Annotated in this window: 107 protein-coding genes and 1 pseudogene (2 of these 108 cut by a window edge); 49 read left to right on the top strand and 59 right to left on the bottom strand. The window is 73.0% G+C overall.

Annotation, left to right across the window (positions count from 1 at the left end; translation table 11 throughout):
* From MRBLMG1_RS06435 to MRBLMG1_RS06415, 5 genes are all read left to right on the top strand, one after another.
* A protein-coding gene (locus MRBLMG1_RS06435; RefSeq protein WP_414721500.1) for an ABC transporter ATP-binding protein crosses the window boundary here: on the top strand, positions 1-1,186 show its 3' portion. 449 nt of this gene lie to the left of the window's left edge; the window shows 1,186 of its 1,635 coding nt (coding positions 450-1,635); its start codon lies beyond the left edge, outside the window; it ends in the stop codon at positions 1,184-1,186.
* Positions 1,183-2,298 (top strand): ABC transporter permease, encoded by a 1,116-nt coding sequence (locus tag MRBLMG1_RS06430; RefSeq protein WP_367821595.1) that lies wholly within the window; start codon positions 1,183-1,185, stop codon positions 2,296-2,298. The genes MRBLMG1_RS06435 and MRBLMG1_RS06430 overlap by 4 nt, the downstream gene beginning before the upstream one ends.
* Entirely contained in the window at positions 2,295-3,557 is a 1,263-nt protein-coding gene (locus MRBLMG1_RS06425; protein ID WP_367821593.1) for an ABC transporter permease, read from the top strand. Before MRBLMG1_RS06430 ends, MRBLMG1_RS06425 begins: the two co-directional genes overlap by 4 nt.
* Positions 3,554-3,949 (top strand): cytidine deaminase, encoded by a 396-nt coding sequence (locus MRBLMG1_RS06420; protein ID WP_367821591.1) that lies wholly within the window; start codon positions 3,554-3,556, stop codon positions 3,947-3,949. Before MRBLMG1_RS06425 ends, MRBLMG1_RS06420 begins: the two co-directional genes overlap by 4 nt.
* An 81-nt stretch (positions 3,950-4,030) precedes the next feature.
* Entirely contained in the window at positions 4,031-5,308 is a 1,278-nt protein-coding gene (locus MRBLMG1_RS06415; protein WP_367821589.1) for a thymidine phosphorylase, read from the top strand.
* Positions 5,309-5,339: 31 nt separating this feature from the next.
* Here the strand turns inward: MRBLMG1_RS06415 and MRBLMG1_RS06410 are convergent, their stop codons facing one another.
* Positions 5,340-5,996, bottom strand: coding sequence for an HAD family hydrolase (locus MRBLMG1_RS06410; RefSeq protein WP_367821587.1), 657 nt, complete (start codon positions 5,994-5,996; stop codon positions 5,340-5,342).
* Between the two features lie 71 nt (positions 5,997-6,067).
* On the opposite strand from MRBLMG1_RS06410, the gene MRBLMG1_RS06405 reads away from it, so the two are divergent.
* Positions 6,068-6,343 (top strand): STAS domain-containing protein, encoded by a 276-nt coding sequence (locus MRBLMG1_RS06405; protein WP_367821585.1) that lies wholly within the window; start codon positions 6,068-6,070, stop codon positions 6,341-6,343.
* Here MRBLMG1_RS06405 and MRBLMG1_RS06400 read toward each other — a convergent pair.
* From MRBLMG1_RS06400 to MRBLMG1_RS06390, 3 genes are all read right to left on the bottom strand, one after another.
* Complete coding sequence (locus MRBLMG1_RS06400) at positions 6,340-7,311, bottom strand: sigma-70 family RNA polymerase sigma factor (RefSeq protein ID WP_367821583.1); 972 nt, start codon at positions 7,309-7,311, stop codon at positions 6,340-6,342. The genes MRBLMG1_RS06405 and MRBLMG1_RS06400 overlap by 4 nt on opposite strands.
* Before the next feature lie 83 nt (positions 7,312-7,394).
* Complete coding sequence (locus MRBLMG1_RS06395; protein WP_414721497.1) at positions 7,395-8,030, bottom strand: L,D-transpeptidase family protein; 636 nt, start codon at positions 8,028-8,030, stop codon at positions 7,395-7,397.
* Positions 8,031-8,181: 151 nt separating this feature from the next.
* Positions 8,182-9,441: an MFS transporter gene (locus tag MRBLMG1_RS06390; RefSeq protein WP_367821581.1), complete on the bottom strand. Its 1,260-nt coding sequence runs from the start codon at positions 9,439-9,441 to the stop codon at positions 8,182-8,184.
* A 62-nt stretch (positions 9,442-9,503) separates the two neighbouring features.
* Here MRBLMG1_RS06390 and MRBLMG1_RS06385 point away from each other — a divergent pair, with 62 nt between their 5' ends.
* Positions 9,504-10,475: a LysR family transcriptional regulator gene (locus MRBLMG1_RS06385; RefSeq protein ID WP_367821579.1), complete on the top strand. Its 972-nt coding sequence runs from the start codon at positions 9,504-9,506 to the stop codon at positions 10,473-10,475.
* A 49-nt stretch (positions 10,476-10,524) separates the two neighbouring features.
* Here the strand turns inward: MRBLMG1_RS06385 and MRBLMG1_RS06380 are convergent, their stop codons facing one another.
* Both MRBLMG1_RS06380 and MRBLMG1_RS06375 read right to left on the bottom strand, forming a co-directional pair.
* A complete protein-coding gene (locus MRBLMG1_RS06380; RefSeq protein ID WP_367821577.1) occupies positions 10,525-11,301 on the bottom strand; it encodes an alpha/beta hydrolase in 777 nt (258 codons plus the stop codon).
* 88 nt (positions 11,302-11,389) lie between these two features.
* Positions 11,390-12,163: a GNAT family N-acetyltransferase gene (locus MRBLMG1_RS06375; protein ID WP_367821575.1), complete on the bottom strand. Its 774-nt coding sequence runs from the start codon at positions 12,161-12,163 to the stop codon at positions 11,390-11,392.
* A gap of 126 nt (positions 12,164-12,289) precedes the next feature.
* Between MRBLMG1_RS06375 and MRBLMG1_RS06370 the strand changes: the two genes are divergently transcribed.
* Together MRBLMG1_RS06370 and MRBLMG1_RS06365 are read left to right on the top strand one after the other, a co-directional pair.
* The gene (locus MRBLMG1_RS06370; RefSeq protein ID WP_367821573.1) at positions 12,290-13,444 is read left to right on the top strand and encodes an adenosine deaminase; all 1,155 of its coding nucleotides are present in this window, start codon (positions 12,290-12,292) and stop codon (positions 13,442-13,444) included.
* 172 nt (positions 13,445-13,616) lie between these two features.
* The gene (locus MRBLMG1_RS06365) at positions 13,617-13,982 is read left to right on the top strand and encodes a hypothetical protein (RefSeq protein ID WP_367821571.1); all 366 of its coding nucleotides are present in this window, start codon (positions 13,617-13,619) and stop codon (positions 13,980-13,982) included.
* Positions 13,983-14,067: 85 nt separating this feature from the next.
* Here the strand turns inward: MRBLMG1_RS06365 and MRBLMG1_RS06360 are convergent, their stop codons facing one another.
* From MRBLMG1_RS06360 to afsQ1, 5 genes are all read right to left on the bottom strand, one after another.
* The gene (locus tag MRBLMG1_RS06360; RefSeq protein ID WP_367821569.1) at positions 14,068-14,268 is read right to left on the bottom strand and encodes a PspC domain-containing protein; all 201 of its coding nucleotides are present in this window, start codon (positions 14,266-14,268) and stop codon (positions 14,068-14,070) included.
* Between the two features lie 90 nt (positions 14,269-14,358).
* The gene (locus MRBLMG1_RS06355) at positions 14,359-14,961 is read right to left on the bottom strand and encodes a VanZ family protein (protein ID WP_414721496.1); all 603 of its coding nucleotides are present in this window, start codon (positions 14,959-14,961) and stop codon (positions 14,359-14,361) included.
* Between the two features lie 174 nt (positions 14,962-15,135).
* Positions 15,136-15,783, bottom strand: a complete 648-nt coding sequence (locus tag MRBLMG1_RS06350) for a hypothetical protein (protein ID WP_367821566.1) — start codon at positions 15,781-15,783, stop codon at positions 15,136-15,138.
* A complete protein-coding gene (locus tag MRBLMG1_RS06345; RefSeq protein WP_367821564.1) occupies positions 15,780-17,312 on the bottom strand; it encodes an ATP-binding protein in 1,533 nt (510 codons plus the stop codon). Before MRBLMG1_RS06345 ends, MRBLMG1_RS06350 begins: the two co-directional genes overlap by 4 nt.
* Entirely contained in the window at positions 17,309-17,986 is a 678-nt protein-coding gene (gene afsQ1, locus MRBLMG1_RS06340) for a two-component system response regulator AfsQ1 (protein ID WP_017239746.1), read from the bottom strand. Before afsQ1 ends, MRBLMG1_RS06345 begins: the two co-directional genes overlap by 4 nt.
* Before the next feature lie 169 nt (positions 17,987-18,155).
* Here afsQ1 and MRBLMG1_RS06335 point away from each other — a divergent pair, with 169 nt between their 5' ends.
* Entirely contained in the window at positions 18,156-18,878 is a 723-nt protein-coding gene (locus MRBLMG1_RS06335) for a SigE family RNA polymerase sigma factor (protein WP_367821562.1), read from the top strand.
* Between the two features lie 1,320 nt (positions 18,879-20,198).
* Here MRBLMG1_RS06335 and MRBLMG1_RS06330 read toward each other — a convergent pair.
* Positions 20,199-20,894 (bottom strand): uridine kinase family protein, encoded by a 696-nt coding sequence (locus MRBLMG1_RS06330; protein ID WP_367821560.1) that lies wholly within the window; start codon positions 20,892-20,894, stop codon positions 20,199-20,201.
* A 52-nt stretch (positions 20,895-20,946) separates the two neighbouring features.
* On the opposite strand from MRBLMG1_RS06330, the gene MRBLMG1_RS06325 reads away from it, so the two are divergent.
* On the top strand, positions 20,947-21,345 hold the full coding sequence (locus MRBLMG1_RS06325) for a hypothetical protein (RefSeq protein ID WP_367821629.1): 399 nt from the start codon (positions 20,947-20,949) through the stop codon (positions 21,343-21,345).
* A gap of 89 nt (positions 21,346-21,434) precedes the next feature.
* Here the strand turns inward: MRBLMG1_RS06325 and MRBLMG1_RS06320 are convergent, their stop codons facing one another.
* Positions 21,435-23,219 carry an MDR family MFS transporter gene (locus MRBLMG1_RS06320; RefSeq protein ID WP_367821558.1) on the bottom strand — a complete coding sequence of 595 codons (1,785 nt, stop codon included), beginning with the start codon at positions 23,217-23,219 and terminating at the stop codon, positions 21,435-21,437.
* A gap of 2 nt (positions 23,220-23,221) precedes the next feature.
* Positions 23,222-23,812 carry an NADPH-dependent FMN reductase gene (locus MRBLMG1_RS06315; protein WP_367821556.1) on the bottom strand — a complete coding sequence of 197 codons (591 nt, stop codon included), beginning with the start codon at positions 23,810-23,812 and terminating at the stop codon, positions 23,222-23,224.
* Between the two features lie 116 nt (positions 23,813-23,928).
* Between MRBLMG1_RS06315 and MRBLMG1_RS06310 the strand changes: the two genes are divergently transcribed.
* The gene (locus tag MRBLMG1_RS06310) at positions 23,929-24,663 is read left to right on the top strand and encodes a TetR/AcrR family transcriptional regulator (RefSeq protein WP_367821555.1); all 735 of its coding nucleotides are present in this window, start codon (positions 23,929-23,931) and stop codon (positions 24,661-24,663) included.
* Between the two features lie 45 nt (positions 24,664-24,708).
* Here MRBLMG1_RS06310 and MRBLMG1_RS06305 read toward each other — a convergent pair whose 3' ends face one another.
* From MRBLMG1_RS06305 to deoC, 3 genes are read right to left on the bottom strand one after another with little or no spacing between them, the layout of a single operon-like run.
* Positions 24,709-25,602: an aldehyde dehydrogenase family protein gene (locus tag MRBLMG1_RS06305; protein WP_367821553.1), complete on the bottom strand. Its 894-nt coding sequence runs from the start codon at positions 25,600-25,602 to the stop codon at positions 24,709-24,711.
* On the bottom strand, positions 25,595-27,031 hold the full coding sequence (locus MRBLMG1_RS06300; protein WP_367821551.1) for an aldehyde dehydrogenase family protein: 1,437 nt from the start codon (positions 27,029-27,031) through the stop codon (positions 25,595-25,597). Before MRBLMG1_RS06300 ends, MRBLMG1_RS06305 begins: the two co-directional genes overlap by 8 nt.
* Positions 27,032-27,036: 5 nt before the next feature.
* Complete coding sequence (deoC, locus tag MRBLMG1_RS06295; RefSeq protein ID WP_367821628.1) at positions 27,037-27,996, bottom strand: deoxyribose-phosphate aldolase; 960 nt, start codon at positions 27,994-27,996, stop codon at positions 27,037-27,039.
* A 273-nt stretch (positions 27,997-28,269) separates the two neighbouring features.
* On the opposite strand from deoC, the gene MRBLMG1_RS06290 reads away from it, so the two are divergent.
* The 3 genes from MRBLMG1_RS06290 (at position 28,270) to MRBLMG1_RS06280 (ending at position 31,570) form a co-directional block, all read left to right on the top strand.
* Positions 28,270-29,922: a hypothetical protein gene (locus MRBLMG1_RS06290; protein ID WP_367821550.1), complete on the top strand. Its 1,653-nt coding sequence runs from the start codon at positions 28,270-28,272 to the stop codon at positions 29,920-29,922.
* A 285-nt stretch (positions 29,923-30,207) separates the two neighbouring features.
* Positions 30,208-30,849 (top strand): class F sortase, encoded by a 642-nt coding sequence (locus MRBLMG1_RS06285; protein WP_367821548.1) that lies wholly within the window; start codon positions 30,208-30,210, stop codon positions 30,847-30,849.
* A gap of 34 nt (positions 30,850-30,883) precedes the next feature.
* Positions 30,884-31,570, top strand: a complete 687-nt coding sequence (locus MRBLMG1_RS06280; protein ID WP_367821546.1) for a PH domain-containing protein — start codon at positions 30,884-30,886, stop codon at positions 31,568-31,570.
* A 186-nt stretch (positions 31,571-31,756) separates the two neighbouring features.
* On the opposite strand, the gene MRBLMG1_RS06275 is transcribed toward MRBLMG1_RS06280, so the two are convergent.
* The 3 genes from MRBLMG1_RS06275 to MRBLMG1_RS06265 form a co-directional block, all read right to left on the bottom strand.
* Positions 31,757-33,409 carry a phospho-sugar mutase gene (locus tag MRBLMG1_RS06275; protein ID WP_367821544.1) on the bottom strand — a complete coding sequence of 551 codons (1,653 nt, stop codon included), beginning with the start codon at positions 33,407-33,409 and terminating at the stop codon, positions 31,757-31,759.
* Positions 33,410-33,721: 312 nt separating this feature from the next.
* Positions 33,722-34,525, bottom strand: a complete 804-nt coding sequence (locus tag MRBLMG1_RS06270; RefSeq protein WP_367821542.1) for a purine-nucleoside phosphorylase — start codon at positions 34,523-34,525, stop codon at positions 33,722-33,724.
* A gap of 168 nt (positions 34,526-34,693) precedes the next feature.
* Positions 34,694-35,131, bottom strand: coding sequence for a gamma-glutamylcyclotransferase (locus tag MRBLMG1_RS06265; protein WP_367821540.1), 438 nt, complete (start codon positions 35,129-35,131; stop codon positions 34,694-34,696).
* 218 nt (positions 35,132-35,349) lie between these two features.
* On the opposite strand from MRBLMG1_RS06265, the gene MRBLMG1_RS06260 reads away from it, so the two are divergent.
* A complete protein-coding gene (locus tag MRBLMG1_RS06260) occupies positions 35,350-36,789 on the top strand; it encodes an NAD(P)H-quinone dehydrogenase (RefSeq protein ID WP_358474766.1) in 1,440 nt (479 codons plus the stop codon).
* Between the two features lie 189 nt (positions 36,790-36,978).
* Positions 36,979-37,935 carry a DeoR/GlpR family DNA-binding transcription regulator gene (locus MRBLMG1_RS06255; RefSeq protein WP_367821538.1) on the top strand — a complete coding sequence of 319 codons (957 nt, stop codon included), beginning with the start codon at positions 36,979-36,981 and terminating at the stop codon, positions 37,933-37,935.
* A 108-nt stretch (positions 37,936-38,043) separates the two neighbouring features.
* On the opposite strand, the gene MRBLMG1_RS06250 is transcribed toward MRBLMG1_RS06255, so the two are convergent.
* Both MRBLMG1_RS06250 and MRBLMG1_RS06245 read right to left on the bottom strand, forming a co-directional pair.
* On the bottom strand, positions 38,044-38,589 hold the full coding sequence (locus tag MRBLMG1_RS06250; protein WP_367821536.1) for a TetR/AcrR family transcriptional regulator: 546 nt from the start codon (positions 38,587-38,589) through the stop codon (positions 38,044-38,046).
* A gap of 111 nt (positions 38,590-38,700) precedes the next feature.
* A complete protein-coding gene (locus MRBLMG1_RS06245) occupies positions 38,701-40,455 on the bottom strand; it encodes an acetyl/propionyl/methylcrotonyl-CoA carboxylase subunit alpha (protein WP_367821535.1) in 1,755 nt (584 codons plus the stop codon).
* A 373-nt stretch (positions 40,456-40,828) separates the two neighbouring features.
* Between MRBLMG1_RS06245 and MRBLMG1_RS06240 the strand changes: the two genes are divergently transcribed.
* Positions 40,829-41,263 carry a hypothetical protein gene (locus MRBLMG1_RS06240; RefSeq protein ID WP_367821534.1) on the top strand — a complete coding sequence of 145 codons (435 nt, stop codon included), beginning with the start codon at positions 40,829-40,831 and terminating at the stop codon, positions 41,261-41,263.
* Positions 41,264-41,396: 133 nt separating this feature from the next.
* Here MRBLMG1_RS06240 and MRBLMG1_RS06235 read toward each other — a convergent pair whose 3' ends face one another.
* The 3 genes from MRBLMG1_RS06235 to MRBLMG1_RS06225 all read right to left on the bottom strand — a co-directional run bounded on the left by MRBLMG1_RS06235 (position 41,397) and on the right by MRBLMG1_RS06225 (position 42,905).
* The gene (locus MRBLMG1_RS06235) at positions 41,397-42,002 is read right to left on the bottom strand and encodes a nucleoside triphosphate pyrophosphatase (RefSeq protein WP_367821532.1); all 606 of its coding nucleotides are present in this window, start codon (positions 42,000-42,002) and stop codon (positions 41,397-41,399) included.
* 59 nt (positions 42,003-42,061) lie between these two features.
* Entirely contained in the window at positions 42,062-42,190 is a 129-nt protein-coding gene (gene mmpB / locus MRBLMG1_RS06230; RefSeq protein ID WP_367821530.1) for a morphogenic membrane protein MmpB, read from the bottom strand.
* A 70-nt stretch (positions 42,191-42,260) separates the two neighbouring features.
* The gene (locus MRBLMG1_RS06225) at positions 42,261-42,905 is read right to left on the bottom strand and encodes a TetR/AcrR family transcriptional regulator (RefSeq protein ID WP_367821528.1); all 645 of its coding nucleotides are present in this window, start codon (positions 42,903-42,905) and stop codon (positions 42,261-42,263) included.
* Between the two features lie 61 nt (positions 42,906-42,966).
* On the opposite strand from MRBLMG1_RS06225, the gene MRBLMG1_RS06220 reads away from it, so the two are divergent.
* Positions 42,967-44,373, top strand: a complete 1,407-nt coding sequence (locus MRBLMG1_RS06220) for an MFS transporter (RefSeq protein WP_367821527.1) — start codon at positions 42,967-42,969, stop codon at positions 44,371-44,373.
* A 68-nt stretch (positions 44,374-44,441) separates the two neighbouring features.
* Here MRBLMG1_RS06220 and MRBLMG1_RS06215 read toward each other — a convergent pair whose 3' ends face one another.
* Positions 44,442-44,654: an acyl-CoA carboxylase epsilon subunit gene (locus MRBLMG1_RS06215; RefSeq protein WP_367821525.1), complete on the bottom strand. Its 213-nt coding sequence runs from the start codon at positions 44,652-44,654 to the stop codon at positions 44,442-44,444.
* 28 nt (positions 44,655-44,682) lie between these two features.
* Positions 44,683-46,275, bottom strand: a complete 1,593-nt coding sequence (locus tag MRBLMG1_RS06210; RefSeq protein ID WP_367821523.1) for an acyl-CoA carboxylase subunit beta — start codon at positions 46,273-46,275, stop codon at positions 44,683-44,685.
* A 134-nt stretch (positions 46,276-46,409) separates the two neighbouring features.
* On the opposite strand from MRBLMG1_RS06210, the gene MRBLMG1_RS06205 reads away from it, so the two are divergent.
* The 5 genes from MRBLMG1_RS06205 to hutH all read left to right on the top strand — a co-directional run bounded on the left by MRBLMG1_RS06205 (position 46,410) and on the right by hutH (position 52,362).
* Positions 46,410-47,261: a biotin--[acetyl-CoA-carboxylase] ligase gene (locus MRBLMG1_RS06205; RefSeq protein ID WP_367821521.1), complete on the top strand. Its 852-nt coding sequence runs from the start codon at positions 46,410-46,412 to the stop codon at positions 47,259-47,261.
* Between the two features lie 220 nt (positions 47,262-47,481).
* The gene (locus tag MRBLMG1_RS06200; RefSeq protein WP_367821519.1) at positions 47,482-48,621 is read left to right on the top strand and encodes an adenylate/guanylate cyclase domain-containing protein; all 1,140 of its coding nucleotides are present in this window, start codon (positions 47,482-47,484) and stop codon (positions 48,619-48,621) included.
* A gap of 66 nt (positions 48,622-48,687) precedes the next feature.
* Entirely contained in the window at positions 48,688-49,482 is a 795-nt protein-coding gene (locus MRBLMG1_RS06195) for an enoyl-CoA hydratase/isomerase family protein (protein WP_367821517.1), read from the top strand.
* Between the two features lie 90 nt (positions 49,483-49,572).
* Positions 49,573-50,733, top strand: a complete 1,161-nt coding sequence (locus MRBLMG1_RS06190) for a GGDEF domain-containing protein (RefSeq protein ID WP_367821515.1) — start codon at positions 49,573-49,575, stop codon at positions 50,731-50,733.
* 87 nt (positions 50,734-50,820) lie between these two features.
* The gene (gene hutH / locus MRBLMG1_RS06185; protein ID WP_367821626.1) at positions 50,821-52,362 is read left to right on the top strand and encodes a histidine ammonia-lyase; all 1,542 of its coding nucleotides are present in this window, start codon (positions 50,821-50,823) and stop codon (positions 52,360-52,362) included.
* Between the two features lie 88 nt (positions 52,363-52,450).
* Here the strand turns inward: hutH and MRBLMG1_RS06180 are convergent, their stop codons facing one another.
* Entirely contained in the window at positions 52,451-52,717 is a 267-nt protein-coding gene (locus MRBLMG1_RS06180) for a hypothetical protein (RefSeq protein WP_367821513.1), read from the bottom strand.
* 110 nt (positions 52,718-52,827) lie between these two features.
* Here MRBLMG1_RS06180 and MRBLMG1_RS06175 point away from each other — a divergent pair, with 110 nt between their 5' ends.
* From MRBLMG1_RS06175 to MRBLMG1_RS06160, 4 genes and pseudogenes are all read left to right on the top strand, one after another.
* Entirely contained in the window at positions 52,828-53,169 is a 342-nt protein-coding gene (locus tag MRBLMG1_RS06175) for a hypothetical protein (protein ID WP_367821512.1), read from the top strand.
* A gap of 236 nt (positions 53,170-53,405) precedes the next feature.
* Positions 53,406-54,671 carry a L,D-transpeptidase gene (locus MRBLMG1_RS06170; RefSeq protein WP_367821510.1) on the top strand — a complete coding sequence of 422 codons (1,266 nt, stop codon included), beginning with the start codon at positions 53,406-53,408 and terminating at the stop codon, positions 54,669-54,671.
* Positions 54,672-54,737: 66 nt separating this feature from the next.
* Positions 54,738-54,944 (top strand): annotated as a pseudogene (locus MRBLMG1_RS06165) (zinc-binding dehydrogenase); the annotation flags it as partial.
* An 81-nt stretch (positions 54,945-55,025) separates the two neighbouring features.
* Entirely contained in the window at positions 55,026-55,379 is a 354-nt protein-coding gene (locus tag MRBLMG1_RS06160) for a DUF1330 domain-containing protein (RefSeq protein ID WP_367821508.1), read from the top strand.
* 35 nt (positions 55,380-55,414) lie between these two features.
* Here MRBLMG1_RS06160 and MRBLMG1_RS06155 read toward each other — a convergent pair whose 3' ends face one another.
* The 5 genes from MRBLMG1_RS06155 to MRBLMG1_RS06135 form a co-directional block, all read right to left on the bottom strand.
* Positions 55,415-57,649 carry a protein kinase domain-containing protein gene (locus tag MRBLMG1_RS06155; RefSeq protein WP_367821506.1) on the bottom strand — a complete coding sequence of 745 codons (2,235 nt, stop codon included), beginning with the start codon at positions 57,647-57,649 and terminating at the stop codon, positions 55,415-55,417.
* A gap of 177 nt (positions 57,650-57,826) precedes the next feature.
* Complete coding sequence (msrA, locus tag MRBLMG1_RS06150) at positions 57,827-58,492, bottom strand: peptide-methionine (S)-S-oxide reductase MsrA (RefSeq protein WP_367821504.1); 666 nt, start codon at positions 58,490-58,492, stop codon at positions 57,827-57,829.
* Positions 58,493-58,577: 85 nt separating this feature from the next.
* The gene (locus MRBLMG1_RS06145) at positions 58,578-59,681 is read right to left on the bottom strand and encodes a hypothetical protein (protein WP_367821502.1); all 1,104 of its coding nucleotides are present in this window, start codon (positions 59,679-59,681) and stop codon (positions 58,578-58,580) included.
* A 149-nt stretch (positions 59,682-59,830) separates the two neighbouring features.
* Positions 59,831-61,501 carry a M48 family metallopeptidase gene (locus MRBLMG1_RS06140; protein ID WP_367821500.1) on the bottom strand — a complete coding sequence of 557 codons (1,671 nt, stop codon included), beginning with the start codon at positions 61,499-61,501 and terminating at the stop codon, positions 59,831-59,833.
* A 181-nt stretch (positions 61,502-61,682) separates the two neighbouring features.
* Positions 61,683-62,792, bottom strand: a complete 1,110-nt coding sequence (locus MRBLMG1_RS06135; RefSeq protein WP_367821499.1) for a hypothetical protein — start codon at positions 62,790-62,792, stop codon at positions 61,683-61,685.
* 72 nt (positions 62,793-62,864) lie between these two features.
* On the opposite strand from MRBLMG1_RS06135, the gene MRBLMG1_RS06130 reads away from it, so the two are divergent.
* The gene (locus MRBLMG1_RS06130; protein WP_367821498.1) at positions 62,865-64,019 is read left to right on the top strand and encodes a cystathionine gamma-synthase; all 1,155 of its coding nucleotides are present in this window, start codon (positions 62,865-62,867) and stop codon (positions 64,017-64,019) included.
* Positions 64,020-64,208: 189 nt separating this feature from the next.
* Here MRBLMG1_RS06130 and MRBLMG1_RS06125 read toward each other — a convergent pair whose 3' ends face one another.
* The 3 genes from MRBLMG1_RS06125 to MRBLMG1_RS06115 all read right to left on the bottom strand — a co-directional run bounded on the left by MRBLMG1_RS06125 (position 64,209) and on the right by MRBLMG1_RS06115 (position 65,672).
* A complete protein-coding gene (locus MRBLMG1_RS06125) occupies positions 64,209-64,460 on the bottom strand; it encodes a hypothetical protein (protein ID WP_367821496.1) in 252 nt (83 codons plus the stop codon).
* On the bottom strand, positions 64,457-64,963 hold the full coding sequence (locus MRBLMG1_RS06120) for a sigma factor-like helix-turn-helix DNA-binding protein (RefSeq protein WP_367821495.1): 507 nt from the start codon (positions 64,961-64,963) through the stop codon (positions 64,457-64,459). The genes MRBLMG1_RS06125 and MRBLMG1_RS06120 overlap by 4 nt, the downstream gene beginning before the upstream one ends.
* A 136-nt stretch (positions 64,964-65,099) precedes the next feature.
* Positions 65,100-65,672, bottom strand: coding sequence for a MarR family winged helix-turn-helix transcriptional regulator (locus MRBLMG1_RS06115; protein WP_367821493.1), 573 nt, complete (start codon positions 65,670-65,672; stop codon positions 65,100-65,102).
* Positions 65,673-65,821: 149 nt separating this feature from the next.
* On the opposite strand from MRBLMG1_RS06115, the gene ilvA reads away from it, so the two are divergent.
* The 3 genes from ilvA to MRBLMG1_RS06100 all read left to right on the top strand — a co-directional run bounded on the left by ilvA (position 65,822) and on the right by MRBLMG1_RS06100 (position 69,068).
* Positions 65,822-67,051, top strand: coding sequence for a threonine ammonia-lyase (gene ilvA / locus MRBLMG1_RS06110; protein WP_367821491.1), 1,230 nt, complete (start codon positions 65,822-65,824; stop codon positions 67,049-67,051).
* Between the two features lie 122 nt (positions 67,052-67,173).
* The gene (locus MRBLMG1_RS06105; RefSeq protein ID WP_367821489.1) at positions 67,174-68,223 is read left to right on the top strand and encodes an ATP-binding cassette domain-containing protein; all 1,050 of its coding nucleotides are present in this window, start codon (positions 67,174-67,176) and stop codon (positions 68,221-68,223) included.
* Positions 68,220-69,068: an ABC transporter permease gene (locus MRBLMG1_RS06100; RefSeq protein WP_367821487.1), complete on the top strand. Its 849-nt coding sequence runs from the start codon at positions 68,220-68,222 to the stop codon at positions 69,066-69,068. The genes MRBLMG1_RS06105 and MRBLMG1_RS06100 overlap by 4 nt, the downstream gene beginning before the upstream one ends.
* Before the next feature lie 13 nt (positions 69,069-69,081).
* Here the strand turns inward: MRBLMG1_RS06100 and MRBLMG1_RS06095 are convergent, their stop codons facing one another.
* The 4 genes from MRBLMG1_RS06095 to MRBLMG1_RS06080 all read right to left on the bottom strand — a co-directional run bounded on the left by MRBLMG1_RS06095 (position 69,082) and on the right by MRBLMG1_RS06080 (position 75,133).
* Entirely contained in the window at positions 69,082-71,379 is a 2,298-nt protein-coding gene (locus MRBLMG1_RS06095) for a protein kinase domain-containing protein (RefSeq protein WP_367821485.1), read from the bottom strand.
* Between the two features lie 4 nt (positions 71,380-71,383).
* A complete protein-coding gene (locus tag MRBLMG1_RS06090; protein WP_367821483.1) occupies positions 71,384-73,924 on the bottom strand; it encodes a protein kinase domain-containing protein in 2,541 nt (846 codons plus the stop codon).
* A gap of 121 nt (positions 73,925-74,045) precedes the next feature.
* Positions 74,046-74,543: a transcription elongation factor GreA gene (greA, locus tag MRBLMG1_RS06085; protein WP_367821481.1), complete on the bottom strand. Its 498-nt coding sequence runs from the start codon at positions 74,541-74,543 to the stop codon at positions 74,046-74,048.
* A gap of 188 nt (positions 74,544-74,731) precedes the next feature.
* Positions 74,732-75,133 carry a DUF4307 domain-containing protein gene (locus tag MRBLMG1_RS06080; RefSeq protein ID WP_367821479.1) on the bottom strand — a complete coding sequence of 134 codons (402 nt, stop codon included), beginning with the start codon at positions 75,131-75,133 and terminating at the stop codon, positions 74,732-74,734.
* Positions 75,134-75,232: 99 nt separating this feature from the next.
* On the opposite strand from MRBLMG1_RS06080, the gene mca reads away from it, so the two are divergent.
* Together mca and MRBLMG1_RS06070 are read left to right on the top strand one after the other, a co-directional pair.
* A complete protein-coding gene (mca, locus tag MRBLMG1_RS06075) occupies positions 75,233-76,114 on the top strand; it encodes a mycothiol conjugate amidase Mca (protein WP_367821477.1) in 882 nt (293 codons plus the stop codon).
* Positions 76,107-76,352 (top strand): hypothetical protein, encoded by a 246-nt coding sequence (locus MRBLMG1_RS06070; RefSeq protein ID WP_367821475.1) that lies wholly within the window; start codon positions 76,107-76,109, stop codon positions 76,350-76,352. Before mca ends, MRBLMG1_RS06070 begins: the two co-directional genes overlap by 8 nt.
* 157 nt (positions 76,353-76,509) lie before the next feature.
* Here the strand turns inward: MRBLMG1_RS06070 and MRBLMG1_RS06065 are convergent, their stop codons facing one another.
* Complete coding sequence (locus MRBLMG1_RS06065; protein WP_367821473.1) at positions 76,510-79,734, bottom strand: tetratricopeptide repeat protein; 3,225 nt, start codon at positions 79,732-79,734, stop codon at positions 76,510-76,512.
* A gap of 124 nt (positions 79,735-79,858) precedes the next feature.
* On the opposite strand from MRBLMG1_RS06065, the gene MRBLMG1_RS06060 reads away from it, so the two are divergent.
* A complete protein-coding gene (locus tag MRBLMG1_RS06060; protein WP_367821471.1) occupies positions 79,859-81,880 on the top strand; it encodes a thioredoxin domain-containing protein in 2,022 nt (673 codons plus the stop codon).
* A 79-nt stretch (positions 81,881-81,959) separates the two neighbouring features.
* Here the strand turns inward: MRBLMG1_RS06060 and MRBLMG1_RS06055 are convergent, their stop codons facing one another.
* Entirely contained in the window at positions 81,960-82,367 is a 408-nt protein-coding gene (locus MRBLMG1_RS06055; RefSeq protein ID WP_367821469.1) for a rodlin, read from the bottom strand.
* A 98-nt stretch (positions 82,368-82,465) separates the two neighbouring features.
* Positions 82,466-83,506 carry an LCP family protein gene (locus tag MRBLMG1_RS06050; protein ID WP_367821466.1) on the bottom strand — a complete coding sequence of 347 codons (1,041 nt, stop codon included), beginning with the start codon at positions 83,504-83,506 and terminating at the stop codon, positions 82,466-82,468.
* Between the two features lie 118 nt (positions 83,507-83,624).
* Between MRBLMG1_RS06050 and MRBLMG1_RS06045 the strand changes: the two genes are divergently transcribed.
* Positions 83,625-83,831, top strand: coding sequence for a hypothetical protein (locus tag MRBLMG1_RS06045; protein WP_367821464.1), 207 nt, complete (start codon positions 83,625-83,627; stop codon positions 83,829-83,831).
* 69 nt (positions 83,832-83,900) lie between these two features.
* Here the strand turns inward: MRBLMG1_RS06045 and MRBLMG1_RS06040 are convergent, their stop codons facing one another.
* Positions 83,901-84,311 carry a rodlin gene (locus tag MRBLMG1_RS06040; RefSeq protein ID WP_367821462.1) on the bottom strand — a complete coding sequence of 137 codons (411 nt, stop codon included), beginning with the start codon at positions 84,309-84,311 and terminating at the stop codon, positions 83,901-83,903.
* Positions 84,312-84,529: 218 nt separating this feature from the next.
* Here MRBLMG1_RS06040 and MRBLMG1_RS06035 point away from each other — a divergent pair, with 218 nt between their 5' ends.
* Both MRBLMG1_RS06035 and MRBLMG1_RS06030 read left to right on the top strand, forming a co-directional pair.
* Positions 84,530-84,943, top strand: a complete 414-nt coding sequence (locus tag MRBLMG1_RS06035; RefSeq protein WP_367821460.1) for a rodlin — start codon at positions 84,530-84,532, stop codon at positions 84,941-84,943.
* Between the two features lie 179 nt (positions 84,944-85,122).
* Complete coding sequence (locus MRBLMG1_RS06030) at positions 85,123-85,356, top strand: chaplin (protein WP_367821458.1); 234 nt, start codon at positions 85,123-85,125, stop codon at positions 85,354-85,356.
* Between the two features lie 60 nt (positions 85,357-85,416).
* Here the strand turns inward: MRBLMG1_RS06030 and MRBLMG1_RS06025 are convergent, their stop codons facing one another.
* On the bottom strand, positions 85,417-86,673 hold the full coding sequence (locus MRBLMG1_RS06025; protein ID WP_367821624.1) for an FAD-dependent oxidoreductase: 1,257 nt from the start codon (positions 86,671-86,673) through the stop codon (positions 85,417-85,419).
* A gap of 35 nt (positions 86,674-86,708) precedes the next feature.
* Entirely contained in the window at positions 86,709-88,016 is a 1,308-nt protein-coding gene (locus MRBLMG1_RS06020; RefSeq protein ID WP_367821456.1) for an ATP-grasp domain-containing protein, read from the bottom strand.
* Positions 88,017-88,173: 157 nt separating this feature from the next.
* Here MRBLMG1_RS06020 and MRBLMG1_RS06015 point away from each other — a divergent pair, with 157 nt between their 5' ends.
* Positions 88,174-89,769 carry a glycoside hydrolase family 26 protein gene (locus MRBLMG1_RS06015; protein WP_414721495.1) on the top strand — a complete coding sequence of 532 codons (1,596 nt, stop codon included), beginning with the start codon at positions 88,174-88,176 and terminating at the stop codon, positions 89,767-89,769.
* A 25-nt stretch (positions 89,770-89,794) separates the two neighbouring features.
* Here the strand turns inward: MRBLMG1_RS06015 and MRBLMG1_RS06010 are convergent, their stop codons facing one another.
* The 9 genes from MRBLMG1_RS06010 to MRBLMG1_RS05970 all read right to left on the bottom strand — a co-directional run bounded on the left by MRBLMG1_RS06010 (position 89,795) and on the right by MRBLMG1_RS05970 (position 100,337).
* Positions 89,795-90,928 (bottom strand): GNAT family N-acetyltransferase, encoded by a 1,134-nt coding sequence (locus MRBLMG1_RS06010; protein ID WP_367821454.1) that lies wholly within the window; start codon positions 90,926-90,928, stop codon positions 89,795-89,797.
* Positions 90,925-91,596, bottom strand: coding sequence for a lipopolysaccharide biosynthesis protein (locus MRBLMG1_RS06005; protein ID WP_367821452.1), 672 nt, complete (start codon positions 91,594-91,596; stop codon positions 90,925-90,927). Before MRBLMG1_RS06005 ends, MRBLMG1_RS06010 begins: the two co-directional genes overlap by 4 nt.
* 14 nt (positions 91,597-91,610) lie before the next feature.
* Positions 91,611-92,744, bottom strand: a complete 1,134-nt coding sequence (locus tag MRBLMG1_RS06000) for a glycosyltransferase (protein WP_367821451.1) — start codon at positions 92,742-92,744, stop codon at positions 91,611-91,613.
* On the bottom strand, positions 92,741-93,544 hold the full coding sequence (locus MRBLMG1_RS05995) for a polysaccharide deacetylase family protein (protein WP_367821449.1): 804 nt from the start codon (positions 93,542-93,544) through the stop codon (positions 92,741-92,743). Before MRBLMG1_RS05995 ends, MRBLMG1_RS06000 begins: the two co-directional genes overlap by 4 nt.
* The gene (locus MRBLMG1_RS05990) at positions 93,441-95,195 is read right to left on the bottom strand and encodes a lipid II flippase MurJ (protein ID WP_414721499.1); all 1,755 of its coding nucleotides are present in this window, start codon (positions 95,193-95,195) and stop codon (positions 93,441-93,443) included. The genes MRBLMG1_RS05995 and MRBLMG1_RS05990 overlap by 104 nt, the downstream gene beginning before the upstream one ends.
* Before the next feature lie 187 nt (positions 95,196-95,382).
* Positions 95,383-96,711, bottom strand: coding sequence for an O-antigen ligase family protein (locus tag MRBLMG1_RS05985; RefSeq protein ID WP_367821447.1), 1,329 nt, complete (start codon positions 96,709-96,711; stop codon positions 95,383-95,385).
* Between the two features lie 2 nt (positions 96,712-96,713).
* Positions 96,714-98,165, bottom strand: a complete 1,452-nt coding sequence (locus MRBLMG1_RS05980) for an exopolysaccharide biosynthesis polyprenyl glycosylphosphotransferase (protein WP_367821445.1) — start codon at positions 98,163-98,165, stop codon at positions 96,714-96,716.
* Positions 98,162-99,298: a glycosyltransferase gene (locus tag MRBLMG1_RS05975; protein WP_367821443.1), complete on the bottom strand. Its 1,137-nt coding sequence runs from the start codon at positions 99,296-99,298 to the stop codon at positions 98,162-98,164. The genes MRBLMG1_RS05980 and MRBLMG1_RS05975 overlap by 4 nt, the downstream gene beginning before the upstream one ends.
* A gap of 1 nt (position 99,299) precedes the next feature.
* A complete protein-coding gene (locus MRBLMG1_RS05970) occupies positions 99,300-100,337 on the bottom strand; it encodes a DUF3344 domain-containing protein (RefSeq protein WP_414721494.1) in 1,038 nt (345 codons plus the stop codon).
* A gap of 403 nt (positions 100,338-100,740) precedes the next feature.
* On the opposite strand from MRBLMG1_RS05970, the gene MRBLMG1_RS05965 reads away from it, so the two are divergent.
* The 6 genes from MRBLMG1_RS05965 (at position 100,741) to MRBLMG1_RS05940 (ending at position 104,989) form a co-directional block, all read left to right on the top strand.
* Positions 100,741-100,980 (top strand): chaplin, encoded by a 240-nt coding sequence (locus tag MRBLMG1_RS05965; RefSeq protein WP_056551723.1) that lies wholly within the window; start codon positions 100,741-100,743, stop codon positions 100,978-100,980.
* A 275-nt stretch (positions 100,981-101,255) separates the two neighbouring features.
* Positions 101,256-102,182 (top strand): hypothetical protein, encoded by a 927-nt coding sequence (locus MRBLMG1_RS05960; protein ID WP_367821439.1) that lies wholly within the window; start codon positions 101,256-101,258, stop codon positions 102,180-102,182.
* Positions 102,183-102,407: 225 nt separating this feature from the next.
* Complete coding sequence (locus MRBLMG1_RS05955; RefSeq protein WP_367821437.1) at positions 102,408-102,689, top strand: hypothetical protein; 282 nt, start codon at positions 102,408-102,410, stop codon at positions 102,687-102,689.
* Positions 102,690-102,922: 233 nt separating this feature from the next.
* Positions 102,923-103,807: a hypothetical protein gene (locus MRBLMG1_RS05950; protein ID WP_367821435.1), complete on the top strand. Its 885-nt coding sequence runs from the start codon at positions 102,923-102,925 to the stop codon at positions 103,805-103,807.
* 115 nt (positions 103,808-103,922) lie between these two features.
* Entirely contained in the window at positions 103,923-104,435 is a 513-nt protein-coding gene (locus tag MRBLMG1_RS05945) for a hypothetical protein (protein ID WP_367821433.1), read from the top strand.
* A 275-nt stretch (positions 104,436-104,710) separates the two neighbouring features.
* Entirely contained in the window at positions 104,711-104,989 is a 279-nt protein-coding gene (locus MRBLMG1_RS05940) for a chaplin (protein ID WP_367821431.1), read from the top strand.
* Positions 104,990-105,056: 67 nt separating this feature from the next.
* Here the strand turns inward: MRBLMG1_RS05940 and MRBLMG1_RS05935 are convergent, their stop codons facing one another.
* Both MRBLMG1_RS05935 and MRBLMG1_RS05930 read right to left on the bottom strand, forming a co-directional pair.
* Entirely contained in the window at positions 105,057-105,923 is an 867-nt protein-coding gene (locus MRBLMG1_RS05935) for a tyrosinase family protein (RefSeq protein ID WP_367821429.1), read from the bottom strand.
* The gene (locus MRBLMG1_RS05930) at positions 105,907-106,308 is read right to left on the bottom strand and encodes a tyrosinase family oxidase copper chaperone (RefSeq protein ID WP_367821428.1); all 402 of its coding nucleotides are present in this window, start codon (positions 106,306-106,308) and stop codon (positions 105,907-105,909) included. The genes MRBLMG1_RS05935 and MRBLMG1_RS05930 overlap by 17 nt, the downstream gene beginning before the upstream one ends.
* A 150-nt stretch (positions 106,309-106,458) precedes the next feature.
* Here MRBLMG1_RS05930 and MRBLMG1_RS05925 point away from each other — a divergent pair, with 150 nt between their 5' ends.
* The 3 genes from MRBLMG1_RS05925 to MRBLMG1_RS05915 are packed head-to-tail and all read left to right on the top strand — an operon-like array spanning position 106,459 to position 108,659.
* Positions 106,459-106,962: a DUF5949 family protein gene (locus MRBLMG1_RS05925; protein WP_367821426.1), complete on the top strand. Its 504-nt coding sequence runs from the start codon at positions 106,459-106,461 to the stop codon at positions 106,960-106,962.
* A 19-nt stretch (positions 106,963-106,981) separates the two neighbouring features.
* Positions 106,982-107,632: a vitamin K epoxide reductase family protein gene (locus MRBLMG1_RS05920; protein WP_367821424.1), complete on the top strand. Its 651-nt coding sequence runs from the start codon at positions 106,982-106,984 to the stop codon at positions 107,630-107,632.
* Between the two features lies 1 nt (position 107,633).
* Positions 107,634-108,659: a glycoside hydrolase family 26 protein gene (locus tag MRBLMG1_RS05915; protein ID WP_367821422.1), complete on the top strand. Its 1,026-nt coding sequence runs from the start codon at positions 107,634-107,636 to the stop codon at positions 108,657-108,659.
* On the opposite strand, the gene MRBLMG1_RS05910 is transcribed toward MRBLMG1_RS05915, so the two are convergent.
* Together MRBLMG1_RS05910 and trhA are read right to left on the bottom strand one after the other, a co-directional pair.
* The gene (locus tag MRBLMG1_RS05910) at positions 108,622-109,239 is read right to left on the bottom strand and encodes a TetR family transcriptional regulator (RefSeq protein ID WP_367821420.1); all 618 of its coding nucleotides are present in this window, start codon (positions 109,237-109,239) and stop codon (positions 108,622-108,624) included. The two genes, MRBLMG1_RS05915 and MRBLMG1_RS05910, sit on opposite strands and share 38 nt — an antisense overlap.
* A gap of 18 nt (positions 109,240-109,257) precedes the next feature.
* A complete protein-coding gene (gene trhA, locus MRBLMG1_RS05905) occupies positions 109,258-109,944 on the bottom strand; it encodes a PAQR family membrane homeostasis protein TrhA (RefSeq protein WP_367821418.1) in 687 nt (228 codons plus the stop codon).
* Positions 109,945-110,141: 197 nt separating this feature from the next.
* Between trhA and MRBLMG1_RS05900 the strand changes: the two genes are divergently transcribed.
* Positions 110,142-110,795, top strand: the 5' end (the start) of a protein-coding gene (locus MRBLMG1_RS05900) for a phosphoenolpyruvate carboxykinase (GTP) (protein WP_367821416.1). 1,170 nt of this gene lie beyond the right edge of the window; the window shows 654 of its 1,824 coding nt (coding positions 1-654); its start codon is at positions 110,142-110,144; its stop codon lies beyond the right edge, outside the window.

Raw genomic sequence — 110,795 nt, 5'->3', positions numbered from 1 at the left:
CGAGATCCTCAAGGTCCTCTACCGCGGCGCCAGGATCCTCATCCTCGACGAGCCGACCGCCGTGCTCGTCCCGCAGGAGGTCGACGCGCTCTTCGACAACCTGCGCGAGCTCAAGTCCGAGGGCCTGACGGTCATCTTCATCTCGCACAAGCTGGGCGAGGTCCTGAAGGTCGCCGACGACATCACCGTCATCCGCCGGGGCACCACGGTCGGCACCGCCGACCCGAAGACCGCCACCACCAAGCAGCTCGCCGAGCTGATGGTCGGCAGCGAGCTGCCCTCGCCGGAGACGCGCGAGTCGACGGTCACCGACGTCCCGATGCTCCAGGTCGCGAACCTGAGCCTGGTCGAGAGCGGCGCCGCCGGCGCCCCCCTGACCACGGCGGCCCCGGCCGACCCGTCGTCCGCGATCACCGTGCACGAGGAGGTCGCCACCGGGCGCAAGCTCCTCGACGACATCTCGCTCACCATCCACAAGGGCGAGATCCTCGGCATCGCCGGTGTCGAGGGCAACGGCCAGACCGAGCTCATCGACGCGCTCATGGGCATGGCGACCCCCGACTCGGGCGTCATCACGCTCGACGGCGAGGACATCTCCAAGGTCTCCGTGCGCAAGCGCCGCGAGGGCGGCATCGGCTACATCCCCGAGGACCGCCACCGCCACGGCCTGCTCCTCGAAGCCCCGCTCTGGGAGAACCGCATCCTCGGCCACGTCACCGAGGCGCCCAACTCCAAGCGCGGCATCCTCGACCCGAAGGCCGCCCGCAAGGACACCGAGCGGATCGTGCGCGAGTACGACGTCCGCACGCCCGGCATCGACGTCACCGCGGCCTCCCTCTCCGGCGGCAACCAGCAGAAGCTGATCGTCGGCCGCGAGATGAGCCACAACCCGAAGTTCCTGATCGCCGCCCACCCCACCCGGGGTGTGGACGTCGGCGCGCAGGCGCAGATCTGGGACGCGATCCGCGACGCCCGCCGCGCGGGCCTCGCGGTGCTGCTGATCTCCGCCGACCTCGACGAGCTGATCGGCCTCTCCGACACCCTCCGTGTCATGTACCGCGGCAAGCTGGTCGCCGACGCCGACCCCGCCACCATCACGCCCGAGCAGCTGGGCTCCGCCATGACCGGCGCGGCCACCGGCAACCTCGACGCCGACGAGCAGTCCGAAGACGGTGACGCCCGATGATGAAGATCGACAAGGAAAAGCTGCTCATCGGGGCCGCCGGCCCCGTGCTCGCGCTGGTCACGTCCTTCGTGCTCACCGTCCTGGTGCTGCTCGCGACGGGCCTCGACCCGATCGAACCGATCCGCCTGATGATCGAGAACGCCGAGTTCTCCGACACGCAGGTGCTGATCGTCAACCAGACCGGGATCTACTACCTGGCCGCCCTGGCCGTGGCGGTCGGCTTCCGGATGAACCTCTTCAACATCGGCGTCGACGGCCAGTACCGCCTCGCCGCGATGGTCTCGGCGCTGGTCGGTGCCGCCATCGAGCTGCCCGGCCCGCTGCACATCCTGGTCATCGTGATCGTCGCCATGACGACCGGTGCCCTCTGGGCCGGCATCGCGGGCATCCTGAAGACCACCCGGGGCGTCTCCGAGGTCGTCTCCACGATCATGCTGAACGCCATCACCACCTCCCTGGTGGCCTGGCTGATCCTGCCGAAGAACTTCGGCGTCCAGCCCGCCGGCTCCAACGACCTCACCACCGGTCAGATCTCGGAGTCCGGCTGGTTCCCCGGCATCGACATGGGCGAGGGCGGCCAGATCTACGGCTTCACCTTCGTCGCGCTCGCGCTCGGCGTCGTCTACTGGTTCGTCCTCAACCGCACCCGCTTCGGCTTCGACCTGCGCGCCACCGGCGAGAGCGAGTCCGCGGCCCAGGCCAGCGGTGTCGACGCCAAGAAGATGATCCTCACCGCGATGCTGATCTCGGGTGGGCTCGCGGGCCTGTCGGGCATGCCGATCCTGCTCGGCGAGTCGCACACGTACAGCCTCGCCTTCCCGGTCGGCGTCGGCTTCACCGCCATCACCGTCGCCCTGCTCGGCCGCAACCACCCGGTCGGCATCCTCTTCTCGGCCCTCCTCTTCGCGTTCCTCGACAAGGCGTCCTCGAACCTCGACGTCGCGGGTTACCCGAAGGAGATCACGCAGATCATGCAGGGCATCATCGTGATCGCCGTGGTCGTCTCCTACGAGCTCGTCCGCCGTTACGGCATCCGCCGCCAGCAGCAGAAGGTCGGCGAGGAGCTCGCCGCCGGCGGCGCCATCAAGACCGACAAGGAGGTCTCGGCATGAGCACCGGCACTGTCGCCAAGCCGAGCGCCGCGCCCAAGCGCACCGGGCGCCGCAAGCTGACCTGGCCGTGGATCCTGCTGATCGTCGCGGCCGGCCTCGTCCTCTTCTCCCTCGTCCGGGTCGTCTCCGGGGCCGACGACCTCACCTCCGTCGGCCAGGTCTCCGGCGCGCTCCAGCTCGCCGTGCCGATCGGCATGGCCGGTCTCGGCGGCCTGTGGTCCGAGCGCGCGGGCGTCGTCAACATCGGCCTCGAAGGCATGATGGTCCTCGGCACCTGGTTCGGCGCCTGGGCCGGCTACCAGTGGGGCCCGTGGACGGGTGTCGTCGTCGGCATCCTCGGCGGCGCGCTCGGCGGTCTGCTGCACGCGATCATCACCGTCACGTTCAACGTGAACCACATCGTCTCCGGTGTTGCGGTCAACATCCTGGCGGTCGGCTTCACCCAGTACCTGTCGAACTTCACCTTCGACAAGGCCGAGGGCGGCTCCTCCAAGCAGTCCCCGCGCATCGACCCGATCACGGACATCACCATCCCGGGACTCTCGGACTGGCTGATGGACCTCCAGCAGAAGCACTGGTTCCTGATCTCGGACATCGCCGGCATCCTCGGCGGCCTGGTCACCAACCTGTCCCTGCTCACCGTGATCGCCATCCTGCTGATCCCGGGCACCTGGTGGGTGCTGTGGCGCACGGCCTTCGGCCTGCGCCTGCGCTCCTGCGGTGAGAACCCGGTCGCGGCCGAGTCCCTCGGCGTCAACGTGTACAAGTACAAGTACATCGCCGTGGCCGTCTCCGGCGGCCTCGCCGGCCTCGGCGGCGCCTTCCTCGCGATCGTCTCCACCGGCATCTACCAGGAGGGCCAGACCGGCGGCCGCGGCTACATCGGTCTCGCCGCGATGATCTTCGGCAACTGGATGCCCGGCGGCATGGCGCTCGGCGCGGGCCTCTTCGGCTTCACCGACAGCCTCAAGCTGCGCGGCGGCGCCGAGAACGTCCACGCGCTGCTGCTGCTCGTCGCGCTGCTCCTGGTGATCGCCGCCCTCTGGCAGCTGTACAAGAAGAAGTACGTGGTCGCGGCCGTCTCCGCCGCCTTCTCCGCCGCGTTCTTCCTCTGGTACTTCCTCACCGACGAGGTCCCGAGCCAGTTCGTCGACGCCGCCCCGTACGTCACCACCCTGCTCGTGCTCGCCCTCTCGGCGCAGCGCCTGCGGATGCCCAAGGCGGACGGCCTGCCGTACCGGAAGGGCCAGGGCAAGTGACGACGACGCCCGACTGGGACCTGCTCCGGGAGACCGCCCGCGAGGCGATGTCCCACGCGTACGCCCCGTACTCGGGCTACCCGGTCGGCGCGGCGGCCCTCACGGACGACGGGCGGGTGATCTCCGGCTGCAACGTGGAGAACGCCTCCTTCGGGCTCGGCCTCTGCGCCGAGTGCGGGCTCGTCTCCCAGCTCCAGGCGACCGGCGGCGGCCGGCTGACCCACTTCGTCTGCGTGGACGGCCGGGGCGAGTCCCTGGTCCCGTGCGGCCGCTGCCGCCAGCTCCTGTACGAGTTCGGCGGCCCCGAGCTCGTCCTGGAGACGCCGCAGGGTTTCCGGACCCTCGACGAGATGCTCCCGCAGGCCTTCGGCCCGGGCCACCTCACCAAGTAGCACTTCGGAGCGACCCTTCCGGCACGATGGGAAGGGTCGCTCCCCCCTTTCCCCTCTATGCGCGTAGAAAGAGGCACCACCATGGACGTCATCTCCGTCATCCGCACGAAGCGGGACAAGGGCGAGCTGAGCCCGGAGCAGATCGACTGGGTCATCGACGCCTACACCCGCGGCGTGGTCGCCGACGAGCAGATGTCGGCCCTGGCCATGGCCATCCTGCTCAACGGCATGAACCGCACGGAGATCGCCCGCTGGACCGCCGCGATGATCGCCAGCGGCGAGCGCATGAACTTCGACGCGCTCTCCCGCCCGACCGCCGACAAGCACTCCACCGGCGGCGTCGGCGACAAGATCACCCTGCCGCTCGCCCCGCTCGTCGCCGCCTGCGGCGCGGCCGTGCCGCAGCTCTCCGGCCGCGGCCTCGGCCACACCGGCGGCACCCTCGACAAGCTGGAGTCCATCCCCGGCTGGCGCGCCCTGCTCTCCAACGAGGAGATGCTGCACGTCCTCGACACCACCGGCGCGGTCATCTGCGCGGCCGGCGACGGCCTCGCCCCCGCGGACAAGAAGCTGTACGCGCTCCGCGACGTCACCGGCACCGTCGAGGCCATCCCGCTGATCGCCTCCTCGATCATGTCCAAGAAGATCGCCGAGGGCACCGGTTCGCTCGTCCTCGACGTCAAGGTCGGCACCGGCGCGTTCATGAAGAACATCGAGGACGCCCGCGAGCTCGCCTCCACCATGGTCGCGCTCGGCACCGACAGCGGCGTGAAGACCGTCGCCCTCCTCACCGACATGGCGACCCCCCTCGGCCTCACCGCGGGCAACGCCCTGGAGGTCCGCGAGTCGGTCGAGGTCCTCGCCGGCGGCGGCCCCTCCGACGTCGTCGAGCTGACGATCGCGCTCGCCCGCGAGATGCTCGACGCGGCCGGCATCAAGGACGCCGACCCCGCCAAGGCCCTCGCCGACGGCTCCGCGATGGACGTCTGGCGCCGGATGATCTCCGCCCAGGGCGGCGACCCGGACGCCACCCTCCCGGTCGCCCGCGAGCAGCACGTCGTCACCGCCCCGTCGACCGGCGTCCTCACCCGCCTGGACGCCTACGACATCGGCATCGCCGCCTGGCGCCTCGGCGCCGGCCGCGCCCGCAAGGAGGACCCGGTGCAGGCGGGCGCGGGCGTCGAGCTGCACGCCAAGCCCGGCGACACAGTGACCGCGGGCCAGCCGCTGCTCACCCTCCACACGGACACGCCGGAGAAGTTCGACTACGCCCTGGGCTCCCTGGAGGGCGCCTGGGACATCGCCGCCCCCGGCACCCCCTTCACGGCGAACCCGATCGTCCTGGACCGCATCGCCTGACCCCGCTCCGCGACGGGAGCCGGTGCGTCCGCTACACCGGCTCCCGCAGCAGCGCCGGCAGCTCCCTCATGTCGTCGAAGACGACCGTGCGCGGGCCCATGAGGCGGTCGGCGCGGGTCAGCCCGCCGCAGTAGCCGAAGGCGCGCATACCGGCGGCCCGGGCGGCCTGGACGCCGTAGGGGCTGTCCTCGACGACGGCGCAGCGCTCGGGCGGGACGCCCATGGTGGCGGCCGCGTGCAGGAAGAGGTCCGGTGCGGGCTTGCCCTGGGCGACGTCCCTGGCGCTGAACATCCGGCCCTCGAAGCGGGCGAGCAGCCCGGTCCGGCCGAGGTTCCTGCGGATGCCGGCGTGGCTGCCGTTGGAGGCGAGGCAGTACGGGACGTCCAGGGCGTCCAGGACGTCCGTGACGCCCTCCACCGCCGTCAGCTCCGCGTCCAGCGCGTCGTCGTACCGCGGCTTGAACGGGGTGTGCCAGCCGGGCTCCAGCGGGCGGCCCCTGCGCTCCGCCACGATCGCGGTGAGCATCTCGTGGGAGGACCCGACGAAGTGCTCGATCACCTCCGTCTCGGTGAACTCCGCCCCCAGGGAGGCGAACACCTCCCGGTCCACGCGGCAGTAGATCCGCTCGCTGTCCACCAGGACACCGTCACAGTCGAAGATCACCAGTTCGACAGGCTCGTGAGTCATGATCGAGAGCCTAGGCGGTCACGAGAGCCGCACCCGCGATGATTTCCGCGTCCCCGGACGGTCGTACGGGCATGGAGACCAGTCGTCCGCTCGTCGTGACCCTGCCCGCCCGTCCCAGCAGGGACGAGGTGGCCGTCCTCTGCGGCGAGCTCGGCGCGGCCCCGCCCGGTGAGGTCGTCTGCGAGGTCGGCGCCCTCACGCACCCCGACCTCGCCGCCGTCGACGCCCTCGCCCGCCTGAAACTCGCCGCGGGCCGCCGCGGCCACCGCATCCGCTTCCACGGAGCAGGACCCGAGCTACGGGCCCTGCTCCTCCTGACGGGCCTCGACGGAACCCTGGGCGGCTAGCCGTCCAGCCGCGCCGGCAGGTCGAACAGCGGGAACCAGCGCTCGGTGTCCAGGAAGAAGTCCATGCCGCCGACCTTGCCGTCGCGCAGCTCCAGGACGATCAGCGCCCACGGGCTGTAGCCGCCCGCCGGATCCGGGTGGTACTGGGCGAAGGCGGGGGAGCCGTTCGCCACGGTCGGGACCAGCTTCGAGCCGGAGCAGACCTCGCCGACGCCCAGCATCCAGCCGACGATGTCGTCGTGGCCCCGGAGCCACAGGTCGTACGGCGGCATGGACATGGTCGCGTCCTCGTGGAGGAGCGCGGTGAGCGCCTTCATGTCGTAGCCCTCGAAGGCGGCGACGTACCGCTCCAGGAGCGCCTTCTGCTCCTCGTCCAGCGGGTTCGCCGCGTCGGAGGCGGCGGGCGCCTGCTCGGCCAGGGTCGCGCGGGCCCGCTGGAGGGCGCTGTTGACCGAGGCGACGGAGGTGTCGAGGAGTTCGGCGACCTCGCTCGCCTTCCAGGCGAGCACCTCGCGGAGGATGAGCACCGCGCGCTGCTTCGGCGGCAGGTGCTGGAGCGCGGCGACGAACGCGAGCCGCACGGTCTCCCGGTGCACGGCGGTCTCCGCCGGGTCGGCGACCGAGGGGAGCACCCGCCCGTCCGGGACCGGCTCCAGCCAGGTGATCTCCGGCTGCTTGACGAGCTGCGCCTGCGCCACCGGCGTCGGGGAGGTGAGGTCCATCGGCCGCGCCCGCTTGTTGCCCGCGTTCAGCGCGTCCAGGCAGACGTTGGTCGCGATCCGGTACAGCCAGGACCGCAGCGAGGAGCGGCCCTCGAAGGAGTCGATGGCCTTCCAGGCCCGGACCATCGTGTCCTGCACCGCGTCCTCCGCCTCGAAGGAGGATCCGAGCATCCGGTAGCAGTAACCGGTCAGCTCCCTGCGGTACTTGTCGAGTTCGTCGGTCGTCGCGACCGCGGTATCGCTCATCGGGTCCACACCCCACTCACCCCTCACCGGCCCCGTTCGGGGCCGGTGAGAGGGAAGCTACCGCAGCGGACTGACAGCCGGGGTCAGGTTCCCGGCTTGCGGCCGTAGACGAAGACGTCGTCGCCCTTCCTGAGAAGGTTCCAGTACGCCTTCGCGTCGGCCGGGCGCATGTTGACGCAGCCGCCCGAACCCGGCGGGTTCCACATGGACTTGGTGGTCGAGTGGAAGGCCTGGCCGCCGTCGAAGAACTGCGAGTACGGCATGGAGACGTGGTACAGCGTCGACCAGTGGTTGATGTTCCGCCAGTAGATCTTCTTGGAGCCGGTACGGGTCTCGGCGCCGTCCCGTCCGGTGCGCACCGGCACCGGGCCGTACTTCAGCCGCGCCCCGTCCTGGATCCAGCTCAGCTGGCGCGTCAGGTCGACGCAGGCGATCCGGCCCCGGTTCGTCGGGCAGGCGCCCGAGCGGTTGGGGTTGGTGCCCGCGGCCTTCTGCTGGAGCATCGTGTTCATCGTGCGCCAGGTCAGCGGGCCCGCGTACCCCATGGTCGGGGTGATGCCGTGCTTGCGCTGGAAGGCCTGGATGGCGAGACAGTCGCCGAGCGACTGGCGGCCGTCGACCGTCCGCCCGAGGAACTTCTCCACCTGCTTCTGGTACGGCCCCGTCGTCACGTTGCAGGACGCCGCCTGCGCCGGGGCCGCACCGAGCGCGATCGTCATCGGCACCACGAGAGCCGTGAGGCCGACGGTGATTCCCGCTCTCTTCCCTATCCGATGCATGATCCGGTTCATGATCGTCAACTCCCCCTTGAGTCCTGTGGGTTAGGACGCGCGGCAGAGTCTGTCAGTTGCAGGGACGCGGGGGGAGGGGTCAGGACGCGGCGAGCTGGAGCCGTCGCGCCTGCGTACGGGCGCTGAGGCTGCCGTACAGCGTCACCGAGACGACGCCGAGGACCGCGACCAGACCGATCAGCACGGTGCCCGCCCAGCCGCCCGCGTGGAAGGCGACGGCGCCGAGCGTGCCGCCCGCGCTGCTGCCGAGGTAGTACGCGGACTGGTAGAGCGCCGAGGCCTGCGCGCGGCCCGTCTTCGCCGTGCGGCTCACCGAGGAGGAGGCGACCGCGTGGCCGGCGAAGAAGCCGGCCGTGATCAGAACCAGGCCCGCCAGGACCGCCGCGAGGGAGTCGGCCAGCGACAGCAGCAGACCCGCGGCGGTGGTGGTGACCGCCAGGTAGAGCGCCCCGCGCCGGCCGAGCCGCCCGACCAGCTCGCCGGCGGCGGCGGAGGAGACCGTACCGACCAGGTAGACCAGGAAGATCGAGCCGATCACGCCCTGCGGCAGCGAGAACGGGGCCTCGACGAGCCGGTAGCCGATCACCGTGTACACCGCGCCGAAGACCGTCATGAACAGGGCGCCGATCACGTACAGGCGCACGAGCAGCGGGTCGGACAGGTGCCCGCGGACGGTGCTCGCCAGCGCCTTCGGGTTCAGCGTGCCCGGGGTGAAGTGCCGCGCCTTCGGGAGCAGGGCCCGGAAGACGAGCGCGCACAGCAGCGAGGTCAGGCCGACGGCGGCCAGACCCGCCCGCCAGCCCCACATCTGGGCGACCCAGCCGGTCACCAGGCGGCCGCTCATGCCGCCGATCGAGTTGCCCGCCACGAACAGGCCGATCGCGGCGACCAGCGCCTTCGGCCGCACCTCCTCGGCCAGGTACGCCATCGCGGAGGCCGGGAGCCCGGCGAGCGCCGCGCCCTGGAGCGCACGGAGCGCGATCAGGGACTCCAGGTTCGGGGCGAGTGGCACCAGGAGCGCGACGGCGACCGCGACCGCCAGGGAGGCGGTCATCATCGCCCGCCGGCCGAACCGCTCGGAGAGGGCGCTGAGCGGGAGCACGCACAGGGCGAGGGCGCCGGTGGCGGCGGAGACCGTCCAGGAGGCGGCGGACGCGGTGGCGCCGAACTCGGCCGAGATGGCCGGGAGGAGGGCCTGCGTGGAGTAGAGGAGGGCGAAGGTGGCCAGTCCCGCGGCGAAGAGCGCGAGGCTCAGCCGGCGGTAGCCGGGGGCGCCGGGGGAGAGGCGGGTGTCGGCGGACGCGCTGGTGGCGGCCGCCTTGGTACTGGCGGGAGGCATGTCACGAACGTAGGACGCCCCGCTTCATGCGTCCAATGCACGGAACTGCTGTAATCGTTCCCATGGCGCATGAGTACAGGTCACAGCCTCGCCTGTCACCGAACAGTAACGAAGAAGACATGGGACTGCTGCTCGCACCCCGGCTCGCCTACTTCGCCGCCGTCGCCCGCCACGAGCACGTGACCCGCGCGGCGGCCGAGATGGGCGTGCCGCAGTCGACGCTCTCGCGAGCCATGGTCCGGCTCGAACAGGACCTCGGCGTCTCCCTCTTCGCCCGCCGCGGCCGCACGGTCTCGCTCACCCCGGCCGGCCGCCGCTTCCTCACCGCCGCCGAACGGGCCCTCGCCGAGGTGGAGCGGGCCGCCGACACCGTACGCGCCGACGCCGACCCCACCGGCGGACGCGTCGCCTTCGGCTTCCTGCACACCATGGGCTCCGAGACCGTCCCCGGCCTCATCCGCGCCTTCCGCGTCGACCACCCCGGGATCCGCTTCACCCTCGTCCAGAACTACGGCGAGGCGATGATCGAACGGCTCCGGGCCGGCGACCTCGACCTCTGCCTCACGTCCCCCGTGCCGGACGCCCCCGACCTGGTCGCCCGGCGCCTCGACGAACAGCGGCTCCGGCTCGTCGTCCCCGACGACCACCGCCTCGCGGGCCGCCGCCGCGTCCGCCTCGCCGAGGCCGCGGACGAGACGTTCGTGACCCTGGAGCCGGGATACGGGCTCCGCCGCATCACCGACGACCTGTGCGCGGAGGCCGGCTTCAAGCCCCGGATCGCCTTCGAGGGCGAGGAGGCCGAGACCCTCCGCGGCCTGGTCGCCGCGGGCCTCGGCGTCGCCCTGCTGCCCCCGCCCGCCGTGCCCCGCCCCGGCGTCGTCGAACTGACCGTCACGGCCCCGCGCGCGGTCCGCGAGATCGGCGTCGCCTGGCTCGACGGCCACCCCGACACCGCACCGGTGGCCGCCTTCAAGAAGTTCCTCATCGGCCGCCGCGGCCACCTGCTCCCGAAGGAACCGTCACCGCCGGCGTGAACCGTCCTCGCGATGCCTCACCGCCGGCGTGAACCGCCTCCCTGGTGCCTCACCGACGGCGTGCGTCGCCGAAGCCCGCCGCCAGGGGCATCCGAAGGCCCAGCGGCGGGGGCGCCGCCATCGCGTCCGTCACCGGGCGGGCGAAGGGCCGGGTGAAGAGGGTGCCGAGGAGGAAGTCGGCGGCGAGGTTGCGGACCTCGCCCGCGTACTGGTGCAGCGCGTGGCCGTCCGAGTGGACCTCGAAGCGGCAGGTGTCGCGGTTGGCCTTCTTCGCCCGCTCGGCGAAACGGAACGACAGCTCCGGGTCCGTCCTGGCGTCGTTCGTGCCGTGCACGACCAGCACCCGGCGCCCCACCAGCTGCCGCACCGGCTCGGGTTCCGCGGCCACGTCGTCCTCCGGCAGCCACGGGGCCAGCGCGAGGACCGCGCCGACCGCGTCATGCCCGCCCGCGCGCAGCGCCGCGCGCCCCCCGAGGCCGTGCCCGACGAGGCCGACCGGGACGTCCCCGTAGCGCCGTACCGCCTCCGCGACCGCCCAGGACGCGTCCGCCGCGAGCTCCGCGTCGGCACCGTTCCAGCCGCGCCCCCGGTAGCGCACCACGTGCGCGACGAGCCCCTCCGCCCGGCCCGCCCGCACCAGCCCCCGCCCGAGCGGCAGCATCGCCGCGTGCGCCCGCGCCGAGGCGCGCCGTCTCGACACCGGCACACCGTCCGGCAGGAGCAGCACCACGCCGCCCACCGCCGCCGACGTCCGGGAACCTCCAACAGGCCGCCCGAGCCGGGGTCTCCGGGTCTCGGGCGGTCCCACGAGTGCGTAGTGCGCCATGGCAGAACAGTCTCAGAAGCGGAGGTGTACACCAGTGGTACGCGCGGTCTCTGTTACGTATCGCCGACGGGCCGAACGGCCTTTGCCCCTATACCCGTTCGAAACGGGTCAGGGTTCCGGCGACCTCGAAGCCCTTCCGTCCGTACCAGCGGTGCGGCCAGTCGTCCGGGCGCGCGGTCAGGAACCGGGTCGTGCAGCCGGCGTCGGCGGCCATGCGCAGCGCCGTGTCCAGGACGGCGCCCGCGTGCCCCTGCCCGAGGTGCGCCTGCGCCGTGACCAGGTCCTCGACCTGCGCCACCCCGGACGCCGGGTCCAGATACAGATCGGCCCAGGCGGCGACCTCGCCGTCGTCGGCGTACGAGGCGAGGAACCGTACGACGTCGGCGCCGCGCGTCCGTACCCTCCGGCGCTCCACCAGGTCGTGCAGCTGCCCCTCGGTGACGTGCGGCGCCAACCGGCGCCAGCTCGCCGCCGTCGGGCCGAGCAGGGCTTCGACCGCCACCGGCCGCGCCCCGCCGTCGGCCGGGACCGATCCGGTGTGCCGCATCAGATAGGTCGCCGACGAGCTGAACCCGGCCCGCGAGAGCGGCTCCAGACATGCCGTCGCGACCTTCTCGTCGAGGACGAACACCGCGCGGTGCGACAGGTGCCCCATGGTCTCGTCGGCGAACCCGGGCAGGGCCTCGGGGTCCGGGCTCCCGTCCACCAGGACGTGGTTGTTCCCACGCGAGCGCGCGTACGCGTCGTCGAGCGCGGCGAACCCGCCGGGGAAGTCGACCGTGCGGGCCGCCTGCCGGCGGGTGAAGGCGGACAGGAAGCCGTGGATGCGGGCAAGTTCGGAAGCGGGCGCCGGGGACGTCATCCCGGCAGGCTAAGCGGCCGGGTACCCGCGTCGCACGCGCGATGCGCTCGGCCCCGCCCGGAAACGCCGGCCGCGGAAGTTGCGTCGCCAGGCGCGCTCTACGCGCGTAGGGGCTAGAGTGCGGAAATGACGAGCCAGACCCCCAACGTCCCCACCGCGGACCAGATCCGCCGTGCCCCGAAGGTGCTGCTCCACGACCACCTCGACGGCGGACTGCGCCCCGGCACGATCATCGAACTCGCCCGGGAGCAGGGCTACGACCAGCTTCCCGAGACGGAGCCCGACAAGCTCGGCATCTGGTTCCGCGAGGCCGCCGACTCCGGCTCCCTGGAGCGGTACCTGGAGACCTTCGCGCACACCTGCGCCGTCATGCAGACCCGGGAGGCCCTCGTCCGCGTCGCCGCCGAGTGCGCCGTCGACCTCGCCGAGGACGGCGTCGTCTACGCGGAGGTGCGGTACGCCCCCGAGCAGCACCTGGAGGGCGGCCTCACCCTCGAAGAGGTCGTCGAGGCCGTCAACGAGGGCTTCAGGGAAGGCGAGCGGCAGGCCAGGGCCGACGGGTACCGCATCCGGATCGGTGCCCTGCTCACCGCCATGCGGCACGCGGCCCGGGCCCTGGAGATCGCCGAACTCGCCAACCGCTACCGCGACTCAGGCGTCGTCGGCTTCGACATCGCGGGCGCCGAGGCCGGCTTCCCGCCCACCCGCCACCTCGACGCCTTCGAGTACCTCAAGCGGGAGAACAACCACTTCACCATCCACGCCGGCGAGGCCTTCGGGCTCCCCTCCATCTGGCAGGCGCTCCAGTGGTGCGGCGCCGACCGGCTCGGGCACGGGGTGCGGATCATCGACGACATCGAGGTCGCCGACGACGGCTCGGTCCGCCTCGGCCGCCTGGCCGCCTACGTCCGCGACAAGCGCATCCCGCTGGAGATGTGCCCCTCGTCCAACCTCCAGACCGGCGCGGCCGCCTCGTTCGCCGAGCACCCCATCGGCCTGCTCCGCACCCTCCATTTCCGGGCCACGGTCAACACCGACAACCGTCTGATGAGCGGCACGACCATGAGCCGTGAATTCGAGCTGTTGAACGAGGCATTCGATTACACGCTCGACGACATGCAGTGGTTCACGGTCAATGCGATGAAATCAGCGTTCATTCCTTTCGATGAACGCCTGGCCATGATCAATGAGGTCATCAAGCCCGGATACGCCGAGCTCAAGTCCGAATGGCTGTTCCAGCAGACCGCCACGACCAGCGGATCTTCCCCCGCAGAGGGCTGAGCGGCACCCCGTCGGGGCACAGGAGGCGGCCGGGACGGCACGACACCCGGCCGCTTTCCGGTGTTTGCGGAGGAGTCGATCACTGGTTAGGTTGCAGAGCCGCTCTGCATTCCCAGGATTTCCCCGCCCGGCTTTCCCGGAAGCCCCCGGATTCCCCAAGGAAGATTTTCAGATGAAGCAGTCTGCCGCCAAGAAGCTCGGTGTCGCCGCTCTCGGTGCCGCTTTCGCCGTCACCGCCGCCGGCACGGCCTCCGCAGCGCCGTCCCTGCCGCTCGACGCCGACGCGCTGGGCACGGTGACCAACGCCGTCCCGCTGGGTGACGGCCTCACCGAGCTCCCCGACGGCGCCGCCGAGTCCCTCGGTGCCGGGCAGGGCGCGCTCGGCCAGGGTGTCGACCAGGGCGTGAAGACCCTCCCCGCCGCCGCCGGCCAGGCCACCCAGAACGCCCCGCTCGGTGCCGCGACCGGCGCCCTCGGCGCCACCCCGCTCGGTGGCCTCCTCGGCGGCCTGCCGCTCGGTGGCCTCCCGATCGGCTGACCCCCGCCGTACACGCCGAAGGGGCGCGCACCCGGTTTTCCCGGGTACGCGCCCCTTCGGCGTGCGAGTGGTGACGGGCGAGCGGCTACCAGGCCGCGGACGCGGTCTTCTCCGACGGGAGGAAGAACCAGAGCGCCAGGTACAGCAGGAACTGCGGGCCGGGCAGCAGACACGAGACCAGGAAGATCAGACGCATCGTCCACGCGGAGGTGCCGAAGCGCCGGGCCAGCGCCGCGCACACTCCGCCGATCACGCGTCCGTCACGGGGGCGGATGATTGCGGCCATGGTGGGCTCCTTCGATGTCTGTCCGGGAGCCGCTCCGTCGGGCTCCCGATGACTCCATACTGCCGCCGGGAGGAGGGACGAAGCGTCGGTCTACCGGGCGATCGGGACCCTGGGAATCGTCGGGGTCGAACCCTGAGCCGCCTCGTCCCGCAGCAGGGGGGAACCCCTACCGGCCCTACGGCCCTCGGAGGAGGATCCCCGCCCCGGCTCCGACCTGCGGCGCAGCCAGCCACGCCCGGCCGGCACGAACAGGAGGTGCGCGAGCGCCACCCCCGCCATGTTCAGGAGGACCGAGTCCACGTCGACGACCTGACCCGGCACGGCGGTCTGCAGCAGCTCCACGGCCAGCGACACCAGTGCGCCGGCGGCGGTCGTCCGGGCCAGCGAGGCCCACCGCGAGACGTCGAGCCGTCCGTCGGCCATCGGGAGCAGCACCCCCAGCGGGGCCAGCAGCAGCAGCCCCTCGCCGATCAACCGGGCCGCCTCCGTGGCGCCGAGCGCCAGGTCGGCCCGCAGACCGTGCAGCGGGATCGTGTTCGGCGCGGTCACCCAGGCCACGTCCCGTGGGCGCAGGCTGACCCAGGCGACGAGCAGCAGATGCGCGAGGAGGAGCACGAACCCCACCACGCGGACGACCACGGCGGCACCACCGCCCGAACCTTGACGCTGCACGCCCCCCAAGACGCCCGCCATGGCGGAATCGGTTCCGCCGCACCCCTTTCCGGCCACGACGGCCGCGCGAAACCGGCTGGGGCGGGACCGGCTGGGGCGGGACCGGCTCGGGCGGCAGGTCCGCGCGGCGGGTCCGCGCGGCGGGTCCGCGCGGTACCGGTTCGGTTCAGGCCATGGGGGTCGCGCGGGACCGGTTCAGGCCGTGGGGGTCGCCGAGGCGGTCGCCGGGGCACGTACCGCGGCGGTCGGCGGGGCGGACTCCGGGCGTTCCCGGAGTTCGGTCGTGCAGCGGTAGCGCTTGGGCGGGTAGGAGCCGGGGCCGCCGAGCAGGACGGTGTGGTCGCCCGCGCCCGCGGAGCTCTCCGCGAAGGTGCAGACGATCTGCGACAGGGCGGTCGGCGCCAGGTCCTCCGGCTGCCGGCTCAACCGCAGCGTCCCCGCCGGGTCGCCCGCGTGCCCGCCGGTGACGAGCAGCGGACTCCGCACGGCCGTCGTGAAGCCGGCCAGCCGCTCGCTGTCCGACGGCTCGTCGAGCAGCTGCGCGAGCAGCCCCGCCGCCGTACGCACCGGATCACCGCCGGCCTTCTCCTCCGGCAGCGGCGACCGCCGGTCCACCGCGTCCAGCTGCGAGCCGCACACCAGGTACACCCGGACGGGCATGCCCTGCGCGGTCGTCGCCGACGCGCTCTCGTCGGCCTGGCTGCACGGGACGCGGGACGGGGCCGCGCCCGCGTCCACCGGGACGGACGTCGTCCTGATCCCGCAGCCGGTGACGAGTACCGTCAGTGTGGCCGCGAGCAGGGCGCCCGCTCCCGTCGTACGCCCGAAGGTGCGGCGCCTCACTCTTCCTCCACCTCGCCCTGGCTGCTGCGGGTCTGCACCTCGCGCGTGATCCCCGAGGCGTCCAGCGGGAGCCGCAGCACGAACACCGCGCCGTCCACCGCCCCGTCCTCGCCGACCGAGTTGGACGCCGTGATCGATCCGCCGTGGATCAGCGCGTTCTCCATGGCGATCGACAGGCCGAGACCGCTGCCCTCGGACCGCGGCCGGGACGCGCTCGCCTTGTAGAAGCGGTCGAAGACGTGCGGCAGCACCTCCTCGGGAATGCCGGGCCCGTGGTCGCGCACCGCGATGACCAGCTCCTCGTCCTCCGTGCGCACGGACACCCGGACCGGCGAACCGCCGTGCTTCAGCGCGTTGCCGATCAGGTTCGCCAGGATCACGTCGAGGCGGCGCGGGTCCAGCGGCGCCACGATCCCGCGCTCGGCGTCCAGATCGACCGCGTCCAGCCAGGCCCGCGCGTCGATGCACGCGGTGATCTGGTCCGCGATGTCCACCTCGTCGAGGACGAGCCGGGCGGTGCCCGCGTCGAAGCGGGTCACCTCCATCAGGTTCTCCACCAGGTCGTTCAGACGCCGAGTCTCGCTCACCACCAGCGCCACCGCCGGGGCGATCATCGGGTCCAGGGTGTCCTGCTCGTCCTCCAGGACCTCGGTGACGGCGGTCAGCGCGGTCAGCGGGGTGCGCAGCTCGTGCGACATGTCGGCGACGAACCGGCGGCTCGACTCCTCCCGCGCGCTCATGTCCGCGACCTTCTTCTGCAAGGACTCGGCCGCGCTGTTGAACGTACGGGAGAGATCGGCCAGTTCGTCCGCGCCGCTCACCCGCAGCCGGGTGTCGAGCTTGCCCTCGCCGAGCTGCCGGGCCGCCTCCCCGAGCCGGTGCACCGGGCGCAGCACGGTCGTCGCCGCGACCTGCGCCAGCAGCACCGAGCCGACGACCGCGAGCGCGGTCGCGATCCCCAGCGACCAGGCGAGCGAGTTCAGGTCGGCCTTCTCCGCGGCCAGCGACTTGAACATGTAGCCCGCCGGCCCGCCGCCGTCGATCCGCGTCCCGCCGACCAGGTACGGCGTCCCGTTCCGCTCCGTTCGCTGCCAGAACAGGTGGTACTTGTACGCGTTGGCGTCCGTCACCGGCCGCTCCGTGTCCACCGCGTCCCGCAGCGAGCGCGGCACGTCCGCGACGGTGAAGTCGTCCGGGTCGGACGCGCCGACGATCGGCTTGCCCGCGTCCCGCTCACCGAGCAGCAGCACCTGGTAGTCGGCGGCGCTTCCGCTCGCCATCTGCTCGGCGGTCCGCCGCAGGTCGTCCTGGGTGGGCCGGAGCGGCAGCGTGGCCGCCCGGTTCTGCATCTCCTGCCGGAAGTCGTTGAGCGCCGCGTCCTGGGTACGGGTCAGCACCGCCTCGCGGTTGAGCCAGTACGCGATGCCGGAGGCGGCGACGGCCGCGGTGAGCGCGACCAGGGCGAAGACGACGACGAGCCGCAGCCGCAGGCTGGACAGCCTCGGCCGCGCGAGGATCCCCTTGCTCACGCAGGAACGTCCAGCCGGTAGCCGACACCCCGCACGGTACGGATGAGCGTCGGCGAGGACGGCACGTCCTCCACCTTCGCGCGCAGCCGCTGCACACACGCGTCGACGAGCCGCGAGTCGCCCAGGTAGTCGTGCTCCCACACCAGCCGCAGCAACTGCTGCCGGGACAGCGCCTGTCCGGGCCGCCGGCTCAGCTCCAGGAGCAGCCGCAGCTCGGTCGGCGTCAGCTGGAGGTCCTCGCCGTTCTTGGTGACCGTCATCGCCGACCGGTCGATGACCAGGGACCCGTAGGTCGCCGAATCCGTCGACTCCCGCTCGCCGCGCCGCAGTACGGCCCGGATGCGGGCGTCGAGGACCCGGCCCTGCACCGGCTTCACGACATAGTCGTCGGCGCCCGACTCCAGGCCCACCACCACGTCGATGTCGTCGCTGCGCGCGGTCAGCAGGATGATCGGCAACTGGTCCGTCCGGCGGATCCGCCGGCAGACCTCGAAACCGTCGATGCCGGGCAGCATGACGTCCAGCACGACCAGGTCCGGCCGCTGCTCGCGCAGCAGCTGCAGGCCGTCCTCGCCCGTCGCGGCAGTGGCCACCCGGTGACCCTGCCGCGACAGGGAGAGCTCGAGGGCCGTGCGGATGGCGTCGTCGTCCTCGATCAGCAACAGAAAAGGCACGCCGTCATTCTGTCCCATTGGGCCGTCCGAGGACGACCGCTCGCCGACTCGCTCCTGTCCCGTCTCCTGTGACACGCCTGTGACAGTCGCCGGACAACGCCATGAAGTCCCGCGGGCAAGCTTCTTGGCACACGGACCGAAACACACTCCAACCGACGGGGGGCGCAAGATGAACGCACTGCACAGCACCACCTCAAGCGCAGTTGTCACGCGTCTCCACGACGTCGTGCGGAGCACCGAGAAGTCCGGCGTGGTGAACGGGCGGGGGTGCGTTCGCAGCGTCGGACGTCAGCGCAAGGCGCCGTACATGGTCGCCGTCGCTGACGGGGGAGCGGCGTACGGGGAGGTCACGGGGGAACGCACGAACTGCTCGGAAGCCGAGTTCACGGCTTACGTCCAGGAGCGTCGTGCCTCCCTGTACGCCACCGCCTACCACCTCACCGGTGACCGGTTCGAGGCCGAGGACCTCCTCCAGAGCGCGCTGTTCTCCACCTACCGCGCCTGGGACCGCATCAGCGACAAGGCCGCCGTCGGCGGATACCTCCGCCGCACCATGACCAACCTGCACATCAGCGCCTGGCGCCGCCGCAAGCTCAACGAGTACCCGACCGAGGAACTCCCCGAGACGGTCGGCGAGACCGACGCCATGCGCGGCACCGAACTCCGCGCCGTCCTCTGGCAGGCCCTCGCCCGGCTGCCCGAGCTCCAGCGCACCATGCTCGTCCTGCGCTACTACGAGGGCCGCACCGATCCCGAGATCGCCGAGATCCTCGACATCAGCGTCGGCACCGTCAAGTCCAGCATCTGGCGCTCGCTCCGCCGACTGCGCGAGGACGACGTCCTCAGCTTCGGCCGCGACGAAGAAGAGTCCTTCGGCGAGCTCGTGGCCTGAGGCAGGGGGGAACGGGGGAACCTGCGGGGCCACGGGGGACGGGGCCTTCGCAGGGCCGTACGGGGGTACGGGGGAAACACGACACGGGTCGTACAAGCCGGGGGGCTTGTACGACCCGCGCCGTTTCCCCCACCTACGTCGCTCCCGCCGCCGCCGGGCCCCCACCCGTCCCGGGCAATCGCGCCCCCGGCGCGGGCCCACCACCCGGATGGTGCGGCGCCCACCCTCGTTGTGTGCGCAACGGACGGCACCTACCCCGTGCCCCCCTCGTTGTGGGCGGAACGGACGGCACCTACCCCGTGCCCCCTCGTCGTGGGCACAACGGATGGCGCCTACCCGGTGCCCCCTCGTTGTGGGCGGAACGGACGGCACCTACCCGGTGCCCCCCTCGTTGCGGGCACAACGGACGTCGCGCCCCCGCCCGCCCCGTTGTGGGCATTCGTTCCGCTGGGGCGGAACGGGTGGGCACAACGGAACGGCGCCCCTTGCCGGGCCTAGGCTTCCGCGCCTGAACCCGCACCACTGGTACGGCGCCGTATGGGTGCGGGCAGGTGCGGGGGGCGGAGGCGCCGCCGAGGGCGCCGTCCCGTGTGCCCACCCGTCCCGCCCCAGCGGGACGATTGCCCACACGGGGGTGGGGCGGGCGGATGGTGCGGCCCGCACGAGGCGCGGGCGGCGGGCGGGCGGCCCGCACGAGGCGTGGGTGCGGCTCACGCGGAGGGCGGCGGGCGAAGCCCGCACCAGGCGCGAAGGGCGCGCGGTGGCCACCCGGACGAGGCGCGGCCTCGTACGGCGCGCGAGGGCGCGGCCCGCATGCGGCGAGGGTGCGGGCTCACACGGGGTGAGAGTGGGGGCTCACATGGGGCGAGGGTGCGGGCTCACACGGGGCAGCGGTGCGGGCTCACACGAGGCGGGGGCGCGAGCCGCATGCGGTGAGGGTGCGGGCCCACACGAGGCGCGGGTGCGGCCCGCACGTGGTGAAGGTGCGGGCTCACACGAGGCGGGGGCGCGAGCCGCACGCGGTGAGGGTGCGGGCCCACACGAGGCGCGGGTGCGGCCCGCACGTGGTGAAGGTGCGGGCTCACACGAGGCGGGGGCGCGAGCCGCATGCGGTGAGGGTGCGGGCCCACACGAGGCGCGGGTGCGGCCCGCACGTGGTGAAGGTGCGGGCTCACACGAGGCGGGGGCGCGCCCGCATGCGGTGAGGGTGCGGGCCCACACGAGGCGCGGGTGCGGCCCGCACGAGGCGAAGGTGCGGGCTCACACGAGGCGGGGGCGCGAGCCGCGCGCGGGGAGGGGGTGGGCCCGCACGGGGTGGGGTTAGTTGGGGGTGGGGGTGCGGTGGCGGCCGGCTGCGGCGGCGGCGAGGCGGCCGAGGGCTTCGGGCTTGGCGCAGGGGTGGGCGCCGAGCGCGGCTTGGCGGGCGACGATGGCGCGTTCGGTGCGCATGAGGCGCCAGCCGCGGCGGAGGAGGAAGGGCACGGACTTGCGGCCCTCGCGGAGGTCGCGGGCGAGGCGGCGGCGGAAGGTCGTGGAGGGCCGGCCACGCAGGCAGATCGCGTCGGCGAGGACGTCGAGCTCGCGGCAGCGGGAGACGATGTCGGCCGCGAAGATGCCCTCGGCCACGAACAGCGGGGTCCGCGCGATGTCGAGCCGCTCGCGGTCGACGCGGGAGCTGGTGGCGATGTCGTACACGGGGACGTCGGTCCGTCCGGTGCGGCACAGTTCGACGATGGCGGCGACGGCCGCGTCCGCGTCCCAGGACAGCGGGGAGTCCCAGTCGATGTCCGCGCTGCCGTCGACGAGTGGGAGCGTCGGGTCGTCGGCTTCCTTGTAGAAGTCGTCGAGGCGCAGGACCGGGAGGCCGGTGACGGCGGCGAGGGACGACTTGCCGGAGCCGGAGGGGCCCGCGAGCAGGACGACACGGGTCGGGATCGGTTGGGAACTCACGGGACACCAGTGTGAAGCATTCCCCCGTGCAGGGGACCCCCGAGGGAGGCCGTTGGTATCGAGCATCACACCTCGACTACTGTCGGTGGCCGCCCGGTCACCCCATGGAAGGATCATGATGGCGCGTCACGCAGAACCCCGGACCCCTCGTCGCAGTGCCCTGCTGAAGGTCGGTCTCACCGTCACGGCGGCGGGTGCCGCGCTGGTCGGCGGGGGTGCCGCGGCCCAGGCGGCGGCCCCGGTGCCGCTGCCCGTGGACTCGCTGACCAGGACGGACGCGGCGGCTGCCGGGTCGGGCGCGCTGAGCGGTGTCACCCACGGGCTGGGGCCGATCACCCGTCTTCAACTCGACCCGCTGGCCAACACCGGGGTGGATCCGCTCGACAACGGGCTCGGCACGCAGATCGCCGACTTCAAGCCCGTCGGCACGAACCTGCTCACCGACCACGTCACGAAGGGCGGGGCCGTGGCCGATCTCCCGGTGGCCGGCCCGCTGACGCAGGGGCTGCTTCCGTAGCGCCCTCAGGGGTGGCCGGCCCTCGCGGCGGGGTCCGGCCCCCGCGGCACCCTCCTGGGCGTCGGCGCCTTCGGTAGCCGTACGGCCCCTCAGCGCCGACCGGCCCCCGCGGCAGGGTCCGGCTCCGGCTCCGGATCCGGCTCCGACTCCGGCTCCGACTCGGGCTCCGGCTCCGGATCCGGCTCCGACTCCGGATCCGGCTCTTCCGTAACGGGGGTCAGTCCCGTAACGGGGGCCACTCCCGTAACGGGTTGGGCCGGTCCCGTGGCGGGGGCCGGTCCCAGAGTGGGGTCCGGTGACCGAGTGGCGGCGGCCGGTGCTGTAGCCGCGGACGGACCCGAAGCGGCGCCCGGCCCCTCCGCGGTTGCCGACCCCGTGGCGGGTTCCGGGTCCAGGGCTGCTTCCGGTCCCGTGGCGGGTTCCAGGTCCGGTGTGCGCCGCAGGGGGTCCTCTCGTACGAACCAGGCCACGGTGAAGGACAGGGCGGCGAGCGCGGCGGTGCCGAGGAGGACGCCGTGGAGCCCGTCGGTGACGGCGGTGCGGAGGGCTTCTCGGGCGGGCTGGGGGAGGTGGGCGGCCTGGGCGGGGGTGAGGCGGGTGTCGGTGCCGGCGAGGCGGGCGGTGAAGACGGCGCCGAGGGCGGCGACGCCGAGGGAGCCGCCGAGGGTGCGGAGCAGGGTCACGGTGCCGCTGGCGGCGCCCATGTCGCGAGGCCCGGCGCCGTAGAGGGTGATCAGCATCGTGGACTGCATGAGCAGGCCCATGCCGGCGCCGAGCACCACGGGGAGTGCGGAGGCCACGGCGACGGGGGTGTCCGGGCCGAGGAGGAGCAGGAGGAGTGCTCCGGCGGTCATGAGCGCGCCGCCGAGGATGGGGTGGAGCCGGTAGCGGCCGGTGCGGGCGATGGCGCGGCCCGAGGCGAGCTGGGCGCCGACCATGCCGAGCAGGAGCGGCAGCAGGAGCAGGCCGCTCGCGGTGGAGGACCGGCCGCGGGCGAACTGGAGGTACTGCGGCAGGTAGCTCATGGCGGCGAGCATGCCCGCGCCGACCAGGAGGCTCAGGGCCTGGGCGAGGGCGAAGTTCCGGTTGCGGAAGAGGCGGGGCGGGATGACGGGTTCCTCGGCGCGCCGCTCGACCCGGACGAGCAGGACGAGGGAGGCGGCGGCGAGTGCGCCGAGGGCGAGGATCCGCGGCGAGGTCCAGGCGTGTCCGGTGCCGGCCCAGGACGCGAGCAGGGTGAGGGCGAGGACGCCGGTGGTGAGGAGCAGGGCTCCGCGCCAGTCGACGGGGGCGCGGACGCGCGGGGTTCTGACGTGCAGGGCGAGCGCGACGATCAGCAGGGCGGCGAGGCCGAGGGGGACGTTGACGTAGAAGGCCCAGCGCCAGGAAAGGTGGTCGGTGAGGGCGCCGCCGACGAGGGGTCCGCCGGCGAAGGCGACGGGGAGCATGGAGCCGGTGACGGCTTGGACCCTGGGGCTGTCCTCGGGGGAGACGAGGGTGCCGATGAGGGCGAAGGCGCCGACCATCAGGCCGCCGGCGCCGACGCCCTGGAGAGCGCGGAAGGCGATGAGCTGGTCCATGGTCTGGGCGAGTCCGGAGAGGACCGAGCCGGCGAGGAAGACGGCGACGGCCGCGAGGTAACTCCCCTTGCGTCCGCGGAGGTCGCCGAGTTTGCCCCAGAGGGGGGTGGTGACGGCGGCGGTGAGGAGGTAGCCGGTGACGACCCACGACAGGCGGTCGAGGCCGCCGAGTTCGCCGACGACGGTGGGGAGTGCGGTGCCGACGATGGTGCCGTCGAGGGCGCCGAGGACGATGCCGAGCATGAGTCCGGTGATCGCCAGGTAGGGGAGGCGGGCCCGCTGGGTGCCGGTCATGGTCAGGCTCCGTAGGGGGACTTGGCGCGGCCTTCGCGCAGGACCTGGGCCCACCAGGCGAGTTGGTCGAGCATCGACGTGGCGGCGGTGTCGGCCGCGGGGTCGACGGCCCGGCCCTGGGCGTCGAACTGCCCCCAGACGCCCTGGAGTCCGACGGCCTCGCGGATGGTGACGGCGTGCAGTTCGGCGAAGACCGCCCGCAGGTGTTCGACGGCGCGCAGGCCCGCGGAGAAGCCGCCGTAGGCGACGAGGGCGACGGGTTTGGCGTGCCATTCGCGGTTGTGCCAGTCGATCGCGTTCTTCAGGGACGCGGGGTAGCTGTGGTTGTACTCGGGCGTCACGACGACGAAGGCGTCGGCGGCGGCGAGGCGCGGGGAGACGGCGGCGAGCAGGTCCCGGTCCTCCTGGCGGGCCGGGGCCTGGCCGAGCTGCGGGAAGACGGTGGGCAGCGGGGTCTCGGCGAGGTCGATCAGGTCGGTGCTCATGTCGGCGCGGGCGGCGGCGTGGGTGTCGATCCAGCGGGCGACGGTGGGGCCGAGGCGGCCGTCGCGGGTCGAGCCCTGGATGACGGCGACGCGGAGCGGAGTGGTCATGGTTCCCCCTGGAAGCACGTGATGTGTACGGCGTACGCCGACAGGTGTACAACGTACACGTCGATGTGTACAACGTCCACAAGGCATACGCTGTACGCGACACAAGGAGGCCCGGAGTGGCGAAGAAGGACGAGACGGACGCCGTCTCGCTGTGGGAGCGGCTCGAACGGCCCGCGACGGCACCCAGGGCGTCGCTCACCCCCGGCAGGATCGCCGACGCGGCGATCGTCATCGCGGACCGCGACGGCTTCGCCGCCGTCACCATGCGCAAGGTCGCCACCGAACTGGGCGTCGCCCCCATGGCCGCGTACCGGCACGTCGACGGCAAGGACGAGCTGTGGGCGCTCATGATCGACCGGGTGTCCGGCGAGCTGGAGCCCCCCGGCGAGCCCTCCGGCTGGCGCGAGACGCTCCGCGCCCACGCCCTGCGGACCCGCGAGACGATGCTGCGCCACCCGTGGCTCGCCCACATGCCGGCGCCGCTCTTCGCGCTCACCCCGAACCGGATGGCGGCGGCCGAGCGCCAGCTCGCCTCGCTCGACGGCCTCGGGCTCGACGTCGACACGATGATGGCGGCCTTCCGCGCCGTCAACGCCTACGTCCACGGCGCCACGCAGTCGGAGGCCGCGCTGCGCCAGTACATGGCGGACCAGGGCTGGCAGAGCGGCGACGACTCGCGCCGCGGCCTCGCCCCGCAGATGACCTACCTCATGGAGACCGGGCGCTATCCGACGTACCGCCGCTACACCCGCGGGGCCGCGCGCAAGGACGACGCGGCCTGGCAGTTCGAGACCGGCCTCGACTGCGTACTCGACGGGGTGGCCGGTCTCGTGGAGCGCGGGCGGGCATGAGAACGGCCCCCGGGTGCGCACACCCGGGGGCCGTCGTCGTGCCGGCTAGTACGAGGAGCCGCTCGCGCCCAGGCTGCCCGTGGGGTGCCAGACGGTCTTGGTCTCCAGGAAGGCGGTCATGCGGTCCGTGCCGGGGGACTCGGCGAAGTCCTCGGTACGGGGGCGCAGGACGCGCTTCAGGTTGTCCGCGGCGGCGATCTCCAGGTCCCGGGCCAGGTCGGCGCCGGCGCCCGTCAGGTCGATCGCGTTGACGTCCTGGTGGGCCGCGAGGTGCGGGCCCATCTCGGCGGCCTTGCCGGACAGGATGTTGACGACGCCGCCGGGGAGGTCGGAGGTGGCGAGCACCTCGCCCAGGGAGAGGGCGGGGAGCGGCGACTTCTCCGAGGCGATCACGACGGCCGTGTTGCCCGTCGCGATCACCGGGGCGATCACCGAGACCAGGCCCAGGAAGGACGAGTCCTGCGGGGCCACGACCGTGACGACACCGGTCGGCTCGGGCGAGGAGAGGTTGAAGTACGGGCCGGCGACCGGGTTGGCGCCGCCGACGACCTGGGCGATCTTGTCGGTCCAGCCCGCGTACCAGACCCAGCGGTCGATCGCCGCGTCGACGACCGCGGCGGCCTTCGACTTCGACAGGCCCTCCGCGTCCGCGACCTCGCGGACGAACTGCTCCCGGCGGCCCTCCAGCATCTCGGCGACGCGGTAGAGGATCTGGCCGCGGTTGTACGCGGTCGCGCCCGCCCAGCCGCCGAAGGCCTTGCGGGCGGCGACGACCGCGTCACGCGCGTCCTTGCGGGAGGACAGCGGTACGTTCGCCAGCCACTTGCCCTTGGAGTCGGTCACCTCGTACACCCGGCCGCTCTCGGAGCGGGGGAACTTGCCCCCGACGTACAGCTTGTAGGTCTTGAAGACGCTCAGCCGCGTCGCCGACTCAGACATCGAGGTAGGCCTCCAGACCGTGACGGCCGCCCTCGCGGCCGAAGCCCGACTCCTTGTAGCCGCCGAAGGGCGAGGTCGGGTCGAACTTGTTGAACGTGTTGGCCCAGACGACACCCGCGCGGAGCTTGGACGCGACCGCCAGGATGCGGGAGCCCTTCTCCGTCCAGATGCCGGCGGACAGGCCGTACTGGCTGTTGTTGGCCTTCGCGACGGCCTCGTCGGGCGTACGGAAGGACAGCACCGAGAGGACCGGGCCGAAGATCTCGTCGCGGGCGATGGTGTGCGCCTGCGTGACGCCGGTGAAGAGCGTCGGGGCGAACCAGTAGCCGGCCGACGGGATCTCGCAGGAGGCGGTCCAGCGCTCGGCGCCCTCCGCCTCGCCCTGGTCCACCAGCGAGGTGATGCGGGCCAGCTGCTCCGAGGAGTTGATGGCGCCGATGTCGGTGTTCTTGTCGAGCGGGTCGCCGAGGCGCAGGGTGTTCAGGCGCCGCTTGAGCGAGTCGAGCAGCTCGTCCTGGATCGACTCCTGGACGAGGAGGCGCGAGCCCGCGCAGCAGACCTGGCCCTGGTTGAAGAAGATGCCGTTGACGATGCCCTCGACGGCCTGGTCGATCGGGGCGTCGTCGAAGACGATGTTGGCGCCCTTGCCGCCCAGCTCCAGCGTCACCTTCTTGTCGGTGCCGGCGACGGAGCGCGCGATGGCCTTGCCGACGGCGGTCGAACCGGTGAAGGCGACCTTGTTCACGTCCGGGTGCCCGACGAGCGCGGCGCCCGTCTCCCCGTATCCGGGAAGGATGTTGACGACGCCCCTCGGCAGCCCGGCCTGGCGGCAGATGTCCGCGAAGAACAGGGCGGAGAGCGGGGTCGTCTCGGCCGGCTTCAGGACGACCGTGTTGCCGGTCGCGAGCGCCGGGGCGATCTTCCACGCCAGCATGAGCAGCGGGAAGTTCCACGGGATGACCTGGCCGGCCACGCCCAGCGGTCGCGGGTTCGCGCCGTAGCCGGCGTGGTCGAGCTTGTCGGCCCAGCCCGCGTAGTAGAAGAAGTGCGCGGCGACCAGGGGGAGGTCCGCGTCGCGGGTCTCCTTGATCGGCTTGCCGTTGTCCAGGGTCTCCAGGACGGCCAGCTCGCGGCTGCGCTCCTGGATGATCCGGGCGATCCTGAAGAGGTACTTGGCGCGCTCGGAGCCGGGCAGCGCCGACCACTTCTCGAACGCCTTGCGGGCCGCCTTCACCGCGCGGTCGACGTCCTCGGCGCCCGCCTGGGCGACCTCGGCGAGGACCTCCTCGGTGGACGGGGAGACGGTCTTGAAGACCTTGCCGTCGGCCGCGTCGACGAACTCGCCGTCGATGAACAGGCCGTACGAGGGGGCGATGTCGACGACGGACCGGGACTCGGGCGCCGGTGCGTACTCGAATGCAGATGCCATGTTGATCAGTCCACCGTCACGTAATCGGGGCCGGAGTAACGGCCGGTCGCCAGCTTCTGGCGCTGCATCAGCAGATCGTTGAGCAGGCTGGAAGCGCCGAAGCGGAACCAGTGGTTGTCCAGCCAGTCCTCGCCCACGGTCTCGTTGACGAGCACCAGGAACTTGATCGCTTCCTTGGTGTTGCGGATGCCGCCGGCCGGCTTCACGCCGATCTGCACGCCGGTCTGGGCGCGGAAGTCGCGCACGGCCTCCAGCATGAGGAGGGTGTTGGCGGGGGTGGCGTTGACCGCGACCTTGCCGGTCGAGGTCTTGATGAAGTCCGCGCCGGCCATCATGCCGAGCCAGGAGGCGCGGCGGATGTTGTCGTACGTGGACAGCTCGCCGGTCTCGAAGATCACCTTGAGGCGGGCGCGGTCGCCGCACTCCGCCTTGATCGCGGCGATCTGCTCGTAGACCTTCAGGTAGTGACCGGCGAGGAAGGCGCCGCGGTCGATGACCATGTCGATCTCGTCGGCGCCCGCGGCGATGGCGTCGGCCGTGTCCGCGAGCTTCACGGGGAGCGCGGCGCGCCCGGCCGGGAACGCGGTGGCGACCGAGGCGACCTTGACGCCGGTGCCCGCGACGGCGGCCTTGGCGGTGGCCACCATGTCGGGGTAGACGCAGACGGCGGCGGTCGTCGGGGTCGTGCGGTCGGTCGGATCGGGGTTGACGGCCTTGGCGGCGAGCGCCCGGACCTTGCCCGGGGTGTCCGCGCCTTCGAGCGTCGTCAGGTCGATCATGGAAATGGCCAGGTCGATGGCGTACGCCTTGGCCGTGGTCTTGATCGAGCGGGTGCCGAGGGACGCGGCGCGTGCCTCCAGGCCGACGGCGTCGACGCCGGGCAGCCCGTGGAGGAAGCGGCGCAGCGCACTGTCGGACGCGGTCACGTCGGCGAATGCGGATGCTGCGGATGCAGTGGTGGGCATGGTCACCAGTCGAGCATATCTACGCGCGTAGCGACCTGTACAGGGGGACCGCTTCGAGGAGCGCGAGGTCACATGCGGTCCCTCGGCGTGGTGGTACATGCCCCATGGCGTGGTGACTCCTGTCACACGGCCGTGACATGGAGCGGACGGCTCCCCCATACGAGATCAATAGATTTTCATCAGCAGCCAGCCAGACCTCACCGGAAACAGTCGGACCGAGAAAAAGCGGCATGCGACTCACATCAACCACCTACCTGAATCACAGGAGTCGTTATGCGCACCGCCCTTCGCACCGCCATCGCCACCGCCCTCGTCGCGGGCGTCGCGATCACCCCGGCCCTCACCGCGGGTGCCGCCTTCGCCACCGACGGCCCGTCGGCCGCGAAGCCGGTCTCGGCCCCGACCGCTTCCGCCCCGGCCGCCTCCACCACCGCGCCGGCCCGCACCGGCGCCGGCTGGATCGAGAACTGGAAGGCGAAGCCGGGCGAGACCTTCGTCCGCGACCAGGTCCTGGTCACCGGCTCCATCGCCAAGATCGTCAAGGTCGGCCCGCGGCACCACCGCGCCTACCTGTACAAGCAGGGCCAGATCGTCGGCACCATCGAGGCCGACGGGAGCGCCGCCGCCGGCCAGGACAACGGCGAGTTCTTCGTCCTCGACGCGGACGGCACCACCCACAACTGGGTCGGCAACAGCGTCATCGGCAAGCCCGGCCTCTACCGCCTCGCCGACGGCACCGTCCTGGAGCTCGCCAAAAAGGACGGCCGCTACGGCCTCCAGCTGGTCGAGAACGGCACGGGCCGCGGCTTCCACTACCTGACCGGCTACCGTTCCGTCCTCACCTTCGGCAAGGCCGTCGTCGTCCTGGAGCAGGGCGGCTCGTTCGCCGCCTACATCCCCGGCTCGGCCAGGCAGGCCGCCCCGCAGCCCGTCGAGGCGGCCGGCTACGTCCGCACCCAGAAGCTGCTGAACGGCGACCAGGCCAAGATCTTCAAGGTCGGCGAGTCCCACCACCGCGCCGAGCTCTACAGCGAGGGCCAGCGCGTCGGCACGCTCGTCGCCGACCACCGCTCGGACGCCGGCAACGACAACGGCACCTTCTTCGTCCTCCACGCGGACGGCACCACCGAGAACTGGGTCGGCAACTACCTCCCGGGCGCCAAGCCCGGTGTGTACAAGCTCGTCGACGGCACCACGCTGGAGATCACCAAGAAGAACGGCCGCTACGGCATCCAGCAGCTGCGGTGGGGCACCCACGGCACCGGCTTCACCTACCTGACCGGGCCCCGCGGGGTCTTCGGCTTCAACAACGCCACCGTCGTCCTGGAGTACGACGGCGGGTTCGCCGCCTACGTCCACGGCTCGGCCGAGCAGGCCGCCCCGAAGCCGGTCACCAAGGACGACGCCTGCACCGTCGTCACCACGGTCGGCATCGGCGCCGGCTCCGAGGCCGAGCTGACGATGAGCCCGAACGGGCCGAAGGCCGAGCTCCAGGACATCGGCAGCGGAAAGGTCTTCGCGACGCTCGACCGCGACCACCCGTCGCTGCCGCAGAGCGCCGGCATCATCGCCCGCATCGACAACCCGTTCAGCGCCACGCCGTCGCTGTACACCAAGGTCGAGGGCGGCGTCGGCAGCAAGGGCGGCTCGCACGCCTTCCCGAAGCTGCCCAAGGGCTGCAAGCTCAACCCGGTCACGGGCACCACCTCGAACGGCAGCACGGGCACCACCGGAAACACCGGCGTCACCGCCGACAACGCCGGTCAGACCTCCGTCATCCCGCGGGGCGGCGTCGCGGCCGGTGCCGAGCTCGGCACCGCGGGCGACTCCACCGCGCTCGTCGCCGCCGGCGCGGGCGCCGCCTCCCTCGCCGCCGCGGGCCTCGGCTTCGTCGTCCTGCGCCGCCGCGCCGGCTCCCGCGGCTGACCCCGGCCGCCGCGGTCCGCGGGAGGCCCGTCGCCCCTCCGGACCGCACTCGCCTCGCACCCCGGCCGCCGTGGTCCGCGGGAGGCCCGTCGCCCCTCCGGACCGCACTCGCCCCGCACGCCGGCCGCCGCGGTCCGCGGGAGGCCCGTCGCCCCCCCTCCGGACCGCACCCGTCCCGCACCCCGTCCACCGCTCCTCGACCCTGACCCGAGCCAGGAGCGTCCACCCCCGACCGGTCGCCGTGCCCCGCGCGGCGGCCGGTCGCACCGCGTCCGGAGCCGTCCCGTGAACCGCCGCCCCGCCCGTACCCGTACCGCCGTCGTCGTCCTCGTCGCCGCGCTCGCCGCCCTCGCCGGCTGTTCGGCGGGGGGCGGGGCCGGCGCCACGCCGCCCGCGCACATCGTCGAGGGCGTCGCGCCCGCGCCGACCGCGAGCGTCGCGCCCGTCGGCCCGCTGGGCCGCTCGCTGCCCGTCCGGGTGCGGGTGCCGGCCGCCGGGGTCGACACCGGGAGCGACGGGTCCGTCCTCGGCCTGGGGCTGAACGCGGACGGTTCCGTCGAGGTGCCGTCGGAGGCGGACGCGGACCGCATCGGCTGGTACGAGAAGGGCGTGACGCCGGGGGAGACCGGCCCCGCCGTGCTCGTCGGCCACTTCGACACGGCCCGCGGGCCCGCCGTACTGAAGAACGTCTCGAAGGTCGGGGTCGGCGACGAGATCACGGTGACCCGCGCCGACGGGAAGACGGCGGTGTTCCGGATCAGGGAGCTGGAGCAGGTCGACAAGGACGCCTTCCCGACCGCCAAGGTCTACGGGAACACCTCGCGCCCCGAGCTGCGGATCGTCACCTGCGGCGGGGAACTGGTCGACGGCCACCGCCCCGACAACATCATTCTGTACGCGGAGCTGGTGGCCGTGCGGGCCGCCTGAGCCTCCACGGGCCCGCTGAGGCACAATCGGCGGCATGACGACCCCCGAGCCGACCCCCGAGCCGAGTCACGAGCCCAGCCGCGAGTCGACCCCCGGACAGCCGGCCGCCGGACAGCCGGCCGCCGACCGTGTCTTCCGTTCGCCCCTCGGGATCGCGAGCGGGGTGTTCCTGCTGCTCCTCGCGGGCCTGTTCGGCATCGACGCCGCGATCCGCGGCGACGGGAACACCCCGTGGGTCGCGCTGGCGGGCGTCCTCCTCGCCGCCCCGCTGATCGTCGCCTTCACGATCCGGCCGGCGGTGTACGCCAACGAGGACCGGCTCCGGATCCGCAACCCGTTCCGGTCGATCACCCTGCCCTGGGCCTCGGTCGCCGACGTCCGCGCCGGCTACTCCAGCGAGGTCTTCACCCAGGACGGCGCCAAGTACCAGCTGTGGGCCATCCCCGTCTCGCTGCGCCAGCGAAAGCGGGCGGCCCGCCGCGCCGCCCGCGCCTCCCAGGACGATCCGCACGGCCGCACCTCCGTCTCCGCCGACGTGAACGACGCGTCCTCCCGGATCGCGGCCGGCGACAAGACCGTCTCCGAGCTGCGCGAACTCGCCGAGACCCGCGCCAAGAGCCCGGGCGCGCAGGGCGAGCCGCAGGTGCGCTGGGCGTACGAGATCGTGGGCCCCGCCGCCGCCGGGCTGCTGCTCCTCGTGATCCTGGTCGCGATCGGCTGACCGGTCGGACACGCGGGACGGACGGACACGCCGGAGGCACCGCGCGGGACGGACGGACACGCCGGAGGCACGGCGCGGGACGGACGGACACGCCGGAGGCACGGCGCGGGACGGACGGACACGCCGGAGGGCCAGTACGGAATCGCTTCCGTACCGGCCCTCCGGCGTGTCCGTCCCGCGGTCGCCCTACAGCCCCGCGGCGGCGGAGAGGTCCCGCTTGATCTCGGCGAGCACCCGGGCGCCGGTGGCGCGGGCCGTCGCCAGCTCGCTGCCGTCGCCGACCGGGACGACGACCTCCAGGTAGCACTTCAGCTTGGGCTCGGTGCCGCTCGGGCGGACGATGACCCGGGCCTTGTAGTCGCCCTCCAGGTGGTAGCGCAGGCCGTCCGTGGGCGGCAGCGACTCCGTGCCCTTCGTCAGGTCCTCGGCCGAGACGACCGTGAGCCCGGCGAGCGAGACCGGCGGCCGCTCGCGCAGCGCGGCCATCGCGTTCGCGATGACGCCCAGGTCCTCGACCCGCACCGACAGCTGGTCCGTGGCGTGCAGCCCGTGCGCCACCGCCAGGTCGTCGAGGAGGTCGGTGAGCGTGCGGCCCTGCTCCTTGAGCACCGAGGCCAGCTCGGTGACGAGCAGCGCCGCCGTGATGCCGTCCTTGTCGCGGACGCCCTCGGGGTCGACGCAGTAGCCCAGCGCCTCCTCGTAGCCGTACCGCAGTCCCTCGACGCGGGCGATCCACTTGAAGCCGGTCAGCGTCTCCTCGTAGCCGACGCCCGCGGCCTGCGCGATCCGGCCGAGCAGCGACGACGACACGATCGACTCGGCGAACACGCCGGTGGCGCCCTTGTGCACCAGGTGCGCGGCGAGCAGCGCGCCCACCTCGTCGCCGCGCAGCATCCGCCAGCCGCCCTCGACGGACGCGTCCGGCACGGCGACCGCGCAGCGGTCCGCGTCCGGGTCGTTGGCGATGACGATGTCGGGGTCCACGGCCCGGGCCGCCTCGAAGGCGAGGTCCATGGCACCCGGCTCCTCCGGGTTCGGGAAGGCGACCGTCGGGAACGCCGGGTCGGGCTCGGCCTGCGCGGCGACGAGCGCGGGCGGCGGGAAGCCGGCGCGGCCGAAGGCCGCCGTCAGGACGTCCTTGCCGACGCCGTGCATGGCCGTGTAGACGGTCCGGGCGGTCCGGGGGGAGCCGGCGGTCAGGACGGCGTCCGTGCGCTCCAGGTAGGCGTCGAGGACCTCGTCGCCGAGGGTCTCCCAGCCGGACTCCGGGCGGGGCACGTCCGCGAGGGAGCGCACCGCGTCGATCTCGGCGGCGATCTCCGCGTCGGCGGGCGGCACGATCTGCGAGCCGTCGCCGAGGTAGACCTTGTAGCCGTTGTCCCGCGGCGGGTTGTGGCTCGCCGTCACCTCCACGCCGGCGACGGCACCCAGATGCCTTATGGCGAACGCCAGGACGGGCGTCGGAAGCGGTCGCGGGAGGACCGCCGCGCGCAGCCCCGCCCCGATCATCACGGCGGCCGTGTCACGGGCGAAGTCGGCCGACTTGTAGCGGGCGTCGTAGCCGATGACCACCAGGCCGCCCCGCTCGCCCTTCGCGTTCAGGTACGCGGCCAGTCCCGCCGCGGCGCGGATGACGACCGAGCGGTTCATCCGCATCGGCCCGGCGCCGAGCTCACCGCGGAGCCCGGCCGTGCCGAACTGCAGCGTGCCGCCGAAGCGGTCGGCGAGCTCGTCGGTGGCGTTGCGGTCGAGGAGCGCGGCGAGTTCCTCGCGGGTCTCCTGGTCGGGGTCCTCGGCGAGCCACGCCTGGGCCCGGGCGAGGAGGTCGTCCTGCGTCACGGTGGTGTGCCTTTCGGGGGTTGGGCGGGAGTGCGGGCGGGTGCGGTGCCGCTGCGCGGAGCCTTCCCCCACCCCGCCCCTTCCCGAAACCGGGGCTCCGCCCCGGCCCCCGCGCCTCGTACGCCGACGGGGCGGGGAGGCGGCGCCGTGTCAAGGCCCGCCCGGCGGTCGGGGGCACGGCCGCGGGCCGTACGGGTCCGGGGGCGTGCTCCGGTGTCGGGAAGGGGCGGGGCGGGGTGGAGGCCCCGCGCGGCGCCCCGAAGCCCGTCCGGCCCCCCACGGGCCGGGCGGTGCGAGGGGCGCACGGGGAACTCAGATCCGGTCGAGGACCCGCGTCAGGAGTTCACCCATTCGCGCCGCGGAGTCGCGCCCCGCCTGGAGGACCTCTTCGTGGTTCAGCGGCTCGCCCGAGAGGCCCGCCGCCAGGTTGGTGACGAGGGAGATGCCGAGGACCTCGGCGCCGGCCTCGCGGGCGGCGATGGCCTCGAGGACGGTGGACATGCCGACGAGGTCGCCGCCCATGACGCGGACCATGTTGATCTCGGCCGGGGTCTCGTAGTGGGGGCCGGGGAACTGGACGTAGACGCCCTCTTCCAGGGTCTCGTCGATCTCCTTGCACAGGGCGCGCAGGCGCGGCGAGTACAGGTCGGTGAGGTCGACGAAGTTGGCGCCCACGATGGGGGAGGCGGCCGTGAGGTTGAGGTGGTCGCTGATGAGGACCGGCTGGCCGGGGCGCATGCCCTCGCGGAGGCCGCCGCAGCCGTTGGTGAGGATGATGGTCTTGCAGCCGGCGGCGACGGCGGTGCGGACGCCGTGGGCGACGGAGGCGACGCCGCGGCCCTCGTAGAAGTGGGTGCGGCCGAGGAAGACCAGCGCGCGCTTGTCGCCGATCTTGTACGAGCGGATCTTGCCGCCGTGGCCCTCGACCGCGGGCGGCGGGAAGCCGGGGAGTTCGGTGACCGGGAACTCGGCCTCGGGGTCTCCGAGCGCGTCGACGGCGGGGGCCCAGCCGGAGCCCATGACCAGGGCGACGTCGTGGTTCTCGACTCCGGTCAGCTCGCGAAGACGTGCGGCAGCGGCCTCGGCGGCCTCGTACGGGGTGGCAGTTGCGTTCACTGACTCTCTCGCCTCGGGGAGGGGAGTCCGAGGGGGGCCCCGGACGGATTTGGTACGCGAAGAAGCGTAGCCGGAGAATGCCTACGCGCGTAGATGACGATGCTGACGGACATGCGATCGTTGTCTTGTCGTTTCCGACGAACGGGAGGTTCCGGTCTCCCGGGCGGATCAACAGGGACGCTTGCGCAACTCCATCACGTAGTCGTGCGGTGCGCCCGCCGACTCGGCCGCGTCCGCGACCTCGCCCAGGTACCGGGCGGAGGGCAGCCCGCCCTCGTAGGCGTTGAGCACGTACACCCAGGCCGCCTCCTCGCCGTCGAGGGTGTGCACCCGCACCCGCATCCGCCGGTAGATGTCGAGGCCCACGCCCTCCCAGCGGTCCATGGAGTCCTCGTCCATCGGCGCGATGTCGTACAGCGCCACGAAGACCTGGGAGCGGGGGGCCTCCGCGATGGTGGCGAGCGCGCCCTCCCAGCCCATCTGCTCACCGCCGAAGGTCAGCCGCCAGCCGTTCAGCCAGCCGGTGCCGCGCAGGGGGGAGTGCGGTGCGCGGCGGCTCATCAGCCGAGCGTCGAGGTTGCCGGCGAACGCGGCGTAGAGCGACATGGGACCGAGGGTACGGGAGGGGGTGGGGTGTCCGCCGAACTCCGAGGTGGCGGACGCGCGGAGGGCGCGCGACACCCCCTACGGTGCCCCGACGTGAGGCAGCGCCGGGCGTGCGGGAGAATGGGGTACGCACTTGAAGCGTGCGGGACAATGGCGTACGCACTGCACCCCAGCGGGGGGACCCCCCGGCAGAACGAGAGCGCGAGGCGTAGATCCCAGTGACCCGGATCGTGATCATCGGCGGCGGACCCGGCGGATACGAGGCGGCCCTGGTGGGCGCCCAACTCGGCGCGGAGGTGACCGTCGTCGACTGCGACGGCCTCGGCGGCGCGTCCGTCCTGACCGACTGCGTCCCCTCCAAGACCCTGATCGCCACCGCCGAGGTGATGACCACCTTCGACTCCTCGTACGAGGAGCTGGGCATCATCGTCGCGGACGACACCCCGCACGTGGAGCAGGCCGCCCGCGTCGTGGGCGTGGACCTCGGCAAGGTCAACCGACGGGTGAAGCGCCTCGCGCTGGCCCAGTCGCACGACATCACCGCCTCCGTCACCCGGGCGGGCGCCCGGGTGCTGCGCGGGCGCGGCCGGCTCTCCGGCCGGCAGGCCGTGGACGGCTCCCGCCAGGTGATCGTCACCGCGGCCGACGGCACGGAGGAGACGCTGACCGCGGACGCCGTGCTGATCGCGACCGGCGCCCACCCGCGCGAGGTGCCCGACGCCAAGCCGGACGGCGAGCGCATCCTGAACTGGACGCAGGTCTACGACCTCAAGGAGCTCCCGGAGGAGCTCATCGTGGTCGGCTCCGGCGTCACCGGCGCCGAGTTCGCCGGCGCCTACCAGGCGCTCGGCTCCCGGGTCACCCTCGTCTCCTCCCGCGACCGGGTGCTGCCGGGCGAGGACCCGGACGCGGCGGCCGTCCTCGAGGACGTGTTCCGGCGCCGCGGCATGAACGTCATGGCCCGCTCCCGCGCCGAGTCCGCGAAGCGGGTCGGCGACCGGGTCGAGGTCACCCTGGCGGACGGCCGGGTCATCTCCGGCACGCACTGCCTGATGGCGGTCGGCGCGATCCCGAACTCGGCCGGAATGGGTCTGGAGGAGGCCGGGATCAAGCTGAAGGACTCCGGTCACATCTGGACCGACCGGGTCTCCCGCACCAGCGCCCCCGGCGTGTACGCGGCCGGCGACGTCACCGGCGTGTTCGCGCTGGCCTCGGTCGCCGCCATGCAGGGCCGTATCGCGATGTACCACTTCCTCGGCGACGCGGTGGCCCCGCTCAACCTGAAGACGGTCTCGTCGAACGTCTTCACCGATCCCGAGATCGCCACCGTCGGCTACACCCAGGCCGACGTGGACGCGGGCAAGATCGACGCCAAGGTCGTCAAGCTGCCGCTGCTGCGCAACCCGCGTGCGAAGATGCAGGGCATCCGGGACGGCTTCGTCAAGATCTTCTGCCGTCCGGGCACCGGCATCGTGGTCGGCGGCTGCGTCGTCGCCCCGAAGGCGAGCGAGCTGATCCACCCGATCTCGATCGCGGTCGACAACAATCTGACGGTCGAACAGATCGCAAATGCTTTCACCGTGTACCCCTCCCTGTCGGGCTCGATCGCGGAAGTGGCACGGCAGTTGCACACCCGAAAGTCGGCGGGCGAGGCGTAGCACGCCCGTCGGGCGCCGCTCCCGCCTGCGGGAACGGTTCGCCGACTCGGACAACCCCCGGCAAGGCGGGGCATAGATCAATCAACGACGGGGCCTCCCATACCACTTGGAGGCCCCGTCTGTGCGCATCTTCTGCAATTCGGCGCATAGTGCTGAAAACTATCGGCCGGTCACGTTACTGTCAGTTTCGTGTTCGCTGCAGAACGTCGCCAGTTGATCCTCGAAATGGTGCGAGCCAATGGGGCCGTGTCGCTCCGCGAGCTCGCCCGCGTCGTCCAGACCTCGGAAGTGACCGTACGGAGAGACGTACGGGCACTCGAGGCAGAAGGACTCCTCGACCGCCGCCATGGCGGTGCGGTGTTGCCGGGCGGATTCACGCGAGAATCCGGCTTCCCGCAGAAATCCCATCTCGCGACCGCGGAGAAGACGGCCATCGCCGACGTCGCCGCGAGCCTCGTCGAAGAAGGCGAGGCCATCGTCGTCGGCGCCGGGACGACCACGCAGGAGCTGGCCCGCCGGCTCGCCCGCGTGCCCGGTCTGACCGTGGTCACCAACTCCCTGCTCGTCGCCCAGGCCCTCGCCCACGCCAACCGGGTCGAGGTCGTCATGACCGGCGGCACCCTGCGCGGCTCCAACTACGCGCTGGTGGGCAGCGGGGCCGAGCAGTCCCTCCAGGGGCTGCGGGTCTCCCGGGCCTTCCTCTCCGGAAGCGGGCTGACCGCCGAGCGCGGCCTGTCCACGTCCAACATGCTCTCCGCGAGCGTGGACCGGGCGCTGGTGCAGGCGGCCGCGGAGGTCGTGGTCCTCGCCGACCACACCAAGCTCGGCTCCGACACCATGTTCCAGACGGTGCCGACGGACGTCATCACCCGCCTCGTCACCGACGAGCCCCCGGCCCACGACGACCGTGCCGCCACCGAGCTCCAGGCCCTCGCCGACCAGGGCGTACAGATCGCCGTCGCCGGCACGGGCCAGAGCGCGGCCGGCGGTGACCAGCACCCCCCGGGCGCCCGGCCCCGCCGTGACATGCCGCTCCCCGTCCAGCGGGGCCGGATGGCGGCCGGTCAGTACCGTGGTCCGGGTGGCGGCATGGCCGCGGAGACGATGGAGCGCACCGCGCGCGTCGCGGACATGCGCCGCCGCTGAGGCCCCGAGGGACCCTCCCCCAGGGGTCCCACGCCCCCGTGCACCTGCGCGGGACGAGGGCCCGGCTCTCAGCCGTCGAGCGCCCGTGGCGTCAGCGCCGAGGCCGGCTCAGCCCTTGAGCCCCCGGAGCGTCAGTGCGAGCAGGCGGTCCGCGAGGAGTGCGTCCTCCGGGCACTGTTCCGCCGCCAGCGCGATCGCGTTGGTCAGTTGCATCAGGTCGCCGATCGACACGTCGGCACGTACCTGCCCCGCCTCCTGGGCGCGCCCGAGCAGTCGCTCGCCCGCCGCGCGCAGCGGATCGCTGCACCGGGCGAGTGCGGAACTCCGGTCGTACGACGCGGACATCAGCGCGTGGGCGAGCCCCCGGTACTCGACCGCGTGGGTGATCAGCGCCCGCAGCCACTCCACGAGCGCCCGGCACGGCGCGTCCGCCTCCGCCAGCTCCCGCGAGCGGTCGAGCAGTTCCGCCAGGGCCTCCTGGAAGACCGAGTTGAGGAGTTCGGCCCGGGTGGGGAAGTGGCGGTAGAGGGTGCCGATCCCGACGCCCGCGCGCCGCGCGATCTCCTCCAGGGGTGCGTCGGTGCCCTGTTCGGCGAAGGCCGTCCGGGCTTCGGTGAGCAGCCGCTCGTGGTTGCGGCGCGCGTCGGCTCGCATGGCTGATGGCCCTCCCCTGGTCCGGCCCGATCTGCGCCCGGGCCGCAGCGTGCACGAAGGGCCCGCAGGCTGCTGCCTGCGGGCCCTCCGTACCGTACTGGGTGCGACGGGTCAGTCCTTGATGTCGCAGATGGAGGCGCCGGAGGTGACGGACGCGCCGACCTCGGCGCTCAGGCCCTTGACGGTGCCGGAGCGGTGCGCGTTGAGCGGCTGCTCCATCTTCATGGCCTCCAGGACGACGATGAGGTCGCCCTCCTTGACCTCCTGGCCCTCCTCGACCGCGACCTTGACGATCGTGCCCTGCATCGGGGAGGCGAGGGTGTCGCCGGAGGCGGTCGGGCCGGACTTCTTGGCCGCGCGCCGCTTCGGCTTGGCACCCGCCGCGAGGCCCGTGCGGGCCAGCGTCATGCCGAGCGAGGACGGCAGGGAGACCTCGAGGCGCTTGCCGCCGACCTCGACGACGATCGTCTCGCGGTTGCCCTCGTCCTCGTCCGCCTCACCGGCGGCGGGGGCGAAGGGCTTGATCTCGTTGACGAACTCCGTCTCGATCCACCGGGTGTGGACGCGGAACGGGTTCGCGGTGAACGCCGGGTCGACGACGACGGCCCGGTGGAACGGGATCGCGGTCGCCATGCCCTCGACCTTGAACTCCGCCAGGGCGCGGGCGGCACGCTGGAGCGCCTGCTCGCGGGTCGCGCCGGTGACGATCAGCTTGGCGAGGAGCGAGTCCCACGCCGGGCCGATGACCGAGCCCGACTCGACACCGGCGTCCAGGCGGACACCGGGGCCCGTGGGGGCGTCGAAGACGGTGACGGTGCCGGGGGCGGGCAGGAAGCCGCGGCCCGGGTCCTCGCCGTTGATACGGAACTCGAAGGAGTGACCGCGCACGGCGGGGTCGCCGTAACCGAGCTCCTCGCCGTCGGCGATCCGGAACATCTCGCGGACCAGGTCGATGCCGGTGACCTCTTCGGTGACCGGGTGCTCGACCTGGAGGCGGGTGTTGACCTCGAGGAAGGAGATCGTGCCGTCCGTGCCGACGAGGAACTCGACCGTGCCGGCGCCGACGTAGCCGGCCTCCTTCAGGATCGCCTTCGACGCCGCGTACAGCTCCGCGTTCTGCTCGGCCGTCAGGAACGGCGCGGGCGCCTCCTCGACCAGCTTCTGGTGGCGGCGCTGGAGCGAGCAGTCACGGGTGGAGACGACGACCACGTTGCCGTGGGAGTCGGCCAGGCACTGGGTCTCGACGTGGCGCGGCCTGTCGAGGTAGCGCTCGACGAAGCACTCGCCGCGGCCGAAGGCGGCGACGGCCTCGCGGACGGCGGAGTCGTAGAGCTCCGGGACCTCTTCGAGGGTGCGGGCGACCTTCAGGCCGCGACCGCCGCCACCGAAGGCGGCCTTGATCGCGATCGGCAGGCCGTGCTCCTCGGCGAACGCGACGACCTCGTCGGCGCCCGACACGGGGTCGGGGGTGCCGGCCACGAGCGGCGCGCCGGCGCGCTGCGCGATGTGACGCGCCGCCACCTTGTCACCCAGGTCGCGGATCGCCTGCGGCGGCGGCCCGATCCAGATCAGACCGGCGTCCAGGACGGCCTGCGCGAACTCGGCGTTCTCGGAGAGGAAGCCGTAACCCGGGTGGACGGCGTCCGCCCCGGAGTCCTGCGCGGCCTGCAACACCTTGGCCATGTCCAGGTAACTGGTCGCCGGAGTGTCACCGCCCAGAGCGAACGCCTCGTCGGCCGCCCGGACGTGCAGAGCGTCCCGGTCCGGCTCGGCGTACACGGCCACGCTGCCGATACCCGCGTCCCGGCACGCCCGGGCCACACGGACAGCGATTTCGCCACGGTTGGCGATGAGCACCTTGCGCACGATGGCTCCCTCCTTGAAACAAGCTGAGTTTAGGGACTGCCGACACGGCCTTTCGACCCGTCCCCTGTGGTGAGCTTGCCCACACGGAGCGTGACCCCGGGCCTGCTCGGGTCGTGAATTCCCTTGTCGCACCACGGTACGCAGGGTTCCTTTACGGCACAGTAGATCCGAGGTGTGGCGCAGGTCTCTGTTCATCCGGCCAGTCGCCATTCGGGTTTCTTTGTCGAGTCCCTACGAATGGCTCGACGATTCTTTGCGGACGCGTCCGCCGCCACCCGCCGTGCGCGAACCCTTGTCCAGGGGTTTACCGGCCAGTAGCCTTCGCGCTGTCGATCGTACTGTCGGTAACAGGCGAATCCAGGGGGTGGCCGAGGTGGCCCGCAGACCGATAGCTCTCGTGACGGCGGCGGTGCTCCTCCTCGAAGCGCCCGGCATCGTCGCGATCAACGCCGTGATGGCGCGGTTCGTCGAGGTGCAGGCGATGTCCCTCGACGGGATGGACCCCGACGCGATGGTCACCGGCACCTGGGCGCTCGGCATCGGCTCCGGCGCCGCCCTCGTCCTCTGCGGCCTCGTCGCCCTCCTCGCGGGCGTCCGCGACCGCGCGCCGGGCCGCTTCGGCCGCGCGCTCCTCATCGGCTGCGCGGTCGTGCACGGCCTCCTCGGCGCGGTCGCGGTTGGCCTCCTCGGCTGGAAGGCCTTCGCCTTCCTGATGCTCGTCCTCGGCCTGCTCGTCCTCACCCTGGTGGCGTACGGCAAGGAGGCCCCGGCCGAAAAGGCCCCGGCGCAGGAGCCGGCGGCGGCCTGAGCGCCGGTTACCCGGTCCGGCTCGCCCAGGTCCGGCTCGCCCGGGTCCCGCCTGCCTGCGTCCCGCCCGCCTCTGCCCCGCTCGCCTGGGTCCCGCTCGTCCGGTCCGGCTCGTCCGGTCCCCGGGCGGCGTTTCAGACCCAGAGGTCGGTGATCTCGACGCCCAGCTTCCCGAGCAGCCTGCGCAGCAGCGGCAGCGACAGGCCGATCACGTTGCCCGGGTCGCCGTCGATGCCGTCGATGAACGGCGCCGAGCGGCCGTCCAGGGTGAACGCGCCCGCCACGTGCAGCGGTTCGCCGCTCGCCACGTACGCCGCGATCTCCGCGTCCGTCGGTTCGCCGAAGCGCACGACGGTGGAGGCGGTCGCCGACTCGTACCGCTTGGCCGCCGTGTCGTACACGCAGTGACCGGTCTGGAGGATGCCGACGCGGCCGCGCATCGCCTTCCAGCGGGCGGTGGCCTCCTCGGCGTCGGCCGGCTTGCCGAGGGCCTGCTTGTCGAGTTCGAGGACCGAGTCACAGCCGATGACGAGCGCGCCGAACACCTCGGGCCTGGCGGCCACATGGGCGGCCTTCGCCTCGGCGAGCGCGAGGGCGAGTTCGGCCGGGGTCGGGGCGTGGACCTTGTCCTCGTCGACGCCGCTCACGATCACCTCGGGGGCGAGCCCGGCCTGGCGGAGCAGGCCGAGGCGGGCGGGGGAGGCGGAGGCGAGGACGACACGGCGCGGTTCAGCAGTCATGGGGGCAGCGTAGCCAGTGCGGCGGGCCCGTTCCCGCCGAACCGGCGGCGCTCACCGGCTCATCGCGCGCTGACGACGACCATCGCCACCACCATCGCCAGCGCCAGGACCACACCGCTGCGGCGGAGCATCGCCTGCATGTCGCGCAGGAACTTCGGCGGCTGGTTCTTCGGGTCGGACCACAGCATGCTCCGATCCTCCGGGCGGGGCTCGCGGGCCGCCTGAGTACGGATACTCAGGCGGCCCCGTGCCGAAGGACTATTCGCGGACGAAGACGCCGTCGCGGGCGGCCGCGAGCGCCGCCGACGCGGCCCGTTCGGCCACGCTCGCGGTGAGTTCCTCGTGGGTGACCGCGAAGCGGTAGTAGAGCGGCGCGGAGACGGCCCGGAGCAGTTCGACGGGGTCGGTCCCGGCCGGGATCTCGCCGCGGGCCGCGCCCTTGGCGACGGCGGGGGTCCATTCGGCGAGCCGGGTCCGGTAGAAGCCGGCGAGGGCGCGGGCGCACTCCTCGTCGCAGGCCGCCGCGGCGATGACGGCGCGGAAGACGGCGCCCATCCGGGGGTCGGTGAGGGTGGCCCGGACGAGTTCGGCGTTGGCCCGGAGGTCTCCGGCGAGGGTGCCGGTGTCGGCGGCGGGCAGGGACTGCTCCGCCATGTCGTGCAGGAGGTCGCCGACCAGGCCGGTGGGGGAGGTCCAGCGGCGGTAGACGGTGGTCTTGCCGACGCCGGCGCTGGCGGCGATCCGGTCCATGTTCAGGGCGTGGAAGCCGGTGTCGGCGAGGGCTTCCAGGGTGGCTTCGAGGACGGCCCTCCGGACCTTGGCGGTGCGGCCGCCGGGGCGCAGGGTGCCGGGTGAGGCCGGCCGGCTCTCGTTCAAATGGGTCTCCAGTTCCATTAGCACCATCGACTCTGCTACGGTACGGGACATCTTAACGGAACCAGTCTCCCATTAAGGGGTCGTTCGCATGGTTGCCCTGGATCTCCCCGCGCCCACCGAGCCCGCCACGGGACCCGCCGCCGACCGCATGACCGGCCGGATGCGCATCGTCCTTGTCGTCCTCCTCCTCGCCCAGTTCATGCTGGCCGTGGACTTCTCGATCCTGAACGTCGCCCTGCCCGTCATCGGCCAGGGACTCGGCTTCACCCTCGGCGGCCTCCAGTGGATCGCCACCGCCTTCGCCCTCGCCGCCGCCGGCTTCACCCTCCTCTTCGGGCGCGTCGCCGACCTCGTCGGCCGCCGCCGCCTCTTCCTCGGCGGCATGGCCCTCCTCGGCCTCTCCTCGCTGGCCGGCGGCCTCGCCACGGGCCCCGGGACGCTGATGGCCGCCCGCGTCGCCCAGGGCCTCGCCACCGCCGCCGTGACCCCCGCCGGGCTCGCCCTGCTCACCTCCTCCTTCCCCGAGGGCCCGCTGCGCGCCAAGTCGCTCGGCCTCAACGGCGCCCTGATGTCCGCGGGCTTCACCACCGGCGCGATCCTCGGCGGCGTCCTCACCGACCTGCTCTCCTGGCGCTGGGCGTTCCTCGTCAACGTGCCGGTCGCCCTCGCCGTCCTCCTCGTCGCCCCCGCCGTCCTCGCGGAGAGCCGCCCGGCCGTCCGGCCCCGCCTCGACGTGCCGGGCGCGATCACCGTCACGGGCGGGCTCCTCGCCCTCGTCTACGGCCTGACCGTCGCCGGCGAGCACGGCTGGGCCGACCCCGTGGCGCTCCTCGCCCTGGCCGCCGGAGCCGTCCTCCTCGCCGCCTTCGGCCTCGCCGAGCGCCGGGCCGCCTCGCCCCTCGTCCCGCTGCACGTCCTGAGGCGCCGCACGGTCGTCTGGGGCAACGTCGCCGGGCTCGTCGCCTTCGTCACCGAGACCTCCCTGGTCTTCCTGATGACCCTCTACCTCCAGGACGTCCTGGGCTTCTCGCCGCTGGCCGCCGGGCTCTCCTTCGGCGTCCTCGGCGCCGGCACGATCCTCGGCGGGGTGACCGCCTCCCGGTTCATCGGCCGCTTCGGCGCCCGCGCCGCCCTCGTCTCCGGCGGACTCCTCCAGGCCGCCGCCACCCTGTCCCTGTACGGGCTCGGCGACGACCGGGGCGGCCTCTGGCTGCTGCTCGCCGCGACCTTCGCCGGCGGCGTCGGCAACATGCTCGCGATCGTCGGCTTCATGGTCACCGCCACCTCCGGCATCCCCGACGGCGAGCAGGGCACGGCGACCGGGCTCGCGACGATGACCCAGCAGATCGGCATCACCATGGGCACGCCGATCATGAGCGCCGTCGTCGTCACCGCCCCCGTCCTCCTCGACGGCATCGGCCTCGCGGTCCTCGTCAACGCCGCGATCGTCGCCGCCGGAGCCGTCCTGACCGGCCTCTTCCTCCGCCGTACGTGACGCCGGGCGGACGCACGCGAAAGGCCGGACCCCCCGCACACGGGGTCCGGCCTCTCGTCAGGTGTCGGCTAGACGGGCCAGTACGACCTCGCCCAGGCCCGCGGGCCCGGCCGGTGCCGTACCGTCCGCGCGATGCGGGAGGGGTCCGACCAGCCCTCCGGCACTGCCGGGCCGGCGCCCTCGGCGGACGCCGCCGCCGTGGCCGCGGCCCGGGCTTGAACGACCGCCAGTGCGGCGGCCAGCTCCTCGGGCGTCGGATTTCCTCGTACGACCTTGATCACAACGGCTCCTTCAGCGCTCGTACGCGGCCTACAGCGGGATGTTGCCGTGCTTCTTCGGGGGAAGGGATTCCCGCTTCGTCCGCAGCTGACGCAGCCCCTTCACGATCTGCGGGCGCGTGTCGGACGGCAGGATCACCCCGTCGACGTAACCGCGCTCGGCCGCGATGTACGGGTTCAGGAGGGCGTCCTCGTACTCCCGCATCAGCCGCGCGCGCTCCGACTCCTGGTCATCCGCCTCGGCGATGGTGCGGCGGTGCAGGATGTTGACGGCGCCCTGCGCGCCCATGACCGCGATCTGCGCCGTCGGCCACGCCAGGTTCAGGTCCGCGCCCAGGTGCTTGGAGCCCATGACGTCGTACGCGCCGCCGAAGGCCTTCCGGGTGATGACGGTGATCAGCGGGACGGTCGCCTCGGCGTACGCGTAGATCAGCTTCGCGCCGCGCCGGATGATGCCGCCGTACTCCTGGTCCACGCCCGGCAGGAAGCCGGGGACGTCCACGAAGGTCAGGACCGGGATGTTGAACGCGTCGCAGGTGCGGACGAACCGCGCGGCCTTCTCGGACGCGTTGATGTCCAGGCAACCCGCGAACTGCATCGGCTGGTTGGCGACCACGCCGACCGGGAAGCCCTCGACGCGGCCGAAGCCGGTCACGATGTTCGGCGCGAACAGCGCCTGCGTCTCCAGGAACTCGCCGTCGTCCAGGACGTGCTCGATGACCTTGTGCATGTCGTACGGCTGGTTCGCCGAGTCCGGGATCAGCGTGTCGAGCTCGCGGTCCTCGTCCGTCACCTCGGTGTCCGCGACCTCCGGGAAGGCCGGCGGCTCGGACAGGTTGTTCGAAGGAAGGTACGACAGGAGCGACTTCACGTACTCGATCGCGTCCTTCTCGTCCCCGGACATGTGATGCGCCACGCCCGAGGTCGAGTTGTGCGTCCGGGCGCCGCCCAGCTCTTCGAAGCCCACGTCCTCGCCGGTCACCGTCTTGATGACGTCGGGACCCGTGATGAACATGTGGGAGGTCTGGTCCACCATCACGGTGAAGTCGGTGATCGCGGGGGAGTACACCGCGCCGCCCGCGCACGGGCCGACGACCAGGGAGATCTGCGGGATCACGCCGGAGGCGTGGGTGTTGCGGCGGAAGATCTCGCCGTACATGCCGAGCGCGCTCACACCCTCCTGGATGCGGGCGCCGCCGGAGTCGTTGATGCCGACGACCGGGCAGCCGGTCTTCAGCGCGAAGTCCATCACCTTGATGATCTTCTGGCCGTACGTCTCCCCGAGCGCGCCGCCGAAGACGGTGAAGTCCTGCGAGAAGACGGCGACCGGGCGCCCGTCGACCGTGCCGTAGCCGGTGACGACACCGTCCCCGTACGGACGGTTCTTCTCCAGACCGAAGTTGGTCGACCGGTGCCGGGCCAGCTCGTCGAGCTCGACGAACGACCCTTCGTCGAGCAGCAGGGCGATCCGCTCGCGCGCGGTCAGCTTGCCCTTCGCGTGCTGCTTCTCCACCGCGCGCTCCGAGCCGGCGTGAGTGGCCTCGTCGATACGGCGCTTGAGGTCCGCGATCTTGCCTGCGGTCGTGTGAATGTCGATCTCGTACTGCTCTGCCGGCTCGGACATCGGGATGCGGCTCCCTGCCTGGTCACGGGGGGTTCGTTGACTACGAATGGGCTACTGCTGGCCTACTGACCCGTAGCGTATCGACGCCGATACGGTTCGGCACTGCGGTCTTTGCCACACCTACTCTGGCTTGCATGACGTCCTCCCAAGGCTCCGGCGGACCCTGGTCCGACCTCGACCGGCCCCCGCTGAACGCCCCCGCACTGCGCCGAGCGCTCGTGACGCCCGACGGCCCGTGGACCTCGCTCGACGTGGTCACCACCACCGGCTCCACCAACAGCGACCTCGCCGCACGCGCCGACGAGCTGCCCGAAGGCGCCGTCCTCGTCGCCGAGGAGCAGACCTCGGGCCGCGGCCGCCTCGACCGCAGCTGGACGGCACCCGCCCGCTCCGGGCTCTTCCTCTCCGTCCTCCTCAAGCCCGAGGTGCCGGTCCACCGCTGGGGCTGGCTCCCGCTGCTCACCGGCGTGGCCGCCGCGACCGGCCTCGCGAAGGCCGCCGGCGTCGACATGTCCCTCAAGTGGCCCAACGACCTGCTGGTTTCCGTCGCGGGCGAGGAACGCAAGACCGGCGGCATCCTCGCCGAGCGGGCCGGCGAGGACGGCATCGTCGTCGGCCTCGGCATCAACGTCACCCTCCGCGCGGACGAACTCCCCGTCCCCACCGCCGGCTCCCTCCTCCTCGCCGAGGCCGTCTCCACGGACCGCGACACCCTCCTGAGGGCCGTCCTGCGCTCCCTCGCCCAGTGGTACGGCGACTGGGTGCGGGCCGACGGCGACCCCGCCGCGTCCGGCCTCCAGGACGCCTACACCGCAGGCTGCGCCACTCTCGGCCGCCGCGTCCGCGCCGACCTGCCCGGCGAGCGCATGCTGGAAGGCGAGGCCGTCGCGCTGGACGGCGACGGGCGCCTCGTCGTCGCCACCGAGGGCGGCGGCACCGAAGCGGTGGGCGCCGGCGACATCGTCCACCTCCGCACGCCGGCCTGACCTGCACGCCCCTCGCGGGGGCCCGCCGGGCCGAGTCCGGGGGAGGGCGGGCCCGGCCCCGTACGCGCGCCGCGCCCTCCGGGCCGTGGACCCGGAGGGCCGCCCGCGCCGACGGGTGGGCGTTCCGGCGTGAGCCAGCGCACACCTGTCGTATCGTGGACCGCGATCCAGGCGACAGATCGGCAGGGCAAGTGGGCAGGGAACGGGCAGGAGGCGGCCGGTGACCGTCGACGACGAGAACGAGGGCCGCGCGCCCGAGCCTCCCGCGTACCCCACGCCTCACCACGAGGTCGACCACACGGCCGAGCCGAGTGACGACCCCCTCGCGATCCGCCTGGAACAGCTCATCCTCGGCGCCGACCGCCGCTACACGCCGTTCCAGGCCGCCCGCACCGCCGGCGTCTCCATGGAGCTGGCCTCCCGCTTCTGGCGCGCCATGGGCTTCGCCGACATCGGCCAGGCCAAGGCGCTTACCGAGGCCGACGTGCTGGCCCTGCGCCGGCTCGCCGGCCTCGTCGAGGCGGGACTGCTCAGCGAGCCCATGGCCGTGCAGGTCGCCCGCTCCACGGGCCAGACGACCGCCCGGCTGGCCGAATGGCAGATCGACTCCTTCCTGGAGGGCCTCACCGAGCCGCCCGAGCCCGGCATGACCCGCACGGAGGTCACGTACCCGCTGGTCGAGCTGCTCCTGCCCGAACTGGAGGAGTTCCTGATCTACGTGTGGCGCAGGCAGCTCGCCGCCGCCACCGGCCGGGTCGTGCAGGCCGCCGACGACGAGGAGATGGTCGACCGGCGGCTCGCGGTCGGCTTCGCGGACCTCGTCGGCTTCACCCGGCTGACCCGCCGCCTCGAGGAGGAGGAGCTCGGCGAGCTCGTCGAGGCCTTCGAGACGACCTGCGCCGACCTCGTCGCCGCGCACGGCGGCCGACTCATCAAGACCCTCGGCGACGAGGTGCTGTACGCCGCCGACGACGCCGGCACGGCCGCCGAGATCGCGCTGCGCCTCATCGAGACCCTCAGCCACGACGAGACGATGCCCGCCCTCCGGGTCGGCATCGCCTTCGGCACCGTCACGACCCGGATGGGCGACGTCTTCGGCACCACGGTGAACCTCGCCAGCCGCCTCACCTCGATAGCGCCGAAGGACGCCGTCCTCGTCGACGGAGCGTTCGCCAAGGAGCTCTCCAGGACCCGCGAGGCCCCCGTCTCCGAGACGGAGGCCGCCGAGGAGGCGATCCGCGCCGAGAAGGAGGGCCGCGAGGCCGCGCGCTACCGCTTCGCCCTCCAGCCGATGTGGCAGCGCCCCGTCCGAGGCCTCGGCGTCATCGAACCCTGGCTCCTGACCCGTCGGCCGACTTAGGATCTCCCGGTGAACGCCGGTTAACACCCGTTAACGGGCGGGTCTTGGTCGGGAGGGTGTGCGGTCATGTCCGAGCAGCGTTTTGGTGAGTTCGTGGTGGTCCGGAAGGACGGGAGCGGGCACGTCGCCGAGCTCGTCCTCGACCGGCCCAAGGCGATGAACGCCGTCTCGTCCGAGATGGCCCGCTCCCTCGGCGCCGCCTGCGAGGCGCTCGCCGCCGACCCGTCGGTCCGCGTCACCGTGCTGACCTCGTCGAACGACCGGGCGTTCTGCGTCGGCGCCGACCTCAAGGAGCGCAACTCCTTCACGGACGCCGAGCTGGTCCGCCAGCGGCCGACCGCCCGCGCCGCCTACACCGGCGTCCTGGAGCTGCCGATGCCGACCGTCGCGGCCGTACACGGCTTCGCCCTCGGCGGCGGGTTCGAGCTGGCGCTCGCCTGCGACGTCATCGTGGCCGACGCGACCGCCGTGGTCGGCCTCCCCGAGGTCTCCGTGGGCGTCATCCCGGGCGGCGGCGGTACGCAGCTGCTGCCGCGCCGGGTGGGCGCGGCGCGCGCCGCCGAGCTGGTCTTCACGGCCCGCCGGGTGGAGGCGGCGGAGGCCCGTGAGCTGGGCCTCGTGGACGTCCTGGAGGAGGACGCGCGGACGGCGGCCCTGGAGCTGGCCGGCCGGATCGCGGCCAACTCGCCGGTCGGGCTGCGCGCCGCGAAGAAGGCGATGCGGCTCGGTCAGGGCCTGGACCTGCGCGCGGGCCTCGAGGTCGAGGACGCGGCGTGGCGGTCGGTGGCCTTCTCGGGTGACCGGGCGGAGGGCGTGGCGGCCTTCAACGAGAAGCGCAAGCCGAACTGGCCGGGCGAGTAGGCCGTTCGCGTCCTTCCGAATTTTCCTCGAATGTCACGTACGGTGACGTCTCGAAGGTGAAAACGGGTCAAACCTCCCTAAGCTGGAGGAATGGGAGAGGACGTACGGCTGCGGGCCGTAGTGGCGCTGGCGCAGGGGATGGCGGCGGCGCACACTCCGCGAGAGTTCTGGCGGGCGGCGGCGCTCGGGGCCTGCGAAGGGCTCGACGGCACGTTCGCGGCCCTGTCCGTCTGGCAGCGGGACCACGGCCGGCTGAAGGTCCTCGTGAACGCGGGGGCGCGGGCCGTGGGCGAGGAGGAGTTCCCGGACTCGGAGACGTATCCGGTGCACCAGTTCCCCGAGATCACCGAGTTCCTGCACGATCAGTGGGCGGGCGGCGGCGAGCCGGACTCCTGGGTGGAGACCGCCGCCGACCGGGTCCCCACCGGCCGCGTCCTCGGCCTCCGCAGGCGGGGGAGGGGCTGCTGCGTGGTGGCCCCGATCGTGCTGCACGGGCGGGCCTGGGGCGAGCTGTACGTGGCACGCCCGCTGGAGGCGAAACCTTTCACCCGGGCTGACGCCGACTTCGCGACCGTCCTCGCCGCGGTCGTCGCGGCCGGCATCGCCCAGGCCGAGCGCCTGGAGGAGGTGCGCAAGCTGGCCTTCACCGACCCGCTCACCGGGCTCGCCAACCGGCGGGCCGTCGACACCCGCCTCGACGAGGCCATCGAGCGCTACCGGGTGGACGGCTCCGTGGTCAGCCTCGTGGTCTGCGACCTCAACGGCCTCAAGCGCGTCAACGACACCCACGGCCACGCCGTCGGCGACCGCCTCCTCGAACGCTTCGGCTCCGTCCTCTCCCGCTGCGGTGCCCGGCTCCCCGGCGCCCTCGCGGCCCGGCTGGGCGGCGACGAGTTCTGCCTCCTCACGGTCGGCCCCACGGCGGACGAGGTCGTCGCGGTCGCCGAGGAGCTCTGCGTGCGCGCGGCCGAACTGGAACTCGGCGAGGGCGTCGCCTGCGGCGTGGCCTCCACCGGCGACCCCATCGGCCCCCTCAAGTCCGCCCGCCGCCTCTTCCGCCTCGCCGACGCCGCCCAGTACCAGGCCAAGGCCGAACGCTCCGCCAAGCCCGTCGTCGCCGGCCGCGACGGCACCGTCATCCGTCTCGCCGACGCCCCGCCCGGCGCCCGTGACCGCCGCCGCTTCCGCGACGCGCCCGCGGTGGAGCCGCCGTCGGGGGCCCGGCCGGAGACCCCGCCGCGGGCCGACTGACCGGTAAGGGTCCGTAGCGTGTCGGGACAGTGACACATTCCCCTAGTGACATGTCGGTCTTCAATCCGTAGGGTGCTGAATATGGATATGCAGACAGTCGTCCTCGGCACGTCCGGCACGACCCCGCAGGACGTCATCGACGTCGCCCGCCACGGCGCCCGCGTCGAGCTGTCGACCGACGCGGTGGCCGCGCTCGCCGCCGCCCGGGAGATCGTGGACGCCCTCGCCGCCAAGCCCGAGCCCGTCTACGGGGTCTCGACCGGATTCGGCGCCCTCGCCACCCGGCACATCAGCCACGAGCTCCGTGCCCAGCTCCAGCGCAACATCGTCCGCTCGCACGCCGCCGGCATGGGCCCGCGCGTCGAGCGCGAGGTCGTCCGCGCGCTGATGTTCCTGCGCCTGAAGACCGTGGCCTCCGGCCACACCGGCGTCCGCCCCGAGGTCGCCCAGACCATGGCCGACGTCCTCAACGCCGGCATCACCCCGGTCGTGCACGAGTACGGCTCCCTCGGCTGCTCCGGCGACCTCGCCCCGCTCTCCCACTGCGCCCTGGCCCTGATGGGCGAAGGCGACGCCGAGGGCCCCGACGGCGTCGTCAAGCCCGCCGGCGAGCTGCTCGCCGCCGCCGGCATCGCGCCCGTCGAACTCAAGGAGAAGGAGGGCCTCGCCCTCCTCAACGGCACCGACGGCATGCTCGGCATGCTGGTCATGGCCCTCGCCGACCTCGACACCCTCTACAAGTCGGCCGACATCACCGCCGCGCTCTCCCTCGAAGCCCTCCTCGGCACCGAGAAGGTCCTCGAACCCGAGCTGCACGCGATCCGCCCGCACCCCGGCCAGGCCGCCTCCGCCGCCAACATGCTCGCCGTCCTCAAGGGCTCCGGCCTCACCGGCCACGCCCAGGCCGGCGAAGCGCCCCGCGTCCAGGACGCCTACTCCGTCCGCTGCGCCCCGCAGGTCGCCGGCGCCGGCCGCGACACCATGGCCCACGCCCTGCTCGTCGCCGAGCGCGAGCTCGCCGCCGCCGTCGACAACCCGGTGGTCCTGTCCGACGGCCAGGTCCGCTCCAACGGCAACTTCCACGGCGCCCCGGTCGCGTACGTCCTCGACTTCCTCGCCATCGCCGCCGCCGACCTCGGCTCCATCGCCGAGCGCCGCACCGACCGGCTCCTCGACAAGAACCGCTCGCACGGCCTGCCGCCGTTCCTCGCGGACGACGCCGGCGTCGACTCGGGCCTGATGATCGCCCAGTACACGCAGGCCGCCCTGGTCAGCGAGATGAAGCGGCTCGCCGTCCCGGCCTCCGCCGACTCCATCCCGTCCTCCGCCATGCAGGAGGACCACGTCTCCATGGGCTGGTCCGCCGCCCGCAAACTGCGCACCGCGATCGGCAACCTCAACCGGATCATCGCCGTCGAGATGTACGCCGCCACCCGCGGCATCGAGCTCCGCGCGGGCCTCACCCCGGCGCCCGCCTCCCAGGCCGCCATCGACGCGCTGCGCGCCGCCGGCGTCGAGGGCCCCGGCCCGGACCGCTTCCTCGCCCCCGACCTGGCCGCCGCCGACGCCTTCGTACGGGAGGGCAGGCTGGTCGCCGCCGTCGAGCCGGTCACCGGCCCGCTGGCGTAACGCTCAGCCGCGCGACGCCCGCCGTCACGCGTCGAGGGCCCGCCCCCGGGATTCCGGGAGCGGGCCCTCGCCCGTATCGGGAACGCGCTCAGGAGGCCCGGCCGCGCCGCCGCATCGCCAGCGCCACGAAGCCCGCGCCGACCCCCAGGAAGCCCGTACCGCCCAGGACGTACGGGGTGGTGTCCAGTCGGCCGGTATCCGCCAGGCGCCCGTCGACGACGGGGCCGTCCTGACTCACCCCGACCCGGACCCCGCCCTGCTCGTCGGTGGCGTTCGCGGACGGGACGAACCACAGGGCACAGAGCAGCGTGCCCGCGGCGGTGGCGGTCAGCAGTGGGCGTCGGGCGGCGGACACGGAAATTTCGATCCCCCTTGCGGAAACCGCGAATTGGTCGGTGCGCCGATGCTAATGAACGCAGCGGGTCGCGGGAAAGCCGAGACCCCCCGGGCCCTACGCTCCGACCCATGAGTACTTCTGACACAGCACGCTATGTACGCCTTCGCGTCGATGTGGTCCTGGAGATCGACGGACCGGCCGAACTGCTCGACGCCGCGAAGGCCCGGATCGACGGCGACGAGTTCATGCCCGAGGACGAGCGGGTCCAGGCCCGCACCGCCGCTGCCGAGGACAGCGCCGAGGCCCTCGCCCACCTCGTCGAGCCGTTCGACCTCATCCGCGACGTCCCCGGCATCGAGATGGTCCAGGCCTCCTGGAGCACCGAGGAGATCGAGTACGACCCCGATGCGCTGGAGTGGGACCTCGACGAGGAAGATGGGGGCGAGGAAGACGACGACGACCAGCCGTAGGGGTGGGCACCGGCCGCAGCGCCGCCGGTGGACACCCTGATCAAAGGCCCTGGGGCGGTGTCCCGGGGCCTTTCCCGTGCACGGTTCCGGACGGGTTCGGGGCAGCCGGGAACCGGACGCTCCGTACGTGCGTGTCGATCAGTGGTGTTCCCCACAAACCGCTCGGTCAAGGAACCGGACGGGGTGTCATGGGTATGCAAGTAGATGAAGCAAGATCCGGCAGGGAATCGGCGACGATGGAGAAGCGTGTGATGACGGACGGCAAGCGCCGCAAGAGCCTGGCCGCAGCGGCCGCCGTGCTCGGTGGCGTGCTGGTGCTCTCGGCGTGCAACGGCGACAAGGACGGCAGCGCCTCCGGATCCTCCACGCCACCGTCACAGGCCCAGGTCGACGAGGCGGCCGCGCAGAAGACCTCCAAGGCGCAGATCACCATCTCGCCGAAGAACGGCGCGCAGAACGCCTCCATCAACAACGACGCCAAGGTCACCGTCGCCGAGGGCAAGCTCACCGAGGTCACCATGACCTCCGCCGAGGGCACCGAGGTCAAGGGCGAGATAGCGGCCGACGGGCTCAGCTGGCAGCCCTCCGGCCCGCTCAAGCGCGCCACGGTCTACAAGATCGCCGCCACCGCCACCGACGCGGCCGGCCTGGAGGCCCACGAGAACGCCTCCTTCACCACGGTCTCGCAGGCCAACAGCTTCATCGGGAACTTCACCCCCGAGGACGGCTCGACCGTCGGCGTCGGCATGCCCGTCTCGATCAACTTCAACAAGGCGATCACCGACAAGAAGGCCGTCCAGGGCGGCATCGCCGTCTCCTCCAGCTCCGGCCAGGAGGTCGTCGGGCACTGGTTCAACTCGACGCGCCTCGACTTCCGCCCCGAGCAGTACTGGACCGAGGGCTCGACCGTCACGCTGAAGCTGGACCTCGACGGCGTCGAGGGCGCCGACGGCGTCTTCGGCGTCCAGCAGAAGACCGTCACCTTCACGATCGGCCGCAACCAGGTCTCGACCGTCGACGTCGCCACCAAGACCATGACGGTCACCCAGGACGGCAAGACGATCAAGACCATCCCGATCTCCGCCGGCTCCCCGGACAACACCACCTACAACGGTCAGATGGTGATCTCCGAGAAGTTCAAGGAGACCCGGATGAACGGCGCCACCGTCGGCTTCACCGACTCCGACGGCAAGGGTGAGTACGACATCAAGGACGTGCCGCACGCCATGCGCCTGTCCACCTCCGGCACCTTCATCCACGGCAACTACTGGGGCGCGCGGTCGATCTTCGGCTCCGTGAACACCAGCCACGGCTGCGTCGGCCTCGCCGACGTCAAGGGCGCCGGCGACCCCAACCAGATGGCCGCCTGGCTCTTCGACCACTCGATCGTCGGCGACGTCGTGATCGTCAAGAACTCCGACGACAAGACGATCAAGCCCGACAACGGCCTCAACGGCTGGAACATGAGCTGGGCGGAGTGGAAGGCCGGCTCGACGGCCTGACCGCCCCCGCACGCGGCGCAGCGGCCCTCTCCCGTCACCGGGAGGGGGCCGCTCCCGTTCCCCGGCGACCCGGCCACCTTCACCGAGCTCACCGGCACCTTCGACCTGATCGTCTCCACCGTCTCCGCCCCCCTCGACCTCGGCGCCTACCTCTCCCTCGTCAGGACCGACGGCGCCCTCGTCAACGTCGGCCTCCCCGAGGAGCCCGTCTCCCTCAACCTCTTCTCCCTGATCGGCGGCCGCAAGACCCTCACCGGCTCCATGATCGGCGGGGCGTGCCGTGCCGGGCACGGCGACCGGGGCATGACGTGCGGGGTAATCGACCCGTACGGCATGCCCCGGCAGTCTGGACCCATGACCGCATACGCCATCGGAAACCTGCACCCGAAGCCCGTCCTCGACGAGGAGGTCTTCCTCTACATGGAGCGCGTCCAGGCCACCCTCGACCCGTTCGGCGGCCACTTCCTCGTCCACGGCGCCCCCGCCCGCGAGGTCCGCGAGGGCACCTGGCCCGGCGCCGTCGTGATCATCGGCTTCCCGACCTACGACGACGCGCGAGCCTGGTACGACTCCGCCCCCTACCAGGCCCTGATACCGCTCCGCGCCCGCCACATGGACGGCGACGTCCTCCTCGTCGACGGCGTGCCGCAGGGGTACGAGACCGCGCGGACCGCGGCCCTGCTGCGCGGCACCCGAAGCGCCGGCTGACCCGGCCGGACGCGTTCGGGCCCGCGGCTCTCGGCCTACCAGCTCTCGATGCCGCTGACCGTCGTGTCGATGATGTCGCACACGCGCGTGACGCCGGTGACGTCGAACCTCACGTCGGCGATCGTCACGAACACCTGGTAGGCACCCTTGCTGCCGGGGTGGCGCTGGACCGTGTGCCCGTGCCGCTTGGTCAGCATCTTGTCGAGGCGGTTGTTTATCGACTCACGGGCGGACTTCCCGGACTTGAACGAACCCACCGGGATGTTCCCGTTCACCGAGCACTCGATCTCCACGACCGCCGCGTTGGGAGCGGTGTTCGACTTGAGCCGGGCGACGATCTCCACCTGGCCCGACTGGCTGGGCATCCGCACCTGCCCGTCGCCGGCCTCGTACCTGCCCATGCCGACGTAGAGCTGGCCGATGCGGCGGCAGAGGTCTTCCTCGGGCACGTCGTCGGAACCGCTGGCGACCTGGATGATGGCCTCCGCCGAGCGCAGCGGGGAGACGAAGTCGATCACGGTCTGGGGGCGGTCGGCCGGCACCTTCGCCGTGGCGCTCTTGTACAGCTCCAGGAGCTGCACGGACGCGCGGTCGTCGACCCAGTTCGACAGTTCGTGGGCGAGGGTCTCGTGGTTCTTCGCGAAGTTCTCCGGGTTGGGGTCCCGGCCCGTGACCAGGAAGAACATCAGCTGGCCGAGGCTGAAGACGTCCACGGTCTCGCTGCGGGCCGTTCTCGCGTTGGGTTCGTACAGCTGCTCGGGAGCGGCGTAGCTGAGCACTCCGCCGACGCCGAAGTTGGCCGTCATCGTCCGGTTCGTCTCGTGGTAGGCCAGGTCGAAGTCGGTGAGGTACGGCTCCAGGTGTCCGTCCGCGCCGTAGGAGACGATGATGTTCTCCGGCTTGATGTCCCGGTGGCGGACCTTCTGGGAGTGCGCGTGCTGGACCGTCTCGCAGACGTCGATCATGAGGCGCACGATGGCCTCGGCGTTGCCGTTCCGCTCGATGTAGAACTTGCGCATGTTGTCGCCCTGGATGGAGTCCATGCTGAATCCGTAGGGCGCGGCGGTGATCTTGTGCACGCGCACGATCCGCGGGTGGTGCAGATCGCGCATGTTGCGGTAGCCGTTGCCGAAGCGCTGCACCTTCACGGCGTCGTCGAGCTCGTTGCCGTGGAAGAGCTTCACGGCGAAGCGCTCGCCCTGCTCGTTCTCGGCCTCCCACACGTGCCCGTAGCCGCCGTGCCCGATGTGGCGGATGATCTTGCCGAACCGGGTCTCCTCGCCCACGCTGACCTCGGACAGGTGCTTGCGGAACTCCCTGAGCCGGCGGGTCAGGTCGTCCCAGTCCGGGTGGCGGCGCACGTCGGGCAGGTCGTGCTCGGTCTCCTCGAACCACTCCACCACCCGCTCGAGCTCGGTCGCGCACCTCTTGGCTCCCCCGGAGAGCCGCACGGTGCGCTCGGTGAGTTCCCCGAGCTGCAGGTAGTAGTACTGGTCGATCAGGGTCTGGGCCTTCGAGAGGACCAGGTTCAGCTCGCTCTTGTCGATCTGGCGGCCCTGGCGGGGCTCGAAACCCCGCCCGATCACGACCGTGCCCGCCACGTCTCCCTTGAAGACGGGAGTCTGGATCTCCTCGGGCATGGCGTTGGCGACGTACTCGTAGATGCTCATCAGGGTGACGTCGCCGTCCCAGTTCACGGCGGCGCCGAGGAGGGCGTCCGTCAGCATGTCGGTGAACATGCCCCGCCCGTCGAACTCCTTCGCCTCCTCCTCCGGCCGGCAGGCGGCGAGCACGCAACGGCTCTCGTTGACCGCCCGCACCTCGCGCTCCACGTCGGAGGGACTGAGCGGGCGACTGTTGGACCAGGTGAACGCGGAGCCGGAATGGCAGCAGTCCAGGATCGTCACCACGTGATCGAACTTGAGGCTGGCGGACTCCATGAGCTGGGCCAGGTGGGCCAGCGCGATCCCCGGGTCGAAGTTCTCCGCGTCATGTGTCACCAGGTGCCCCGCCTGGCCGAGTACCTGGCCGTGCCCCGCGAAGTAGAAGAGGAGGACGCTCCCCTTCCCGTGGTGTTCCTCGCTGTAGGCGATCTGGTTCAGTTCCCTGAGGATGTTCGCCCGCGTGGCACGGCCGTTCAGCAGGACCAGACTGTCGAAGTCGTACTGGCCTAACGAGAGGCACGAGGCGACGTCCTTGGCATCGTTGACGCACCCGAAGAGGGGTGCGTCGGCATACGTGTCGATGCCGACGATGACCGCTTTGTTCATGTGATTCCTGCCCACTGGATCGTCGTGGGGGGACGGCCTCCCTCCCACGGAGGACGACCTTATTGCGCGCGGGACAGCGTCACCATAGGCATGCGAGGCCATAGTCGGAGGTGTGCGACGGCCCCTCGGGACGCCCGTGTCCCGAGGGGCCGCACGACGCGATGGCGCCGCTTCCGGTCAGCCGTCGGCCTTCGCCACGCCGATCGGGCAGGAGACGCCGGTGCCGCCGATGCCGCAGTAGCCGGCGGGGTTCTTGTCGAGGTACTGCTGGTGGTAGGCCTCGGCGGGGTAGAACGGGCGGGTCCCGTCGGCGGGCAGGACGTGCGTGGTGATCTCGCCGTAGCCGGAGCCGGTGAGGACGCGCTGGTAGGAGTCGCGGGAGGCGGCGGCCTGCTCGGCCTGCGCGGGGGAGTGGGTGTAGATCGCGGAGCGGTACTGGGTGCCCACGTCGTTGCCCTGGCGGAAGCCCTGGGTGGGGTCGTGGGACTCCCAGAAGAGCTTGAGGAGGGACTCGTACGAGACCTTCGAGGGGTCGAAGACGACGCGGACGACCTCGGTGTGGCCGGTGAGTCCGGAGCAGACCTCCTCGTACACCGGGTTCGGCGTGTGACCGCCCTGGTAGCCGACGAGGGTCGTCCAGACGCCCTCGGTCTGCCAGAACTTGCGCTCGGCGCCCCAGAAGCAGCCCAGGGCGAAGTCGGCGACCTCCAGGCCCTCCGGGTAGGGACCGAGAAGCGCGTTGCCGAGGACGGTGTGGCGCTCCGGGACGGAGAACTCCGGCTCGGAACGGCCGCGCAGGGCCTGCTCGGGGGTGGGGAGGACGGGGGTGCGGGACAGGAACATGCTGCATCTCTCCTCGACGGTCGGCAGTGGACACAACGCCGAAGGCCGCCAAGGGATTCCCCCGGCCCGACCGGGTCGACCGGCCCTAGCCGGCCTCCGCGTACCGCGCGGACTCGTCGCGCATCCGGCAGAACTCCGCCGCGGGGTCGCCCTTGTACCGCCAGGGCAGCGCGCCCACGTACCCGTCGACGAGCCGGAACTGGGTGAGCGCCTCGTCCCAGCGGTCCTGGAGGTACAGGTAGTAGGCGAGGAGGTGCCGTACCTCGGGCAGGCGGGGGTGGGCGGGGTCGGCGGCGGACACGTCGGCGAGGGCGGCGTCCACGGCGGCGAACATCTCCGGGGTGCGGTCGACGTCGGTCGAGTCCGACTCGTCGTGCTCGAAGTGGGCGATCAGCGGGAAGGCCGTCATCAGGGTCCCGGGCGGTGCCCCGGCCGCCGCCCGTACGGCGAAGGCCCGCGCCGCCTCGGCGGAGCCGCACCACTTGCCGCACCAGTACTGGAGCGCCGAGTACGTGGCCTCGTAGTGCCGCGGGGCCCGGTCGGTGATCTCCCGCCAGATCCGCCGCATCTCCTCGTGCGGCAGCCCGAGGCCGATCGCCGTCCAGATCTCGCCCACGTACGGGGAGGGGTCGTCGACCGGGGCCAGCGCCACGGCCCGCACGTGCTCCTCACGGGACCGGGCCAGTGTGCGGCGGAAGCCCTCGAACTGCTCCTGCGTGGTCTCCGCCGCCCGCCCCGCACCCCGCACCTTCCACGCCAGGAACACCGTCCCGCGCGCCCGCACCAGTGCCGCGCCGGGATCGCCCGGTCGAGCCTCCTCCCAGGCCCTCAGCCATCCGTCGTCCTCGGCAGCCAGGTCCGCGAGCTGCTCGCAGAGGAAGGTGCGGCTCTCCCAGTCGCGGGCCGCCACGGCCGCGTCGAGCAGCTCGGCGGCCGGCTCCCACGCGCCGGCCGGTGCGGCCGCGACCGCCACGGCGACGGCCGGCGGCAGCGGGGCGGCCAGCTCGGTGTGCTGCCGTTCGGCGCCGAGGAGGCCGAGCGCTGCGGCACGGGCCGCCGTCCCGGCGGCGCCGGGGTCGGCGCGCGCGCCCTTGGCGAAGCCCCGTACGACGGCCGTGAGGAAGAGGAGGCCGAGGGCGAGCAGGCCGAGGGCGAGGGGGGTCAGGACGACCCAGAGCAGGATGATCACGGTGTCTCGTTCGGGGAGGGAGGGAGTCGGAGGGAGGGGAGCCGGAGGGAGGGGGAGGGGGAGGGGGAGCCGGAGGGGATTGGGAGGCGGGGGCCGTGCGGAAGCGGGGCGGGCCGAGGCCGGGCCGGGTGTGGCGCCCGGGTGTCAGGTCAGCCCTTCAGCAGCGTGCGCAGGGGTGCGGTGTCCGGGTGGTCCGTGATCGCCGCGTCCAGGGCAGCGGGGAGGGCGTCGGCGTAGCCGTCGGGGATGTGGAGGGAGGCGGGTTCCGACCAGGAGAGCTGCCAGCGGGCCCGGCCGTCCTTGGCGAGGACGGCGGTCGTGAGGCGGGCGAGTTCGCGCCGGAGCGAGGTGCGGGCGAACTCGCGGGCCGCACGGCCGGTCGCGGCGGCGGCCTCCTCGGACATCGGCAGCCGGCCGACGACGTCCCAGGCCGTGCCCGCGTCGACGGCGTCGAGGAAGTCGCCGAGGAGGGCGGCGGGTTCACCTTCCGGTCCCGGGCCAGGTCCAGGTCCCTGTCCCGGTGCCGGATTCGGTCCCGGTGCCGACGTCGCTCCGTCCTCCGTGCCGGTCGGCCGCAGTGCGGCGCGTACCGGCTCCGTGTCCTGGAGGTACAGCGCGGTCATGGACTCGTGCACCAGGTCGGGCCAGTCGAGGCGGCGCATCAGCAGGGCCTCCGGGGCCAGGGTGGCCTCCTCGACGTCGACGAGTACCGCCTCGGGGGAGGTGAAGAGGGCGAACGCGGGGTGGGTCTCCTCGGCGCCGCGCCCGTCGTCGGGCAGGGCTTCGAGGAGGGCGACGCGTTCGGCGGCGGGCGGGTGGGAGTCGTACGGGGAGGCGGGTTCGGTGGGCAGGGCGGCCCGCATCCCGGCGAGTTCGTCGGCGCGGGCGTCGAGGAGGCGCCGCACCCCGCCGAAGACCTCCCCGCGCGGCGGGAGCATCCCGAACTCGACGCCGAGCGTGGCGTAGGCGCTGAGGTAGAACTCGTGCGCGGAGTCGAGGGCCGGGAGCGCGCGCAGCGCGGAGGCGGTGGCGTCGCGGCCGGCGATGCGGGCGGCGGCGAGGTCGGCGGCGAGTTCCTGGCGGCGGGAGCCGCTCTGGGTGGCGCGCATGCAGAAGCGGCCGTAGGCGGTGTAGAGCCGGGCCATCGCGCGGTAGGTGAAGCCGACGCCGGTCGTGTCGACCTCGCGGGCGGACCTGCCCTTGGCGACCCGCCTCGCGGACTGCCTCTCCTGCCGGGCGCGCTCCTTGGCGACGGTGGCGCCGGACTTCTCCTCGAAGCGGTCGACGGTACGGGCGACATGGACGCGGCAGCGTTCGGTGATGCCGGAGAGCCGGGTGTCGGAGTTCCCGTAGTGCCCGAGTTCGTGGGCGAGTACGGCACGCAGCTGGGCCTCGGTGAGGCCGGCGACGAGGGGGAGGCCGAGGTAGAGGCGGCGGGTGCCGCCGAGGAGTCCGAGGAGGCGGGCCTCCTCGGTGACGGCCGCGTTCATGTCGGCGGTGAGCCGGATCTCGTCGGGCGCGCGGGTGCCGACCCGCGCGGCGAGTTCCCGTACGGCCGCCCAGAGCCGGGGCTCGTCGGCGTCGGTGACGGGAACCCCGGCGACCCCTTCGTCGCGGGGCGTCCGCAGCACGAGCATGCCCCGGACGACGGGCACCGCGAGCAGGACGCTGACGACGTAGAACTTGAGCGCCCAGCCGGCCGGCGCCCACCGGTAGGCCGCCCAGTCCACGGCGGCGAGCGCGGCCAGCAGGGCGAGGCCGAGCAGATGGAAGCCGGCGATCAGGACGAGGGCGCGCAGCGCGCGCGGAGTTGCGCCCATCGGGCAGATTCCCCCCACGGGAACAGCGTGATGATCATAGGAACGGTGGGGGCGGAGTATGGCCTACCGCGCCGACCACCGTCCACACCACGGCCGACGCCACGGTCCGCGCCGCGGCCACCCCCCGCAGCCCCCCGCGCCGCAGCCCTCCGCGCTACCGCCGGCGCCGGCCCTCCCGCGTCTACCGCGACAGCGTCGCCGGGCTCCCGCCGTTCGCCTCGTAACCCGCGACCGCCAGGTTCCGGAAGAGCGTGTACGTCTCCGCCGGGTCCCCGCTCAGCGTCCACGGCACGGCGCCGACGTGACCGTCGACCCGGACCAGCTGGTGCATGGCCTCGGCCCAGCGCTCGGCCCGCACCAGGAACCAGATGAGCAGGTGGCGGACGTGCGCGAGCATCGGGTCGTCGTGGCGGGCCGAGTGGACCGCGTACAGCGCGCCGTCGAGCGCCTTGGACACGACCGCCGTACGGAAGAAGTCCTGGACGAGGACGACGTCGGGCACGTGCTCGTGCACGGCGAAGAGCGGCAGCGCGGCGAGCAGCGAGCCGCGCGGGGCACGGGCGGCGGCCGTCGTCGCGAAGTGGTCGGCCTCCTCGCGGGAGCCGTGCCACTTCTCGCACCAGTAGTGCAGCGCCGCCAGATGGGCGCCCATGTGCTCCGGCGCCCGGTCGATGACCTTCGCCCACACCTGGTCGAACTGCTCGTGGCTGTAACCGAGTCCGCGGGCCACGGCCAGCTCCACGATGTACGGCACGGGGTCGCCGGGCGCGAGCAGCGCGGCCTCGCCGCAGACCTTCCGCGCCTCTTCGAGGATGATCCGGAAGTCGTCGGTCCCGGCCGACGAGGAGCGCCAGGCCTGCTGCACCAGGAACTCGGCGTGCACGGCCGCGCCGCCCGGGTCCTTCGGGGCGTCGGCCCGCCAGGCCCGCAGCCACGCGCCGCCGACGCCCGGCCTCTCCTGCAGTTCCAGGGAGGCGGCGCCCGCGAAGGCCTGGACGCGCTGCCAGCGCACCTCGCCCGCCTTGTCGGTGCCGGCGAGCAGCTGCGCCGCCGCCCGCCAGTCCTGGGTGGCCTGGACGACGTCGAGCACGTCGAGCAGGTCGTCGTCCGCGCCGGGCAGCCGTACGTCCTGGTCCTCCTGCCGCAGGAACCCGTACGCCGCCGGGTCCGCCGCGTCCGGCGCGCCCGGCGCGACCACCTTGATCCCGCCGCCGCCGCGGCGGCGGAGCACGTAGGGGCCGAGGACGCCGAACAGCAGCCCGAGCGCGATCAGGAACCAGAGAATCTCCATGTGTCCATTGTCCAGGACACCCGATGAGACGATCGCGGCGCAGGGGTGCGCGCAGGACTACGCTCCTGACTCATGAGCGACCAGCACACCCATCAGAGCTTCGAGACCCGCGCTATCCATGCGGGCAACACCGCCGACCCGCTGACCGGCGCGGTCGTCCCGCCCATCTACCAGGTGTCCACCTACAAGCAGGACGGCGTGGGCGGGCTGCGCGGCGGATACGAGTACAGCCGCAGCGCCAACCCGACGCGCACGGCGCTGGAGGAGAACCTGGCGGCCCTGGAGGGCGGCCGGCGCGGTCTCGCCTTCGCCTCGGGCCTGGCCGCCGAGGACTGCCTGCTGCGCACGCTCCTCGCGCCCGGCGACCACGTCGTCATCCCGAACGACGCCTACGGCGGCACCTTCCGGCTCTTCGCCAAGGTCGTGCAGCGCTGGGGCGTCGACTTCTCGGTGGCGGACACCTCCGACATCGAGTCGGTGCGGGACGCCGTCAACGACCGTACGAAGCTGATCTGGGTCGAGACCCCGTCGAACCCGCTCCTCGGCATCACCGACATCGAGGCCGTCGCGGGCGTCGCCCGCCAGGCCGGCGTGAAGCTCGTCGTCGACAACACCTTCGCCTCGCCGTACCTCCAGCAGCCGCTGGCGCTCGGCGCGGACGTCGTCGTGCACTCGCTCACCAAGTACATGGGCGGACACTCCGACGTCGTCGGCGGCGCCCTGGTGACGGCCGACGAGGCGCTCGGCGAGGAGCTCGCGTACCACCAGAACGCGATGGGCGCGGTCGCCGGACCGTTCGACTCGTGGATCGTGCTCCGCGGCATCAAGACCCTCGCCGTGCGCATGGACCGCCACAGCGAGAACGCGGCGAAGATCGTCGAGATGCTGACCCAGCACCCGAAGGTCACCCAGGTCCTCTACCCGGGCCTCCCGGAGCACCCGGGCCACGAGGTCGCGGCCAAGCAGATGCGCTCCTTCGGCGGCATGATCTCCTTCCGCGTGGAGGGCGGCGAGGAGGCGGCGGTCGAGGTCTGCAACCGCGCCCAGCTCTTCACCCTGGGCGAGTCGCTCGGCGGCGTCGAGTCGCTCATCGAGCACCCGGGCCGCATGACCCACGCGAGCGTCGCCGGCTCCGCCCTCGAGGTCCCGGCCGACCTCGTCCGCCTGTCCGTCGGCATCGAGAACGTCGACGACCTCCTCGCGGACCTGCGCCAGGCGCTGGGCTAGTCGTCCCCCGGAGGGCCCGGACACCCGCGAGGGCGGTCCGGGCCCTCCGTCGTCGGCGCGGCCGTGCTCGCGGTGTCGGTACGGCGTCGGTGCGGCATCCGTCGGCCTCCGTGCGGCGTCGGTACGGCGTCCGTCCGCCTTCGTGCGGCGTTCGTACGGCGTCCTCACGGGCACCCGGGCCCGCCACCGTCACCAGCCTTCGAGCGGTGGCGTCGTCTCCGCCGGCGGGGCCTCCCAGGGCCGGGTCAGCGACGCCCACACCAGGAACGCCAGCGCGGCGACCGCGCACGCCGCCCACAGCGCCCGGCGCACGCCGAGGGCGCGGCGGCGGAGCCGGGCCCCGCGCGCGGCGGCCCGCAGTGACAGGTCTCCGGGTACCGGTGGATGCGGGGTGTCGAGCAGCCGCCGGACCGCCGCCTCCCTGTCCTCGTGCCGGCTCACGCGGCGGCTCCCGTGGTCCCGGTGTCGGGCGGCCCGGCCGGCCCCGTCGGGGGCCGCCGCGCGGCGGCCCTGAGCGCGGTGACGGAGCGGGCGCAGACGGCCCGGACGCGGGACTCGGAGAGGCCGAGCAGGGCCGCGACCTGCTCCTCGGCCACGCCCTCGTACAGCCGGAGGACGACGACGAGCCGTTCCTGCGGGGTGAGGGCGGAGAGCACCCCGCCGTGCCCGCCGTGGTGACGCCAGGCGGGGCGCGCGAAGCGGGCGGCGAGATCGCGGCGGGTCAGATCGTACGGGTCCTCGTCGCGCAGCCGTCCCCAGACCGCGTACGTGTGCGCGAGCGCGGCGGTCAGCAGCCCCTGGGCGTACGGGTTGCGGGCGCGGGTCTCGGCGGTGAGGAGGGTGGCGGTGTGCAGCAGTCGGCCCGCCGCCCCGGCCACGAACGCGTCGAATTCCCGGGTGCGGTAGGCGCGTTCGCGATCCCGCCCGCTCCGCTGCTGTCCCACGTCCTCATATGAGGACAGCGGGCGGACGGGGTCAAGGGGTCGGTACCCACTCGCTCCGGGCCCCGTTCCCGCCGGGCTCGCCGGGCCCGCCCGAGGCCCCGTTCCCGCCCGGCCCGACGAGACCCCGGAACGACGCCTACTCGGCCCCCGCCCCGCTCTCGTCCCCCGGTCCGGCCGCGGTCTCCGCCGCCGGACCGGCCGGACCCGCCTGCCCCGCGGAGCCGTGGACCGCGTGCCCCGACTGCCGTGCGGACAAAGCGGTGTTGAAGCGCGTGAGGAGCGTGCAGAAGGACTCCCGCTCGTCCGGCGTCCAGCCCTCGGTCACCTCGACCATCAGCTGGCGGCGCGAGGAGCGGACCTCCTCCAGGCGGGCGAGACCGCGCGGGGACAGCTGGAGCACGACCGCGCGCCCGTCCTCCGGGTGCGAGGTGCGCTTGACGAGGCCGGTGTCGACGAGCGGGGCGACCTGCCGGGTGACCGTGGAGGAGTCGATGCCCATCCCCGCCGCGAGCGCCTTGACGCCCATCGGGCCTTCCTGGTCAAGCCTGTTGAGCAGAAGGTAGGCGGCCCGGTCCATGGAGTTGCGGAGCTGTCCCGTACCGCCGAGGCGGGTCTGTTCGGCCCGGCGGGCGAAGACGGCCACCTGGTGCTGGAGGGCGTCGAGGAGACCGGGGTCGAACTCAGTCGTCATGTCCTGAGATGTGGGCATGGCTGTGGGTCTCTCTCGTGCGGGGGTGGTCGGTCGGTGGGGGACAGAGTACGCGGCCCCGCCGGGGTCCGTACCGGGGCTGCGCAAACCCGCTGACGCACCTGTCGCCCGGGCGGCCACCAGGGCCGTGAGCTGCGAGACTTGATGTCATGAGCTTCCGTACGCGACACCCCTTGCACCATCTGATGCTGGACGACGTGCGCGGTGCGCAGAAGATGCTGTCCGGGGTGTCCCGAGTGACCGCCATGGAGGGCAGCCGCCACCTGACGTCCCTGGTCGGGGCGCCGGTCCAGCTCAAATGCGAGAACCTCCAGCGGACGGGTTCCTTCAAGCTGCGCGGGGCGTACGTGCGGATCGCCGGCCTGCGCCCCGAGGAGCGGGCGGCCGGGGTCGTCGCCGCCTCGGCGGGCAACCACGCGCAGGGCGTCGCGCTCGCGTCGAAGCTGCTCGGGGTGCACGCGACGGTGTTCATGCCGGTCGGCGCCCCGCTGCCGAAGGTCGCGGCGACCCGGGAGTACGGCGCCGACGTCCGGATGCACGGCCACGTCGTCGACGAGACGCTCGCGGCGGCGGAGGAGTACGCCAGGGAGACCGGCGCGGTCTTCATCCACCCCTTCGACCACCCCGACGTCATCGCGGGCCAGGGAACCGTCGGGCTGGAGATCCTGGAGCAGTGCCCCGAGGTCAGGACGATCCTGGTGGGCATCGGCGGCGGCGGTCTCGCGGCCGGCATCGGGCTCGCCGTGAAGTCGCTGCGCCCGGACGTGAAGGTGATCGGCGTCCAGGCGGAGGGCGCGGCCGCCTACCCGCCCTCACTGGCCGCCGGGCATCCGGTGGCGATCGAGTCACCGGTGACGATGGCGGACGGGATCAAGGTGGGACGGCCGGGCGACGTGCCGTTCGCGCTGGTCCAGGAGTACGTGGACGAGGTCCGCACGGTCTCCGAGGACGCCCTCTCCTCGGCCCTCCTGCTCTGCCTGGAGCGGGCGAAGCTGGTCGTCGAGCCGGCCGGCGCCAGCCCGGTGGCGGCCCTGCTCGCCGACCCGAAGGCCTTCCAGGGGCCGGTGGTCGCGGTCCTGTCCGGCGGCAACGTCGACCCGCTGCTCCTCCAGCGCATCCTGCGGCACGGCATGGCCGCCGGCGGCCGCTACCTCAGCCTGCGGCTGCGCGTGACCGACCGGCCGGGCGCGCTCGCGACCCTGCTCGCGGTCCTGACCGTGGTCGACGCGAACGTCCTTGACGTCAGCCACGTACGCACCGATCCGCGCCTCGGACTGACCGAGGCGGAGGTCGAGCTGCACCTGGAGACCAAGGGCCCGGAGCACTGCCGGGAGGTCGAGGAGGCGCTCAGGGACGCCGGGTACACGGTCCTCGGCTGACCCTTACCCCTCCGCGCTCCGCCCGGCGGCCGTGTGACGCCGGTCACGAATTCACTGGGCGAGGCGCGCCCCGCACGCCTAGGATCGGACGGAAACGCCCGAATCTCCCCGGGAGAATTCCTATGCCAGGCGCGATCTACGCCGAGGGTCTGGTGAAGACCTTCGGCGACGTACGAGCACTGGACGGCGTCGACCTCGACGTGCCCGAAGGCACCGTCCTCGGCCTGCTCGGCCCGAACGGCGCGGGCAAGACCACCGCCGTGCGCGTCCTGACGACGCTGATCCGGCCCGACAGCGGCCGGGCCCTCGTCGCCGGGATCGACGTGCTCAAGCACCCCGACCAGGTCCGCCGCTCGATCGGCCTGTCCGGCCAGTTCGCGGCCGTCGACGAGTACCTCACCGGCCGCGAGAACCTCCAGATGGTCGGCCGGCTCTACCAGATGAAGGCGAAGGCGGCGAAGGAGCGGGCCGGCGAACTCCTGGACCGGTTCCACCTCGCCGACGCCGCCGACCGCCCCGCCAAGACGTACTCCGGCGGCATGCGCCGCCGCCTCGACCTCGCCGCGGCCCTCGTCGTCTCCCCGCCGGTCATGTTCATGGACGAACCGACCACCGGCCTCGACCCCCGCAACCGGCAGGGCCTCTGGGACGTCATCAAGGAGCTCGTCGCGGGCGGTACGACCCTGCTCCTCACCACCCAGTACCTGGAGGAGGCCGACCACCTCGCCCACGACATCTGCGTCGTCGACCACGGCAAGGTCATCGCGCGCGGCACCGCCGACCAGCTCAAGGCCCAGACGGGCGGCGAGCGCGTCGAGGTCGTCGTCCAGCAGCCCGAGATGATCGGCGGCGCCCGGGACGTCCTCGCCCGCTACGGCATCGCCGGCCTCGGCCACGGCGAGGTGTCCGTGGAGGACCACATCCGCAAGCTCACCGTCCCCGTCGCCGGCGGCGCCAAACTGCTCGCCGAGGTCATCCGCGACCTGGACGCCGTCGGCGTCGAGATCGACGACATCGGCCTGCGCCGCCCCACCCTCGACGACGTCTTCATCTCCCTCACCGGCCACGCGGCCGAGCGCGAGGAAGAGGAGGAGGGCGGCGCGGCGGACGCCACCGGCAGGAGCCGGAAGGACGGGAAGGACCGGAAGGACCGGAAGGAGAAGGCCTCGTGACCTCCCTGACCGACACCGTCTCCGCGGCCCCGAAGCCGCGCGGGGGCATCGCCCAGTCGATCAACGACTCGCTGGTCGTCACCCAGCGCAACCTGATCCGGATGACCCGGATCCCGGAGATGGTCATCTTCGGGCTCATCCAGCCCGTGATGTTCGTCGTCCTCTTCAGCTACGTCTTCGGCGGCTCGATGAGCGTCGGCGGCAACACGAACCCGGCGGTCTACCGCGAGTTCCTGATGGCCGGCATCTTCGCCCAGACCGTCACCTTCGCCACCGCCGGAGCGGGCGCCGGGATCGCCGACGACATGCACAAGGGCCTCGTCGACCGCTTCCGCTCGCTGCCGATGGCCCGCGGCGCCGTCCTCACCGGCCGCACCCTCGCCGACCTCGTCCAGACCGCGCTGACCCTCGTGGTCCTCGCGATCGTCGGCCTCCTGGTCGGCTGGCGCATCCACAACGGCGTCCCCAAGGCCCTCGGCGCCTTCGCCCTGCTCCTCCTCCTCGGCTACGCCTTCTCGTGGATCGGCGCCCTCATCGGCCTCTCGGTCCGCACCCCCGAAGCCGCCACCTCCGGCGGCCTGATCTGGCTGTTCCCGGTCACCTTCGTGTCCAACGCCTTCGTCGACCCCAGCATGATGGCCGACTGGATCCGCCCGATCGCCGAATGGAACCCCTTCAGCGCCACCGTCCAGGCCTGCCGCGAACTCTTCGGCAACCCGGGCGTCGTCCAGTCCGACGCCTGGCCGATGCAGCACCCGGTCTGGGCGTCGATCATCTGGTCGGTCCTGATCATCGGCGTCTTCCGCAGCCTGTCGGTGCGGAAGTACCGCTCGGCGACGGTGTGAGCCGCCGCGTGGCTCAGGGCAGGTAGGCCGAGACGACGAGGCCGTCGGGGAGGGCGAGGAAGACCGCCCCTCCGGCGGCCAGCGCGTCCCCACCGGACTGCGGAGTGGGCGCGCCGTCCGGGGTGTTGGGGCGGTACTCGCCCATGTCGTCGTCGGAGTCGGGACCGGACGCCGGGTAGGTCACCACCCTGTCCTCCGACACGGCCACGACCCGGTCCCCGGCGACGTACACCCGGTCCGTCGAGGTTCCGGCGTCCGCCCGCCACCGCTCCCGCCCGGTCCCCAGGTCGTACGTGATCAGCGTGCCCGCCCCGTCGACCACCGCGACGAGGCCGTCCGCGCCGACGGCCGGCCCGGCCGTCGGATAGCCCCCGCCGCCGCCCAGCGTGCGCAGCGGCTTCAGCGTGCGGGCGTCGAGCACCGCGACCGATCCGTCCGAGCGGCCCGAGCAGAGGACGCTCCCGCTCTCGTCGTGCACCGCGAAGGTGCCGCAGTGCTCCCGCACCCGGATCGGGTCCCGCCCCGTGCCTGCGTCGAACGCCACCGCCTCGTCCGAGCCGAACGCGACGAGCACCTTCCCCGCGCCCACGACGAGCTCTTCCGGCACCCCGTCGAGCGGCGCGCTCCACAGCTGCCGGCGGTCCTTGAGCCGCACGGCGGTGACGAGCCCGGTCCCTTCCTTCTTGATGCCGAAGTACGTCGAGTACAGGACGCCGTCGACGAGATCGGTGTCCTTGATGCCCCACTCGGCGGCCTGCCCGGGGATCCGGCCCTGCGGCTTGCCGTCGGCGAGCCCGTAGACGGCGACCCCGTTCATGTCGGTCACGTACACGGAGTCGCCGACGATCGCCGGATACTTGGGTCCGCTGAGGTCGCTTCCGGCCTGGGCGGGCACCTTCCACACCTTCTTGCCGTCCGCCGCGCCCAGCGCGGTCACCGCCCCGGCGTTGCCGGGGCACACCAGTACCTTCGGCGAGAGGGCGCAGGCCCCGACCCCCCGATCCACCTCGGCGGTCCAGGGTGCCCAGCCGGCCGGGCGGTAGGCGCGGTCGGTGCCGGCCTTGCCGAAGTCGTTGGTGTGGCCCGCGGAGCCGTACGGCAGGACGACCCGGCTCAACGCGACGGGGGTCGAGGCGCCGGGTCCGGCGCCGGTGCTCGTGCCGGGCGGCGACCCGGCGGCCCCGCCGGCGGACGTGCCGCCCTCCCCGCCGCCCCGGTTCACGAGCACCACGCCCACCGTCGCCACCACGGCCACCGCCACCGCGCCCGCCACGACCGCGCCCCAGGGGCGGCGCCGGACGGGGGCCGCCGGGACCACCGGCCGGTCGGTCACGGCGGTGGGGGAGTAGGGGACCACCGGGCCGAGCGTCGGCAGGTCGGCCACGCCCGCGCCGGAGCCCGCCGCCTCCCCGACGCTCCGGGCCGCCTCCCCGTACTCGGCGAGCAGCGACAGCACCCCGCCGGGCCAGGGGAAGACGTCGGGCTCCTCGTCGTCGAGGAGCCCGACCAGCTCCGCCGCCGACGGCCGCTCGGCCGGGTCGAGCAGCAGGCAGCGCTCCACCACCGGACGCAACTCGTCGGGCACGCCGGCGAGGTCGGCCTCGGCCCGGCTGATGCGGTAGATCACCGCGGCCATCTCGTCGTCGTGGAAAGGCCCTCGGCCGCTCGCCGCGAACGCGAGCACCGCGCCCAGGCAGAACACGTCGGAGGCCGGCACCACCGCCCGGCTCCCCACCAGGTGCTCCGGCGACATGAACCCGGGCGAGCCCACCACCAGACCGGTCGACGTCAGCGCCGTCGCCTCGAAGGCCTGCGCGATGCCGAAGTCGATGAGCTTCGGCCCGGCCGCGCCGAGCAGCACGTTCGCCGGCTTGAGGTCCCGGTGCAGCACCTCCACCCCGTGCACGTCCGCCAGCGCCCCGGCGAGCGCGGCCCCGAGGGCCCGCACGGCGGCCACGGGCAGAGCCCCGGACCGTACGACGGCCTCCGCGAGCGACGGCCCCGGCACGTACTCCGTCGCCAGCCACGGCGAGGGCGCGTCGGCGTCCGCGTCCACGAGCCGCGCCACCCCGGGCCCGTCGACGGTCCGCGCCGCCGCGATCTCCCGCCGGAACCGCGTCCGGAAGTCCGCGTCGACCTCCAGCTCCTCCCGCACGGTCTTCACCGCGACCATCCGGTACGGGTCGGCCGTCGGCGCGTCCGCCCGGCACGCGAGGTGCACCTCGCCCATGCCGCCCGCGCCGATGCGGGCGAGCAGCCGGTAGGGGCCGACGAGACGCGGGGGCTGCCCGGCGGGCATCGCTTCCAGCACCGGACTACTCCTTCTCGCCGGGGAGTTCGACGGCGGCGACGACGCCCTTGTCGAAGACGACGTACGCGATCCCGCCGACGGGCAGCACCTCCGGCCGCCTGATCTGCTTGTGGAGGAACTCGCCCCAGTTCGGGTCGTAGCCGTCCTCCTCGGCCCGCGGCCCCGGCGCCCCCGGCACCGGCGTGGCCTGGATCGCGCCGGGCTTGCCGTCGGCGCCGATCCGCACGGTGTACAGCGACGAGTAGTCGGCGTAGACGACCCGGTCGCCCGCGAGCAGCGGCGTGGACCAGCTCTGGGCCAGGCCTGCGGGGGCCGCCTTGAGCGGGAAGGAGGCGAGCGTCTCGCCGGTGCGCGGGTCGAGCACCCGCAGGCCCTTGCCCCAGGTCACGACGGTGTGCGGGCCGACCGCCGTGGGCGCGGCCTTGGCGAGCTGACCGGGCAGCGACGCCTTCGTGGCGAGGGTGCGGGCGTCGAGCAGGTGCACGTCCGTGCCGGAGTCGGTGCCGTATCCGGCCTCGGCGCAGTACGCCGACGTGCCCGACACCTTGAGCTCGTGGCAGGCCTTGGCGTCCTGGTCGACCTGGCCGAGCAGGGTGCCCCGCTTCCCGTCGTACGCCACGAGCCCGCCCTGGCTGAGGGCGTAGACGACGCCCCGGGCGTAGGCGACCGGTTCGTACGACTGGCGCTCGGCGGAGGAGATCACCTCGTTGGTGAGTTCCTTCGACCAGAGTTCCCGCCCGTCGGCCAGGGAGAACGCCGTCAGCGCGGAGCGGGTGGAGTTCACGTCCTGCGTCACCTCCGTGGCGGCGAAGACCATGCCGTCGGCGACGACGGGCCGCGTGTCCCAGAAGCCCTGCGGCCCCATGGCCGGTTTGTCCCAGCGCACCGCTCCCGTGCGGGCGTCACGGGCCTGGAGCGACGCGCCCGCGACGAGGACGACCGTCCCGTCGTGGACCGTGGGGCGCGTGGCGCTCCCGCCCGTGAAGGGGTATCCGGTGGGGCTGACGTACGTCTCGCCCGGCGTGTCCTTGGGCCGCGCGACGTCCCACAGCTTCTTCCCGCTCGCCGGGTCCAGCGCCTCGTACCGCCCGTCCGTCGTCCGGCAGACCAGCACCTTGTCGCCGGCCGAGCAGCCGAAGGCCGGGGCGGTCAGCTGGGTGTGCCAGGACTTCCAGCCGACCGGCCGCTGGGCGGCGTTCTGCGGGACGACCCCGGAGGCGTCGGCGAGGCCCCGGTCGTCGACGCCGGGGACGCGGGGCCCGGCGGGCGGTGCGGCCTTGGCGGGGGCCTGCGGCTTCCCCGGTTCCGGCCACAGCAGGTACGTGCCGACGCCTCCGGCCACGACGGCGAGGGCGAGCACGGCGGCGACGACCCGTCCCCGGCGCCGGCGCGGGGGTGCGGCGGGCCGGGCGACCGGCGCCTGGGTCGGTACGGAGTGCAGGCCGGGCACGGCCGGGGTGACGACGGGCCCGGACGCGGGCGCCGCCTCCAGGAGCGGCCCGCCCGAGGCCACCAGCTGGGCGAGCTCCCGCCCGTACGCGCCGATGTGGTCGTGTACGCCCTCCGGCCACGGGAAGACCTTCGCCGCGGCGCCGGGCGCGAGCCGCTCCACGAGCCGCTGCGGTGTCGGCCGGGCCTCCGGGTCGAGGGCCAGGCAGGCGGCGACGGTCCCGCGCAGCTCGTCCGGCACCCGGCTCAGGTCGGCCTCGGCCTGCGAGACGCGGTAGAGGACGGCGGCCAGCGGCCCGTCGCCGAAGGGGTCCTCGCCGGTCGCCGCGTAGCAGAGGAGCGAGCCGAGGCAGAAGACGTCGGACGCGGCGGTGACGTGCCGGGCCCCGGCCACGTGCTCGGGGGACATGAAGGAGGGCGTGCCGACCATCAGGCCGGTCGCGGTCATGGTGGTGGCGGTGTTGCTGCGGGCGATGCCGAAGTCGATGAGGCGGGGGCCGTCGACGGAGAGCATGACGTTGCCCGGCTTGAGGTCCCGGTGCAGGACCCCGGCCCGGTGCAGGTCGGCCAGGGCCCGGGCGACGTCCGCGCCGAGCGCCCGCACGGTGGCGACGGGCAGCGCGCCGCCGCGCCGCACGGCCTGGGAGAGGCTGGGCCCGGGCACGTACGCGGTGGCCAGCCAGGGCACCTCGGCGTCGGCGTCGCCGCCGACGGGCGCGGCCGCGTACCGGCTGTCGACGAGCCCCGCGACCCTGATCTCGCGCCGGAAGCGGTCCCGGAAGGCCGGGTCCCCGGCCACGTCGCGCCGGACGGTCTTCACGGCGACGAAGGTGCCGGTCACCGGCCGGCCGACGGCGGAGGCCCCGGCCCCCGACTCGACGCCGGGCCCGGCCCCGCCCCCCGTCTCCGCCGCTTCGGCCCCGGTCCCGGCCCCGACCCCCGCCCCGGCCCCGGCCCCGACCTCGGTTTCCGTCGGTTCGGCGGCCCGCCCGAGGAACACCTCGCCCATCCCGCCGGCGCCGAGCCGGGCGAGCACCTCGTACGGTCCGATCTGTCGTGGCGCGCCCTCGCGCAGCGGTCCCAGCACCTCGTCCATCCCCCCTGCAGACGTGTGACGTGACGTGTGTGACGCGACGTCAGGCCGCATCATTGCATGTGCATGCAGCACGAAGGGCCGGCCCCCGGTGGGGGCCGGCCCTTCGTGGAAGACGTGCGGATCAGCCGCTGTACGGCTTGGCGCTGAGGATCTTCACCGTGGCCTTCTTGCCGTTCGGCAGCTCGTACTGCGCGTCGTCACCGGCCTTCTTGCCGTTGACGCCGACACCGAGCGGCGACTGCGGCGAGTAGGTCTCGATGTCGCCGCTCGCGTACTCGCGGGAGGCGAGCAGGAAGGTCATCGTGTCGTTCTCGTCGCCGTCGAAGGCGATCGTGACGACCATGCCGGGCTCGACGATGCCGTCGTCCGCCGGGGCCTCGCCGACCTTGGCGTGCTGGAGCAGCTGGGTGAGCTGACGGATCCGGAGCTCCTGCTTGCCCTGCTCCTCCTTGGCCGCGTGGTACCCGCCGTTCTCGCGCAGGTCGCCCTCTTCGCGTGCCGCGGCGATCTTGACCGTGATCTCGGTACGCGCGGGACCAGACAGGTACTCAAGCTCGTCCTTGAGCTTGTTGTACGCCTCCTGGGTGAGCCAGGTGACGTTGTCGCTGGTCTGGGTCACGGGTGCTCCTCGTAGGTACTGGGAATACAAAGCATCGCCCTACACGGAATGCATGGCGTCCCGGGTGGGCGAAAGCACGAGCCTAACAATGAGTGGCGAAAAGCGGGAGGACATAAACCATAAGGATGGCGTCACCCCAGGTCACGGTGGTGACCCGCCGGGACTCGTCACCCGGTCCCTACCCACCGCTACGGCGCCGTACACCCGATCAGCTCGGCACTGGTCGCGCGGGCGGTGGTGCGGAGCGAGAAGACGGTGTCGACCCGGGTGGCGGGGTCGTCGATCCGAACGTCCTTGCGGGCCACCTCGGTCCCGTCCTCGGCGCGGGAGCGCAGCGTGCAGACGCCCTTGACGCCCTCGTCCTTGCGGACCTCCAGGTGGACCTGGACCTCGGTGTCGCTCACCACGTCGAACTTGATCATCTCGGCGCTGATCTTGTTGTCGACGACGTAGTACCAGCCGAACCAGCCCATCAGCGCGAGGAAGAGGACGCCGAGCACGGCGCCGACGATCCTGAGCTTGCGGTCGGCCCGCTCGTCCGCGGAGCGCCCGTAGCGCCCCTCGGGCAGCTGCTCTCGCACCGCGCTCATGATCGATCCTCTCGAAGCCGGGGGTGGCGGAATTTTCACTCCCCCGATTCCGTCACTATAGAGAACCTGGCTCCGCGTCGAATCACTGAGGATCGAGTCTTGACTGACCAGCTGCGACTGATGGCCGTCCACGCCCACCCCGACGACGAGTCGAGCAAGGGTGCGGCGACGATGGCCAAGTACGTGTCCGAGGGGGTGGACGTCATCGTGGTGACGTGCACGGGCGGCGAGCGCGGCTCGGTCCTGAACCCCCAGCTTCAGGGCGACCCCTACATCGAGGAGAACATCCACGAGGTCCGCCGCAAGGAGATGGACGAGGCCCGCGCGATCCTCGGCGTCTCCCAGGAATGGCTCGGCTTCGTCGACTCCGGCCTGCCCGAGGGCGACCCGCTGCCCCCGCTCCCGGAGGGCTGCTTCGCCCTGGAGGACGTGGACACGGCCGCCGGCGAGCTGGTCCGCAAGATCCGCTCCTTCCGTCCGCAGGTCGTCACGACCTACGACGAGAACGGCGGCTACCCGCACCCCGACCACATCATGACCCACAAGATCACGATGGTGGCCTTCGACGGTGCGGCCGACGCCGACAAGTACCCCGAGGACGAGTTCGGCCCGCTCTGGCAGCCGCTGAAGCTGTACTACAACCAGGGCTTCAACCTCCCCCGCACCACCGCCCTCCACGAGGCGCTCATCGGCCGCGGCCTCGAGTCCCCCTACGCGGAGTGGATCGACCGCATGAAGGAGTTCGAGCGCAAGCCCCGCACGCTGACCACCTTCGTGCCCTGCGCCGACTTCTTCGAGACCCGCGACAAGGCCCTCATCGCCCACCGCACCCAGATCGACCCCGACGGCGGCTGGTTCCGGGTCCCGCTGGAGATCCAGAAGGAGGTCTGGCCCACGGAGGAGTACGAGCTCAGCAAGGCGCTGGTCCCGACCTCCCTCCCCGAGGAAGATCTCTTCGCGGGCATCCGCGACAATGCCTGACATGAGCGCACACCTGGCACTGACCCAGCTTGTCCCCTTCGCCGCCGAAGAGCTGGACAAGAACAAGGTGACCCCCGGCGTCCTCGGCTTCGTCGTCTTCGCGGCCCTGGCCCTCGCGGTCTGGATGCTGATGAAGTCGATGAACCGGCACATGGGCAAGGTCTCCTTCGAGGAGGCCCCCGACCCGGCCGCCGGCGAGACCACCCCCGGCACGCCGACGGGCACCTCCGCCAAGTGACCGCACCGCCCCCCGTCCCGTACCCGACCGGTACGGGACGGGGGGCGGCTCCGTGCGGGCCTCCCCACGGCGTGCCCTCACCGATCAGGCCGGGCTCGCCGGGACCGCCTCAGGGCGTGTCCTGCCGAGCATGCCGGCCTGATCGGCAACTCACCCCCTACGCCCCCGGCACCCCCAGCACCTCACGGGCGTGCCGGTTCGGCACCATGCCCAGGTCCCAGGCCTGCCAGGGCGCCGACGCGGGGACACCCCGGCCGAGCACCACGGCGTAGGCCTCGGCGCAGTCGTCCAGCCGCGGATCACGGGCCGGATGCCGGTCGGCGACCAGCGCGGCGAGCTCCTCGCGGGCCGACGCCGTCCCCGGCTCGGGAGCGCCCGGAGCCGCGTGGGGGAGCAGGGTGCAGCGCAGGAAGCGGGCCCAGTCGGCGCCCCGCAGGTCGCCGTACGTGCCGAACAGGGCCCGCGCCTCGTCGCACAGGCCCAGCGCCTGCGGCACCCGCGCGTTGCCCGCGTCGATGATCGCCAGCTCCAGGCACGTCCAGGCCTCCCCGTGGGCCACCCCGATCCGGTGGAAGTCCGCCCGCGCGTCCACCAGGAGCTGCCGGGCGAAGCCCGAGTTCCGCAGCCCGCCCGTGCGGGCCGCGAGCTGGTCCCGGGTGACCCGGCCCGAGTGGTGCCGGGCACTGGCCAGGCCGTACACGTCCCGCATCCGGGAGAACATCGTCCGGGCCCGGCCCAGCTCCCGCACCGCCTCGTCACGGTCGCCGCGCTCCTCCAGGGCGTGCCCCAGGTGGTACAGCGTCCACGCCTCGCCCCGCGCGTCCTCCTGCTCGCGGTGCCGGGCGAGCGCCCCGCGCAGCTCCTCGACCGCCGGCTCCGCGTCCCCGGCCGCCAGCCGCGCCCGGGCGAGCTGGGTCAGCGCCCACGCCTCGCCGCGACCGTCATGGATGCGCCCGTAGTCGTCGAGGGCGCCCCGCAGCTCGCCCTCGGCACCCGCCACGTCACCCCGCAGCAGCAGCACCTGGCCCCGCTGGAAATGCGCCCAGGCCTCGCCGTGCAGGGATTCGTGCTCCCGGTGCAGGGCGAGCGACCGGTCCAGCAGGCCCGCCGCCTCCGCCAGGTTCCCCCGGTCCCGCTCCACGGCCGCGAGCGCGTGCAGCGTCCACGCCCGGTCGGCGGCGAGCGCCTCCGGCTCCTGGAGGACGAGCGCCTCCCGCAGCCGCGCCGCCGCCTCCGCGAGCCGCCCCTGGTGGTGCAGGGTGATGCCGAGCGAGCAGAGCGCGAGCGCCGCCCCCGGGTCCTGCCGGGCCTCCTGGTAGAGCGAGACGACGGACGTCAGCGTTGTCCGCGCCTTGTCGAGCTCGCCGAGCTGCCGGGCCGCGATGCCGGTCCGCCACTGCACCGAACGGGACAGCTGGCCCTGCCCGACGGACTCGGCCAGCTCGTTGATCTCGCCGAGCCGGTAGAGGTCGCCGCGCAGCAGGCAGTAGTCGCACAGCGCGCCCAGCAGCCCGAGGACGGTCTGCTGGTCGACGCCCTCCGCGTGCCGCAGCGCCGCCGTGATGAAACTGGTCTCCTCGTCGAGCCAGCTCAGGGCCGCCTCGAGCGACCCGAAACCGTGCCCGTCGAACCGGTCGGCGCGCGTCGACATCTTGCCGTCGACCATCCGGATCACCGCGTCCGCCAGCTCCGCGTAGTTGCGGATCAGTCGCTCCTGCGCCGCCGCGACCTCCGCCGCGTCCTCCTCGTCCAGGAGCCGCACCGCCGCGAAAGCGCGCACCGCGTCGTGCAGCCGGTACCGCTCGCCCCGCACGTGGTCGAGCAGCCCCGCGTCGGCCAGCTCCCGCAGCAGCCGCGCCCCCTCCGGGCCGTCCGCGCCGAGCAGCGCCCCCGCCGCGGCCGCTCCCAGGGACGCCCGCCCGGCCAGCGCGAGCCGCCTGAGCAGCCGCCGCGCGTCGTCGTCGAGACCGGCGTGGTACCGCGCGGACAGGGCGCGCCCGACGGGATCGGGCTCCCACCCCGGACGCGCGAGCAGCTCCGCGAGCTCGTCCATCGGGCGCCGCCCGAGCTGGGAGCCCGCCACCCGCAGGGCCAGCGGAAGCCCGCCGCACAGCTCCCGGATCCGCTCGGCGGCGGCCGCGTCGTACGGCCCGGGGTCGGGCGCCCCCGCCGCCGCCCGCAGCAGCTCCTCCGCCCCGCCCGCGTCCAGCGCCGCCACCGGCAGGACGTGCACGTCGGCCGGGACGTCGGGGCCCAGGTCCAGCGGCTCCCGGCAGGTCACCAGGACCAGGCTGTCGGAGCGCTCCGGCAGCAGGGCCCGCACCTGGGCCGCGTCCACGGCGTCGTCCAGGATCACCGTCACCGGCACCCCGGTCAGCTGCCGCTGGTACAACTCCGCGAGCCGCGCCACCTGTTGGTCGGCCGTCGAGCCCTCCCGGAACAGCAGCCGGTCGCGCGGCGCGCCCAGCCGGTTCAGCAGGTGCAGCAGCGCCTCACGGGTCGACACCGGCCGCTCGCCGGTCGCGGCGCCCCGCAGGTCCACCACGCACGCCCCGCGGAACTGGTCCCGCAGCGCGTGCGCCGCCCGCACCGCGAGCGCCGTCCGCCCCGACCCCGGCTCGCCGTGCAACAGCACCACCGTCGGCCGGGTCGCCGCCGACGCCCGCCCCGTCTGCACCCACCGCGTGATCCGGGCCAGCTCCTCCCGCCGCCCCGCGAACACCCCGCCCGGGTCCGGCAGATGACCGAACGAACGCTCCAGGACGGCACGCTGCCGGGCGGCCGCACTCCGGTCGGCCCCCCGCAGCCGGTCGCCCCGCACCTGCCGCGGCACCGCCACCGCGACGTCCGGCGGCGCTGCCGCCCGCTGCCGCTCCAGGAACGGCCGCACGGCCCGCGCCTCCAGCGCGGTCAGCCACTCCGCCCTCAACCCGTCGGCAGCGGCGGAGAATCCACCGGCGGCGACCGGCCGGGGCCCCGCCGTCACCCTCAGCACGGTCGCCGCCGCGCCGGCCACCGCCACCACGGCGCCCGCGCCGAACGCCGTCCCCGTCGCCGTGCCGAGCGCCAGGTCCGCGCCGACGGCCGCGGCCGCCGCGACCCCGGCGACCAGTGCCGGAGCGCCCACCGCGGGCCCGGTGAAACGATCCGCCCACCGCGGCCGCCCGACACCCGGCTTCCCCGCCGGCACCTCCGAGGCCTCCAGGGCCGCCAGGAAGGCCGTGTACTCCGCCTCCGCGCTCGCCGCCATCGACTCCAGCGCCGCCCGGCCCCGCGCGAGCAGCACCTCGGCGGGCAGGGCCCGCCCGCCGGAGCCGCGTACCTCCTCCGCGACGAGCCGCTCCAACAGCCGTTCGACCACGGCCCGATGACTCTCCCGCATGTGCGTCCCCCTCCGCGCGCGCCGGTGAACCCGGCCCCGAGTCGTCCGGGCCCAGTGTCCTGCGCGGCGCGCGTCGGCGCGAGAGAGCGGAGAAAGGAGGAGACGGCTGCGGCAGGATGGGCCCATGCCGAACCGACTGGCCCATGAGACCTCCCCCTACCTCCTGCAGCACGCCGACAACCCGGTCGACTGGTGGCCGTGGTCGGCCGAGGCCTTCGAAGAGGCCCGTCGCCGCGACGTCCCCGTCCTGCTCAGCGTCGGGTACAGCTCCTGCCACTGGTGTCACGTCATGGCGCACGAGTCCTTCGAGGACGACGCCACCGCCGCCCTGGTCAACGAGCACTTCGTCGCCGTCAAGGTCGACCGCGAGGAACGCCCCGACGTCGACGCCGTCTACATGGAGGCCGTCCAGGCCGCCACCGGCCAGGGCGGCTGGCCGATGACCGTCTTCCTCACCCCCGACGCCGCCCCCTTCTACTTCGGTACGTACTTCCCGCCCGAGCCCCGCCACGGCATGCCCTCCTTCCCCGAGGTCCTCGAAGGCGTCCGGGACGCCTGGACCGGCCGCCGCGAGGAGGTCGGCGAGGTCGCCGACCGGATCGTCAAGGACCTCGCCGGCCGCTCCCTCGCCTACGGCGGCGACGGCGTCCCCGGCGAGGAGGAGCTCGCCCAGGCACTCCTCGGCCTCACCCGCGAGTACGACGCCACCCGCGGCGGCTTCGGCGGCGCCCCCAAGTTCCCGCCGTCGATGGCCCTGGAGTTCCTGCTCCGCCACCACGCCCGTACGGGCTCCGAGGGCGCCCTCCAGATGGCCGCCGACACCTGCGAGGCGATGGCCCGCGGCGGCATCTACGACCAGCTCGGCGGCGGCTTCGCCCGCTACGCCGTCGACCGCGCCTGGGTCGTCCCTCACTTCGAGAAGATGCTGTACGACAACGCCCTGCTCTGCCGCGCCTACGCCCACCTGTGGAAGGCCACCGGCAGCGACCTGGCCCGCCGGGTCGCCCTGGAGACCGCCGACTTCCTCGTCCGCGAACTCCGCACCCCCGAGGGCGGCTTCGCCTCCGCCCTCGACGCCGACTCCGAGGACGGCACCGGCAGGCACGTCGAGGGCGCCTTCTACGTGTGGACCCCCGGGCAGCTCGCCGAGGTCCTCGGCGCGGACGACGCCGCCCTCGCCGCCGCCCACTACGGCGTCACCGAGGACGGCACCTTCGAACACGGCAGCTCCGTCCTCCAGCTCCCCCAGCAGGCGGGTCCGGCCGACGCCGAACGGATCGCGTCGATCGCGGCCCGGCTCCTCGCCGCCCGCGAGGAGCGCGCCCGCCCCGGCCGCGACGACAAGGTCGTCGCCGCCTGGAACGGCCTCGCCATCGCCGCCCTCGCCGAGACCGGCGCCCTCTTCGACCGGCCCGACCTCGTCGAGCGCGCCACCGAGGCCGCCGACCTGCTCGTCCGGGTCCACATGGACGAGCAGGCCCGGCTCAGCCGCACCTCGAAGGACGGCCGCGCCGGCGCCAACGCCGGAGTCCTCGAGGACTACGCCGACGTCGCCGAGGGGTTCCTCGCCCTCGCCGCCGTCACCGGCGAAGGCGCCTGGCTGGAGTTCGCCGGCTTCCTCCTGGACATCGTCCTCGACCGCTTCGTCGCCGAGGGCGGTGCGCTGTACGACACGGCCCACGACGCCGAGGCCCTCATCCGGCGCCCCCAGGACCCCACCGACAACGCCACCCCGTCCGGCTGGACCGCCGCCGCCGGAGCACTGCTCTCCTACGCGGCGCACACCGGATCCGAGGCCCACCGCGCCGCCGCCGAAGGAGCGCTCGGCGTCGTCAAGGCCCTCGGCCCGCGCGCGCCCCGCTTCATCGGCTGGGGACTCGCCGTCGCCGAGGCCCTCCTCGACGGGCCCCGCGAGATCGCGGTCGTGGGCGCCCCCGGCGACGACGCCTTCCAGGAGCTGCGCCGTACCGCGCTCCTGGCCACCGCCCCCGGCGTGGTCGTCGCCACCGGCACCCCCGACAGCGAGGAGTTCCCGCTCCTGAAGGACCGTCCGCTGGTGGGCGGACGACCGGCCGCGTACGTCTGCCGTCACTTCACCTGCGACGCCCCGGTCACCGACCCGGCCGAGCTGCGCCGCGCGCTCTGACCCCGGCGCGGAACGGGGACGGCCCCGCCACCCCTCCGAGGAGGGGCGGCGGGGCCGCACCGTCGCCGAGCGGCGTCGCTCAGCTGTTGCCGGCGCCGTTGCCGGACAGCACGGGGATGTCGCTGAGGATGTGCGACAGCGGCTCGTCACCCTTGGCCTGGGTGGAGTTCTCGGTGCACTGCTGGTTCTGCGGGGAGGACAGGACGTTGACGTCCTGGACCGCGATCGGGATCAGACCGACGAGCGAACCGGCGTTGACCTTGGCCGGCAGGCCCACGCACGGCTTGTTCAGGGAGCCCTGGACCAGCGCGAACTGGGGGCTCATGTCGCCGTGGGTGCTGGAGTTGCCGAACTCCTGGTGGGCACCGTTGCCCGACAGCGAGGTGGTGCCGCCGTCGTCGGCGATCGCCAGCGCCTGACCGGCACCCGCCGCCGTCGCGCCGAGAACGGACGCTGCCACGGCAGCCGTCGCCAAGAGCTTCTTCATTGTGGAGGCCTTTCGGATACTGGCTCGATCGATGAGTGCCGAGCCGCGCTGATCAACTGGTCAGAGGCCCGGAGGTTCCGGGAAGTCCACCGGACGGACTACGGGCAGATGAGCGAAGACCCCGGCGCGGGCCGGTACGTGGCCACCGGGATCTCGCTCGGCGCCACGGCCCCGGCCGCGGGCAGCGGCCGGTCCTCGCGCAGCCGCCCGAAGACCTCCGCGGCCCCTTCCTCGTCCCACGCGAGCGTCGACCCGACTCCGGCGATGTCCGGGTTGAATCCCCGCACGGGCACGGTCGAGAACTCCGTCCGGTCCGGAGGCAGGTCCTTCAGGCGGGTGGCGAGCGTCAGCAGCTCCGCCGTCGAGACGCCCCGCTCGACGGCGGCGGTGCCGCGCAGCGTCGCGGCGAACACCTCCAGCGCCGCCGGGTCGTCCAGGACGCCCTCCCGGAGCCGCTCCAGGGTGTTCACCACGAACTTCTGCTGCTTCCGGATGCGCCCGAAGTCCATCTGCCCGTCGGCCCGCCGAGACCGCACGTACTGGAGCGCCTCGCCGCCGGCGACCCGCGTGGTGCCGGGCTTCAGGTCGATGCCGGTGACCGAGTCCTTGAGCGGCTCGACCGTACAGACGGGCACTCCGCCGTCGACGCGGTCGACGGTGTCCATGAAGCGCCGGAAGTCGATCTCCAGGTAGCGGTGGACGGGGAGCCCGGTGATCGACTCGACGGTCTCCACCGTGAAGGCCGGGCCGCCCTCCGCCCAGGCGTTGTTGATCTTCGCGGGGTGTGCGGCGTGCAGCTTTCCGGTACGCCGGTCGCGGTGCTGGTCGGGGAAGGTGGTGAGCGAGTCGCGCGGCAGGCTCACGACGCTGACCCGGTCGTTCGCCGCCGACACGTGCACCAGCATGATCACGTCCGTGCAGTCGCACTCCTGCCCGCCCAGGCGGAAGCGTTCCTTCTCCTGCTCGGTGACGCCCTTGCGGCTGTCGACGCCGACGACCAGGAGGTTCAGCCCCTGCTCGGGGGAGGGAAGGTCGGACGGGACGACGGCGAGGGCACCGGGCGCGAGAGCGGCGAGAGCCGTGAAAGCCGCCGAGGCGAGCAGCGCACGGCGCAGCCCCCGGGGACGCGGGAATTTCATGTCCGCACGCTATTTCGACCCCGCTCGCACACAGGTACGCGACGCGACATGAACAGGGCGAATCACTCTCCTGCGGCGCCTGTGGAATGATGCGGGAATCGCAGCGGAAGGAGCGAAGATGGCGCCGGATCCCGGAAAATGGGAACGGATGGCCTTCATTCCGAAGAGCCGATATGTGAGTGAACCGACCCCTCCCGACCGCACGCCATTCCCGGTGTATTCCGCCCTGGTGGCCCAGTGGACGCAGGCGGGGCGCACGGTCCCGGGCATGCCGGACCGCGAGTGGGAGCGCCTGATGGCCGCGCCGGTCTGGCCGACCTGGTGACAACGCGAAAGGGGCCGCCCCGGAGGGCGGCCCCTGACGTGTGAACGTCGACGCGCGAAGCGCGGAACGTCAGTTGTTGCCGACGCCGTTGCCCGACAGGACCGGGATGTCGTCCAGGATGTGCGAGAGCGCCTCGTCACCCTTGGCCTGGGTGGAGTTCTCGGTGCACTGCTGGTTCTGCGGGGAGGACAGGACGTTGATGTCCTGGACGGCGATCGGGATGGCACCGATCAGCGAACCGGCGTTGACCTTGGCCGGGAGGCCCACGCACGGCTTGTTCAGGGAGCCCTGGACCAGCGCGAACTGGGGGCTCATGTTGCCGTAGGTGGCGGAGTTGCCGTACTCCTGGTGCGCGCCGTTGCCCGAGAGCGACGTGGTGCCGCCGTCGTTGGAGATGGCGAGCGCAGGGGAGGCCACGGCGGCGGTGGCGCCGACGATGGAGACGGCTGCGGCCGCGGTGGCCATAACCTTCTTGATCACGGGAGTTCCCTTCTAGAACCGGCTCCGTGCAGGGAGCTGCCTGATCAACTGCCCCCGGACGCAAGGGTTCCGCGGTGTCACTCCCTTGGGGGAGCGCACGTGGCAGCGCGCAACGCGGGCCCAGTCGAACGGGTGAAGTGCCGGAACCAAAGCCGTCGCGCGCAGTTGATCCCGTCGCATCAATCAGGTCGATTGGTGGGAACAGGAACGGAATCACCGTGATCAAGAAGATTATGGCGGCTGCGGCTGTTACGGCCTCTGTTGTCGGCGCTTCTGCTGCGGCGGCCTCCCCGGCGCTCGCCATCGCCGACGACGGCGGCACGACCTCGCTGAGCGGCAACGGCGCGCACCAGTCCTTCGGCAACTCGAAGACGACCGGTGACATGAGCCCGCAGTTCTCGGCCGTTCAGGGCTCGCTGAACAAGCTCTGCCTGGGCGCCCCGGTCAAGGGCAACGTCGGCTCGGTCGTCGGCGTCCTCGTCCCGGTCGCGGTCCAGGACATCAACGTCCTGTCCTCCCCGCAGAACCAGCAGTGCACCGAGAACTCCACCCAGGCCAAGGGTGACGAGCCGCTCTCGCACATCGTCGAGGACATCCCGGTCCTCTCCGGCAACGGTGCCTACAACGGCTGATCCGCAGAGCCCGCGCGACAGGGCCGGAGGGGACGGTGACGTTCCCCTCCGGCCCTGTTCCGTGCGGGCAATGGGGTGAAAGAGGAAACTCCCCCGCCGTTTCGGTTTCCTTTTCGAGGCGAGTTCGTTGTCTTGTGTGCTGCGGAAATGTATTCCGCCGAAGAAAGGATCCAGACGAAATGAACTGCAAGAAGGCTGCGGCCGTCATCGCCGGAATCGTCATGGCCATGGGTGCCGCGTCGCCGGCCTTCGCGGACGCGGACGCGCACGGTGCGGCGATCGGTTCGCCGGGCGTCCTGTCCGGCAACGTCGTCCAGGTCCCGATCCACGTGCCGATCAACGTCTGCGGCAACAGCGTGAACGTCATCGGCCTGCTGAACCCGGCCGTCGGCAACACCTGCGTCAACGCCTGATCCCAGGGCACCACGGGGGCCGGGCCCGGAGAGTGGACGCTCTCCGGGCCCGGCCCCCGGTCATGCCGTGACCGGTGCCTTCCCGCCCGTACGCGGCCGGCCCACCGCCCCGCCCGGGCCCCCCGCCCGCAGCCGCTGCCGTACGCCCTTCACCAGGCGTCCCGCCGTGTACTCGGCGCCGAGGACGAACCGCATCGACGGGCCGTACGAAGGGGCGGTGAGCAGTCCGGCGAGGAAGAGGCCGGGCCACGACGACTCGAAGAGGCCGCCGACCTCCGGCGCGCCGCCCGCGCCGACCGTGCGCAGGGCGCCACGCAGCGCGGGGGAGAGCACGCCGGCCCGGTCCAGGCTCGGGGTGAAGCCGGTGGCCGCGATGACGTGGTCGGTCTCCAGGACCGTCGTCCCCTCGGGCCCGGCGACGTCGATCCGCAGCCGCCCGGCGCCGGTCACCGAGGCGGAGGTGATCCGCTGCCCGAGGCGTACGTTCCCGATCGCCGCGAACCGCTCGCGGAGCCACCAGGCGCCCGCCGGGCCGAGCGCCGAGTCGAAGATCCGCTCGCGGGTGGCGGCCGGCAGGCGCCGGAAGACGCCCGGGGTGTCCGCGTACAGCTTGTTCTTCCAGCCGCAGCCCAGGCCCGTGTGCGGGGCGCGCAGCGCGGGCCAGAGGCCGCGGTCGAGGGCCGGGGGCAGGGTGTTCCAGTGCAGCCGGTCCGCGCGGGCGACGATCCGCACGGTGGCGGCGCCCTGCTCGGTGAGGAGCGCGGCGGTCTCCAGAGCGGCCTGGCCGGCCCCGACGACCGTGACGTCCAGGCCGGCGAAGCCGTCCAGTTCGCCGTGGTGGCTCGAATGGGTGACGTACCGCCGGGGGAGTCCGCGCAGCGGGCCCGGGATCTCCATGAACGGCAGGACGCCGACGGCGAGCGCCACCGTCCGGGCGCGGAGGGCCTCGCCGTCCGCGGTCCGCAGCTCGAAGCCCCCGGCACCCGGGGCCACCGACGCGATCAGGCGCTCGTCGAGCGCCGGCACGGCCCGCCGGGCGAACCAGTCGCCGTACGCGGCGAAGAAGTCGACCGGCAGCGGCACGCCGTGGGCGGCGCGGACGCCCCTGGCCGCCGCGTAGGCGTCGAGTCCGTACGCCCCCTCCGGGTCGGAGAGGTGGGAGGCCCACGGCTCCGACTTCAGGAACATGCCCGAGGGCATGGCGTGCCAGGACGCCATCGAGCGGCCGAAGGTCCGGAGGTGCAGTCCGCGGGCCGCCGCGTGCGCGGCCACGGACAGTCCGTAGGGTCCGGCCCCGACGACCACCAGGTCGTACATCGGCTTCGACGACTTCGACATCGTGCCTTCCGCCTTCATCGTGGGGTGAGCTGGTGGGAGGAGGTGCGGGCCCCCGGCGCCGACGGGGTGCCCGGCGGAGGCGTACGTCTCGCCCCGAACAGTCCGCGGAGCGCGGTCAGCACCCTGCGCAGCAGGTGGGTGCCCCAGGCGCGGCCCATGGCGAGCGCGGGACCCGGGTCGTCCGCCACCCACCACGCGAACTCGGTCCGCTGCCGCGCGGCCCCCGGCTCGGCCGCGTACCGGCGGCGCGGCGAGGCCAGGAGCGAGAGCGCCGTGTAGTTCTCGACCAGGAACCGGCGGCCGTACGCGGGGGAGTGCGGCGGCACCGGGCGCCCGGTGAGGTCGAGGTGGAGCGCCCGGACCACGTCCAGGCCGTCCGGGTCGGTGAACAGCCGGAACTGGGCGCCGGGCCGGGGGTTGAAGTCGAGCAGGTGGTACGCGCCGGTCGCCCGGTCGAGGCGGAAGTCCAGATCGCACACGCCCCGGTAGCCGAGAGCGTCGAGCAGCTCGCGGGCGGTCCGCTCGACGGCCGGGTTCACGGTCCAGCGGCCCACGGCGGTGAGTCCCGCCCCGTCCGGCCAGGACCGCTCCTTGCGGCCCGACGACCCGGTCGTGCAGCGGCCCACGGAGTCCACGTACCCGTGGAAGAACCAGTCCAGGTCCCGGCCCGCCGGAAGGAGTTCCTGGAGCAGCAGCCGGCTGCCGGCCTCCGGGGTGCGGGCGTACAGCTCCCGTACCTCCGCCAGCGACCGGACGATCGTCGTGCTGCGCAGCCCGCCGCCGGCCGGCAGCAGCCACGGCCGGCTCCACTTGGCGATCACCGGCAGGCCGAGCGACCACGCCATGGCGGCGGCCTCGTCGGCGCCGGCGGGCAGTTCGGTCCGAGGATGCGGCAGGCCGAGCGCCGCGCAGGTCTCGGCGAGCGCCCCCTTGTCCGCGACCCGGAGCAGCTGCTGCTCGGTCTGCTCGGGCAGCAGGAAGCGCGGGCCGAGTTCGTCACGGTGGCGGGCCAGCGCGAGGGCGCTGACGTCGTCCAGCGGCACGGGCAGCACGGCATGTGACGGCCCGTCGGTGATCTCGCCGGCCATCCGCTCCAGCAGTCCCGCCAGCTCGGCGGCGGAGGTCGCCGCGGGGCGTGCGAGGGCCGAACGGAGATAGCGGGAGCGGGTGACCGGACTGGTGCTCGATTCGACGACGGCGTGGACCGGAATTCCCGCCCGTCCCAGCGAGCGCGTGGCGCCGAGGGTGCCGTGATGAAAGGGGTTCCGGTCGAGCCGCACCAGGACGGCGGGGACGCGGGTGTCGAAACTCTGGCGCAGCACGGCATGCCCTTCTTCTCGGGTGCCCCAACTGGGCGATGAAATCCTCTAATGGACTACTGATCAGAGGGAAGCCGAGTTCACGGTCGGCTCATTAGGAATACTTTCGGAGCATCGGATTGACGGATCATCAAAAAGTGAACGACGCTAAGGAGCGGCCATGGGAGCTGCGTACCGGAGAACATCGAGAACGTGGCTGGGGGTGTTCACCGCCGGTCTCCTCGCCACGGGCTCAGTAGTCCTCTCGTCCCCCGCCCACGCCACCGACTCCGTCACGGCGAAGGACCCCGCACCGACACTCGCCGGCGCCATGGGAGCCTTCCTCGACTCGGGCGCGCTCGGGGTCGCCCGCATCGGGGAGCTGGAGCGGTGGCTCGGAGGCCACGAGCTCCGCGTCGGCCACACCTACCTGCCCGGCGAGCAGTGGCGCAGCATCGAGGGACCCCCCGGCTTCCTCGACGCCTGGGCCGACTGGCGCAACGAGAAGGCCGACCGCCTCTTCGTCCTCAACGTGCCCATGCTGGAACGGAACGAGGCCGGCGTCTCCGACCACGAGGTCCGCCGCCAGCTCCAGCTCGGCGCCGCCGGCTACTACGACCACCACTTCAAGACCCTCGCCGAGCGGCTCGTCCGACTGAACACCGCAGACACCGTCGTCGTCCTCGGCTGGGAGATGAACGGCACCACCTACACCCACCGGTGCGCCCCCGACCCCACCGCCTGGAAGAAGTACTGGAACCGGATCGTCGCCGCGATGCGGTCCGTGCCCGGCCAGAAGTTCCGCTTCGACTTCAACCCGAGCCGCGGCCGCGACGCCATCCCGTGGACCGAGTGCTACCCGGGTGACGACGTCGTCGACATCATCGGCATGGACTCGTACGACCAGCCCCCGGGAATGAGTTTCGACCAGCACGTCAGCGAGCCCTACGGGCTCCAGAAGCAGGTGGATTTCGCCGCCGAGCACGGAAAGCAGATCTCCTATCCCGAATGGGGCCTCTTCCGGAACGGTGACAACCCCACGTACATGCGGCGCATGTTGGAATGGATGACGCTGCACAAACCGCTGTACCACACGATCACCGATTACTGTCCGCACGGCGTCTGGCAGTGCGACGACAATCCGCAGTCCTCGCTCGTCTTCCGCCAGATGCTGTACGGAACCGAACCGGAAATCCCGACCGAGCCGACGGACCCGGTGGACCCGACGGATCCGACCGACCCGGTGGACCCGACGGATCCCACGGACCCGGTCGACCCGACGATCCCAGAGCCGAAACCCGAGCCGAAGCCCGAGCCCAAGCCTGAGCCCAAGCCGGAACCGAAGCCTGAGCCCAAGCCCGAGCCGAAGCCCGAGCCGAAGCCTGAGCCCAAGCCCGAGCCCGAGCCCAAGCCTGAGCCCAAGCCGGAACCGAAGCCCGAGCCCAAGCCCGAGCCCAAGCCGGAACCGAAGCCTGAGCCCAAGCCTGAGCCCAAGCCCGAGCCGAAGCCCGAGCCCAAGCCCGAGCCCAAGCCGGAACCGAAGCCCGAGCCGAAGCCCGAGCCGAAACCTGAGCCCAAGCCGGAACCGAAGCCCGAGCCGAAGCCGGAGCCCAAGCCGGAACCCAAGCCCGAGCCCAAGCCGACCTGCTGGACCGTGAACCTCGGTTCGTGGGTGGAGAGTTGGATCGGTGGGCCGGTCTGTGTGCCGAAGGACTCGTGGAAGGACGAGGTCGATCTCGACTGGAAGGACGCGCTGAAGGGGGTCTGGCCCTTCTGACCGGAGCGCGCGGCGGTGGCGGAGGTCATCCGCCGCCGCGCGGCGCGCGGCCGGGGAGCCGGTCGAGGGCGTGCCGGATCCAGGCGTGGCGGCGGACCCGGCCGGCGGCCCAGCGGCGGGCGTCGGCGGCGCCGGCGCGGAGCCAGAGCAGCGGGGCCGTACCGCGACCGGTGAGGAGGAGGCGCCGGTTGCGGACGGGCTCGGGGCGCCAGTGCTGTTTGTACGGCTCGCTGCCCCGCAGCATGCTGAGGGTGGCGCGGCCGCCGGCGCTCGTCTCGGCGGCCCCGTGGCGGAGGAGCATGGCGGCGACGTCGACCTTGCGGGCGCGGAGGGCCGGGTCGGCGCCGTACAGGTAGCCGCCGGCGAGCCGGGGGGACATGAGGGTGAGGTCGGCGGCGACCACGTCCCCGGCGAGCCGGAACTCGGTGACCATCGCGTCGCCGCGCTCGACCATGGGCCGGACGGCCCGGGTGAGGTGCTGGGCGAACCGGCGGCTGGTGTGCTCGGCGGTCACGCCGCGGCCCTGCCACTGGAGCCGGTGGAGCGTGAGGAGCCGGTCGAGGGCGGCCGGGACCTCCTCCCCGGTGACGATGTGAGTGTCGATGCCGAGCGCGTCCAGCTTGCGGAGCTTGGCGCGGACCCGCTGGGCCTTCCCGGAGGGGATCCGTGCGAGCAGCCCCTCCATGGGAACGGCGGGCAGCTCCAGGCACAGCGAGTCGGGCAGCCGCCGGCGCGGGCCCCGCCAGTGGGCGAAGACGCGTTCGCTGGCCGCCCCGGGCCGCACCTCCCGCAGGTCGATGACCGCGCCCCGGGCCGCCCGGGCGAGCCCCCTGGCCAGGGCCGGCACGGCCTCGGGGCAGTCGTCGTCGAGGAGGACGTCCGTGAAGTCGGTGATGGTGCCGCCGAGCTGGGTGAGGACGGGCAGCGGCCCGCGGGCCCGCATCAGGGGCGCGGCGGCGACGAGTTCGCCGTCGTCCCGTCGCACGAGCACCACCCGCAGCGCGCCGGGACGGCCGTACGAGAGCCACCAGGAGTGCAGCCAGGAGTGGGACTGGAAGGGGGTCGCGGAGGAGCAGCGGCCGTACAGCGCCGTCCACTCGGCAGCGAGGCGGCCGAAGCCCTCCTCGTCACGGCAGACCTCGGTCCGCAGGGCTGTCACACCGCCTCCGGCTGGTGCGTGGCGGCCGCCGGGGCGGGCACCGGGGCGGACGCGGCGGGGGCCTGGCGTGAGTGCCGCGCCTCGCCGCGGGCGGCGGCGCGCTTCGGCCGGACCAGGAGGACCAGGCCGCCCAGGAGCCCGCCCGCACAGCCGCCGACGAGCGCGGAGAGCGGCGCGGAGGGGGAGACCGGGGTGACGGGCTTGGTGGCGCGGGAGAACTGGACGACCTTCACGCCGGTGCTGCCCGCGACGTGCGTGCTGTTCAGGACCAGCGCCCGGGCCACTCCGTCGGCCATGGACACCGCCTTCGAGGGCTGCTCCGCGCGGGCCGTGATCGAGATCATCGGGGCGTCCGGGGAGGTCGCCGCCTGCACGCTCCTGCGCAGGGTTTCGGCGGTGACCCCCGCCCACACCTGGGCGTCGCCGGTCACCGCGATGTCGGTGGCGACCCGCCCGTACGCCTGGGCGAAGCCGAGCGCCGCCGCCGGGTCCGACTTCTCGGCCGGTACGACGATGACGTAACTGGTCGCCGCGTACTGCGGGGTCTTCAGGGCCCCGTAACCGCCGCCCAGGGCGGCCCCGGCGAGCACGGCGGCGGGCAGGACCGCCCAGCGGCCCGGTGACCGCAGGCCGGCGGGGAGGTGGGCACGGGGTGGGGTGGTCTTCATGGGTGCGGGCTCTCTCACTTCGCGGGGGAGGGGGTGCCGTGGACGGACTGTTCGTAGAGGGACATCAACTGCCGGGCGCTGTGCGCGATGTCGTAGTGGCGGGCGGCCGCCGGCGCGGGCAGCCGGGCGAGCCGGGCGTCGCGGATGCCGCACAGCGCGGAGACCAGCTCGGACACGGACTCGCCGATCCGGCGCGCGCCCGGTGCCGCGTCCGGTGGCAGGTCGTCGATCGCCGGGCAGGCCACGTACAGCGCGGGCAGGCCTGCGGCGAGCGCCTCGACGACGGCCAGCCCGAAGGTCTCGTCGGGGGAGGTGGACACGAAGACGTCCATCGCGGCGAGCAGCCCGGGCAGCGACGGCCCGGCGGAGGCGGCGGCCGGCGGGTCCTCGCGGGCCCCGGCGAGCAGCACCCGGCCGGCGGCCCCGCACTCGCCCGCCACCCGCAGCAGCTCCTCGCGGTGCCCGCCCTCGCCGACGAGCAGCAGCCGCGCCTCCGGTACCGACGCCACCGCCCGCACCAGCCGGTCGAACCGCTTCCCCGGCGTGAGCCGCCCCACCCCGCCCACCACATAGGCGTCCTCGGGGATGCCGAGGGCGGCCCGGGCGAGGCGGCGGGCGCCCTCGTCGAAGGCGAATCGGTCCGTCTCGATGCCGTTGGGCACCACCCGGATGCGGTCCCGGGGCACGCCCCAGTCGGCCAGCCGGCGGGCCACGCTGGGCGAGACGGCGACCGTGGACGTGCCGAGCCGCTCGGACGCGAGGTACAGGGCGCGGGTGCCCGCGGACAGCGGCCGGCCCTCGATCTGCGTCTCGCCGAGCGAGTGCTCGGTGGCGATCACCCGCCGGACGCCGGCGATCCTGGCCGCCGTCCTGCCGTACACGCACGCCCGGTACAGATGGGTGTGGACGAGGTCGTAGCGGCCCTGGCGGACGATGCGGGCGAGCCGGGGCAGCGCCCCGAGGTCGCGGTTGCCGGTCATGCCCAGATGGGTGACGCGGGTGCCGTCCGCCTCGATGCCCGCGGCGACCGCGCCGGGATTGGTGAGGGTCACCACCCCGCTGCTGACCGGGAGGTGACGGAGCAGCAGCCTCAGCTGCTGCTCGGCGCCGCCGATGCCGAGCCCGGTGATGACGTGCAGGACCTTCACAGCGCGACCGCCGCGGCGGGGTCGTGCCGGGCGTGGACCAGATCGGCGGGGTGGCGGCGGCGCAGCGGGTGCAGCGCCCGCTTGGCGGTGAGCCGCCACGAGGTGTCGTCCTCGCCGATGTGGACGCGGGGCAGGGCGTACGTCCCGGTGTGCGCGCCCGGGTCGATCGCGCAGGCGTAGCGGTAGCCGGCCTTCCGTACGGCGTGGATCGCGCGCGGGTCGACCTGCCCGTACGGGTAGCAGAAGCCGTCCACCGGCGTCCCGGTCATCTCCTCCAGGAGCTCGCGGCTCAGCCGGGTCTCGGCGGCGAGCACCGTGTCGTCGGCCCCGGTGAGGGAGACGTGCGTCAGGCCGTGCGAGCCGATCTCCATGCCGGCGTCGGCGATCCGCAGGATCTCGTCCTCGGTCAGCAGGGACTTGCTCGGCCCGGCGGTGTCCCAGGCGTTCGTCCCGCCGAGCCGGCCCGGCAGGACGTAGACCGTCGCCGTGAAGCCGTGCCGGCGCAGCAGCGGCAGCGCCGAGTCGAGGAAGTCCGCGTACCCGTCGTCGAAGGTGAGGCCGACGAGGCCCTTGGCGCGCCCGGCGGCGGTGGCGGCGAGCAGCTCCCGCACCGAGACCCCGCGCAGCCCCCGGTCGCCCAGCCAGTGCAGCTGCCGGGCGAAGCGCACGGGGGAGACGGTCACCCGGTACGGGTCGTCAGCGGTGTCCGTGATCGAGTGGTACATCGCGACCCACAGGGGCGGCTTCACCCACAGGGGCGGCTTCGGCAGCAGACGGCGCAGCGCGGTGGCGGCGGGCATGGGGGGTCCTCCGGAAGGCGGAGCGGGGCAGGGGCGGAATCTCGGGCGCCTTGGCGGCGCAGGCGATGAAGAGCAGGAACACGCCGCAGACGGCCAGGCAGGCGGCGGCGACGGCGAGGGCGGCGGGGCCGATCGCGAGCTGGCAGAGCCAGCCGGTGCCGGTGGCCCACGCGCCCGCGGTGGCGAGCCGGAGGAGACCCTCGCCGAGCCGGTCGACGCGGACCGGGACGGCCTGCCGGTGGGCGCCGCGCAGCAGCAGGACGGCGGTGAGGGTGATCCCGAGGGCGTTGGCGGCCGCGATGCCGACCGCGCCCCAGTAGTGGGCGCCGGGGACGCCCGCGGCGGCGGTCGTGGCGAGGCCCGCGGCCATGGCGGCGGCCGGGTACCAGAGCGGGCGGGCGGCGGAGAAGTAGCAGCGGACGAGGGCGCCGACCATCGTCTGGCCGAGCAGCCCCAGCGCGTAGACGCGCATGACGGCGGCGGTGGAGGTGGTGTCGGCGGCACCGAACTCGCCCCGCTCGAAGAGGAGTTCGACGATCCGGGGGGCGGCGGCGATCACGGTCGAGGCGCCGACGAGCACCACGACCGCGGCCATCAGCAGATCCCGCTCGACCCGGCGGCGGGCCGCCTCGGTGTCGCCCGCGGCGAGCGCGCGGGCGACCACCGGGAAGCTGACCGTGCACAGCATCAGGGAGAGGATCATCGGCATCTGGGCGACCTTCTGCGCGTAGTTCAGATGCGAGATGGCGCCGGCGGGCAGCGGGGACGCGAGGAAGCGCTCGATCAGCGTCTGGGACTGGCGGCACAGCGAGAACGCGACGACGGGCGCGATCAGACCGAGGAGCACGATCCGGCCCTCGCCCGAGTCACCGGACGCGAGCGACTCCGGCTCCCGCACCGGACGCGCCCGCAGCTCGCGCAGCAGCGACGGCGCCTGCACGAGCACCATCAGTACGCCGCCGACCGCCACCCCCGCGGCGGCCGAGCGCACCCCCCACGGCTCGCGCAGCAGCAGGATCGTGCCGATGATGCCGACGTTGTACGCCACGTAGATGGTCGCCGGCGGTACGAAGCAGCCGTGCGCGCGCAGTGCCGCCGAGCAGTACCCCACCAGCGCGAACGACAGCACGCACGTCCCGGTGAGCCGGGTGCAGTCGACCGCGAGCCCCGGGTCGGGCAGCCCCGGCGCGAGCGCCGACACGAGCAGTGGCGCCGCTAGGACGAGGAGCACGGCGGCGGCCCCCACGGCCAGCGTCAGCCGGGGCAGCGTGCCCCGCACGAGCACCCGCACCGGGTCGCCGAACGGGCTCCCCGAACGCCGCGCCAGGGCACGGGAGAACGCCGGCACCATGATCAGCGCCATCGCGTCCTCGATCAGCAGCGTCGACGCGAACTCGGGCACCGTCCACGCCACCAGGAACGCGTCGGTCTCGGCCCCCGCCCCGAAGTACCCCGCCAGGATCTGGTCCCGTACGAGCCCCAGCAGCGCCCCCAGCGCCGTCAGCGCGGCCGTCACCGCGGCGGCCTTCGCCAGGAACCCGCGCCCCTGCGTCCGGTCGCCGCCCCGGCGGGGCGTCCGCCCGCGGGCGTGCGCCCGACGGCCCGGAGGACGGGCCGGCAGCGGCGCGAGACCGCGGACCGCCTCCGTCACCGCGCCGGTCGCGGCGCCCGTGGCCCCCGGCAGCAGCGCGGCCCCCGGGGCCCACGGGGAGTCCGTGGGGCCCGGAGGCGCGGTCGGCCAGGGGTCGGTCAGCGGTGCGCCGCACGGAGGCCGGGGCGCGGGGCGCGGTCCGTCGGGCCACGGGGTGTCCGTGGGTTCCGGTTCACCCGCCCACGGGTCACGCACGCCTCACCTCCGCCAGCGCCCACCACGCCGCCAGGCCCATCACGACCGACATCAGGACGGTCGAGGGGCCGCCGATGTCCGCGTAGAAGAAGTCGATGAGCTGCCAGGCGAGCAGGCCCGCCGCGACCAGCGCGCAGTCCGCGCCGAGCCGCCACCGGCGCAGCGCGCACACGAGCAGCGCCACCCAGCTGCCGGCCAGCGCGAGGAGCCCGACCAGGCCCTGCTCGCTCAGCACCAGGAGGTACATGTTGTGCGGGGACAGCAGCGGCTGGCGCGCGAAGGCGGCGCCCGCGCCGGCCGTGTCGCTGCCGGAGGAGAGCGCCAGCGAGGCGTTCGAGTCGCGGTACGCGGGAAAGCCCTTCAGACCGACGCCCGTGACCGGCTCCGCCCGCCACATCCGCCCCGCCGCCGCCCACATCGTGTACCGGTCGGTCACCGACTGGTCGGGCGCCGCCGCCACCTGCGTGATGCTGGTGACCCGCTCCTTCACCATCGACGAGCCGATCCCCAGACCACCGACGAGGACCACCCCGAGCGCGCCCGCGGCGAGCACCACCCGGGCCGCCCGCCGCACCCCCGAGAGCAGCAGCTGGATCCCGCAGGCGAGGACGGTCGCGATCCACGCGCCCCGGCTGAACGACAGCACCAGCGGCACGAGGAGGAGGCCCGCGCAGGCCAGCGCCGCCGTCCGGGTCCGGCCCGGCTCGCTGCCGAGCGCGATCCCTGTGACGACCACGAGCCCGTACGCCACCACCGTCGCCATGCCCATCACGTCGGTCGCCCCGAAGGTGCCGACGGCCCGGATGTCCTCGCCCTGGTACGAGGCGCCCGTCCCGGTCAGGTACTGCACGACCCCGACCGCGCCCTGGAGCAGCGCGAAGGCGACGAGACCCCAGGCGACCACGGCGAAGTCCCGCCGGTCGCGGATCGTCAGGAGCACGGCCGCCGGGACGAGGACGAAGACCTGCACGTAGCGGGCGACGCCAGGCAGGCTCGCCGCCGGGTCGTTCGAGGTGATCGCGGCCAGGCAGATCCCGAGCACCGGCAGACCGAGGACGACGGCCGCCGCCCGGGTCAGCGGCCGGGCGCCGCCGCGCAGCACCCGGATGAGACAGATCACGACGAGGAGCCCGGAGGCCGCGTCCGCGACCGTGCCCGTACCGCCGGTGCCGCCCTGCGCGCCGCCGCCGCCCGGGACGAGCAGCAGCGCGATCACGGCGAGGACCGGGGACAGCGCACCGGCCCGGCGGACCCACTCCCGTACGTCCGCCGTCTCCCGCGCCGCGGGAACCGCCGGTACCGTCGTCACGGCCGTGGCCATCCTCAGCTCCCCGTGGGTCGGACGAGCCCGGCCGCCGTGCGCAGCAGGATGCAGACGTCCTGCCAGAGCGACCAGTGGTCGATGTAGTGGTTGTCGAAGCGGCAGCGGTCCTCGATCGAGGTGTCGCCGCGCAGACCGTGCACCTGCGCCAGACCGGTCAGCCCCACCGGCATCCGGTGACGGGCCGCGTACCCGGCGTGGATCTTGCTGAACTGGGCGACGAAGTAAGGGCGTTCGGGCCGTGGACCGACCAGGCTCATGTCGCCGCGCAGCACGTTCCACAGCTGAGGCAGCTCGTCGAGGGAGCTCTTGCGGAGGAAGCCGCCGGCCGCGCTCATCCGCCGGTCGCCCGCCACGTTCCACCGGGTCGCCGACTCGGTGTCGTCGGAGGGCCGCAGCGTACGGAACTTCAGAAGCGTGAAGTGACGGCCGTGCTGGCCCACCCGCTCCTGCCGGAAGAGGACCCCGGGACCGTCCGAGAGGCGCACGGCGAGCGCGCAGAGCAGCAGGACCGGAAGGGCGCACGCGAGCGCGGGAGCGGCGAGCGCGATGTCGAGCGCCCGCTTGGCGATCCGCCCGCGCCGCTCGGACCGCGGGGCGACCCGGTGCCAGGCGTACCCCCACAGGTGCTGGGCCATCGGCCCGTGCTGGTGCCGGCCGCCGACCCGCCAGGTGGCGCAGCCGTAGTGCTGGAACAGCGTCATCAGACCGGGGTCGTCGTCCAGGAACACCGCGTCGCGCACGGCGTTCTGGATGACGGCCCGGTGGATCTCCTCGGTCGTCGTGAGCACCGGCAGCCCGGCCTCCCCGGGCGCCCGGGGCGCACCGCCCTGCTCCGGCACGCCGACGATCCCCACCGGCCGCACCCCGTACTCGGGATGGTGGGCGACCGCCGCCGCGAACCGCCGCGCCGCCCCCGCACCGCCGACGACGAGCGCCGACCGCGGATGGGCGCGCGCGATCCGGCGCCGCCGGGCCAGCAGCACGGCGCGGACCAGGCACACGACGGCGACGTGCGTGCCGTACGCGGCGCAGAGCCGCAGCGGCCCGATCGCGAGCGCCGGGGAGTACGCGGCGACGCCGGCCGCCGCCAGACACCAGACGACCCCGGCGCGGGAGGCCAGCGCGGGCAGCTCGTCGAGGGCCCGGACGTACGCGGCCGGCCGGTAGAGCCCCGCACGGCCGTCGAGGACCAGCACGAGCACCGCGACCGGCAGCAGCAGCCGGACGTCGCGGTGCGCCGCGCCGAGCAGGGTGGCCGCGGTCAGCACGGCCAGGACGTCGACGGCCACGAGCGGCGCCACGCCGGACCGCGGCCGCACCCGGCGGTGGCGCGGCAGCGCGAGCCGGTCGGTCGTGCCGCGGCGCGGCGCGAGGGAGGCGAGGCCGAAGGCCTGGCCCGCCGTGGGCCAAGGGCCCGGCGAGGAGGGGACGCTGGTACTTTCCGTGGTCACTGCGCAATCGGCTCTCTGTGCTCGGCCCCCCGCACTCCGGCCAGTTCGCGGTAGACGTCCGCGACGGCCGCGCCGGTGCGCCGGACATCGAATCTGCTGAGTACGTGCTCGTGGGCCTCCCGGCCCAGGCGGTGCCGCAGCTCGGGCCGGCCGAGGAGGCGGCCCAGAGCGGTGGCGAGCGCGGCCGGGTCCTCGGGCGGGACCAGGCACTCGGGTGCGTGGGCGGGCGGCAGGCTCTCGCGCGCCCCGTCGACGTCGCTGACGACGACCGGCCGACCGCTCGCCATCGCCTCCAGGGGCGCGAGCGCCATCCCCTCCCAGCGGGACGGCAGGACGACCACGTCCGCCGCCCGGTACCAGGGGACGGTGTCGTCGACGGCCCCGGTGAACCGCACCGAAGGGCCGGCCGCGGCACGCAGCCGCTCGCCGTCCGGGCCGTCGCCGACCAGGACGAGCCGGGCCGTGGGCACCTCCGCGAGGACGGCGGGCCAGGCGGCGAGCAGCACGTCCTGGCCCTTCTGGCGGCAGAGCCGGCCCACGCAGACGACCGTGGGGGCGGGGTTGCCGGGCGGCCCGTCCGTCGCGAACCTGGCCACGTCCACGCCGTTGTGGACGACCGACCAGTCCGCCACCACGCCGGCGGCCTCGCCGGTACGCCGCTCGGCCTCGCTCACACAGACGATCCGGTCCGTCCAGCGCGCCCCGAACCGCTCCCAGCGGCGGGCGAGCGCGGCGGTGGTCCCCTCGACCGCCTCGAACGACCAGGCGTGCGGCTGATACACCGTCGGAACCCGTCCGCGCAGGGCGAGTCGGGCGCAGAGCCCGGCCTTGGCGCTGTGCGCGTGGACGAGTCCGGGCCGGACCGCGCGGATCAGCCGGGCCAGCTCGCGCGTCTCGCGGACCAGTCGGGGACCGGGGTCCCGGCCGGCCCGCCAGTCGCGGGTGTCGGCGCCCTCGGCGGCGACGGCGGCGGACAGGGGGGTACCGGGCGGGCAGGCGACCGCGACCCGCAGGCCGGCGGCGAGTTGGGCGCGGACCAGGTCGACGACGACACGGGCGACCCCGCCGTCACCCGGCTGGACCGCGTGCAGGACGGTGACGGACCCGGGGTCCGCATCAAGTGGTGACAGCACGTCAGCGCCGGACGTCCGCCTGGAGGAAGAGCGCACCGAGCCAGACGGTGTCCTTCTCGCTGCCGAACCGGACCTCGACACGGTCGCCCCCCTCGCGCAGCGCGCCCCGCAGATCGAAGACGTCGGAGTCGTACCCCAGGCTGTTCGTACCATCGGGGAAGCGGACCGTACGACCGGCGCCGAATTCGGTGATGCTGGAGTTCATGACGTCTTCCGCGGAATTGGCGGAATCGGAGAGCCGCGTGCTCTTCGAGCTGCTCGTATCCACCGCCAGGTAATCCCCGGAAGTGCCGCGGTCGCCGTCATAGGCGATCACTCCGAGCTGTCCGCGCGTGCCCTTGGGAAAACGGTTCCCGTCCACCGGCACGCGGAGCTCGCGGCGATCGGGACCGACCGTTTCGAAACCGTCCCAGACGCCGATCCTGCGCAGCGGTTCCGACTCCTTCTCGTACGCGGCGACGAGCGTCCAGCCGCCCCAGCCGCCGACCTCCGAGCGGCCCATGGCGACGTTGACCTGGGCGACCGTCCACTGGCCCCGACGGGCCGAGCGGACCAGCTCGGTGACGTCGGCGGAGGCCTGGAACGCGTCGGCGCCGTCCGCCGTGCGGTGACCGATCAGCGAGTCCGCGAGGAGCGCCTTGTACGACCCGCCGGGCTCGGCGATCAGCACCCGGCCGTTGTCCTTCGCCGGCTTCTGCTCGCCCACCCGCAGGTTGCCGCCCCAGTAGAGACGGGCCCAGTTGACCCGCGCGCCCGCGGGCACCGCGAGTTCGGCGCGGCTGGAGTTATACGTGTTGGGGTCGCTGTCCACGTCGACGTACGCGATCGACGCGCCGTCGTTCACCGACTCGGTGCCCTTCGCGCCCTTCGCCGAGGAGTTGGCGGCGCGCACCACTCCGCCGTGCTGCACGGCCTCGTACCGCGCGGCGAAGGGGACACGGGCCGCCTCCCGGGGCGGCAGGGGAGCGGCGGCGGAGGCGACCGGCAGCGCGGTGGTCAGCGCCGCACACGACAGGGCGCACAGCGCGCTGCGACGCACGGCTGGAATCGCAGAATTCCGCATACAGGTTCTCCGCTTTGCTGAGAGAAGAGAGGGAAGACCCGAGAAGGCCGGGCGGGAGGAAGGTGTCGTCCGCACGAAATGAGTGAACGCGCGGCCGGCCCGGAAGCAACGTTCGGGAACGTTATAACCCCGACGCGGGGCGATAGTAAGCATTAGATGCTCGGAAACGCTAACTCCCGTATCCGCGTGGCAGGTTCCTCGTTGTGCGTGTTGCGCCATTCCACGCCCAGTCGCTCGAATGGCCCTCCTATGGCCCAAAGATCGGTTGAACGTCACCCGTTCGGGAGAGCAACCGATGAAAACCGGGGGCGTTGTTGAGAGAGCCGGGCCGAACAGTCCGCGCAGTCCGAGTTGAATTTCGATCGAGGAGAGCTTCGCCATGTCCCGTATCGCCAAGGCCGTTGTCCTGACCGTGGGTGCCGCCGCCGCCGTCGCCGGTGCCGCCGGTGCCGCCGCCGCCGACGCCGGTGCCGAGGCCGCGGCCGTGAAGTCCCCCGGCGTCGGCTCCGGCAACGTCGTCCAGGTCCCGGTGCACATCCCGGTCAACCTCTGCGGCAACACCGTCAGCGTCATCGGCGCGCTGAACCCGGCCTTCGGCAACACCTGCGTCAACGCCTGATCGGCCACGCCTGATCGGTCCTTCCGAAGCCGGTGCGTCCATCCCCCGAGGTGGGCGCACCGGCTTTTTCCTTGTCGTCACTGGGTCGGTACTCGTTCGGCCGCACGCTGGTGCGCCGTTCGGTGCAACGGCGTACGCCCCTTCGGGGGGCAGGGTGCGGGGGCGGATTCACTCGAACGGAGACGTGGCGCTCGGTAGTTCCGCGGTTGCGTAGCGCTATACCCGCAGGCACCGTGAGAGAGCAGTTGTCCGACGCATAAGGAAAAGGAACACATATGCGTCCCCTCGCTACACCCCGTCTCACCGCCCTGGCGATATCCGCCGTCCTCACCCTCGGCGCGGCGGGACCCGCCGTCGCCGGCGAGCACCATCCGTCCACCGCGGCCGACCGGGCCGCCCGCGCACCCCTCCCCGAAGCCGCCGCCCTGCTGACCCAGGCCGAGGCGCTCGGCGAACTGGGTTCGGTGACGGCCCCCGTGACCGAACTCGTCACCGCCGCCCTCAAAGCCGAATCCGGCCAGCTCCCCGCGGCCGACGCCGACGCCCTCAAGGCCAAGATCGCGGCCGCCGTCGACCAGGCCAAGGACACGGTCCCGGCCCCGCTGCCGGACACACCCGCGCCCGACGTCCCCGTCACCGCGCCAGAGCTCCCGGTGACCCCGCCCGCGGCCGACCTGCCGGTGACCCCGCCCGCGGCCGACCTGCCCGTGACCCCGCCCGCGCCGGAGCTCCCGGTGACCCCGCCCGCGGTGGGGGCTCCCGTGGGGCTGCCTTTGAAGCCGCCGGTGAATCTGCCCGTCGCGGCCGGGGCGAAGGCCGCGCCCGTGAAGGCCGCGCCGGCGGACGTGGTGGGCGACGCGCTCGCCACGGTCGAGAAGGCGGTCGCGGGGCTGCTCGCCGCCGTCACCTCGGGTGACGCGGCGGGTGTCGTCCCGCAGGTCACGGCCACTCTGACCTCGCTGGTCAACCTGGCCGTCGCGACCGTGCTCGGCAGCGGACTCCCCGCGCCGGACCTGGCCGGGCTGCCTGCCCTGCCGGCGCTCCCGGCCGCCGTGCCCGAGGTGCCGGTGGACCCGCCGGAGCTGCCGGTCGACCCGCCCCAGCTGCCGGTCGACCCGCCCCAGCTGCCGGTCGACCCGCCGGTGAAGCCGCCGGTCGCCGTGCCCGAGCTGCCGGTCAAGCCCCCGCTGCCGGTCCGGTAGTCACCCGTGCGTCCCGTGCCGGTCCGGCGTCCGTCGGACCGGTACGGACGTGTGCGATCGGCAAATAGCACCGGTCCGCATCGATCGGGTGCAGTGTCGAGAAATCCTTCCTCCCGGAGTTTCCGGGGAGCGCACTCCTCGTTACAGAAGCAGGACGACGTACAGGATTCGGCCAAGAAGCCTGTATGGAACGTGACTTGAAAGTACAGAGGAAGGATTCATCCCATGAAGCCCACCAAGGTCGCCGCGGTTCTCGCCGGTTCGCTGATGGCGCTGGGTGCCGCCGCGCCCGCCATGGCCACCGAGGCGCTGACCCCCACCAGCCTGAACGGTGGACTCGAAGCGATCGCCGCCAATGGGCTGAAGACGGACGTGCTGAGCAGCACCACGGACGGCTCCCCGGTCAAGAGCGTCACGGACGCGGCCACCCAGCTGAACGACACCGCCAAGGGCGCCCCGCTGCTCGGCGGCCTCCCGGTCCCCGGTGGACTCCCGCTCGGCGGCTGACATCACATCAGGACCTCTGCCCCCAGGGCATTTACGGCGGCCACGGTGCCGCCGTCTCCCACGGTCGGCTGATCGAATGATTTTCAGATCAGCTGCCGTGTGGTCCCCGCTGTAGGCCATGTGCCGACCCATACCCTCTGGCCAATCCCACGCGAACGTCGGCGTGGAGCAGGCCGGTCGGAGCGAGGGGGGATCCTCGCCGGTCTCTCCCTTTTCTCCAGAGGAAGAGCGGTATGCGGTCCATCATCAGCAGGAAAGTACTCACCGCGGCGGCAGCGACCGGCATCCTGTCGCTGAGCGGCGGATTCGCCCTTGCCGCGGGCTCCCACGCCGGCACGGGCGACGGGTCGGGCCCCGCCACCGCCGGCCATGCCCAGGCCCCCCTGCCGGCGGACGTCTGCGGCCAGAGCATGGAACTCGGCGGCTTCGTCGCGGCAGCCGTCGGCGACCTCTGTGCCCACGCGGAGGAACCCGGCGGCTACGGCGACGAGCCGGGCGGACCGACCCACCCGCCCACGCACCCGCCCACCCACCCGCCCACGCACCCGCCGACCTCTCCGCCGGCCTCGACGCCGCCGGCCTCGACTCCGCCGCCGTCCACCCCGCCGGCGTCCACCCCTCCGCCCACGCATCCCGGTGAGTGCGAGGAGCCCGCGCCCGGTGAGGAGCCGGAGCCCGGGTGTGAGGAGCCGTCGACCCCGCCGGCGTCCACCCCGCCGGCCTCGACGCCGCCCGCGTCGACTCCGCCGGCGTCCACCCCTCCGCCCACGCATCCCGGTGAGTGCGAGGAGCCCGCGCCCGGTGAGGAGCCGGAGCCCGGGTGCGAGGAGCCGTCGACCCCGCCGGCCTCGACCCCGCCCGCGTCCACGCCGCCCGGCTCGACGCCTCCGCCCACGCACCCGGAGGAGCCCGGTGAGTGCGAGGAGCCCGCGCCCGGTGAGGAGCCGGAGCCGGGCTGCGAGGAGCCGTCGACCCCGCCGTCCACGCCCGGTCACCCCGAGCTTCCCGACACCGGAAGCGACCCCGCGCTCATGGGCGCGGCCGCGATCAGCGCGGCGCTGATCATCGGCGGCGGCGTCGTCTACCTCCGCGGCGGACGGATCAGCCGGCGCCACTGACCCGACGGGTCGGTACGCGTCAACGCGGGCCCTTGCCTTCACCGGTGAGGGCCCGCGCGTTGCTGCACATGGGTTAGTCCCGCCACGTTTCGGCCAAGGGGCTCGTTCACCTCACATGACTCTGCGTTCTCACGCGGGCATGGGCCTCCTCATGACCGCACTCGCGTCCGCCGCCCTGGCCTCTCCCGCCGCCGCCGTCGAGGCGCCGGTGATCGTCCCCCTCCAGGGCCTGGAGCCGGTCCTCCCGATGGACGCGCCGACCGTGGCGACCGGCGTTCCCGTCCCGATGCCGGGTGCGCCCACCGGCTTCCAGAAGGGCGTCGGCGCGCTGCCGGACGCCACGCTGCCCAGCGTGCCGCTCGCCGGCACCCTGCCGAAGACCGTCGTCGACGCGCCGCTGCCCGAGGTCCTCAAGGGCAGTGAGCCCGGTCGGGCGCTGCTCAGCAGCCCGCACTCGGAGATGAAGGCGGCCACCCCGGGCGCCGTCGTCGGCAACCCGCTGGAGGCCCCGCGCGGCAACGGGCTCGGCGGCCTGCCGGACCTGGCGAAGCCTCAGGTCGGCCTCCTCACCCCGGTGCTCAGCGGAGCCCTCGACCCCCAGCTCGGCCTCGCGCAGGACGGGCACTGACACCACCGCCCCCCGGGCGGGTGAAGACACGATTCTTCCCCGCCACCCCAGGGGCTCTCGCTCGTTGCAGGAAGAGGCTTGTCGCATGGCCGCGGCCCGCGACCGAGGCCGTCCCGTCGTATCCGGCGGCGGACGGCATTTCGGCCGCGGGCCATTCTTTCGATTTTCTTTCTTCCCGTTCGGCCCAATGGCCGTGACCCGGCCGGGACACGGGCGTTGAACGGGAATGACGGCCGTGATTCCTGCGGTCGCTTTCCACGTCCAAGGAGTTCTTGATGTCTCGCATCGCGAAGGCTGCCGCAGTTCTCGCCGGCACGGGTGCCGTTGCCCTCAGCGGAGCCGGCCTGGCCGTCGCCGACTCGGGCGCCGAGGCCGTCGCCGCCCACTCTCCCGGTGTCGCCTCCGGCAACGTCGTCCAGGTCCCGGTCCACGTGCCCGTGAACCTGTGCGGCAACACCGTCAACGTGATCGGTCTGCTGAACCCGGCGTTCGGCAACACCTGCATCAACGCCGACGGTGGCCACGGCAACGGTGACGGCGGCTACGGCGGCTGATCCCCCCGTTCCACGCACGTGTCCCCCCGGCCCGCTGGGCCGGGGGGACACGTGCGTGCGGAGGCGCTCACGCGTAGCGGTAGATCCGGCTGTGGTCGAACATCTCCGCCGGCGTCACGCCCCAGGGCGCCATCGGCTGGTGGCGGGCCGCGACCTTCCGGTACTGCGCGTCGCCCAGCGGCGGCGGCTCCGCGGGCAGGTAGGCGGCGCCGGGGTTGCGCTGCTGCCACCGCGACCACACCAGGTCGACGAAGGAGTGGTGCAGCCAGAAGACCGGGTCGTTCACGGAGCCGCCGCCGAGCATCAGCCCGCCGACCCAGCGGTGCACCCGGTTGTGGATGCGGAACCGCTCGTTGCCCCGGCCCGGCGCCCAGCCCTCCAGGCGGTTGCGGAAGCCGGACGCGCTCGTCGAGTTCCAGGGCGCCACGTCGTACACCCGCTCCCGCATCACCTCGTCGAGCTGCGCCGCCGTCGGGAGGGCGATCGGGTCGCGGGGGCGGCCGAAGTCCCTGGTCAGGAAGCGGGTCTCGGTCATGGCGTACGTGATGTTCCACCGCCCGGCGGAGTGGGCGAAGGGGCCGGTCATCACCTGGAGGTCGGCGCGGCGGCCGTTGCCGCCCAGGAAGTCCTCGCCCCAGATCGAGGACGCCGGGCTGTTGTCGCGGGTCCAGTCCCAGTACGGCACGGACACCGTCGGGTCGACGCGGCGCAGGGCCCGCTCGAACTCCAGCAGGAACCTGCGGTGCCAGGGCAGGAAGCTCGGCGTCATGTGGGCGATCCGGAGCCGGCCCTCCCCGTCCGCCGAGTAGTAGTCGATGTGGGTGCGGACGAAGTCGTCGTACACACCCGTCCGTTTGAGCTCCAGGACGGCGGCGACGAACTTCCGGCGCTCGGCGCCGGTCAGGTCGCGCTGGTTCTTACGCGTGTACACCACGCGGGCTCCCTCCCGTCGGGTCGGTGGGGACGCCGTGGGCGCCGGCGAACCGGGAGAGCCGGGAGGTGCCCAGCTCGTCCACGGCCGCGCGGGTGGCTTCCAGCGGCGTCGGGCAGGACTCGTAGTGGTCGATCGGGGTGACGTAACCGCCGTCGGCACAGCGCATCAGGTGCAGCGGCCGGCCGTCGACGAGCGCCACGGGGCCGCCGTCCGGGCCGGTGAAGCCGAGCAGGCGACGGCCCGCGTACATCTCGTCGAAGGCGTGCGGGTCGCGCGGGGCGCCCGACGGCGGGCGGGCCGCGATGCGGCCGAGAGCGCCGCCCGTGAAAGCGGTGACGGCCAGCGCGAAGAGGGACCGCAATGCGACGCGGCGCGGGACGATCATGAGTGATCTCCTCGTGGTCGGCTAATGCCCTCAGGGCACAACGATGAAAACCCGCGTTCGTTGCGGCGGAAATGCCAGCGGCGTGAATGTCGGCCGTTCGAGTGAAATCGGCGCGGGGAAAGGGTGGTCGGAGCATTACCATCCGGATTCATGACCACTTCCAACGTCGTTTCCTCGGCGCGCAGCGCCTCTCCGCTGGGAACTCTCACGGTGATCCCGTGGTCCAGCGAGCCCTCCGCCGACTCGGCCGGTACGCCGTTCCTCATGGCGTACTCGCTCGGCGACGGCCGGGACGGGCCGGAGGCCGGTCAGCAGGCGATGCGGGCGGCCCTGGAGTCGATGGGCCTGTCCGTCGGCGACCGCCTCTTCGACCTGGAGAAGGACGCCGGGATCAACGCCACGCTGCTCGTCGAGGGCGGCTCGGCCGTCCTCAACCTGCCCTTCCTGAAGGTGCAGTGCCCCGTGCCGGACGATTGGCAGGAGGCCGCCCGCGAGCGCGGACAGGTCTACCTCATCTGCTCGGTGCGGCCCTGGCCCGAGGCGGTGCCGGGGCAGCCGGTCGACGAGGCGCGGCTGCGCTCCTTCGTCTCCGACGAGGAGATGCTCGCGGACAGCGCCCACGTCCTGATGCCGGTCCGCCGCCTCCAGGGCTGAGCGGGAAGGGGGTCGCGCCATGGCGACGGTGAACGTACGGGGCGGGGTGCCGGGGCAGCGGCAGGAGGAGGCCGCGCGGGAGACCGCGGGGGCGACGCACGGCGCGAGCCGGGCCTTCGCCTGGATGCTGATGATCACCGGGGCGGCGGGCGTGCTCTCCGGCTGGGTGATCACGATCGACAAGTTCAAGCTCCTGGAGGACCCCGGCTTCCAGCCCGGGTGCAGCCTGAACCCGGTCGTCTCCTGCGGCAGCGTCATGAAGAGCGAGCAGGCGGCGGTCTTCGGCTTCCCCAACCCGATGCTCGGGCTCGTCACGTACGCCGTCGTCGTCGCCGTCGGGGCCGGGCTGCTCGCGGGGGCCCGCTACCGGGGCTGGCTGTGGCTCGGCCTGAACGCCGGGATGCTGTTCGGCGTGGGCTTCTGCGGCTGGCTGATGTACCAGTCGCTGTACGAGATCAACGCGCTCTGCCTGTGGTGCTGCCTGGCGTGGGTCGCCACCATCGTCATGTTCTGGTACGTCACCGCGCGGAACGTCCGCAACGGCGTCCTCCCCGCCCCGGCCGGGCTGCGGACCTTCTTCGGCGAGTTCGCCTTCGCCCCGCCCGTCCTGCACATCGGGATCATCGGGATGCTGATCCTGACCCGGTGGTGGGACTTCTGGACGAGCTGACGTGAACCCCCTCCCCTCCTGGCCGCGGGCCGCACTGACCGTGCTGCTCGCGGCCCTTGCCGTGCTCCTGCTCGTGCCGGACCGGCTCGCGCCCGGGGGGCGGCACGCCGGCGGGCGGGCGGTGCCCGCACCGGATCCCGAGCCGCTGCCGGGGGTGCCGTCCGGGTTCTTCACCGGCTCCGACGAGGCCGGGGTGCGGCGGATCGCCGGGGTGCAGGCCTGGCTCGGCGGGGCCGCGCTGAGCGTCGGGCACACCTATCTGCCGGGCGACCGCTGGTCCAACATCGAGGGGCACGCGGCGCTCTTCGGGCCGTGGGCGCGCTGGAAGGCGGAGCGGCCCGGGCGGCTCTTCGTGCTGAACGTGCCGCTGCTCGACCGCAGTGAGGAGGGCCTGGCGGACGCCGAGGTGCGGGCGGGGCTGCGCCGGGGTGCGGCGGGCGCCTTCGACGGGCACTTCCGGGTGCTGGGGGAGCGGTTGGTGGAGCACGGCCTCGGGGACGCGGTCCTGGTCCTGGGCTGGGAGATGAACGGCACCACGTACAGCCATCGCTGCGGGCCCGACCCGACGGCCTGGAAGGCGTACTGGCGGCGGGTGGTGGAGGTGCTGCGGGGGGTGCCGGGGCAGCGGTTCCGGTTCGACTTCACCCCGAGCCGGGGGCTCGACGCCGTGGCGTGGCCGCGCTGCTACCCCGGGGACGACGTCGTCGACATCATCGGCATGGACGCCTACGACCAGCCCGCGGGGCTCTCCTTCGAGGAGCAGGTGACCGAGGAGTACGGGCTCGAACACCACGTGCGGTTCGCGGCGGCGCACGGGAAGCCGGTCTCGTACCCGGAGTGGGGGCTCTTCCGGAACGGGGACAACCCGCTGTACGTCCGCGGGATGCTCGACTGGTTCGCGGCGCACCGGCCCGTCTACCAGACCGTCACCGACTACTGCCCGCACGGGGTGTGGGGGTGCGCGGACAATCCGGAGTCGGCGCGGATCGTCAGGCGGGCCCTGGGGGTGCCGTCAGGCCGCTCCTGAGGGTGTCGACCGTGCGGTTCAGGAGGGCGGGCAGGTCGTCGGCGCGGTCGCGCTCGGCCCAGTAGACGGCCGCCTCGCGCAGTGCGCCGAGGGCCGCCGCCGTGAAGATCCGTACCTCCAGGTCGTCGGCGTCCCGGCCGGTCCGCTCGGCGACGGCGCGGGCGAGGCGGCGGCCGGTCGCGGCGGTCGTCTCGGTGAGCCGGGCGCGTACGGAGGGGATCTCCACCATCAGCCGGGCGCGGAGCCGGGCCGTCTCGGGGTCCTCCGCGAAGGCGGTGCGGACGGCTTCGAGGACGACGGCGCGGAGGGATTCGAGGGGCTCCTCGCCGGCCGGGCGGGCGCGGAGCCGGCCCTCCATGAGGGCGTCGTTCTCGTCGGTGAGGACGATGTCCTCGCGGACCGGGAAGTAGCGCACGACGGTGGAGGGGGAGACCTCGGCGGCCTCGGCGATCCGTTCGAGGGTGGCGGCGTCCCAGCCCTGCTCGGCGGCGAGCCGGTAGGTGGCCTTCCGGATCGCCGCGCGGGTCTTCGCCTTCTTGCGTTCGCGGAGGCTCGGGAGAGGGCTGGGTTCGGCGGCCATGGGTGGCATTGTCCCAGGTCAGGAGTGCTGGTAGGCGACCAGTGAGATGCCGACGTAGTGGACGATGAAGGCCGCGAGGGTCAGCGAGTGGAAGACCTCGTGGAAGCCGAACCAGCGCGGGGACGGGTTCGGGCGCTTCATGCCGTAGATGACGCCGCCCGCGCTGTAGAGCAGTCCGCCGACGATGACGAGGACGAGGACGGCGACGCCGCCCGCGTGCATGAAGTCGGGCAGGAAGAAGACGGCGGCCCAGCCCATCGCGATGTAGCAGGGCGTGTACAGCCAGCGGGGGGCGCCGACCCAGAAGACGCGGAAGGCGATGCCGGCCGTCGCCGCCGCCCAGACCGCCCACATCAGCGGCTTCGCCGTGGAGTCGGGGAGCAGCAGCAGGGTGAGCGGGGTGTAGGTGCCCGCGATGATCAGGAAGATGTTGGCGTGGTCGAGGCGGCGGAGCACGGCCTCGCCGCGCGGTCCCCAGTCGCCACGGTGGTACAGCGCGCTGATGCCGAAGAGCAGGCAGGCGGTGAGGACGTAGATCCCGCAGGCGATCCGGGCGCGGGGGGTTTCCGAGAGGGCGACGAGTGCGAGGCCCGCGACGACCACGGCGGGGAACATGCCCGCGTGCAGCCAGCCTCTGAGCCGGGGCTTCGTCGGGAGCGACGTCGGGCGCTCGATCGGGGTCACTTCCGGCGTTGCTGCAGTCATGGAAACGAATCGTACCTACGCCCCCGTAGGTGCCGGATACGAGTGGCGATGCTCACGTGTGCACCCCCCTGGACATATGGGCGGATCCATCGGATGATCAAATGAGTGCGGTCGGCACCGGATGAGCAGCTACGAAGCATCCGGGTCGCGGCCCCCACGGGGCAGACATCTAAAAAACCCCTCAACAAGGAGCAATCGTGGCGCGCGACAACGCGGCTCCCACCACCGTCCCCACCCAGCACCAGGAGCTCGCCTCCTGGGTGAACGAGATCGCCGAGATCACCCAGCCGGACAACATCGTCTGGTGCGACGGGTCCGAGGCCGAGTACGAGCGCCTGTGCGAGGAGCTCGTCGCCAAGGGGACCTTCACGAAGCTCGACCCGGTCAAGCGCCCGAACTCGTACTACGCCGCCTCCGACCCGACCGACGTCGCGCGCGTCGAGGACCGGACCTTCATCTGCTCCGAGAAGGAGGAGGACGCGGGCCCGACCAACCACTGGAAGGCCCCGGCCGAGATGAAGGAGCTCTTCGCGGGCTCCGAGGGCATCTTCCGCGGCTCCATGCGCGGTCGCACCATGTACGTCGTGCCCTTCTGCATGGGCCCGGTCGGCTCCCCGCTCTCCGCCATCGGCGTCGAGATCACCGACTCCGCGTACGTCGCCGTGTCGATGCGCACCATGACCCGCATGGGCCAGGCCGTCCTCGACGAGCTCGGCACCGACGGCTTCTTCGTCAAGGCCGTCCACACCCTCGGCGCCCCCCTGGAAGAGGGCCAGGAGGACGTGCCGTGGCCCTGCAACTCCACCAAGTACATCTCGCACTTCCCCGAGACCCGCGAGATCTGGTCGTAC

The organism is Streptomyces sp. LMG1-1-1.1 (genome assembly GCF_040815545.1).
GTDB lineage: Bacteria > Actinomycetota > Actinomycetes > Streptomycetales > Streptomycetaceae > Streptomyces.
The sequence above is the reverse complement of the archived record's forward strand: the minus strand, read 5'-3'. Positions and strand labels throughout refer to the sequence as shown.

Coding starts and splice junctions, on each gene's coding strand:
- hutH (WP_367821626.1), top strand. CDS start 50,821: ATGCAGACAGTCGTCCTCGGCACGTCCGGCACGACCCCGCAGGACGTC.
- msrA (WP_367821504.1), bottom strand. CDS start 58,492: ATGTTCCTGTCCCGCACCCCCGTCCTCCCCACCCCCGAGCAGGCCCTG.
- MRBLMG1_RS06325 (WP_367821629.1), top strand. CDS start 20,947: ATGGCGCGTCACGCAGAACCCCGGACCCCTCGTCGCAGTGCCCTGCTG.
- MRBLMG1_RS06105 (WP_367821489.1), top strand. CDS start 67,174: ATGCCAGGCGCGATCTACGCCGAGGGTCTGGTGAAGACCTTCGGCGAC.
- MRBLMG1_RS06060 (WP_367821471.1), top strand. CDS start 79,859: ATGCCGAACCGACTGGCCCATGAGACCTCCCCCTACCTCCTGCAGCAC.
- MRBLMG1_RS06410 (WP_367821587.1), bottom strand. CDS start 5,996: ATGACTCACGAGCCTGTCGAACTGGTGATCTTCGACTGTGACGGTGTC.
- MRBLMG1_RS06030 (WP_367821458.1), top strand. CDS start 85,123: ATGAACTGCAAGAAGGCTGCGGCCGTCATCGCCGGAATCGTCATGGCC.
- MRBLMG1_RS06280 (WP_367821546.1), top strand. CDS start 30,884: ATGACGACCCCCGAGCCGACCCCCGAGCCGAGTCACGAGCCCAGCCGC.
- deoC (WP_367821628.1), bottom strand. CDS start 27,996: ATGCCCACCACTGCATCCGCAGCATCCGCATTCGCCGACGTGACCGCG.
- MRBLMG1_RS06155 (WP_367821506.1), bottom strand. CDS start 57,649: ATGAACAAAGCGGTCATCGTCGGCATCGACACGTATGCCGACGCACCC.
- MRBLMG1_RS06080 (WP_367821479.1), bottom strand. CDS start 75,133: ATGAGCGCGGTGCGAGAGCAGCTGCCCGAGGGGCGCTACGGGCGCTCC.
- MRBLMG1_RS06360 (WP_367821569.1), bottom strand. CDS start 14,268: ATGGCCGCAATCATCCGCCCCCGTGACGGACGCGTGATCGGCGGAGTG.
- MRBLMG1_RS06235 (WP_367821532.1), bottom strand. CDS start 42,002: ATGACTGCTGAACCGCGCCGTGTCGTCCTCGCCTCCGCCTCCCCCGCC.
- MRBLMG1_RS06380 (WP_367821577.1), bottom strand. CDS start 11,301: ATGGCGCACTACGCACTCGTGGGACCGCCCGAGACCCGGAGACCCCGG.
- MRBLMG1_RS06365 (WP_367821571.1), top strand. CDS start 13,617: ATGAAGCAGTCTGCCGCCAAGAAGCTCGGTGTCGCCGCTCTCGGTGCC.
- MRBLMG1_RS05925 (WP_367821426.1), top strand. CDS start 106,459: ATGACCACTTCCAACGTCGTTTCCTCGGCGCGCAGCGCCTCTCCGCTG.
- MRBLMG1_RS06195 (WP_367821517.1), top strand. CDS start 48,688: ATGTCCGAGCAGCGTTTTGGTGAGTTCGTGGTGGTCCGGAAGGACGGG.
- MRBLMG1_RS06300 (WP_367821551.1), bottom strand. CDS start 27,031: ATGGCATCTGCATTCGAGTACGCACCGGCGCCCGAGTCCCGGTCCGTC.
- MRBLMG1_RS06390 (WP_367821581.1), bottom strand. CDS start 9,441: ATGCCTCCCGCCAGTACCAAGGCGGCCGCCACCAGCGCGTCCGCCGAC.
- MRBLMG1_RS06425 (WP_367821593.1), top strand. CDS start 2,295: ATGAGCACCGGCACTGTCGCCAAGCCGAGCGCCGCGCCCAAGCGCACC.
- MRBLMG1_RS06055 (WP_367821469.1), bottom strand. CDS start 82,367: ATGAAGAAGCTCTTGGCGACGGCTGCCGTGGCAGCGTCCGTTCTCGGC.
- MRBLMG1_RS06070 (WP_367821475.1), top strand. CDS start 76,107: ATGCCTGACATGAGCGCACACCTGGCACTGACCCAGCTTGTCCCCTTC.
- MRBLMG1_RS06225 (WP_367821528.1), bottom strand. CDS start 42,905: ATGGTGCTAATGGAACTGGAGACCCATTTGAACGAGAGCCGGCCGGCC.
- MRBLMG1_RS06170 (WP_367821510.1), top strand. CDS start 53,406: ATGGAGAAGCGTGTGATGACGGACGGCAAGCGCCGCAAGAGCCTGGCC.
- MRBLMG1_RS05910 (WP_367821420.1), bottom strand. CDS start 109,239: ATGGCCGCCGAACCCAGCCCTCTCCCGAGCCTCCGCGAACGCAAGAAG.
- MRBLMG1_RS06290 (WP_367821550.1), top strand. CDS start 28,270: ATGCGCACCGCCCTTCGCACCGCCATCGCCACCGCCCTCGTCGCGGGC.
- MRBLMG1_RS06220 (WP_367821527.1), top strand. CDS start 42,967: ATGGTTGCCCTGGATCTCCCCGCGCCCACCGAGCCCGCCACGGGACCC.
- MRBLMG1_RS06045 (WP_367821464.1), top strand. CDS start 83,625: ATGGCGCCGGATCCCGGAAAATGGGAACGGATGGCCTTCATTCCGAAG.
- MRBLMG1_RS06370 (WP_367821573.1), top strand. CDS start 12,290: ATGACGAGCCAGACCCCCAACGTCCCCACCGCGGACCAGATCCGCCGT.
- MRBLMG1_RS06355 (WP_414721496.1), bottom strand. CDS start 14,961: ATGGCGGGCGTCTTGGGGGGCGTGCAGCGTCAAGGTTCGGGCGGTGGT.
- mmpB (WP_367821530.1), bottom strand. CDS start 42,190: ATGCTGTGGTCCGACCCGAAGAACCAGCCGCCGAAGTTCCTGCGCGAC.
- MRBLMG1_RS06175 (WP_367821512.1), top strand. CDS start 52,828: ATGAGTACTTCTGACACAGCACGCTATGTACGCCTTCGCGTCGATGTG.
- MRBLMG1_RS06135 (WP_367821499.1), bottom strand. CDS start 62,792: ATGGAGATTCTCTGGTTCCTGATCGCGCTCGGGCTGCTGTTCGGCGTC.
- MRBLMG1_RS06065 (WP_367821473.1), bottom strand. CDS start 79,734: ATGCGGGAGAGTCATCGGGCCGTGGTCGAACGGCTGTTGGAGCGGCTC.
- MRBLMG1_RS06130 (WP_367821498.1), top strand. CDS start 62,865: ATGAGCGACCAGCACACCCATCAGAGCTTCGAGACCCGCGCTATCCAT.
- MRBLMG1_RS06320 (WP_367821558.1), bottom strand. CDS start 23,219: ATGACCGGCACCCAGCGGGCCCGCCTCCCCTACCTGGCGATCACCGGA.
- MRBLMG1_RS05930 (WP_367821428.1), bottom strand. CDS start 106,308: ATGATCGTCCCGCGCCGCGTCGCATTGCGGTCCCTCTTCGCGCTGGCC.
- MRBLMG1_RS05960 (WP_367821439.1), top strand. CDS start 101,256: ATGCGTCCCCTCGCTACACCCCGTCTCACCGCCCTGGCGATATCCGCC.
- MRBLMG1_RS06375 (WP_367821575.1), bottom strand. CDS start 12,163: ATGACGTCCCCGGCGCCCGCTTCCGAACTTGCCCGCATCCACGGCTTC.
- MRBLMG1_RS05965 (WP_056551723.1), top strand. CDS start 100,741: ATGTCCCGTATCGCCAAGGCCGTTGTCCTGACCGTGGGTGCCGCCGCC.
- MRBLMG1_RS06115 (WP_367821493.1), bottom strand. CDS start 65,672: ATGCCCACATCTCAGGACATGACGACTGAGTTCGACCCCGGTCTCCTC.
- MRBLMG1_RS06430 (WP_367821595.1), top strand. CDS start 1,183: ATGATGAAGATCGACAAGGAAAAGCTGCTCATCGGGGCCGCCGGCCCC.
- MRBLMG1_RS06050 (WP_367821466.1), bottom strand. CDS start 83,506: ATGAAATTCCCGCGTCCCCGGGGGCTGCGCCGTGCGCTGCTCGCCTCG.
- MRBLMG1_RS05955 (WP_367821437.1), top strand. CDS start 102,408: ATGAAGCCCACCAAGGTCGCCGCGGTTCTCGCCGGTTCGCTGATGGCG.
- MRBLMG1_RS05985 (WP_367821447.1), bottom strand. CDS start 96,711: ATGGCCACGGCCGTGACGACGGTACCGGCGGTTCCCGCGGCGCGGGAG.
- MRBLMG1_RS06400 (WP_367821583.1), bottom strand. CDS start 7,311: ATGAGCGATACCGCGGTCGCGACGACCGACGAACTCGACAAGTACCGC.
- MRBLMG1_RS06335 (WP_367821562.1), top strand. CDS start 18,156: ATGAACGCACTGCACAGCACCACCTCAAGCGCAGTTGTCACGCGTCTC.
- MRBLMG1_RS06385 (WP_367821579.1), top strand. CDS start 9,504: ATGGCGCATGAGTACAGGTCACAGCCTCGCCTGTCACCGAACAGTAAC.
- MRBLMG1_RS05940 (WP_367821431.1), top strand. CDS start 104,711: ATGTCTCGCATCGCGAAGGCTGCCGCAGTTCTCGCCGGCACGGGTGCC.
- MRBLMG1_RS06315 (WP_367821556.1), bottom strand. CDS start 23,812: ATGACCACTCCGCTCCGCGTCGCCGTCATCCAGGGCTCGACCCGCGAC.
- MRBLMG1_RS06160 (WP_367821508.1), top strand. CDS start 55,026: ATGACCGCATACGCCATCGGAAACCTGCACCCGAAGCCCGTCCTCGAC.
- MRBLMG1_RS06210 (WP_367821523.1), bottom strand. CDS start 46,275: ATGTCCGAGCCGGCAGAGCAGTACGAGATCGACATTCACACGACCGCA.
- MRBLMG1_RS05945 (WP_367821433.1), top strand. CDS start 103,923: ATGACTCTGCGTTCTCACGCGGGCATGGGCCTCCTCATGACCGCACTC.
- MRBLMG1_RS05950 (WP_367821435.1), top strand. CDS start 102,923: ATGCGGTCCATCATCAGCAGGAAAGTACTCACCGCGGCGGCAGCGACC.
- MRBLMG1_RS06330 (WP_367821560.1), bottom strand. CDS start 20,894: ATGCTCGATACCAACGGCCTCCCTCGGGGGTCCCCTGCACGGGGGAAT.
- MRBLMG1_RS05995 (WP_367821449.1), bottom strand. CDS start 93,544: ATGCCCGCCGCCACCGCGCTGCGCCGTCTGCTGCCGAAGCCGCCCCTG.
- MRBLMG1_RS05920 (WP_367821424.1), top strand. CDS start 106,982: ATGGCGACGGTGAACGTACGGGGCGGGGTGCCGGGGCAGCGGCAGGAG.
- MRBLMG1_RS06415 (WP_367821589.1), top strand. CDS start 4,031: ATGGACGTCATCTCCGTCATCCGCACGAAGCGGGACAAGGGCGAGCTG.
- MRBLMG1_RS06265 (WP_367821540.1), bottom strand. CDS start 35,131: ATGTCGCTCTACGCCGCGTTCGCCGGCAACCTCGACGCTCGGCTGATG.
- MRBLMG1_RS06140 (WP_367821500.1), bottom strand. CDS start 61,501: ATGGGCGCAACTCCGCGCGCGCTGCGCGCCCTCGTCCTGATCGCCGGC.
- trhA (WP_367821418.1), bottom strand. CDS start 109,944: ATGACTGCAGCAACGCCGGAAGTGACCCCGATCGAGCGCCCGACGTCG.
- ilvA (WP_367821491.1), top strand. CDS start 65,822: ATGAGCTTCCGTACGCGACACCCCTTGCACCATCTGATGCTGGACGAC.
- MRBLMG1_RS06395 (WP_414721497.1), bottom strand. CDS start 8,030: ATGACGATCGCGCTCGGTGCGGCCCCGGCGCAGGCGGCGTCCTGCAAC.
- MRBLMG1_RS06205 (WP_367821521.1), top strand. CDS start 46,410: ATGACGTCCTCCCAAGGCTCCGGCGGACCCTGGTCCGACCTCGACCGG.
- MRBLMG1_RS06005 (WP_367821452.1), bottom strand. CDS start 91,596: ATGAAGACCACCCCACCCCGTGCCCACCTCCCCGCCGGCCTGCGGTCA.
- MRBLMG1_RS06405 (WP_367821585.1), top strand. CDS start 6,068: ATGGAGACCAGTCGTCCGCTCGTCGTGACCCTGCCCGCCCGTCCCAGC.
- MRBLMG1_RS06025 (WP_367821624.1), bottom strand. CDS start 86,673: ATGTACGACCTGGTGGTCGTCGGGGCCGGACCCTACGGACTGTCCGTG.
- MRBLMG1_RS06090 (WP_367821483.1), bottom strand. CDS start 73,924: ATGGACGAGGTGCTGGGACCGCTGCGCGAGGGCGCGCCACGACAGATC.
- MRBLMG1_RS06190 (WP_367821515.1), top strand. CDS start 49,573: ATGGGAGAGGACGTACGGCTGCGGGCCGTAGTGGCGCTGGCGCAGGGG.
- MRBLMG1_RS06015 (WP_414721495.1), top strand. CDS start 88,174: ATGGGAGCTGCGTACCGGAGAACATCGAGAACGTGGCTGGGGGTGTTC.
- MRBLMG1_RS06305 (WP_367821553.1), bottom strand. CDS start 25,602: ATGTCTGAGTCGGCGACGCGGCTGAGCGTCTTCAAGACCTACAAGCTG.
- MRBLMG1_RS06250 (WP_367821536.1), bottom strand. CDS start 38,589: ATGCGAGCCGACGCGCGCCGCAACCACGAGCGGCTGCTCACCGAAGCC.